The sequence below is a fragment of the Paenibacillus sp. FSL M7-1414 genome (genome assembly GCF_038003195.1).
GTDB classification, from domain to species: Bacteria; Bacillota; Bacilli; order Paenibacillales; family Paenibacillaceae; genus Paenibacillus; species Paenibacillus amylolyticus.
Window position 1 is genome coordinate 1 of record NZ_JBBOOS010000001.1, and the last position, 115,343, is coordinate 115,343.

The window sequence follows — 115,343 nt, forward strand, 5'->3', positions numbered from 1 at the left end:
GTGGACAGCCATACTTCTGATTTATGGCAGCAAATTTTATCAATCATACAAAACAAACTCAGCAAACCCAGCTTTGACACCTGGTTCAAAGCAACCAAAGCCACCAAGCTGAATGACCGTTCAATCGTCATTTCCGCACCAACCACGTTTGCCGTCGAATGGCTGGAGAGCCGTTACACCAAATTGGTTGGCTCGACGGTATACGAGTTGCTTGGCAAGCAAGTCGATGTGAAATTTGTCATCGAAGAGAACAAGCCTGCTGAACCGGACCCGCAACTGCCAGCTCCAACGCCTACAGTTGTACAGGAAGAAGCCGTACTCAGCATGCTGAATCCGAAATATACGTTCGATACATTTGTCATCGGGCCGGGCAACCGTTTTGCCCATGCCGCATCGCTGGCGGTCGCTGAAGCGCCCGCCAAAGCTTACAATCCTCTCTTTCTGTATGGAGGAGTAGGTCTCGGTAAAACTCACTTGATGCATGCGATCGGACATTATGTTCTGGAGCATGATCCGGGCAGCAAAGTCGTTTATTTGTCGTCTGAGAAATTCACGAACGAATTCATTAACTCGATCCGTGACAACCGCGGGGAGAGCTTCCGTAACAAATACCGGAGCGTCGACATTTTGCTCATTGATGATATTCAGTTCTTGGCGGGAAAAGAATCAACACAAGAGGAATTTTTCCATACGTTTAATGCGCTGCATGAGGAACGGAAGCAGATTATCATCTCCAGCGACAGACCACCGAAGGAAATTCCGACATTGGAAGAACGGCTTCGTTCTCGCTTTGAATGGGGGTTAATCACGGATATCCAGCCTCCAGATTTGGAGACAAGGATCGCAATTTTGCGGAAAAAGGCACGTGCGGAAAACTTGGATATTCCGAATGAAGCGATGATGTACATTGCCAACCAGATTGACACCAACATCCGTGAACTGGAGGGCGCCCTGATTCGGGTCGTTGCTTATTCTTCACTGACTAATCAAGATGTAACCACTCATCTGGCAGCTGAAGCACTGAAGGATATTATTCCTTCCAGTCGTCCCAAAATGATCACTATTCATGACATCCAACAAAAGGTCGGCGAGTATTATAGCCTTAAGCTTGAAGATTTCAAAGCACGGAAACGGACCAAGGCAGTTGCTTTTCCAAGACAGATTGCCATGTATCTCTCTCGTGAACTGACAGACTTTTCTCTGCCCAAAATTGGGGAAGCATTCGGAGGAAGAGATCACACCACTGTCATACATGCTCACGAAAAAATCTCCCAAGCGATTAAAAACGATCAGGATCTCTATAAAGTTATCAACAACTTAACCGAAAAAATAAAGAATCCAACCTGAACAAGTCCCAAGCCTATGCACAACGTATACACATGTGGATAGGCTTGGGTGTACGGGTTTATACCCACTTATCCACATATTCAGTGCCCCTATTACTATTATTACTAAAAAGATCTTAAAGATATCATCTCCAAAATAGCCATTTCGGAGCTTAGCCTTCGGCCTTTGAAAAACACCTTTTAACACCCCAACACCCAAAAAATCAGCTAGGAGTGAAACCATGAAAATCAGCATAATGAAAAACTACTTAAACGATTCCATACAGCAAGTATCCAAAGCGATCTCAAGCCGTACGACGATTCCTATCCTGAGCGGTATCAAATTCGACGTGAATCATCAAGGTGTAACGTTGACAGCAAGTGACACCGATATATCCATTCAATCCTTCATCCCGCTTGAAGATGGAGATAAAAGCGTAGTTCAGGTAGATCAACCCGGCAGTGTAGTTTTGCCAGCCAAGTTTTTTGTGGAGATCATCAAGAAGCTGCCATCACAAGAAGTGCACATGGAAGTCAAAGAGAACTTCAACACCTTTATCTCCGCAGGTGCTACCGAAATTCAACTGGTAGGTCTGGATCCGGAAGAATTCCCGGTACTGCCAAGCATCGAAGAAAACCAAACCGTCTCCATTCCAGGAGATTTGCTGAAAAATATGATCAAACAAACGGTCTTCTCCATTTCCACACACGAGACTACTCCAATCCTGACAGGTGTACTCTGGAGTTTGGGTGACAACGAATTGAAATTTGTGGCAACAGACCGTCACCGTCTTGCTACTCGATCAGCAATGCTGGATAATGCAGAAGGTATCCGCTTTAACAACGTGGTCATTTCCGGTAAAACGCTGAACGAACTCAGCAAAATTGTTCCGGATCAAAATACCCTTGTGGATATCGTTGTTGCAGATAACCAGGTTCTGTTCAAAATCGACCGTGTATTGTTCTACTCCCGTATTTTGGACGGAACATATCCGGATACTTCTAGAATTATTCCAACGTCATACAAAACAGAACTTGTTTTAGATACAAAAAAATTAAGTGAATCCATTGACCGGGCTTATTTGCTGTCGCGTGAAGAGAAAACAAACATCGTGCGTATGCAAACGATGGATTCGGGATCCGTTGAAATTTCTTCAAGCTCTTCCGAGCTAGGTAAAGTAAGAGAAGAAATCGAACCTGCCGAGTTTACAGGAGATCCGTTAAAAATCTCGTTCAACTCCAAATACATGCTGGATGTGCTGAAAGTTGTTGAAAGTGAGCAGCTGATGATCGCTTTTACAGGAGTCATGAGTCCAATCATCTTGAAACCGCTGGATGACAGTCACAGCCTTTACGTGATATTGCCATATCGGACGACCAACTAACGAAAGGAAGATCACAGTGAACCAAGTTACGATTCGTACGGAATATATTAAGCTTGATCAATTTTTGAAACTGGCTGATTGCATCCCAACTGGAGGTATGGCCAAAGCTCTGCTTCAGGAAGGACTTGTACGTGTGAATAAAGAGCCTGAGGAACGCCGGGGACGTAAGTTATACCCTGGGGATATCGTTGAAGTGGACGGAGAAGGCACATTCGAAGTTGCTGCAGAATAAGAAGACCAGTTCGATCCTGCTGCCTCCTGACGGACGGGATAAAAGGGAGGTTACCGCGTGTTTGTGAACAGCATTGATCTGCAGAATTTCCGCAATTATGAACATCTGAGACTGGATTCTTTTGGTCCCGTAAACTTGTTGATCGGGCAAAATGCCCAAGGCAAGACCAATCTTGCAGAGGCGATTTTTGTACTTGCACTCACCAAGAGCCACCGTACATCCCGTGACAAGGAGTTAATCCGTTTCGGTGAGGAACGTGCCAGACTTGCAGCAGAGGTCGACAAAAAGTACGGATCGGTCAAGCTTGAACTATCTTTGTCGCAACAAGGCAAAAAAGCAAAGATTAACGGCCTGGAGCAGCGCAAGTTAAGTGATTTTGTCGGAGCGCTCAATGTTGTGATGTTTGCGCCGGAGGATCTGGAGATTGTAAAAGGCACACCGGGGGTCCGCCGCCGGTTTCTTGACATGGAGATTGGACAGGTTGCACCTGGCTACCTGTACCACCTGCAGCAATACCAAAAAGTGCTCGTCCAACGAAATAATTTGCTTAAGCAGTTATGGGGAAAAGGGGCATCGGCCCAGACCATGCTTGAGGTGTGGAACGAACAACTGGTCGAGCATGGTGTTAAAATCGTCAAAAAAAGGAAACAATTCATAAAGAAACTGCAAAAGTGGGCAGAAACGATTCATCAGGGGATCACCGGAGGCGGAGAAGTCTTGCGGCTGGCCTACCTTCCTTCCTTCAGCGAAGCCGCTGAGGAAGATGAAGCTGTCTTAATGGACCAATTTATGATAAAATTATCACAAATGAAAGAGCAGGAGATTCGCCGAGGCACAACCCTTAGTGGGCCGCATCGGGATGACCTGTCCTTTTTCATTAACGATCGGGAAGTACAAACATATGGCTCGCAGGGGCAGCAGCGCACAACGGCGTTGTCCCTTAAACTTGCGGAAATTGAACTGATTCATGAAGAAATCGGAGAATATCCAGTTCTGTTGCTGGATGATGTTCTGTCCGAGCTGGACCCTTTTCGCCAGACGCAGCTGATCGAAACGTTCCAGAGCAAGGTGCAAACCTTTATTACGGCTACGGGGATCGAGAGCCTGAACGTTGACAAGCTCAAAGATGCCAGTATTTATCACGTTCATGCCGGACAGGTTGAACGCTAAGGAGTGAGGGGCTTATGTACATTCATCTGGGCGGTGAGAAGATCATCCGTTCTTCCGAATTGGTCGCTATTTTTGATATATCGATTGAAAAATCCTCAAAGATCTCCAAGCAGTATGTCACGCATGCCGAGCAGGAAAAAACAGTGGAACACATCGGCGAAGAGGAAGCCAAGTCCATTGTGGTGACCAAAAACATTGTGTACTACTCGCCTATTTCCTCAGCCACGCTGAAAAAGCGGGCTCACATTTTTCCGGATCTCTAGCGTTGTGTGGCATAAAAGATGTCTCTTTTGCTGCTTGTCTTTAAATTTGAATAGCTGCTGAAATGAAGGACGTTGCCTATTTCAGCAAACAATTATTAGTTAACGCATATTTACGATATTGAATCTATAGAAGTAGGTGAAAGGCATGTCTATGAATCAACCGTCATATGATGCGAATGAAATTCAGGTCCTTGAAGGATTGGAAGCCGTACGGAAGCGTCCGGGCATGTATATCGGTTCCACCAGTTCCAAGGGCCTGCATCATCTGGTCTGGGAAGTAGTGGACAACAGTATTGACGAAGCGCTTGCAGGTTACTGCGACCACATTGAGGTCAGTATCCATGAAGACAATAGCGTGACTGTAGTCGATAACGGACGGGGTATTCCTGTCGGCGAACATACCAAAATGAAACGTCCTGCACTTGAGGTAGTTATGACTGTCCTCCATGCAGGGGGAAAATTTGGCGGCGGCGGATATAAAGTATCCGGTGGTTTGCATGGTGTTGGTGTGTCCGTTGTGAATGCACTCTCTGAAAAAGTGGTTGTAACGGTTAAACGTGAGGGACATATCTATCAACAGGAATATCGCCGTGGAGCTCCACAGTACGACCTGAAAGTGATCGGTACAACCGACGAAACAGGAACAACGGTTAGATTCCATCCGGACCCTGAAATTTTCACGGAAACAAGAGTTTATGAATATGACATCTTGCTGGCCCGTATTCGTGAGCTGGCGTTCCTGAACAAGGGTATTGGTCTTACATTGACGGATGAGCGTACAGGTGCAACCAACTCATTCCTGTATGAAGGCGGCATTATCGAATACGTCTCCTTCCTCAACCAGAAGCGCGAAGTACTGCATGAAACTCCAATTTACGTTGAAGGTTCCAGAGATAACATCCAGGTGGAAGTTGCCCTGCAATACAATGACAACTACACCGAGAATATCTATTCCTTCGCGAACAATATCAACACGCATGAGGGCGGAACGCATGAATCAGGTTTCAAGAGTGCCCTTACGCGGATTATTAATGACTACGCCCGTAAGGCGGGAGTAATCAAGGACAGCACGGGGAACCTTTCCGGGGATGACGTGCGTGAAGGCTTGACAGCTATTATTTCGGTCAAGATTCCGGAACCGCAATTTGAAGGACAGACAAAGACCAAGCTGGGCAACAGCGAAGTGCGTGGGATTGTCGAATCCTTGTTTGCCGAGAAACTTCAGGAGTTCCTGGAAGAGAATCCTTCCGTATCCCGTCGCATTTTGGAAAAAGGGCTGCAAGCAGCACGTGCGCGTGAAGCTGCCCGTAAAGCCCGTGAACTGACACGTCGTAAAGGTGCACTGGAAGTAAGCTCACTTCCAGGTAAACTGGCAGACTGTTCATCCAAGGATGCTTCAATCAGCGAATTGTACATCGTCGAAGGTGACTCTGCAGGCGGATCAGCAAAGCAAGGTCGGGATCGTCATTTCCAAGCGATTCTGCCGCTGCGTGGTAAGATTTTGAACGTGGAAAAAGCTCGTCTCGACCGGATCTTGGGTAACGCGGAGATTAGAGCAATTATTACGGCAATGGGTACGGGTATTGGTGATGACTTCGATATTGCCAAAGCACGCTATCACAAAATCATTTTGATGACCGATGCCGACGTTGATGGTGCTCATATCCGAACACTATTGCTGACATTCCTGTATCGGTACATGCGTAAAATCATTGAGGCAGGTTATGTATATATTGCACAACCGCCATTGTTCAAGATTGAGCGTAACAAAGTGATTCGTTATGCCGGTTCAGAGAGAGAGCGCGATGAAATTATTGCAACGCTCGGCGAAAATGCGAAATTCAACGTTCAGCGTTACAAAGGTCTTGGCGAGATGAATGCCGGACAATTGTGGGAAACGACGATGGATCCGGAGAGCCGGACCATGATGCAAGTATCGATCAATGATGCCATACTTGCGGATACCATGTTTGACACCCTGATGGGGGATAACGTTGAACCGCGTCGTGACTTTATCCAGGAAAATGCAAAATACGTGAAAAACCTCGACATTTAACATATTCGAAGAGGCGCCTGAGAGGGCGCCTTTTTTATATTAGGGAAGGTATGGAACAGGGAAGGCGTATACTTAGATCTCCATATCCCTTTGTTATCTGCGTACACGTTTTTTGGCAGATGAAGCCTGTGCTTTAGGGGATGGACGGGAGCTCTTACCCTTTTTGGAGGGCAAACGACCGTACGCAATCGCATAACGTTTGATCTTCCGGTACGCCTCCTTGTCCGGTAATAAGCCAAAGGCGTAAATGCCTGGCAGTGTGTTGACTTCAAGAATCCAGGGACGCCCTGCTTCGTCTAGCGCAATATCAATACCAATCTCTTTGAGTCTTGGAAATGATGTTTGCAATTGCACAGCGGTATGAATTCCTAAGCGGTACAGCTCGGTGCGAAGTTTTTTGAAGCCATCCTGGTGAAGATGGGGGAGTACAAGTTCTTCAAACGTGGCCAATCGCCCACCGCCATGAATGTTGGTGATGATTTTACCCGGGGCAGCAACACGTCCCAGAACACCTGTTGTTTCCCAGTTGTGTTGCAGATTTTTCTGAGTTAACACACGCAAGTCAAAAGGCAAATTTTCATGCTTCATCAGCGAGATTCCCTGTTGAATGATATATTCACGTTCCTGAATACGATCATTCAGTGCTCGTTCGAGTTCGTCCAGGGAATGAAATGATCTCTCCTCTGTACCGTATTGGAGATGATATGTTGTTGTGAGATAGGTAGCTCTGGAGATAACAGCACTTGCTTCGGGTTCATCAGCCAGGTTTCGATCATTGGTTTCTTCCGAAACCTCTGCATCTGTGGTGGAATCTTCGGAATTAACAACAGGTTCGTATAAACGGGTTGTTCTCACCCGCATAACGCCATTACCGTAAGTGCCACGGTCCGGTTTGATATAGTTGGACTCAAATAATTCAGTCATTCGTTCCAGAGTTTGACGGCTATATTTTCGGGTCACTGGGATATATTCGTTCACAATGCGACTGCGTTGTAACACGGCTGTTTTGGCCCATTTGCTGGAGACGCGTTGGATACCCAAGATTCATCAGTCCTTTCATGTTTTGTTCAGTTCTAAAGAGGGACCAGACACGGAGAAATCAAAGGACAAGAGACGATTTCAGTGGTATAATAGAGAAATATGGCGTTTTGTGCGATGAGCTGCACAATTTGCAGTTTGATCGTAGGACGGGAATGGCTTTAGCCTCGGTAGGCACAGTACATATGCCGTTTTTCTAGCATTGTATGTGCAATTGGGGAGGAAGGCAGGGCGTATCCCCAGACACGCAGAAGTTCCCGGAAGAAAGGCTATTGCCCAGCGGACGTTTAATTGTGTAACTTTTGTGAAAGTAATATAATAAAGAGTAGCGTTCTTGCGCGGTTTTAGCCTTGTTAGGCTTTTCACATATAATCAACTTTTTTGCATGACGGAATGGAACGTTTGTTGAAGGACAAGAAGGAGGTCCAGCATGGCGGAAGAAATGAACTCTCAGATTACAGATCGGGATATAGGCGTCGAGATGCGTGAATCGTTTATGGATTATGCGATGAGCATCATCGTTAGCCGTGCCTTACCTGACGTGCGTGATGGATTGAAGCCGGTTCACCGGCGTATTCTGTACGCGATGTCAGAGCTCGGCATGACACCCGATAAACCACATAAAAAATCAGCCAGAATCGTCGGCGAAGTTATCGGTAAGTATCACCCACACGGTGACTCTGCTGTTTACGAGACGATGGTACGGATGGCACAGGATTTCTCCCTGCGTTATATGCATGTAGATGGACATGGTAACTTTGGATCGGTCGATGGTGATATGGCAGCAGCCATGCGTTATACCGAAGCACGTTTGTCCAAGATTGCTATGGAAATGCTCAGAGATATCAACAAGGATACGATTGATTTCCAACCAAACTATGACGGTGAAGAACATGAGCCAATCGTCCTGCCTGCTCGTTTTCCTAACTTGCTTGTCAATGGGGTCGGCGGGATCGCGGTAGGTATGGCCACCAATATTCCTCCTCATAACCTGGGTGAGGTCATTGATGGTGTACAGGCCATGATTCAAAATCCGGACATTACATCCATGGAACTCATGGATTACATTCAAGGACCAGACTTCCCTACGTCCGGCTACATTTTGGGCCGTTCAGGCATTCGCCAGGCGTATCAGACCGGACGTGGTTCAGTAACGATGCGGGCCAAAACCAACATCGAAGAGAACAACAACAAGGCACGAATTATCGTTACAGAATTGCCTTATCAGGTAAACAAGGCGAGACTTGTTGAGAAAATCGCCGAGTTGGTACGTGATAAAAAGATTGATGGTATTACTGACCTTCGTGATGAGTCTGACCGTAATGGTATGCGGGTTGTAATTGAACTTCGCAGAGACGTGAATCCGGGGGTTGTCCTGAACAACCTGTACAAACATACATCGATGCAATCCACTTTCGGGATTAACATGCTTGCGATTGTTAATAAAGAACCTAAAATTCTGAACTTGCGTGAAGTGTTGTATCACTACCTGCAGCATCAGATTGAGGTTATTCGCAGACGTACGCAGTTTGAACTGAAAAAGGCTGAAGCTCGTGCACACATTCTAGAAGGTTTACGTATTGCGCTGGATCATATCGACGAGATTATTACGTTGATTCGTTCATCCAGTAATGCGGATGCAGCAAGAGAAGGTTTGATTGAGCGCTTCTCACTCAGTCATGATCAGGCTCAAGCTATTCTCGATATGCGTTTGCAACGCCTCACAGGTCTGGAACGCGAACGTATTGAAAATGAATATAACGAACTGATGGTCAAAATCAGAGAGTATCGCGAAATTCTGGCCAATGAGCATCTGGTGCTTGAGATTATCAGTACGGAGCTGCAAGAGATCCGCGACCGCTTCAGCGATGATCGTCGTACAGAGATCACTGTAGGTGAAGAGAGCATTCTGGATGAGGACCTGATTCCACGTGAAGAGGTTATCATTACGATTACTCATACAGGCTACGTGAAACGTCTGCCGGTATCCACATACCGCAGCCAGAAACGTGGTGGACGTGGGGTCGTGGGTATGGATACAAAAGATACCGACTTTGTCGAGCATCTGTTTGTGACCAACTCCCACAATTACCTCATGTTCTTCACTGACAAAGGTAAAGTGTACCGTCTCAAAGCTTACGAGATTCCAGAGCTTGGACGTACCGCACGGGGAACGCCGATTATCAACCTGATCCAGATCGAGCAGGGCGAATCGGTCAATGCCGTAATTCCGGTCCAGGAATTCGAAAGTGACAGATACTTGTTCTTTGCTACCCGCCAAGGGGTTGTGAAGAAGACGCCACTTGAGGATTACACCAATATTCGCAAAGGCGGCTTGATCGGTATTTCCTTACGTGATGATGACGTTCTGATCGATGTTAAGCTGACCGATGGATTGCAAGAGATCATCATGGGTACAGCTCACGGAATGTCTATTCGATTCTCGGAAGGTAACGTACGTTCCATGGGACGAAGCGCAACCGGGGTCAAAGGGATTACATTGGATGAACAGGATGCTGTTATCGGCATGGATGTAGTTGATAAAGAGCTTGATGTTCTGATCGTTACAGCCAAAGGTTACGGTAAACGTACACCTGTCAGTGATTATCGGATGCAGACTCGTGGCGGTAAAGGGATCAAGACTATTAATGTCACAGAGAAGAACGGCTCAGTAGTCAGCCTCAAAATGGTTAAAACCGAAGAGGATCTGATGATTATCACGTCCAGCGGTACGTTGATCCGGATGAGCATGGAAGGCATATCCACTATGGGTCGATACACACAGGGTGTGAAGCTGATTCATATTCGTGACGAGGATTCAGTAGCTACAGTCAGCCGAATTGACAAAAATGAAGAGGAACCAGACGATGAGTCGCTTGAAGGCTTGGAAGGCGAGGAGTCCCAAGCTCCGGAAGTAAGCTTGGAAGAAGGCACCGTTTCTGACGCTGAGGTTAATGAAGTTGAGGGCGACAACGATTCCGGTTCGGAAGCATAAAATAGAATTTTATAAAGACTGATCTCTTTGAGATTGGAAGAAGATTGCGAGGGCTCCCACGGGGAGCCCTTTTGTTTGTATAAAGGAATCTCTTCTTTTATTCTTCCGAATCTGGGATGTACAGCCTGATTCCTGAGTAATATAATGGGAAATATCATGAAAAACCGGGACTATGGTCTTGTTTGTATTAACATAGAAGAACGATGAGTGAGGGGAATACACATGGGATTAATCACCCTGTCAGAAGTCAAACCAGGACTCAAACTTGGGAGTGATGTGCAAACACTTCGCGGCAACGTTCTGCTTCAGAAGGGAAAAGTCATTTTACCCAAGGATATGGAAGTGCTCAGAGCCTTTATGATTCAACAGGTAGATATTGAACAAGAAAGAATGGCGTCGAGTAGTACGGGAACCAAAGGTGCATCTGTGCCCGCAGGAAGTTCTGCCAATGATAACAATGGTGAACGGGCAGGGAAGACAGGGAACGTCACCACAGCTCCTGTAGTAACGTCTTTGCAGGATGAGTATGAGAAGATGGTTGGTCTAACCAAAAATGCTTTCCTGTCCTCTCTAGCGGCTGAATTACCGGTCTATGAGTTACGTACACAGTTGGAGGCTGTGTTTGCACATCTCAAACAATATAATGTGCTTACCTTCAGTCCACGAGTAATGCAAGAACATGATTATGTATATCACCATGCCGTACTGAGTGCGATCACATCCTATCAACTGGCTCAATGGATCGATCTCCCCTCCAAGGATTGGATGCAAGTGGCTTTTGCAGGCTTGTTCCATGATATTGGTAACAACAAGGTAGATCCGCAGATTCTCCATAAACCATCCACGTTGACGGCTACAGAGCAAGAAGAGATTCGTCAGCATACGAAATATGGTTATCAGATCCTTAAACAGGCAAAGGCCATTAATGAGGGAGCCAGACTTGCAGCTTTGCAGCATCATGAAAAAGTGGATGGTTCAGGCTACCCGTTGCAGCTTAGTGGGACGCAGATTCATATTTATGCCAAGATTGTAGCTATCGCTGATATTTTCCACGCCATGACGCTGGAGAAGATCTACCGCAAGGCACAATCACCATACCTAGTCCTAGAACAGATCCAAAGTGAGGCATTTGGGAAATTGGATCCTGCAATCGTAAGTGTATTTGTTCAACGGTCGACCCAGATCCATAATGGCATCCGAGTGAAACTCAGCAATAACCAAATTGGAGAGATCGTATTCTCTGATCGAGATCATCCTACACGGCCTATGGTGTCAGTAGAAGGAACCATCATTAACCTGATGCAGCAACGGCAGCTTCACATCCAAGAGGTTATCGGATAACAAAAGATATTAAAGTAACTTGATGAGAGGGCCTTTCTTTTATAGAGAGGCCTTTTACGTGAGATAGATGTGGAAATGTAGAAAAACCAGAAAGATTATAGAGTTATATATAATTACTCAAAAAAAGACTTGCATTCAATATCTGTACATGGTATATTCTAATTCCGGCCAAGAAAACACGGTTTACACGGTGCGGCAAGCGAATGAAATAAGCTTCGAAAGAAACTTAAAAAAAGAGCTTGCAAAGTTGGTTCGGATGTGATAAGATATAAAAGTTGCTGAAGAGAAAGACATTCGGTAACAAAATAAGTTTGATCTTTGAAAACTGAACAACGAGTGAGTAAACATTCTGCTTGCAGAATGAACGCGAAAGTTTGAGACAAGCCTTGGCTTGGATCGGCTGGAGCACAAATGAGATTTTTAATCTCGTCAGATTCAAAATGAGCTTATCGCTCTTTTCAATACTTTATTGGAGAGTTTGATCCTGGCTCAGGACGAACGCTGGCGGCATGCCTAATACATGCAAGTCGAGCGGAGTTGATAGGAAGCTTGCTTTCTTGATACTTAGCGGCGGACGGGTGAGTAACACGTAGGCAACCTGCCCTCAAGTTTGGGACAACTACCGGAAACGGTAGCTAATACCGAATAATTGTTTTCTTCGCCTGAAGAGAACTGGAAAGACGGAGCAATCTGTCACTTGGGGATGGGCCTGCGGCGCATTAGCTAGTTGGTGAGGTAACGGCTCACCAAGGCGACGATGCGTAGCCGACCTGAGAGGGTGATCGGCCACACTGGGACTGAGACACGGCCCAGACTCCTACGGGAGGCAGCAGTAGGGAATCTTCCGCAATGGGCGAAAGCCTGACGGAGCAATGCCGCGTGAGTGATGAAGGTTTTCGGATCGTAAAGCTCTGTTGCCAGGGAAGAACGCTTGGGAGAGTAACTGCTCTCAAGGTGACGGTACCTGAGAAGAAAGCCCCGGCTAACTACGTGCCAGCAGCCGCGGTAATACGTAGGGGGCAAGCGTTGTCCGGAATTATTGGGCGTAAAGCGCGCGCAGGCGGTCATTTAAGTCTGGTGTTTAATCCCGGGGCTCAACCCCGGATCGCACTGGAAACTGGGTGACTTGAGTGCAGAAGAGGAGAGTGGAATTCCACGTGTAGCGGTGAAATGCGTAGATATGTGGAGGAACACCAGTGGCGAAGGCGACTCTCTGGGCTGTAACTGACGCTGAGGCGCGAAAGCGTGGGGAGCAAACAGGATTAGATACCCTGGTAGTCCACGCCGTAAACGATGAGTGCTAGGTGTTAGGGGTTTCGATACCCTTGGTGCCGAAGTTAACACATTAAGCACTCCGCCTGGGGAGTACGGTCGCAAGACTGAAACTCAAAGGAATTGACGGGGACCCGCACAAGCAGTGGAGTATGTGGTTTAATTCGAAGCAACGCGAAGAACCTTACCAGGTCTTGACATCCCTCTGATCGATGCAGAGATGTATCTTTCCTTCGGGACAGAGGAGACAGGTGGTGCATGGTTGTCGTCAGCTCGTGTCGTGAGATGTTGGGTTAAGTCCCGCAACGAGCGCAACCCTTATATTTAGTTGCCAGCACTTCGGGTGGGCACTCTAGATAGACTGCCGGTGACAAACCGGAGGAAGGTGGGGATGACGTCAAATCATCATGCCCCTTATGACCTGGGCTACACACGTACTACAATGGCCGGTACAACGGGCTGCGAAATCGCGAGATGGAGCCAATCCCAACAAAGCCGGTCTCAGTTCGGATTGCAGGCTGCAACTCGCCTGCATGAAGTCGGAATTGCTAGTAATCGCGGATCAGCATGCCGCGGTGAATACGTTCCCGGGTCTTGTACACACCGCCCGTCACACCACGAGAGTTTATAACACCCGAAGTCGGTGGGGTAACCGCAAGGAGCCAGCCGCCGAAGGTGGGATAGATGATTGGGGTGAAGTCGTAACAAGGTAGCCGTATCGGAAGGTGCGGCTGGATCACCTCCTTTCTATGGAGAATCGTTTCCTGCAACGGAAACATTCAAATATGCAGCTTAGCTGCAAAACACTCACTCGTTGTTCGGTTTTGAGAGCTCAAACTCTCAAAACAGCTTGCTTTTGCATGGAGCTTGTTCTTTGAAAACTAGATATCGAAACGAAACAAACGCGAATTAGAACATTCCTTTTTAGCTGAACTTGTGTTAAACAAGTTTCAATAAAAACGGTAGATTGCACGTACGATGGTATCGAATGGGAGCGACTTTTGGCTTTGCGCAAGCAAAACAAGGGAAGCGAGCAGTCGAAACCGGAGCACGAGGTTAAGCTACTAAGAGCACACGGAGGATGCCTAGGCGCTAGGAGCCGATGAAGGACGTGGCGAACAACGAAACTGCCTCGGGGAGCTGTAAGCAAGCTTTGATCCGGGGGTGTCCGAATGGGGAAACCCAGCTGGGGTAATTTCCAGTTACTCATAACTGAATACATAGGTTATGCAGAGGCATACCAGGGGAACTGAAACATCTAAGTACCCTGAGGAAGAGAAAACAATAGTGATTCCGTCAGTAGCGGCGAGCGAACGCGGAGAAGCCCAAACCAAAGAGCTTGCTCTTTGGGGTTGTGGGACGTCTCACATGGAGTTACAAAGGAACCGGTTAAGCGAAGAGGTCTGGAAAGGCCCGCCAAAGAAGGTAAAAGCCCTGTAGTTGAAAGTCTGTTCCCTCCGAGACGGATCCCGAGTAGTGCGGGGCACGTGAAACCCCGTATGAATCCGGCAGGACCATCTGCCAAGGCTAAATACTTCCTAGCGACCGATAGTGAAGCAGTACCGTGAGGGAAAGGTGAAAAGCACCCCGGAAGGGGAGTGAAATAGAACCTGAAACCGTGTGCTTACAAAAAGTCAGAGCCCGTTTTAGGGGTGATGGCGTGCCTTTTGTAGAATGAACCGGCGAGTTACGTTCCCGTGCAAGGTTAAGGTGAAGAGCCGGAGCCGCAGCGAAAGCGAGTCTGAATAGGGCGACTTAGTACGTGGACGTAGACCCGAAACCGGGTGATCTACCCCTGTCCAGGGTGAAGGTGCGGTAACACGCACTGGAGGCCCGAACCCACGCATGTTGAAAAATGCGGGGATGAGGTGGGGGTAGCGGAGAAATTCCAATCGAACTCGGAGATAGCTGGTTCTCCCCGAAATAGCTTTAGGGCTAGCCTCGGAAACTAGAGTCGTGGAGGTAGAGCACTGATTGGGTGCGGGGCCCGCAAGGGTTACCAAGCTCAGTCAAACTCCGAATGCCATAGACTTACTTCCGGGAGTCAGACAGTGAGTGCTAAGATCCATTGTCAAAAGGGAAACAGCCCAGACCATCAGCTAAGGTCCCCAAGTGTGTGTTAAGTGGGAAAGGATGTGGAGTTGCACAGACAACCAGGATGTTGGCTTAGAAGCAGCCATCATTTAAAGAGTGCGTAATAGCTCACTGGTCGAGTGACTCTGCGCCGAAAATGTAACGGGGCTAAACACACCACCGAAGCTATGGCTTGATGCTTTGCATCAGGGGTAGGGGAGCGTTGTATAAGGGTTGAAGGTGTACCGTAAGGAGCGCTGGACATTATACAAGTGAGAATGCCGGTATGAGTAACGAAAAGATCAGTGAGAATCTGATCCGCCGAAAGCCTAAGGGTTCCTGAGGAAGGCTCGTCCGCTCAGGGTAAGTCGGGACCTAAGGCGAGGCCGAAAGGCGTAGTCGAAGGACAACAGGTCGAAATTCCTGTACCACCGTAAGCCGTTATGAGCAATGGGGGGACGCAGTAGGGTAGTGACGCGGACTGATGGATGTCCGTCTAAGCAGTAAGGCTGATGTGTAGGCAAATCCGCACATTGTAAGGCTGAGCTGTGATGGGGAGCGAAAATTATAGTAGCGAAGGTCATGATCTCACACTGCCAAGAAAAGCCTCTAGCCAGGTGAAGGTGCCCGTACCGCAAACCGACACAGGTAGGCGAGAAGAGTATTCTAAGGCGCGCGGAAGAACTCTCGTTAAGGAACTCGGCAAAATGACCCCGTAACTTCGGGAGAAGGGGTGCCCCGGTAGTGTGAATAGCACGAGGGGGCCGCAGTGAAAAGGCCCAAGCGACTGTTTAGCAAAAACACAGGTCTGTGCGAAGCCGTAAGGCGAAGTATACGGGCTGACGCCTGCCCGGTGCTGGAAGGTTAAGGGGAGTGGTTAGGAGCAATCCGAAGCTGTGAACCGAAGCCCCAGTAAACGGCGGCCGTAACTATAACGGTCCTAAGGTAGCGAAATTCCTTGTCAGGTAAATTCTGACCCGCACGAATGGCGTAACGACTTGGGCGCTGTCTCAACGAGAGATCCGGTGAAATTTTAATACCTGTGAAGATGCAGGTTACCCGCGACAAGACGGAAAGACCCCATGGAGCTTTACTGCAGCTTGATATTGAATTTGGGTACGATCTGTACAGGATAGGTGGGAGCCTTTGAAACGTGAGCGCCAGCTTGCGTGGAGGCAACGTTGGGATACCACCCTGATCGTATCTAGGTTCTAACCTGGTACCGTAATCCGGTGCGGGGACAGTGTCAGGTGGGCAGTTTGACTGGGGCGGTCGCCTCCTAAAGAGTAACGGAGGCGCCCAAAGGTTCCCTCAGAATGGTTGGAAATCATTCGAAGAGTGCAAAGGCATAAGGGAGCTTGACTGCGAGACCTACAAGTCGAGCAGGGACGAAAGTCGGGCTTAGTGATCCGGTGGTACCGCATGGAAGGGCCATCGCTCAACGGATAAAAGCTACCCTGGGGATAACAGGCTTATCTCCCCCAAGAGTCCACATCGACGGGGAGGTTTGGCACCTCGATGTCGGCTCATCGCATCCTGGGGCTGAAGTAGGTCCCAAGGGTTGGGCTGTTCGCCCATTAAAGCGGTACGCGAGCTGGGTTCAGAACGTCGTGAGACAGTTCGGTCCCTATCTGTCGTGGGCGTAGGAAATTTGAGAGGAGCTGTCCTTAGTACGAGAGGACCGGGATGGACGTACCGCTGGTGTACCAGTTGTTCCGCCAGGAGCACCGCTGGGTAGCTATGTACGGACGGGATAAACGCTGAAAGCATCTAAGCGTGAAGCCCCCCTCAAGATGAGATTTCCCAGTATGTAAGACCCCTTGAAGACGACGAGGTAGATAGGCTGGGGGTGGAAGTGCAGCAATGCATGGAGCTGACCAGTACTAATCGGTCGAGGGCTTATCCAATTAGCAAGTTCTAAATCGCATGTTTCGTTTCGAATCTAGTTTTCAGGGAACGATCTCTGAAATGTAAGCTATGCTATGCGTTTGGTGGCGATGGCGGAGGGGTTCCACACGTACCCATCCCGAACACGACCGTTAAGCCCTCTAGCGCCGATGGTACTTGGACCGCAGGGTCCTGGGAGAGTAGGACGCCGCCAAGCAAAGAACCACTGCCGATGTTATTCGGTGGTGGTTTTTATTTGTTTATAAGAATTAAATATGATAAGTGGAAGCTCTGACATGATCGATACTGGAAGGTAACATTTTTGTTACGGATAACAGCGGCAAAACCAGTATAATAGGACTATGTTAAATATGCTAAAAGTACCTGACCACAGAGCTGGAATGTGCAGCTGTGAAAAGGAGGGTGTGTGTGTTAAGTTGGCGGAGACTTGGACTACAATCATTTCTGTTGCTTTGTCTGACCGTTGTTCTAGCAGGATGCGGTGAAGCTTCAGGATCTGTATGGACTTCATATGAAGGTGCGGTGAACGAGAAGAGTTTTCCGGTGCCGAAAGTAGCGAATAAATCTGACCAGTCTGAAAATAATTCGGATATGGATTATGTTCGATATACGCTGTCTGGTATTAGTGAGAGTACTAGCTTGCCTGAGGTATATCTAGACGAGATTAAAAGCTGGGGTTGGACAGAGAGGCAAGCCAAGGGTACATCCAATGAATCCAGTACCTTGCGTGTATTTGCAAAGGAAGGACATACTGTGCATTTAGCAGTACATGATGGTTCCTTTACACTAATGGTTCCTAGAAATGATGCTACTCAAACGACAGTTAAATCATTGGCTGAAGATGATTAAGCTGGTTCAAGTATGGTTTGGTATGATTAATTAACGCTGTGATGTTCCTTATAATATAGTAAAGCTCCCGTGTACATGATCGGGGGCTTTTTGTTATTTGGCGAAGTAGGCTTTAGTAATGATGGGAGAACCTATCACGTATGGTGGATCAGAGGTCATACAGGTTTAGAAGGAATGGGGCAGCTTCTTATGTACACGTATAGGTGGTATTTGTGCTTGAAGCATAGGGGAGTGTAGAGCGCTAAAAGTAGAGGGGGAGAGATATAAGTTGCATAAAGGTATTGAGGTAATGAAAGGCTGATGGAAGCGACCATAAGGGGGATAGAGCTGAGACTGAGTGAGAGATCGCTTAAAGGTGTAAGATCTACGAGATATCTGGGGTTATGAGGATATGGAGCAGCGGGAGGAAAAGAGGAGAAGAACGGAGCCACGAGTGGGGATAACTCATTTAACTATGCCCATGCTGTGGATAATGGATGAGAAGGGAACAATAAATAAAGGTTATCCACAGTGGATAACCTTTATTTGCGCATATGAGGAACGATACACGATTATGTTTTTGCATCAGATTATTCGAAGGGCTCAGCGGTTATGTATTACAAGTAAGTAAGGTACATTGAGTATTGCATAAATGAGGGAGTGTTATTGCAGATAATATGAGACATCTTGTTCATTCAATTTGATGAGTCCATCTTTGCGCTCACGGGAGAGAACCATTACAACATACAAGCGAGGACCCAGCAACCACAAATGCCAGAAGATCAGCGAGAGGGTGAAGGACAATGGCGACCATATCAAACATACTGTAATGATACATAGTCCAATCCAGCTCATGTTAAGGTGTACCCGGACAAACATACGGAAGCTAAAATGCTGATCAGGGATATAACCTAACCAGGGCATACGCATATTCCAGCGCCAGCGTTTGGCGTAAGAGGTACGGACCAGAAGTAATATCGTTCTGGCGATGACATAATGAATCCAGATGGTGATTGGACCTGCCAGTACAAAAAAGAAGAGGCCAGTCCAGGAGAATGCGAGTAGATTGAATAAGAGCATGATGACCGGCAGACACAGATAGCTGTAAATGACACTGCGGGCGATAGCCTTTTTTTTCAGAAGCCGGTATTGATAAAATGTTGCTTTATTCTCCGGTTCGGCGATCATACGATTATATATCCTCCTTCGGATTCACGTTTGTGTGGGGTAGGTATTCGTTTTTCTTACACGAGTAAAAGGGAATGAATCATACATGTATGTATATATGAACCTTGTATCTCACGCCATGACGATTGTACAAGATATTGAGATTCGACGGAGCTTATCTCAGTATACTCCCGAATACACGGACTGTCAGGCTTTGATATCGTTATCATGTATTATATATCGGCTGGGATTCCAAGTTTTTTTAAGGAAATTAAATATAAGTTTGAGTCAGGCCAAGGGATACGTGATGTAGAGGTAAATGCGATGGAATGTAGGATAACTGTATATACATAAGCAGGTGAATGTTCTTGTAGGGAGAATGAATGTATTTTTCGGTACAGACACCCAAGAGGGGGTGGGCGAATATATATATTTTATAGAAAGAAAGCACTATGAAAATGTTTAAAATAATAGAAACTGTGCAATACTGATAGTAAACGTAAAACAAGGTGGGATGGTTCATGGAAGAACATGCCGAACACACATGTATTATCTGCGAGCAAAGAAAAAGAGAAGGCATTTTTATTGTATCTGAATTCATATGTGACACTTGTGAAGCAGAAATGGTTCATACCGACGCGCAGGATGCCAAGTACAATTATTTTATTCATCAAATGAAGCAAATTTGGGTACAAAAAAACGCATAATGAATGTTGCTAATAGAAGTAGAAGCGAAACATCACATTGTAACGATGATGATGTGTATAGAGGCCCAATGGGCCTTTTTCTGTTTTTAAGAGGAGAGAATGTCTTGTTTGCCATCTTGGGAAGGCGTATGCTGATATAATGGTATAGATCATTTGCAGTAATGCGCGTGGAGATAGGGAAAAAGAGCGTTCCTTGGATTAGGAAGCTTTTGGAGCGCATAGGGCGCACATTATATATGTACAGGATGGTTATTTCATGAAACATAAAAATAAATTAAGTAGTGCCCCTTTATATGAAGCGTTGCTTGCGTATCGTGATTCGAAGCAGCGTTCCTTTCATGTGCCTGGGCATAAAAATGGACAAGCTTATCGACATTTGCTGGAACAAGCAGAAGCAGGGCAATCTCCAGCTAAGGATATCGTTAATGAGGAACACCAGCACAACGGTGAGATTCAGAATAATGGAGAAAAGAATGTTAACCAGAAGGTAGAGCGTTTCAGTTCGGTGGATGAACATGGGGCTGATCTGGAGAGCGGGAAACATATTGGTGACGAAGGGGTTCGTTTGGAAATAGAACTGACACCAGTGCGTTCATTTCTGGAAATGATGGAGATGGATGTTACGGAGATCACGGGCACCGATGATTTGCATCATCCAGAAGGTGTAATCCAGGAAGCACAGGAGCTTGCGGCAGATTGTTTTGGAGCGGAGGAGAGTTTCTTCCTCGTGGGAGGCAGTACGGCAGGTAATTTGTCTCTATTACTAACTGTGTGTGATGAGCCGGACAGTGTTGTGCTGGTGCAACGAAATGTGCACAAATCGGTTATTCACGGGTTAATGCTGGCAGGCGCAAGAGCTGTATTTCTGGAGCCGTGGGTCGATCCTGCGTCTGGACTTGCGGTCATGCCGTCGGTGGAGACGGTTCAGGCTGCTGTCCAGTCCTATCCTGAGGCAAAGGGCGTATTGGTCACTTTGCCCAATTATTACGGCATGGGCGCTGATCTGACGCCCATAGCCGAGGTATGCCACGCTGCTGGCATGCCATTGCTCGTGGATGAAGCGCATGGCGCGCATTATGGGCAGCATCCGGAGCTGCCTGTCTCTGCACTGTCATGCGGAGCAGACGGTGTCGTGCAGTCGACACATAAGATGCTGACGGCCTTCACCATGGGTGCCATGCTGCACATTCAGGGACCACGGTTAAACCGGTCCCTATTAAGGCAGCGTCTAGCCATGGTGCAAAGCTCAAGCCCATCATACCCCGTGATGGCTTCGCTTGATCTGGCGCGCCGGCTGCTGCACGCGCAGGGCGCGAACACCTTCACGGCGGGGCTTGCCGCCGTGAATGCCTTTAAGCGCGGCCTCGCGGAGCTGCCGCGCTTCCAGTGGCTGCAGCCTGCACAGCCGCTGCAGCCAGAACCGCCAGCCGGAACAGCGAAGCCGGCTGGAATGTCCGTGTCCGCTGCGCAGCAGACACGGGAGGGCTTGACCGCGGCGGCGATGCCATCTGCCGCGGGGTATACCGCTCAGGACCCATTCAAGGCCGTCATCTATGACGGCGCAGGGGTGCTGAGCGGTTATGGGCTACAGCAGCAGCTGGAAGCATGCGGCTGTGTGCCTGAGATGAGCGACGAACGGTACGTCGTCTTGCTCTTCAGCCTGGGCTCAACGGTGCAAGATGCTCAGCACCTGTTGCAGGCTTTACACCATATCAGCTCTGCCAACGGGCATGAGCAGATCCAATCCACTGCAGAGCCATCGCAACAGATTGCGAAAGGTTCGGCTCATTATATTTCCACGTGGAACAATTTACAAGAAAACACTCGCTACTCAGAACCGATCCCCTTTACACTTCAACCGATTGTGGATACGGATACGATTAATGTCCCAATAGAAGAAAGCGCGGGTTGTCGATCAGCCGAGATGGTTATTCCATACCCTCCAGGGATTCCGCTTGTATATCCGGGTGAACGTATTAGTACATCGATGGTGGCTCGTATACAACTCCTGCGGGATGAAGGTGCAAAGTTTCATGGGGTATCCGATGCATCTCTACAGTTATTGAAGGTTATGAAGGAATGAAGGGAACACATGAAGATCTGAATTGCATTCACCAATAGGTAGGCAATATGACCAATACGGATAGCGATACCGGACCCTACACATGTGAGGGTCTCTTGGTCATTAGTCTAGTTGCTAGGGTGTGTCTTCAAACTCAGGCATGCAATACGTTGAAGGATGTCAGGGTCCAACATCTTGAAGTCAAGGAATGCTGATCCTGGCGAATTGTCCAGACGATTTTCTAAGGAAGCGAGGACGTCTTATTTAGCCTTCGAGTACTCCTTTTATTTTGTAAGGAACCTGAGACACGTTATTAACCAAATTGACCTAACAAACACGCTGTAAACGGCTAGTTATTCCAATATAACGTGTTTCAGATTCCTTAGATTGCTGCGGGCGCTTCAAATCGCTGAATAAGACGTCACAGGGTCGTTAGCGCTCCCGCTCCGTGCCCTGCTCCAGACACATTCAGTTTGAAGACACGCTTTAGTTCAACTTATAGAGATAGACATAAGAAAGAAGGGAACACTTTGGGTATTCCGCTAAAAAAATATACAGGAATAGTCCTGCAAGTTTTGTTGATGTACGGTTTTTATTGGATTGGCAACTTGATTCAAGCTCTATTACATCTGCCGTTAACAGGCAGTATTGTGGGCATGCTGGTATTGTTTGTCACCATTCAACTGGGATGGATCAAAATGAGCTGGGGAGAAGAAGGGTCGACGTGGCTTCAATCTCATCTGCAATTGTTGTTCATCCCGCCAACTGTGGGCATTATTAATCATTTTGATTTTTTTAGAGCCAACACATTGTTATTGGTACTTGGTTTGATCGTTAGCACATTAATCACATGTCTGATATCTGCCAAATTAAGTGAGTGGCTCATGACATGGAGATCGTCTCATTCAGGCAAAAAGGAGGCGATTACTTGTCAGCATTCATCCTCGGAATTGGAATGATCGCGCTAACCATCGCTGTATATATTCCAGCTACTCGTCTATATAAAAGGCTGAAATGGCCGATCCTTATGCCTGTACTCACAACGACTGCCATACTGATCCTGATCTTGGTAATCTCCGGTATAAAGCTGGATACGTACATGCTGGGTGGCAAATGGATACAGGAGCTCTTGGGTCCAGCAGTTGTATCGCTCGCTTTTCCCTTGTCCAGACATCTGCATGTGCTGAAGCAAAATATCATTCCAATTGTGGGTGGAACAATCGGAGGCAGTATTACAGGTGTCTCCACGGGGGCGTTGATCGCCATTCTGCTTGGCTATCCTCAAGAGATGGTCATCGCTTTATTGCCAAAATCAGTGACAACTCCTGTGGCTATTCAACTCGCTAATCAGGTTGGGGGGAATGCCTCATTCACATCGCTGTTTGTGATGATTGCAGGATTCTCAGGGATATTATTGGGGCCGATGCTCTTGAAATGGGCCAAGGTCCGCAGTAAACATGCCTATGGAATTGGACTGGGTTCAGCATCTCATGCCCTCGGCATGGCAAGGTCTTTTGAATATGGAGAGAATGCGGTAGCCCTCAGTTCAGTTTCCATGATTGTCAGTGCTATTGCCGGATCAATTATGCTTCCATTATGGGTATGGATTATCTACGGTTGAACGCTTTACTTTGTTGTTCATGTTGGAGTAACTGCTGACCTATAGTATGATAGAAAGAAACAAGCTTGTATGATCTTGGTGTTATTAATACGTACCGATATAGCTGTAGCTATACACCTCTGGGCGGGGGATATCATATCTTGTAGCAAGAGGGTCTAAGCATATTCAATTACAGCAGCAATAGATGCAATTATCGACATAGAAAGCAGGGAAGCATATGCAGGGCAGAGGTAAATTCATTACGCTGGAAGGGGGAGAGGGTTCCGGTAAAACAACGATGATCGGTAGAATAGGTTCTTATTTTGAAGAACGGGGTATACCTTACGTAGTTACGCGAGAGCCTGGTGGAATTGAGATTGCGGAGAAAATACGTTCAATTATTCTGGACCCTCTTCATACGGCAATGGATGCTCGAACCGAAGCGCTATTGTATGCAGCTGCACGCAGCCAGCATCTGGCGGAGAAAGTAGAGCCTGCGCTGAGAGCTGGAAAAGCAGTCATCTGTGACCGATTTGTCGATAGCAGTCTGGTCTATCAAGGCTACGCCCGTGGACTCGGGATAGAGAATGTATGGGCCATTAACCGTTTTGCGATTGGTGATCTCATGCCGGATGTGACCTTATATCTGGACATTGAGCCTGAAGTGGGGCTTGCCCGGATCGATGCTCATGATGGCCGCGAAGTGAACCGTCTGGATCTGGAAAATCTGGAGTTTCACCGTAAAGTGCGAGAGGGTTACTTCCTTTTAAAAGAGCAGTTCCCGGAACGGATCAGAGTTATCGATGCTTCCATGAAGCAGGAGGATGTCTTGGCAGCAATGATTTTGTCGCTGGAGACAGGGATTTTGAAGGATTTTGACGAGTAATTGTCTAATATATAGACAGGGCATTTGATAAAGGTGCTTATTCTAAAGGAGGTTATGCAGGATGAAACTGATTGTTGCGATTATACAGGATAAAGACAGCAACCGATTATCCAGCGCATTGGTCAAAGCAAACTTTCGGGCGACGAAGCTTGCCAGTACGGGCGGATTTTTGAAGGCAGGCAACACGACGTTTATGATCGGTGTCGATGATGGTCAAGTCGAATCCGTAATGAACGTCATTCGCAGCAGCTGTAAGGTTCGTGAACAGCTCGTGACTCCGGTCACACCGATGAGTGGAACAACCGACTCTTACCTGCCGCTACCTGTTGAAGTTCAAGTAGGCGGAGCTACTGTATTTGTTCTCCCGGTAGATCGCTTCGAACATTTCTAATTAAACCTATTGCATGGATCCCATGAGGGTCCTTCATGATTGATAGCATGTTGGAAACGATGGATGCAAGAAGAGTTAACAGCGTTCGTGCGTGCCACTTACGGAACGCCTTTCTTGACGAGAAGAATCAGCATACTCTTTCCGGATGAGCATTTCCAGCTGGGGAATGGTTCATTTCGGAAAGAGGTTGACTACAAAGAACAAGTCCTTGATGGTGATGTGTATCTACCATTATATATAGAGTGTGATCAGCATATATAAAAGCCTCATTCTCACGCACAGGCGCAATGCGCACTGTGCTGATGGGCGATTGGCTAACTATGATAGAAAGCGGGCGTATCCATGAAAATCAATCCTGGATTCAGACCGATTCAGAGCGGGATCAGTTCTACTGATTCAGGTTCCAAACCGGTTCAATCCAAAAATTTCTCTGATATGATGAATCACCAAGGGGAACGGGCCTCACAAGCTGAACTGAATCGCCGGTTTAGTGAAATCCAGCTTCAGGGGGATCGCCTGGCACGTTCCATGACGATTCGTGAACTGAAGGCGTATAAGCAACTTGTTAAAAGGTTCCTGGAAGAGACCGTTCGTCGCGGTGTATCCATGAAAGAGACAAGGGGTTGGGATCGTCGTGGCAGAGGTAAGCGGTATAAGCTGATTGATGAAATTGACTCCGCTCTGTTATCCATGGCTGATGAATTGCTGGATACAGAAGAAGGAAAAATCTCTCTATTACAACAAGTAGGGGAAATTCGGGGGATGCTTATTAATTTAAGCTTCTGAGGAGGAAGTATGTCCTTTCAACAGATTATGGGTCAACAAGCGGCCAAGAAAATGTTACAAAGCAGTTTGAGACGTAAGGCAATAAGCCATGCGTATTTGTTTAGCGGTCCAGCTGGTAGCGGGCAACGGAAGACGGCAATTACCTTTGCCAAGGCAATATTCTGTACAGAGCTTGAAGATGACGCTTGTGGGCAGTGTCTTGAATGTCGTAAGGTAGATCATGGTAACCATCCGGATCTAACCATGCTTGCACCAGATGGAAACAACATTAAAATAGATCAAATCCGGGATCTGCAGCGTATCTTTTCATACCGATCCGAGGCAGGCCATCCCAAAGTATATATTATAGAACAAGCCGAGAAAATGACGGTACAGGCAGCAAACAGTTTGCTCAAATTTCTGGAGGAACCGCAGGTACCAGCAGTCGGCATCCTGATTACAGATAATGGACAGGCCATGTTGCCAACGATCCGCTCACGCTCCCAATTGGTACCGTTTAGCGCACTGAATCCGGAAGAGATGCTGCAATCTCTGATCGAGGAAGGGCACCCTGCCAATCTGGCTCGCTCTGCCGTCCATTTAGCGTCAGGATTGGAAGCATGTAGAGAAATTCTCCAGCAGAATTGGTTTGCAGAAATTAGAAACGTAATGTTACAATTAGGGAAGGAGTCCCTGGGTAGAGGAAGTACATCATTGATCTCTGCACAGCAGAAGCTTTTTAAAACCGGACTCTCTGAACACCTGGACATGCTGCTTAGTTTGTTCCATCTATGGTTTAGGGACATGCTGTATGTTCAGTACGATAGGCATGAACATATCGTTTTTATAGATCAGTTAGACATGTTATCTCAGTTGGCACATACCCGCAGCACAGAGCAGTGGGTCTCCTATATGGATATGGCCGCAGCATGCAGAAAAAAATTGCGTTTCAACGTCAATGGCCAGCTTTGTCTGGAGCAATTTTTGATCGGTTTGGCATAAGACTGGGAGAGGGCAAAGTTAGCTCCAATCATATGCAAACGGTTATAACTTCGGCCGGTTCCCTAAGAAGACGGGGCTTCAGACGAAGTGGGGTTGGCTTACAAGGGGGTTAATTTTTTGTACAGTGTAGTGGGTGTCCGTTTCAAAAAAGCGGGCAAAATTTATTACTTCGATCCCCTGGACCTTCCCATTGAGAAAGAAAACTGCGTTATCGTGGAGACAGCGCGGGGGGTTGAGTACGGTAAGGTTGTCGTAGGTAAGAAGGAAGTGGGCGAGTCCGATGTGGTGTTGCCGCTGAAGAAAGTCATCCGCGTTGCGGGCGATACAGATGCCCGTGTGGTTGATGAGAACAAACGTGCAGCCAAAGAAGCATTCGGTACTTGTTTAAATAAAATCAAAGACCATGGCCTCAAAATGAAGCTGGTCGATGTGGAATTTACGTTTGATCGCAATAAAATTATATTTTATTTTACAGCTGAAGGAAGAGTTGATTTCCGGGAGCTGGTCAAGGATCTGGCAAGCATATTCCGGACACGAATCGAGCTGAGACAGATTGGTGTACGTGATGAAGCGAAGATGCTTGGCGGAATCGGACCTTGCGGCCGTGTGTTGTGTTGTTCTTCCTGGCTGGGAGACTTTGAGCCGGTATCAATCAAGATGGCTAAAGATCAGAGCCTGTCACTGAATCCGACGAAAATTTCAGGGTTGTGCGGAAGACTCATGTGCTGTCTGAAATTTGAGCATGATAACTATGAAAGTGTGAGAGAAGAACTGCCAGCGGTAGGCAAATTGGTCGTCACCTCATTGGGTGAAGGAAAAGTTGTCGGAATTAATGCCGGTAGCCGCACAGTCCATGTTCAACTGTTCGACATCAGTAAAGTCAAAGAACTTCCGCTGGATGACGTCGTTATCAAGTAAACCATAAAGGTTGCTTCGGGGTGGAAACTTGGAAAAGAAAAATCTGTTTACGCACATTCATGAAATGGAAACCCAACTGGGTCAGTTGCACGGTGATTTAGGAGAGTTAAAAATGATTGTGAAGGAGCTGCTTGAGGATAATCAGCGGCTTACCATCGAGAATGAGCAGTTACGCAAACTGCTCAAACGTGAGGCTCCGGCAGATCTGCCGATCTCCTCAGCACTCGCTCCTGTAGCAAGACCAGCAGGTCCGGCTACAGGCGAGGATGTTGTGGGTGAAGGGTATGATAATCTGGCTCGGTTGTATCACGAAGGCTTCCATATCTGCAACGTCTATTATGGACATTTGCGGACGGAAGGCGATTGTCTGTTCTGCCTGTCTTTTTTGAATAAATGAAGTGACCGTAGGGATCCCCTACGGTTTTTTTTCAAGGTTATAAACCTAAACTAAACAAACATGAGATATAGAGTACCGGAGGATGAGCGTAACATATGGAAGAAAATGAAGTTGTGTTACATGAGTCAGAGCGGATTGATGATCTGCTCTCTCATGATCTGAGAATCATTCAAAGTGATGAAGTGTTTAGTTTTTCGATGGATGCCGTATTATTAGCCCGGTTTGCTTCCGTACCTAAACGGGGTCGTATACTTGATTTGTGTACGGGTAACGGGGTGGTTCCCATTTTGCTTACAACGCGTACGCAGGCTAGTCTGGAAGGGATCGAGATTCAGCCACGTTTGGCTGATATGGCGCGTCGCAGTGTGCAATTAAATGCATTGGATGAGTCGATTATGATTCGTGAAGGTGATTTGCGAGAACTCGTGAAAGAAACAGGACATGCTGTATACGATGCAATAACGGTTAATCCTCCATACATGCCTCTGAATGGCAGTGATCTCAAGATGAACACACATCAGGCAATGGCACGTCATGAAATCGGATGTACCCTGGAAGAAGTGATTCAGGCGTGCAGTCGACTTGTACGTAATGGCGGCAAAGTATCAATGGTTCATCGTCCGCAACGCCTTGCAGAGATTATCTCGCTCATGCGCGAATATAAGCTGGAACCAAAACGGATTCGGATGGTACATCCCCGTGCTCATTTGGAAGCCAACATGGTGTTAATTGAAGGAATGAAAGATGGTAAACCGGAAGTTAGGATGCTTCCTCCACTCATTGTCTACAATGAAGAGGGGAAATACTGCGAAGAGATTATGGATATTTACTATGGTCAGCAACATGCTGAGCGTACTACGAAAGGAGGGCTTTAGATGACTTTGCATATTCAAAAAAGCTATGCGGAGCAGCCTGAAGGATCAGGCAAGCTCTATCTGGTTGGAACACCCATTGGTAATCTGGAGGATATGACCTTCCGTGCCATCAAGACATTGCAGAGTTGTGACATCATTGCAGCAGAAGATACACGTCAGACCCGAAAGCTGCTTACCCATTTTGAAATTACACCTTCCATGCTGTTTAGTTATCATGAGCATAATAAGGGGGCGAGTGGACCTGAACTGATACGCTATATAATAGAAGGAAAAAATTTGGCACTCGTCAGCGATGCCGGTTTGCCAGCCATTTCGGACCCTGGTTCTGACCTTGTACAGCTTGCACTGGAAGCCGGAATAACGGTCATTCCCATCCCGGGGCCCAATGCTGCGTTGTCTGCTCTGATCGTGTCCGGATTACCGACGGAGCGTTTTACATTCGGCGGTTTTTTGCCGCGTGAGAAAAAGGACATGCGAAAAGTGCTGGAGGCGTTTGACGAATCCAACGGGACTTTGTTATTTTATGAATCGCCTCACCGTATTCGGAAAACATTAGTCCACCTTGAAGAAATTCTGGGTGATCGCTCGATTGTCCTGGCTCGTGAGCTAACCAAGCGTCATGAGGAATTCGCAAGGGGTACTGTGAGGGAATGCATAGACTGGCTTGAAGAACATCCACCTCTTGGCGAGTACTGCTTGCTGGTAGAAGGCATTAAGGAAGAGGAGCGTAAGGCTGAGCGCGAAGCATGGTGGCAGCTCATGTCACTCGCGGATCATGTCAGCCATTATGAGGGTGAAGGACATAACCGCAAAGATGCAATGAAAAAAACGGCTACCGATCGCGGTCTGGCGAAGCGTGATGTATATAATGCATTAATCGAGTAGTAATCTAACCAAATATCTTCTGTTGTGGGGAACATAACCTGAAAAGAAGCTTATATCCAACCTTAGTGGAATATTAAAAAGAGCAGAGTGGCTAAAAAAAATTCCGAACAAATTTCATCGTTCTCTCCCAGTTCGCGTGTGACAGAATCATTTTGGGTAATGGAACCCATAACAAGGCAAAAAAATACCTTCCGCGGTGGGGTTCACACCGGGAAGGTCATTAAGGAATATTAAAAAGGTTAGAAATAACAATTTAGATAAGTCCAGTATACCTGGTTTTTCTTATTTTGTCACAGGTGCAGGGATTTCGGAAATACATTCGTTACAAACAATTTTACCTTTGAAGTAAGTAACGTTCTCTGCATTACCACAGAAGATACAAGCAGGCTCGTATTTTTTCAACATGATGCGCTCGCCGTCAACGTAGATTTCCAGAGCATCTTTTTCACCAATACCGAGCGTACGGCGCAATTCAATTGGAATAACTACCCGTCCCAGTTCGTCCACTTTTCTTACAATACCTGTTGATTTCATCATTATAATCAGTGCTCCTCTCAGCTAACTATCTTTGTCATTATTCGACATTATTTTATGTTTTATGATACTCATCATACCAACGATTCCCAAATCAGTCAACCTTAAAATTAGCTTAAAATTAAGGCTGTTTTTCACAAGGTTACTGGTGGTAAGGGATTGGAAGCCGTTTTTCGCATTTAAACCTCAATGTCAGCTTTGTCGATTTGGAAAACGACAAAACTACTTCATTCGACAAAGTTCGTCATATGGTGTCGAATCTTAGGTGAATCGCAGAGCTCAAAGCGTTAATATAAAAGAAATTAAAGGAGTGAGTCGACATGGAACAACGTTTAACGGAAGAGAAAGTATTCAAAGATCCGGTACATAATTATATCCACGTGCAAGATCCGGTTATATGGCAGTTAATTAACACTCCGGAATTTCAGCGTTTACGCCGGATTCGTCAGCTGGGTACTTCTTACCTTACCTTTCACGGAGCAGAGCATAGTCGGTTCTCACATTCACTAGGTGTTTATGAGATCACACGCAAGATCATCTCTCAATTTGAAAGAAGTCATTATTCGGATTGGCCGAAGGAAGAAAAGATTGTAGCTCTGTGTGCAGCTCTGCTTCATGATCTCGGGCATGGGCCGTTCTCTCACTCCATCGAGGAAGCTTTTGACATGAATCACGAAGATTGGACTTGCCGCATTATTACAGGTGATACCGAAGTAGGGGCGATCTTAAGACGGTATGCTCCTGATTTTCCTGAGAAAGTAGCATCTGTCATTCAAAAAACGTATGAAAAGCCGATTGTGGTTAACTTGGTGACCAGTCCGCTTGATGCAGACCGAATGGATTATTTGCTCAGGGATGCCTATTTTACAGGTGTAAATTACGGCACGATTGACCTTGATCGTATCCTTCGGATGCTGCGTCCTTATCATGGGCGGATTGTAGTCAAGGAGTCAGGCATGCATGCTGTGGAGGATTACCTAATGTCTCGGTATCAGATGTATTGGCAGATTTACTTCCATCCGGTAACTCGTAGTTCTGAAATTATATTGCGGCAAATATTCAAGCGAGCGAAAACACTCCTACAACATGGTTTTCAATTCCGCTTCATGATTGATCCACTCCCTCAATTATTTGAAGGAGAATTATCCGTGGATGAATATTTGCAGTTGGATGAAGCATTAATTCAGACGGCATTTACGCAGTGGCGCAAGGAGGACGATACTGTTCTAAGTGAGTTATGCGAACGTTTTATGGATCGCAAGTTATATAAGTATGTAGAGCTTGAACAGGTCGACTTGACAATGATGGAAGAGATTCGGGAAGCTTTTGTACAGGCTGGCCTCGATCCCGAATATGATCTTGAAATTGATTTTCCTTCGGATAATCCGTATGATGTGTTTCGTCCGGATGAATCCACAGATAAGCAGATTCTTCTTCTGGATCGACAGGACAATTTACGTGAGTTGTCAGAAGTATCTGACATTGTCCGTTCCATCAGTGGGCTTCACCGAGGGAAACATCATTTGTATTACCCTCAAAACAAGGTGGATGCGATTATTCACGAATTACCGTCACATATACGCCCCTATTTCTTGTAATCATGTGGGTATAATCCGATGAAGAATTTCGATATCAAAACACTTTCTAAAAGAGCTATTTTCCATGATACAGTAATCTGCTTTAATGGGGAGTATATGTAGATCGACATAATTTTGTAAATGCAAGTAGGCAGAATGAGCAAAATCAACAATATATAGATCAGAATATCCGTATATCTTCTATATATTGTAGTTGTGAAGAGACAAACGTAATGATGTAATACACAGATACCCAAAATGTTTTATGTATGAGTCATTGAATTATTGAATTTTACAAATTGGATTTTGAAAAAGAAGATAGTCGTTATTTCGACATGAAGGGAGATACAGACATGATGCTGTTCGACACACATACACATCTGGATGCACCACAATTCGACGAGGACCGCGAGGACATGATTCAGCGTGCTGTGGATGCAGGAGTTGGTCGCATGATCAACATTGGCTTTAACCGGGAGACGATTCCAACCACAATGAAACTCGCCGAAACATATGACTTTATATATGCAGCTGTAGGGTGGCATCCCGTAGATGCGATCACAATGCAGGAGGGCGATTTGGAGTGGATTGCATCTTTATGCAAGCATGAAAAAGTGGTTGCGATCGGTGAGATTGGATTGGATTATCACTGGGATACTTCACCAAAAGAAATACAGCATCGTGTATTACGACAACAAATTGCTTTGGCGCGTGAAGTGAACATGCCAATTGTCATCCATAATCGGGATGCACATGAGGATATCATAAGAATTTTGCGTGAAGAGAAGGCTGGCGAAGTTGGCGGTGTGATGCACTCGTTCTCGGGCAGTTGGGAAACAGCAAAAAGTTGTCTCGATATGGGCTTCCATCTCTCCTTCGGAGGACCGATCACATTCAAAAATGCAAAGCAGCCCAAAGAGGTGCTGGAGAAGGTTCCTATGGACCGGTTTTTCATTGAAACAGATGCTCCATATTTGACACCTCACCCTTATCGTGGGAAGCGAAATGAGACAGCGCATGTACGTCTGGTTGCAGAGGCAGCTGCGGAAATTAAAGGCATTTCGGTGGAGGAAATTGCTGCAATAACAACCAAAAATGCCATGGAACGATTTGGAATTCGGTAAAAAAACGAGCAAATGAGGTGAAAAAGGCAGGTAAGCGGAGGTAATTTGCCCTTTGATCCAAATAAATCAAGAATATTACAATATTTTAACCAAATATTCAGAAAAACGTACTTGATCAACGCTTTACAACATGCATCAAAACAGGATATCATCTTTTCAGTGAATTGTTGTGCGGAAAATTGGACAGATGTTCGGGGGATGAACAAAGGGACACTTTCCGATGAAACAACATTACTTTCATGAATCAGTCTCGCTGAGTCTCCGTTAACGGAGAGCGGGGGAACCAATAGGGCTTAAACATCGGTGTATTTGGCCGATGCGCAACGTTCGCTGACCCAAAAGCAGCGAAGGGAACTGCGAAGCCGTATTTGATTTCTTCTTTGGGTCTCGGGGTGAATTCAAGGGCGTCCGCCATGAGCGGGTGACCCAAGATAGGGCGGCTCTCTTTCGCCCGAACCCGACAGCTAACCTCGCAAGCGGAAAAAGAGAGGCAACCTCGTGCATGAATTTCCGATATTCAAAATCATTCGGAAGCCACGAAAGAGTTCCTCTTACACTCTTTCTTTGGCTTTTTTGTTTTTGAATAAAAGAAATATTGTCATCATACGGTAGGTATTCAGGAGGATGACATCATGTTGCGAAGATTGATTCATGGTGCAGAACCGGATTATGTTGGTCCAATCTGTGTTCTGTAGAAAATTTGGTATAGTCACGTCAAAGACATCATGCATTACTTTAGACGGCGAGGCTATGAAGGAGGACGGAGAAGTGGGCACATTCCAACCAGAAGAGACCCATGAGTCACGATCATCCAGTAAGTCTTTCGCGTTGCGGTGGAAGCATGAGAACATGCGTCAAATGGCATTGATCGCGATTTTCTCAATTGCGCTTACAATCATGATCTTGTTAGTCGTTTACGGTCAGGCCGGGAAACAAATTTCGCTGGTTATTGATGGCAAAGCTCAGGTGGTAGAGACTCGTACAGGAATGCTTCAGGAAATGCTGGAGGAGCAGTCGATCACAGTCAGCCCTCACGATAAGGTATCCATGTCCATGAATGGGGCGATTACAGATGGAGACCGAATCGTTATTGAGCGGGCCGTTCCAGTTAACATTACGGCAGACGGAGACACCAAGACTCTGTATACAACCGATTCATCGGTAGAAGATGCAATTCAAAAATCAGGTATTCAAGTTGAAAGTAATGATAAAGTGTATCCGGCGCTTGGAACTGCGATCAAAGCGGAGATGAAGATCCGTGTAGTGCGCGTAACAAAGCGTACAGTGGAAGTAGAGCAGCCGATCGCTTACAAAGTCATTAAAACGGCTGACCCTAGCTTGTACAAAGGGGATAACCGTGTCGTTGTGAACGGCAAAGAAGGCACAATTGTGCAGCATATCGAAAAGGTATTTCAGGATGGAGAATTGGTCTCCAAAAAAATGGTCGGCAAATCTGTCGCGAATAATCGTGTAGATAAAGTGATCGCTGTCGGCACCAAAGCAAAACCGGTCGTGAAAGAACCTGAGATTCAGACCGTATCGGCTCAAACGTCAACAACCAAAAAGGCTACAACAACGAACTCGAAGAAAACATCTGCCTCGGGCAGCAAAGTGATTACCGTATCCGGGACTTCTTTTAAATACTCCAAAGTACTTAAAAATGTATCCATGACTGCCTACTCTTCCGAAGAGCCTGGCATTGGAACTAAAACAGCTTCCGGTACTCGTGTAACGGAAGGGCGCACCATTGCGGTTGATCCCAAAGTCATTCCAATTGGCTGGTGGGTATATATCGAAGGTCTGGGATTCCGTCGTGCGGAAGATACAGGCGGTGCCATTAAAGGCAACAAAATTGATGTGTATTATGACAGTGTGAAGCATGCCCTGAATTTTGGACGTAAGAAAGGCAAGACGGTCTACGTGATCGGTCCGGTGAAGCCGGAAGCGAACTAAAATCGTTTTACTTTGAAATGGGAATGCTATAAAATAGTTGCATGAATGATTCATGCGGAATATGTGGCGGAGGAGTCTGAATTCAGTCTCCCCCGCCGTTTGGCAGAGAAGAGGATATTCCTCTTCTTTTTGCGTTAGAAAGGAAGAAATGGAACATGATAAAAGAAGTCATTGTGGTGGAAGGCCGTGACGATACGGTAGCTATCCGTCGGGCCGTGGAAGCCGATACCATAGAAACAGGTGGATCAGCCATCAACCAACGCATTCTGAAGCGGATTGCGCTTGCTCAGGAGAGACGGGGAGTCATTGTACTGACAGATCCGGATCATGCTGGCGAACGCATTCGTAAAATTATTGCGAACAAGGTGCCAGGCTGCAAACATGCCTTCATTCCGGAAGCCGATGCAACGCGCAAAGGGGACATTGGGGTGGAGAATGCCTCACCCGAGGCGATCCGTCATGCGTTGGCGCGCGTACATACTTCATACGAAGGTGCTCCGAGCCTGATCGATTGGGAAGACCTGATCGCGGCAGGACTTATTGTGCATCCGCAGGCTGCTGCACGTCGTATGGAGATGGGCAATCTGCTAGGCATCGGTTATTGTAACGGTAAGCAGTTCCACAAACGTCTCAGTGTATTTCAGATTACACGGGAAGAGTTCTCTACAGCATTAGCGCAAATTGAACGTGAAGGATTGTGAGCATATGAAGAACATGGAAGAGACGATTGAAATTGCAACGCCCAAGCGTACGAAAGAGATTATTCAAAGACACGGATTCTCATTTAAGAAAAGTCTGGGTCAGAACTTTCTGATCGATCAAAATATACTGAACAAAATTGTTAATGCAGCCGATTTGGACGAGTCCAAGGGTGCGTTAGAGATTGGGCCGGGTATTGGAGCCCTCACGGAACGACTGGCTCGGGTAGCCGGTCCTGTCACAGCCGTAGAGATTGATCAGCGCTTGATCCCAATCCTGGGAGAAGTGATGCAGCCTTATTCGAATGTACGTGTTCATCATGGGGATGTGCTGAAGCTTGATCTGGCTGAGTTGTTTAATACGGATTTTGCATCCGTGGACAAAGTCAGTGTTGTGGCTAACCTGCCTTATTATGTAACGACTCCAATCATGATGAAACTGCTGGAAGAGAAACTGCCGGTAGACAGCATTGTTGTCATGATCCAAAAAGAAGTGGCTGAACGCATGGCTGCTGCACCTGGATCAAAAGACTATGGCAGTCTGAGCATCGCAGTTCAGTACTACAGTATGCCGGAACTTGTGTGTATTGTGCCTCCTACGGTCTTCATTCCGCAACCTAATGTGGAATCAGCTGTCATTAAGCTGAAAGTGCGTGAGCAGCCGCCAGTGGAGATTCCGGATGAAGCACACTACTTCGAAGTGGTACAGGCTTCTTTTGCCCAGCGGAGAAAAACAATCTCAAACAACTTGAAGGCACGTTTCTTCACAAAGGAGAACCGGGAACAGGCAGACATTCTGCTGGAGCAGGCAGGTATTCAACCGTCCCGACGTGGAGAGACGTTGAGTCTGCAAGAGTATGCCACACTAAGCACCGTAATGTGGGAAGCAGGGGTACGTGCAGCGCTGTAAAATTTGAATGAACCAAACCGGGTCTCTGCCCATACGATGGGGTAGAGGTGATTACGTTGATGAATATCGGAGACTTGGTCGTTCGGAAGTCATACGGCGGCGATGTGACTTTTCGGGTGGAAGGCCTCCAGTTGGATGCTGCGGTCATTAAAGGGACTGAGTTCCGGCTGATTGCCGATTCCCCGGTGGACGATTTGATACAGGTTCCCTACGAACCACAAAGCGCCAAGACCAGACAGGCGCATATTAAAGCACATCAGACCCTGTCCCGTCTGCAGCAGAATCGTATGGAACAGGCTGAGCGGAATCGTGAAGGTCTGGTACAGGATTGGTCTGCCCAGCAGGAACCGGCTTATTTTGAAATGCCTGGAAAGGTGCTTCATCTGGATGGAGATCCGAACTATTTGAAAAAAAGTATGGATCTCTATGAGCAACTTCGTGTGCCCGCAGAGGGACAGTATGTCCATGAATCGGCAATGGCAGATACCTTATACCGCTTATTACCCAAAGTACGTCCGGATATCGTAGTTATTACGGGTCATGATGGGGTGTTAAAGACACGTCAGCCCTATGACTTATATAGTCTTGGTAGCTACAAGAACTCGCAAAATTTTGTATCGGCCATTCAGGTGGCCAGACAATATGAACGCCATCTGGACGCACTCACTATTGTGGCAGGGGCCTGTCAGTCCCATTTTGAGGCACTGCTGCGCGCTGGAGCGAACTTTGCCAGTTCCCCAGGCAGAATTCTCATTCATGCACTTGATCCGGTCTATGTGGCAGCCAAGGCCTCCTTTACTTCTGTGCGCGATACGGTCAACATGAGTGATGTTCTGCACAATACCATCAGTGGTAGCCAGGGTGTGGGTGGTGTTGAGACACGGGGGAGTTACCGGGTAGGTCTGCCTGGGCTGAATGATTTATCTACGCTAAAAGTGAACCCGTCGGCAGTCTGATGTAGGCCATTTAAAGTCCCAATTTGGGGCTTTTTTTGTTTGAAAAAAAATTCATTGACAACAACTTTTTGATGCTGATATAATAATTAGTTTTGATTTGACAATGACTGTAAAATCCGGTATAATGGACAAGAAAAGAGGTGGTCGTCGACAATGGCTAAAAACACGCTGTTGGATATCAAACGCAATCTCGATGCACATATTGGTCAGAAAATTATGTTGCGGGCTAATGGTGGCCGCCGTAAGACCATTGAGCGTACGGGTGTATTGGAAGAAACGTACCCTTCTGTTTTTATTGTTAAGCTTGATGAGGAGCAAGAAACCTTCAAGCGAGTATCTTATAGTTATGCGGATATACTTACGGAATCGGTGGAAGTCATGGTTTATGACCCGGGCAGCCAGACGCATAGCTCCTATATGGAGACGTAAGTATCGATTTACAGGCGATTCGCCCCACAAGGCGGATCGCTTTTTTGTTTTCTTTAAACACCAATTCTCCCTCTAACGTAACCCATACATACTCAGGAATGAGCGAGGAACGGTCGCGGCATACTATATGGACAGGTGAAGGGACAGTTTCTTAAGCAATGCAGGAAACTGAATATGGCCTGGTGACAAGATGTCCAAAACGTGAACGAACAACGAACTCATCACATTATGAAGGATACTTTGGAGGAGGATGGTTCATGAGTCGCAGAAGAAGAAGTGTCATGTCAGAGGATCTGAAGAATGAGCTCGCGAAAGACCTGGGTTTCTATGATACGGTGCAACAGGAAGGTTGGGGCGGAATTAAAGCCAAGGATGCAGGAAACATGGTAAAACGTGCAATTCAACTTGCTGAACAGGCTGCGCGCAAATCTTAAACCGTTTCAAGCAGACTGAAAAGCGGGGAAATCCGTCAGGAATAACCCCGCTTTTTCCCCTTAGATGCGGAATACAAATGACTTGACAGCCCCATTTTGATATAATATGTTAAGTTGTCTTAGGGAAAAGGTGAGGACGGGTGAACGCCTTGAAAATTTACGAAAAAGCGCCTGCTAAAATTAATTTGATGCTGGACGTTTTACATAAAAGAAGCGATGGATTCCATGAAGTTGAGATGATCATGACCATGGTCGATCTGGCTGATCGGCTGGAAATGTCGGAGCTGCCGCGAGATACTATTTTCATCTCCAGTCAGGCGGGTTATATCCCGCTCGACGAGAAGAATCTGGCTTTCCAGGCAGCCAGACTCATTAAGGAGCGCTATAACGTGCGTACGGGTGTCCATATTCATCTGGATAAAAAGATTCCAGTTGCAGCCGGACTTGCCGGCGGCAGCAGCGACGCAGCAGCAGCGCTGCGTGGATTGAACCGTCTGTGGCGATTGAATATACCGGATCACGAACTTCAGGAGCTTGGAGCTGAACTCGGGTCGGATGTTCCATTCTGTATCACAGGAGGGACTGCACTCGCTACAGGCCGTGGTGAGAAGTTAACTCCCATTCCTAATCCGCCGCAATGCTGGGTAATTCTGGCCAAGCCTCCGATTAATGTGTCTACAGCCGATGTGTACGGAAGGTTCCGCAGTGACAAGATTGTTCGTCATCCGAGTGCAGCTAAAATGGAGCAGGCTATACGCAATCAATCATTTACGGAAGTCTGTGACCAGATGGGCAATGTGCTTGAAGATGTGACGTTGAAGCTGTATCCGGAAGTTCAGCATCTGAAGGATGCCATGATTCGATTGGGTGCAGACGGCGTGTTAATGTCTGGTAGCGGTCCAACGGTATTTGGTCTGGTTTCCAAAGAATCCAAGGTTGCCCGGATATACAATGGTCTGCGTGGGTTCTGTAAAGAAGTGTATGCTGTACGTATGTTAACGTAAAATTCGCTTTTATAATGTACAAACACGTATAAAGGTGTTATATTCTTAAATAATTATTCGGATTTGGATGTTTCCGTGATCGTGAGGATGGATCTCTGTGAAGAAGTTAAAACGAAGCGCAAGGCTGGTTGAAATGACGCAATACTTATTGTCCAGACCGCATACGGTTATTCCGTTGACCACATTTGCCGAACGTTATGGTGCCGCAAAGTCTTCAATTAGTGAAGATTTGGCGATTATCAAAGAAGTGTTCGAAGAAGGTGGGTCAGGAGAACTGCATACACTGGCTGGAGCAGCCGGGGGAGTAAGATGGATTCCGAAGGTATCCCGAGAACTGGCACTGGCATTTGCGGAGCGGCTCTCGACCCAGCTCGCGCAACCTGATCGGATCTTGCCTGGAGAATACTTGTACATGTCCGACTTGCTTGGTCAGCCCGCATTGATGAATGAAGCCGGCAAGATTTTTGCAACGGCCTTTGGCAATATGAATATTGATGTGGTTATGACGGTAGAAACCAAAGGAATTCCACTGGCTTATGCGACCGGAGCCCAGCTCAACCTGCCTGTCGTGCTCGTACGCAGGGACCATCAGGCTACAGAAGGATCGGCCGTAAGTATCAATTATGTATCCGGGTCCCATAAAAGTCTGCATACCATGTCGCTCTCTCGTAGGGCGATGCGTGAGCATTCCAGAGTACTTATTGTGGATGACTTCATGAAGGCCGGGGGTACGGTGCAAGGAATGATCGATCTTTTGGCCGAGTTTAATGCTACAGTTGCCGGGGTAGGGGTACTGGTGGAATCTGGTTCTGTAGATTCAGAAGAACGCCTGTTAACAGATTACGTATCTCTGGCGAAACTGACAGCGGTTGATGCCAAGAGCAGACAGATTTCCGTCAAGCCTGGCAACTATTTTGACCTGTAGAAAGATGACGAATGTTATGTCGTTAAAAGGTCTTTTCCATCGACCTGGCACTAACGTTGTCGAATTGTGTATTAAATAAAAAAATTCCTGAAATTAGGAAATTTTTGTGGTTATAAAAAGAAGGAGTTCGTATATGCTGTGTGGAATTATACACCAAGTTCTGATGGAAAAAGGTGGTGAACACACACATGCAAATTACGGATGTCAGACTCCGCCGTGTTAACTCGGAGGGGAGAATGAAGGCTATCGCATCCATTACCATCGATAACGAATTCGTCGTTCATGACATTCGTGTCATTGATGGTAACAACGGAATGTTTGTTGCTATGCCGAGCAAACGTACTCCTGATGGAGAGTTCCGTGATATCGCCCACCCGATCTCTTCCGGTACGCGTGAGAAGATTCAGGCAGCAGTTTTGACTGAATACGATCGTGCGGCAACTGAGGAAGAAGTCATTGAAGAAGGTGCCTGAGAACATTATTGGGGTTCGAAGGAAAAGAGAGCCATGTCTTATGGCTCTCTTTTCTTTTTGACCGGAATAAGATATATTCAGTATTGAGTTTATTAGCAGAGAACAAAAAGCGCATCGTGCGCTTGGTGGCAGGGCGGCATCTTAGGAATCATTGGGATTCGGTTAAGCTCGCAGGTACACGGCGTATACATATAGGTCACGATTCGTTGGTGTCCGCGTTGTTACGTGTGATTACAGAGACAGCAGGCGATGAACAGGACCGGCTTGAAGCCGGCTGAACGATACTCATTGGATACAGATCAGCAATGCATTTCAATGGGATTTTCAGAACAGGAGGTCGTTAATTTTGAAACGAATGGCAATCGTTCTTGCCGCAGGGCAAGGAAAACGAATGAAATCAAAATTGTACAAAGTACTGCATCCCGTATGCGGTAAACCTATGGTTGGACATGTGCTGGATGCAGCACTCAGCGCAGGCGTTGAACGCAGTGTAGTTGTAGTCGGTCATGGTGCCGAAGCGGTGCAGTCATTTTTGGGTTCCAGAGCGGAGTATGCACTTCAGGCGGAACAACTGGGTACAGGTCATGCAGTGAAGCAGGTTAAATCCTTGCTTGGCGGTGAAACTGGCTCTACGATTGTGGTCTGCGGAGATACACCACTTGTGACCAGTGAGACGTTGGAAGGTCTGATGAAGCTGCATGAGAGCAGCGGAGCAGCAGCCACAGTTCTTACGGCTCAGTTGGACAATCCCAAAGGTTATGGCCGCGTCATTCGCGGAGAAGATGGATCTGTACAACGGATTGTGGAACAAAAGGATTGCACAGAGCAGGAAGATGCTGTGAATGAGATTAACACAGGCACATACTGTTTCGATAATGCAAAATTGTTCGCTGCCCTGGAAAAAGTAACGAACCAGAATGCTCAGGGAGAGTATTATCTCACAGACGTAGTTGGCATTTTCCGCAATGATGGAGAAGTGGTTGAAGCTTACATGTCGGATGACATCGCAGAATCCATCGGGGTTAACGACCGACTTGCACTTTCGCAAGCCGAAGCCTTCATGCGTGAACGTCTTGCCGTACGCCATATGTTGAACGGTGTGACAATCATTGATCCGTCATCGACATATATCGGAGCGGATGTTACGATTGGATCAGATACAGTTTTGTATCCGGGGACAATCCTCAAAGGCACAACTTCCATTGGTGAAGCATGTCATATTGGTCCTCAGGCAGATGTGGAAGACAGCGTTATTCAGGACGGAGTTACGATTAAACATTCGGTAGTATCCAATGCCGAGGTTGGTTCTGATGCAACGGTAGGCCCATTTGCTAATTTGCGTCCAGGGACCAAACTGGGTCGCAACGTAAAAATTGGTGACTTTGTTGAAGTGAAAAATGCTACAATTGATGAAGGTTCCAAAGTATCTCATCTCAGCTATATTGGGGATGCCAAAGTAGGGAAAAACGTAAATGTTGGATGCGGGGCAATAACTGTCAATTATGATGGTTATAATAAAGCTGTGACAACGATTGAAGATGATGCTTTTGTAGGCAGCAACGTCAATCTGATTGCACCGATTACGGTAGGAAAAGGCGCTTATGTGGTTGCTGGCTCCACCGTTACCCATTCCGTTCCCGAGAATGATCTGGCCATTGCTCGTCCACGTCAGGAGAATAAACCTGGTTATGCGGAGAAGATTCGCGGACGTGCCAAAGCCAAGAAACAAAATGCCAAACCCCAATAAGGGGTTTTGATAACAAGATTGCCTCCCGAAGATCGGGGAGGTGCCGACATGTCGCAGACGCTTATTGATTCCAATGAACCAGCACGGAGGGTTTTTATTTTATGACTTATTTTGATTCGAAATTAAAAATATTTACTTGCAATTCTAACCCCAAGCTTGCCCATCAAATTGCTGATTATATCGGGATCCCTATGGGTGAATCTCACACAACCAGCTTTAGTGATGGCGAGATTCAAGTGAAACTCTCCGAGAGTGTTCGGGGTTGTCACGTTTATATCGTGCAGTCCACTTGCTTGCCGGTTAATGATAACCTGATGGAAATGCTCGTTATGATTGATGCACTCAAACGGGCATCTGCCAAGACGATTAACGTCGTTATTCCTTACTATGGCTATGCAAGACAGGATCGCAAGGCACGTTCGCGTGACCCGATTACAGCGAAACTGGTTGCCAACCTGATTGAAAAAGCGGGGGCAACCCGTGTCATCGCGATGGACTTGCATGCAATGCAGATTCAGGGATTCTTCGACATTCCAGTCGACCATTTGCTTGGCGTGCCAATTCTGGCTCAATATTTCCGGTCGAAACAGATCGAAAATCCGGTTGTTGTGTCGCCTGACCACGGTGGCGTAGTGCGCGCACGTAAACTGGCTGATTTCCTGAATGCACCCCTGGCGATTATCGATAAACGCCGTCCTGAGCCGAATGTGAGCGAAGTGATGAATATTATCGGTAACATCGAGGGTAAAACAGCCATCCTGATCGATGACATTATTGACACGGCGGGAACGATTGTACTGGGAGCGAATGCTCTGATGGAAGGCGGCGTAAAAGAAGTATACGCGTGCTGTACTCACCCGGTATTGTCCGGACCTGCGATGGAACGTTTGGAGAATGCACCATTGAAGGAAGTCATCGTAACGGATACCATTCCAATTACGCATGCTAATCCGACAAGCAAACTCAAAGTGTTGTCTGTAGCGCCTTTGCTCGGAGAAGCGATTATCCGGGTTCATGAGGAATTGTCAATCAGCAAGCTGTTTGAAATTGAATAAGGATGTCTGCATAAAGTAGTAGAGGGGTTACGTTTTCCGGTTCAATGGAAAATGTAACCCCTGTCGGCGTGCCGTTTTATTAAAGGTGAAACAGACGCTGGTCAGCTAATACCCCGGGCGGGAGATAAATCGGAAACGACGCCGATGAAAAAGCGTGTCGGCAATTTCGACGAATTGATTATCGAAACGTGTGATTAGACCAATCTCAATGTGGGTGTCGCGGTCGTATACCTGTACAGGTACGTGATATTCGAGATGATAGATAAAATCGCTATGTTGAGTCAGTTGTCCATTGTCTTCGCGCAAAACCCGCTCACCTTCCTGGGTCGATAAAATATTAACTGTGAACACTACAGTAAATCGATCTTTACTTTCTTGATATTATATGAAATATAAGATTCGAAGTCTATGCCTCACCTCAGGCTAATCCGAAGGAGGGAACAAGATGAAGTGGATTGTCGGACTTGGAAATCCAGGCTCGAACTATGCCAAAACCCGTCATAATATCGGTTTTATGGCACTGGATCGGTTGGCTGATCGTCATAATATCTCCATTACACAGAATAAATGTAAAGCGCTGATTGGAGAAGGCAATATTGGCGGTGTGAAAACCGTACTGATCAAACCAATGACCTATATGAACTTGTCTGGTGAATCGGTTCGAGCATATATGGATTTTTATAAAGTTAGTCTTGAAGATCTGATTGTTGTGTACGACGACATGGATACAGAGATTGGCAAAGTCAGATTGCGTTACCAAGGTAGTGCAGGCGGACATAATGGAATCAAGTCCATTATTCAGCATACCGGTACACAGCAGTTTAACCGGGTGCGCATGGGAATATCCCGGCCTGAACCAGGACATGCCATTGTTGATTATGTACTGTCGACATTTATGAAGAAAGAAAAGGAAGCCCTTGATCAGACCATTGAGCAAACATGTGATGCCCTGGAGCATAGCTTGACTCATACGTTTGAACAAACAATGGCGAAGTTTAACGGTTAATTTTGTAAGACATACTGGTAAAATGATCATAAAGACGGGTTCGATTCAGCCATACTGGACATACTGGATGTATAAACCATGTTCAGGAGGCATAAACATGTCAGTGAATTACGTATGTAGGCATTGCCGTACCTTTATTGGACGAATCGATTCTGCCCGGATAACGGAAGTAGAGCTCGGCTTTCATTTCTTGACCCCCGACGAGCGGAGGGATATAATAGCGTATAATTCCGGTGGTGACATTACCGTTCGGATTACATGTGATTACTGTAAGGAAGCCCTGGAGCACAATCCGGAGCTTAGCCTGCTCGCGAGTCCGCTTCAGTAGACATCGCCTGTACAGGATCGAATGACAGTTGAGGGCGGTTGCGTAATAACGCTCCACCTTTTATAGCCTTGGCAGCCTGCTGAGGCTTCTTTTCAGTTGGCATGAAAGCCATCGCTAGCTCGAAATCAGGCTCAGCCGCATCAACAGATGTGGCAATGTTGCGAGTAATCCGATATGATGAAACAGGACAAAAAGGAATTTGTATCCATTTTAATAGTGATGCTACGCGTATGCGTGAGATAATCAAGTAAGTTATAAGAGAGGTGCCCCTTTTGTTACAAGCACTTATACAGGCTTTTTCCAAAGATCCGGACTTCGGGTCCATTACAGCCGGAATCAAATCCGGCATGAAGGAACAATTGGTTTCGGGTCTATCCGGCTCGGCGCGTCAGATTATGCTGGCTGCTCTGCATCAGGAAATGAACCGACCATTGCTCGTAGTAACACATAATATGTTTTCAGCTCAAAAAATTGCAGAAGATTTACAGGAAGCGCTTTCACCTGATCAGGTGTTGATCTATCCTGCCAACGAACTTGTCGCTGCGGAAGCTGCTGTTTCCAGCCCGGAAACATTGGGTCAGCGTATTGATGTGTTGGTCCGCTGCGCCCAGGGATTCAGGGGCGTTGTTGTTATTCCTTTTTCCGGGGTAAGACGTTATGTTCCGCTTCCGGAAGTGATGGCCAATGCTCGAATTTTGATCAAACAGGGTAACACACTTCAACTGGACTCCTTCCTGCTGGAGATGGTAAAGCTCGGATACGAGCGTGTGGAACGCGTGGAATCTCGTGGTGAGATGAGTGTACGCGGAGGTATCATCGACTTCTATCCGGTTACTTCATCGATCGCATATCGGGTGGAGTTATTTGATGATGAGATCGACTCCATTCGGACATTTGATCCAGCGGATCAGCGTTCGATTGAACGGATTGAAGAAATTACGGTTTTACCATGCAAGGAGTTAATTGCAGATCGTGAACGTATGGAAAAGGCTGCCGATGCGGCTGCTCTTTTGCTGGAGCAACAGCTGGAGAAAATGACGGACCGGCAGGCGAAGCTGCGTCTTCGTGAGGAAATTCACCGGGAGATCGAGCTTTTGCGGGAACACGTGTATTTCTCCGAAATGTATAAATATATTTCTCCGCTCTATCCGGAGAACAAAACGATCTACGACTATATGCCAGAAGATACCCTGCTGGTTCTTGATGAGCCTGCCAGACTATCGGAGACATCGAAACAGCTGGACCGTGATGAATCAGAGTGGAACCTGCATTTGATGCAAAACGGAAAAACACTTCCGGATCTTCCATTATCCGCAGACGGTGATGAACTCTTGTATGAGCGTCCATTCCAGACGCTGTTTATGTCGATCTTTTTGCGCCAAGTTCCACACACTCAACCACAAAACATTCTGAACTTCATCAGTCGTGGCATGCAGGATTTCCATGGACAGATGAACGTACTGAAGGCAGAGATGGAGCGTTGGCAGAAGGCCGGAGTCAAAGTGCTCATGCTGGCGAACGGTGAGGAGCGACTCGAGCGGATGCGCCGGGTACTGATGGACTATGATATTCCAGAGCCAGAGATGATGATCGGTAATTTGCAAACGGGATTTGAAATGCCGTCCATTCATTTGGCTGTTGTGACCGAGGGCGAGATGTTCTCGCAAAAACAGCGTAAAGTACGCAAACCGATTCGGAATGTAGATAATGCTGAACGGATCAAATCCTATAGCGAGCTAAAAGTGGGCGATTATGTCGTTCACCAGAACCACGGGATTGGTAAGTACCTGGGGATTGGCACCCTCGAAGTTGGCGGTATTCATAAGGACTACATGCATATTCTCTATGCGGGTGGAGACAAACTGTCTGTACCTATTGAGCAGATCGATCTGATTCAGAAATATGTTGGTTCCGAAGAGAAAGAACCAAAAATATACAAGCTGGGCGGCAATGAGTGGACACGGGTTAAAAATAAAGTCCGCACATCTGTACAGGATATTGCTGATGATCTAATTAAGCTGTATGCAGAGCGTCAGACCTCCAAAGGGTTTGGATTCGACAAGGATTCTGCGGAGCAGCAGGAGTTTGAGGACATGTTCCCTTACGATGAGACACGTGATCAGGTGCGTGCGATCGAAGAAATCAAAAAGGACATGGAACAAAACCGTCCAATGGATCGTTTATTGTGTGGGGATGTTGGTTACGGCAAAACCGAGGTGGCTATTCGGGCTGCATTTAAAGCAGCTATTGAAGGCAAACAGGTGGCTGTCCTCGTGCCAACAACTATTTTGGCACAGCAGCATTTTGAGACGTTCCGTGAGCGCTTTTCCGGTTATCCGTTCAACATTCATGTGCTTAGCCGGTTCCGCTCCCGTAAAGAGCAGAATGAAACAGCGAAAGGCATCAAGGCAGGTACAGTGGATATTGTCATCGGGACGCATCGATTGCTGTCGCAGGATCTGGTGTTCAAGGACCTGGGACTGCTCATTGTTGATGAAGAACAGCGCTTCGGTGTAACCCATAAGGAAAAACTGAAGAAGCTGAAAACCAATGTGGATGTGCTGACACTGACGGCAACGCCGATTCCGCGTACGCTTCATATGTCCATGCTGGGTGTGCGTGATCTGTCCGTTATTGAGACTCCACCAGAGAATCGTTTCCCGGTGCAGACCTATGTGGTTGAACACAGCCAGGCGCTTGTGCGTGAAGCCATTGAGCGTGAGCTTGCCCGTGGTGGGCAAGTGTATTACCTCTACAACCGTGTTCAGGGAATCCAGGAGATGGCAGCCGAAATTTCTGAACTTGTGCCTGAAGCCAAAGTTGGTGTAGGACATGGTCAGATGTCGGAAACAGAGCTGGAGAAAACGATTCTGGACTTCCTGGATGGTGAATATGACGTGCTTGTGAGCACAAGTATCATCGAGACCGGGGTAGATATTCCGAACGTAAATACACTGATCGTACATGATGCGGATAAAATGGGACTCTCCCAGCTGTATCAACTGCGCGGACGTGTGGGTCGTTCCAACCGTATTGCGTATGCCTATTTTACGTACCAACGGGATAAAGTGCTTACTGAAGTTGCTGAGAAACGTCTGCAATCAATCAAAGAATTTACCGAACTGGGTTCAGGATTCAAAATTGCCATGCGTGACTTGTCGATTCGTGGTGCGGGAAATCTGCTAGGAGCGGAGCAGCATGGTTTCATCGCTTCCGTCGGGTTTGATCTGTATTCCCAGATGCTCGCAGAGGAGATCAACAAACGCAAAGTTACGATGCTTGGCGAAGAGCCGGTACCTTCAGACCAGTGGAACACAACGCTGGATCTCAGTATCGATGCCTACTTGCCGTCCGATTATATCTATGACAGTATTCAGAAGATTGAGATCTACAAAAAAGTGGCGGTCATTGCATCCTTCGACGATGCGATGGAGTTGGAAGACGAATTGGTTGACCGATTCGGTGATCTTCCGGAAGCCGTCATTAACTTGCTGGCTGTTGCGCGGATGAAAGTATACGGCAAAATCTACGGTATTGAGTCCATTTCCCAACGTGGTGAGGACATTACCGTGAAGTTCTATGAAGGGCGTGAACATGCCTTTGAACTCTCGAAAATCGCGCACATTGGAAATCAGTTCGAAAGACGTGTACAATTTGAACAAGGACCCCATATGCTGATTCACGCTAAAGGCAAGGGGCTTGGGGATAAGCAACTGATGGAGCTGGTAGAGAAAATTCTGGAGTCCATGAAAACTGCTTTTAAATCAAAGGGGGAACTAAAGGATGTTACCAAAGTATAAAAAAGTAGGAAAAGTACTGTCTGTGAGTATGGTTGCAGTACTATCCTTATCACTGCTTGCTGCATGTGGCAAGAAGGAAGAAGCAAAAACACCTGAATCCACGGATACAAGTGCTGTAGTCGCTACGTATGATGGTGGTACCATTACAGCCAATGAATTCGACATGGAGCAACGTGTCATGAAATTCCTCTATCCGGAGTATGCACAAATGATGGATATGGACGATTTCAAAGAGTATCTGGTAAAACAGGAAGTTGCTTATGAATATCTGAGTGGCAAAGCAAGTGAAGAAGCCAAAACAGCAGGTACAAAAGCGGCAACTGAGCAATTCGATAAAATGAAAGCTTCTGTTCAGGCAGATCAATGGACAGAAATGCTCAAAGCTCAGAAACTGACTGACGACAACATTAAAGACTACATGACTCGGATCATGACAGTAATCAAAGATAAAGAAACAGGCGTTACGGACGATGCAATCAAGGCTGAGTTTGAGAAAAACAAAGATCAGTTCACAACGGCTTCCGTTCGTCACGTGCTGATTAACTTCACAGATCCAAAAACGCAAAAAGAGCGTAAAAAAGAAGATGCACTTAAAATTGCAAAAGAAGTAAAAACCAAGTTGGATGGCGGAGCTGATTTTGCTGAAATTGCAAAAAAATATTCCGAAGATCCAGGTTCTGCTGAAAAGGGTGGACTGTATGAAAATACACCTGTAGGCAGCTGGGTAGAGGCATTTAAGGAAGCTGCAAAAACGTTGCCACTGAACAAAATCAGTGATCCAGTAGAGACGGAGTACGGTTACCACGTCATGAAAGTGGAAGCTCGTACAGAAGCTGACTTTGCCAAATTGACGGCTGAACAAAAAGAAAGTCTGAAGAGCCAATTGGCTGCAGCCGAAATCGATACGTTCATGCAAAATGAATTGGACAAAATCGTAAAAGAAGTTAAACTGCCGAAAACAGAAAAAGCTGAAGAAGGTAAGACTGAAGGCACAACTGAAGGCACTACGGGTACAGGAACTGAAGGAGAAAAAACAACCGAACCAAAAACGGATGACTCCACAGGTACGGATACCAAGACTGACCAAGGTACGACTGGAACAGACAAAGATGCAACTACAGATGAAGGTACAAGCAGCAAGTAAGCTGGTAAAATTGCTGTGTTAGCATACGTTCAGGGGTTAAATTCGCCCGAATGAATGCCTTGTACTTCGTAAATATGGACAACCATACAGAGAAGCAAGGGGAGGACTTAGGACCTCCTTCTTGCTTCTTCTTTTATATATTCAAGTCATATGGGTACATGGTCGCCTTCTTCGAAAGTTACACAACTATATTCTCCGAAGCATGTATAAGGAAATGGGAACAGATGAATACTATGGTCAAGATATCACACTAAACGTTCTGGGACTTTCCTCTACCCATTAAGGAACAGTAGTTGAAAAATCTTCTCGAGAAAGTGGGGCAACATGTGAAATGAAAGCTACTGGTATTGTCCGCCGTATAGATGACCTTGGTCGTGTGGTCATTCCAAAAGAAATCCGCCGTACGTTACGTATTCGTGAAGGTGATCCACTGGAAATTTTCGTGGATCGTGATGGAGAAGTTATCCTTAAAAAATATTCGCCAATTGGCGAACTTGGTGATTTTGCCAAAGAATATGCAGAATCCCTGTATGAGAGTACAGGACATGTAACGATGATTTCTGACCGGGATACCATTATCACGGTGGCAGGCGGCTCCAAGAAAGAATATTTGGACAAGCAGGTGGGTCAACTGTTGGAAGGTTGTATGGAAAACAGGAAGACCATTCTGGAAACAAACAATGGTTCTTATGAACTTAGCAAAGATCATGACGAGACGTTATCCTCTTTTGTTATTGCGCCGATTATTTCAGGTGGTGACCCCATCGGAACGGTTATCCTGTTCAATAAGGACGAATCAGTTAAGATGTCTCAGATGGAAGTGAAGATGTCTGAGACGGCTGCTGGTTTCCTTGGCAAGCAAATGGAACAATAGACCGCAGATCAACTCCTGGTGCCCTGTCTTGGGCATACGGGAGTTTTTGCATTTTAAGGGACAAACAAAGTTAATCCGGATGATTGTGATGGGGGAGGGTTAGTCTGTGTGCCTTCAGGCAGTTATAATAGCAAGGTATGCTTAAAAGGATTACGCGGGAGGGACTTATGAAACAGCCGTCTACAGGCTCAAGGCTGCTACAGGGTGCATTTATACTTGGGCTTGCTGCCATTATCTCTAAAATCATTGGTGCTTTTCAGAAGATTCCGCTGCAGAATCTGGGGGGAGACGGTGTATTTGGCATCTACAATACGGTGTATCCGTTATATATGCTCATTATCACGCTTGCTGCTGCAGGGCTGCCGCTGGCCGTATCCAAATTCGTAGCAGAACAGAACGCACTCGGAAGACCAGACGAGAGCAGAAGAATTATTCGACTATCTTCCCTACTGCTCGGGGGAATTGGAATTATAATGGCGCTCTTGATGTATGCAGGTGCGCCGCTGATCGCTGACATGATTGGCAACCGCCATGTGGTTCCATCGATTCGTGCTGCTTCATGGGCGTTATTATTCGTACCGGTGATGACAGGGCTGCGTGGATATTTTCAGGGATTACAGCAGATGGTTCCAACAGCAGTATCACAAGTGTTGGAGCAGACGATACGTGTCACCGTCATGATTGTTCTTCTTCTGTGGTTGATGAGACGGGATGCTTCGCTTGAGACTATTGCTGCTGGTGCCATGATGGGCTCCGTTGCTGGTGGAATGGTTGGACTGTTAACCATGTTAGGTTACATGGTCCGTCATCGGCGGAAAGGCAGGGAAGTCGTCACCGAACAATTGGATTCGGAATGGAGCAGTAAAGGCGGGGAGGTTGGATCAGATCGTCATGAGCGTCAGGAGAATACACCGGTTACGCCGCTGAAAAAAACGGTGAGTGCTATTAACCCGACTCTGGCAGAAAGATCACGATCCAATGGTGAGTGGATCAAGACGCTACTCATGTATGCCATTCCCGTCTGTCTCGGGTCACTCGCCGTGCCGTTGATGAATCTGGTGGATACCTTCACCGTGCCACGGCTTCTACGAGGAGAAGGGCTGGATGAACTTCAGTCGATGGTTTCCTTCGGCATCTATAACCGTGGATTGCCGCTGGTTCAACTGGTGACGATGCTGGCCACGTCACTGTCTGTGCTCTTTATTCCGGCGATGGCGGAAGCCCGGTTAAAGGGCGGGCCAGAAGCCGTCCGGCAGCAAGCAGGCCTCGCGCTGCGCTGGTTCTGGTTGATCGGCCTGGCGGCATCCGCGGGTCTCGCGGTGCTGGCGGAGCCGATTAACCGCATGCTGTACGGAGATGCCGCAGGCACCGAAGCACTGCGGTACATGGCGCTGACGGCTGCGGGCAGCACCGTCAGCATAATTGCGGCGGCGCTGCTGCAAGGCCTCGGCGCCGTGCGCGCACCCGCGTTCAGCATGCTGGCCGCCGCAGGCGTCAAGGCGTTGCTGAACGTCATGCTTGTGCCGGCGCTGGGCATCAGCGGCGCGGCTCTGGCAGGCGCAGTCGCCTACATGCTGGCGGCTGGCCTGAATGTGGCGCTGCTGGCGCGACTTGTCGCCCTGCGCCCTGCCCCTGGCGCCGTCCTGGCGAAGCCGGCGCTGGTGATCGCCGCCATGAGTCTGGCGGCGTTAGGCACTGCCTGGGCCGCCGAAGCGATGCTCGGCGGCATGGGTATCGCGGCCGACCGCCGGCTGGCCGCGATGGGCGTGAGCCTGCTGGGCATTGCCGCAGGCTCGGCCGTGTTCTTGCTGGCGGCGGCCCGGACAGGGCTACTGACCGCCGCGGAGCTGGCGGCTGTGCCCAAGTTGGGGCCTCGCCTTGCCAAGCTGCTGCGCAGACTGCGTGTGCTGCGCTAGTTCCATGCTCACGGTGCTTCTGCATCCAGCACAGCGAATATGCAATTATAGAATATTGAATGATTCTGGTATAATACGTGTAATTAGTCCTGTTCAGACACGATGATTATGAGCCTGGACAGGATAGTCCGGATGGAGGTTTACGTAATGAGTGCAGCTTTAACCGTAGTGGGTCTTGGATCTGGAGATGCAGACCAACTGACCGTAGGTATTATCAAAAAAATGAAACATGCAGCTACGCTGTATGTACGTACCCTGGATCATCCCGTATTGAATGATCTGAAGCAAGAGGGGCTGGAGATGACATCATTTGATGGCATCTATGAGGCGAAGTCTTCCTTCCCCGAAGTATATGATGAGATCGCGAACCAACTGATAGAAGCCGCTCGCAAGGGTGAGGCCGGAACGGAGATTGTGTATGCCGTACCCGGTCATCCGATGGTAGCAGAAGCAAGTGTACGCCTGCTCAAAGAACGTTGTCCGCAGATGGGCATTTCACTGCGTGTCATGGGCGGAGAGAGCTTCCTGGACGAAGCCTTTATACGGCTTGGATTCGACCCGATTGAAGGGTTTCAACTTCTGGATGCCAGCAGCCTGAACACGGAATTGGTACAACCACAGCTACATACGTTGATCGGACAAGTCTACGATGTGTTCACTGCTTCGGATGTGAAGCTATGCCTGATGGAGGTTTACCCGGATGATTATCCGGTATTTGTGGGTCATGCGTTGGGTGTGCAGGGTCAGGAGGTCATTCACAAGATTCCATTGCACGAACTGGACCGGATCGAAGGGTACGGCAATCTGTCACTGATCTATGTACCGAAGAACACCGATGATGCCCTGCGTCGCCGTTCCTTTGCGCGGTTGCATGAGATCGTCAATATTCTTCGCAGTCCGGGCGGCTGTCCATGGGATCAGGAGCAGACGCATCAATCCATTCGCAAAAACCTGATTGAAGAGACCTACGAGGTCATTGAGACGATCGATGAGGATGACCCCGACCATATGAAAGAAGAGCTGGGTGATCTGCTGCTGCAGATTTTATTGCACTCCCAGATGGAAGAAGAAGTGGGCACATTTAATGTGTATGATGTCATCGAAGGTTTGAATGATAAGCTGATCTTCCGCCATCCACATGTTTTTGGCGATAATCAGGCAGAAGATGCGAATGAAGCCCTTCAGAACTGGGAACAGATGAAGGCAGAGGAGAAGAAGCGCAAAGGCCAGGATCAGCAGAAGGTTTCCGTGCTGGATGGTATACCGCGTGACTTGCCTGCATTGATGAAGGGATACAAGTTACAGAAGAAAGCAGCCAAAGTAGGCTTTGACTGGGATGATGTTGAAGGTGTGTTTGCCAAGATCGAGGAAGAACTGGCGGAGTTAAAAGAAGCGGTGCAACAAGGCCAGTCTGCGGAAGAACGGAAGCTCGAACTGGGTGATTTATTATTCGCAGCCGCGAACGTTGCAAGATTCATCGATACGGACCCGGAAGAGGCACTTGCTGCGACCAACCGCAAGTTTGTCGGGCGATTCCAGTACATCGAGGAGCGTTTGCGTGAACAGGGAAGAACACCAGCAGATAGCAATGTAGAAGAGATGGAGCAATTCTGGCAGGATGCGAAGAAGGCAGGATTATAACGGGTTCAATTTTCTGGGAAATACCGATAAACCTTATTCCATCATGTTATGCAGTGTGTTATGATATACGAACATGTGTTCATCTGTCCTGACTGGGATAGGTGTTTAGCGACGGATGGTTTCGGGTACTGGTCTTAGACTGTTGCCTGCGTACCATCGACAAAAAGCTAAAAAAAGTCGCGGACTAAGGCAGGATTTCAGATGCCAAGCCAGAATACATGTGTAGTAACCTAACGCGAATCAGCGGCAGTCGATGTATTGTCAGGAATCGCAGATACTTTTTTTTCAATTTGGGAGGCTTTTAAAAATGAACAAAACAGATCTGATTAACAACATTTCAACCAAAAGTGGTTTGACTAAAAAAGACGTTGAGTCCGTATTGAACGGCTTTTTGGGAGAAATTACAGATGCACTTGCCAGCGGAGACAAAGTACAATTGATCGGCTTTGGCACTTTTGAGACCCGCAAACGTTCCGGTCGTACCGGACGTAACCCACAAACAGGGAATGAAATCGTGATTCCTGAGTCCACTGTTCCTGCATTCAAAGCAGGCAACAAACTTAAAGAAGCCGTAAAATAATGCGTCTTGATAAATTCCTGAAGGTCTCCCGGCTAATCAAACGCCGCACTGTGGCCAAGGACGTCTCTGAACAGGGACGTGTTCTGGTGAACGGACGTGAAGCTAAGCCCAGCGCCGCTGTCAAAGTGGGCGATGAGCTGACGGTTCAGTTCGGTCAGAAACTGGTCACCGTGAGGGTGGAACGAATTGCCGAGAGTACCAAGAAGGATGAGGCGAGTAGCCTCTACACCTTGGTGAAGGAAGAGCCGATCGCCAAGGATAACGGAATGAACTGGTAACAGTACATCTGGTATTAAATATTCATTCAATGCAAGTTGAATCGAAACGTCCTCCTGTAACAGGGAAGGGCGTTTTTGTTTTTACTGGATGCCGGTTTATTTGTTCAACAACGCTGGTTCTATTCCAACCTCCATACCCATAAGCTAGGTGTAAGAAGGAGGGGTACATGCCATGGTTGAGCACGGTAAGGCCAAACAGCATCATCTGAGCATGCAGAATCGGAAACTGCTGGATCTGACGGGTGTCTCCAATGTGGAGAGCTTCGACAGTGAGGAATTTTTGCTGCAGACTGAACTTGGGCATCTGACCATCCGGGGGCACAATTTACATATCAAAAACCTGAGCCTGGAGGAAGGTCTGTTATCCATTGAAGGCACAGTCAGTTCGCTCCAATATCTGGACCCCGGTTCCCAGTCCAAAAATGGTAAAGGCCTGTTTGGCAAGATGTTCCGATGAGTCCGGATACTCAATGGATCACATTGATGTGGATGCTTACTTCGGGGGTCGTGATGGGAATGGCCTACGACAGTTACCGGGTACTGTCCGGACAGCTGCGGTTTCCGAGATGGAGTATTCACACGCTCGATCTGTTGTACTGGGTTGCTTCCGCGCTGTTCGTTTTTCGGATGCTATACGCCGGAAACCACGGACAGTTGCGGTTTTATGTCTTTTTGGGGCTGATTATAGGGGTTTGCTTCTATTTTTGGCTTTTAAGTGTTACAACCCAGCGTTTTGTGGTAATGTTAATTAAACTCGCAAGAACGCTGATTCATTGGTGTGGACATATCCTTAACATCCTGATCGTTATGCCGGCTAAAGGAATTTATAAGTTAATTCGCGTATTATTCGGTTTTGTAATTGCGATACTATTATTCCTGGGCAGGCTGGTGCTGCAGTGTTTGGTACCTTTCGGCAAGTTGTTCCGCTGGATGTTTAGGCCGCTCCTGAAACATTGGGTAACGCCACGCTTCATGATCCGTGTGGGTACAAGAATTGCAGCGATGTGGAAACGCTGGTTTTAAGGAGGTCCGTAATGGGTAAAACACCTGTGGGCAGATCAAAGGCTCCAACTAACCAAGGAAAATCTGCCGGTGCAAAAAGGCGCCTCATGCTTTGGATGACGTTTATGATTGTATTTGTAATATGGGCAGGATATACATTCCTTGTGCAGAATGCACAAATTTCGGACAAGAGTTCTCATCTGGCCACTCAGCAAGCTTCAAAGGAAGATACGTTGAAGAAGCTGGAACAGTTGAAGTACGAAGTCAGCCGGTTGAATGACCCTGAATACATAGGACAGCTGGCACGGAAAAAAGGATATTATCTTCCTGAGGAAACGCCGATCCAGGTTGAAGGGTCAGGGAACTGATGGAATTCGGTCTATTACCGAGCTAGGTTTGTTATCCGTGTGTCTGAAGCCGTTAAACCGGAAAAAATAGGCTCTCTGATGGGGTAGTGTTCAGTTGACCTTGGTTTATGGCATAAGGTATAATTACATTAGCGCAGCATTGATTTTGGCATTTAAAAAATCGGGTTGTATATTTTTAAGGGAGGATCATTTTATTCTATGGCAATTGAAGTGGGCACCAAGTTAGAGGGCAAGGTGACAGGAATCACGCATTTTGGAGCATTTGTGGATCTGTCAGGAGGTGTCACGGGTCTCGTTCACATCTCGGAAATCGCCGACAATTATGTCAAAGATGTCAACGACCACCTGAAGCTGAATGACCTCGTTACAGTGAAGGTTATCAACGTTGACAAGGATGGCAAGATCGGACTTTCCATTAAGCAAGCTGTTGACAAACCGGTTGAGCAACAAACCCAATCTAGACCCCCGAGAGCTCCTAGACCGGAACGCAGTGGAGGAGATCGCGAACGATTCAGCGGCGGAGGCCCAAGTGGTGGCCAAGGTCGTGGTGGTGGCGGCGGTGGATTTAACCGTGGTGACCGCGGAGGCCGTTCTTTCAAGCCCGCAGCAGGCAAACCTTCATTTGAGGATAAAATGTCACGCTTCCTGAAAGATAGTGAAGAGCGGATCTCTTCGCTTAAGAAGAACACAGAAGGCAAACGCGGAGGCCGTGGAGCCAAGCGTGTGTAATCTGTCACAACCTGATCTAAACATATAAGTAAAACCGTTAGCCCATGGGCTAACGGTTTTTTTGCGTTTCTTTCACAGATAAGTAGTTGAATAGCTTTTTTTGTAAGGTGAAGCTCCATATCCCCAGTTTTTCTGCACGGCAAAATGAAACCATAAGAACATTTGTCGTCTACCATTTTTTACCGACAGGTTTCCGTGGCATTCCACAGTTATCCTGCTCAAATGGTGGCGAGACCAAACCATCTCCGGTTCAAAATCAGACATTCCGATTGTCGGAATCAAGTAGAAGAATGAATGAAACCACAATAAGGCCGGGGGTTTCGCTCCACCGCGCCAGGCTTGTTTCTTTTGTCGTAAACTTTTTGGGCCCTGCCCACCTATTCTGACAAACTACGTCTTCTAATCTATCTATAATCAGAACCATCGAGAACGAAACACGAAAATTCAAATTAATCGAATGGGGTGCCTTGAGGATGATGGAAAAGTGGAATGTCATTCAATTTCCGGGAATGAAAGCAGGTAAAGGAGGTACGGAAGCTCGGGAGGAGCTGTCGGTACGTCTGAAACAATGGCTTGGCTCCCGCAAGGCTGTCCAGATGGTTGCTTCCCGCAAATGGGTACTGCTGCTTACGTTTATGGGGTTCCTGCTCGGAAAGGCAATGATCCTGAATGAGTTATCTCCCTTTGCCATTGCTTACTTCGCTGTAATTGCTTTCATGCGCAGGGATTACATCATTCCGGTAGGCGCCGCTTTACTCGCAGGTAGTCTCTTTGCACCGTTTCCAGTACCACTCATTGTTGCATCGGAGATCGCCATCTTTTATCTGCTCTTCCGCGGTCTGGAGTCATATGATCGTGCTGAATTATCTTATGCACCAACGATGGTATTTACGACTACATTTATGGTCAAGTTATTCGCGGTTGTGATTGGACCATCCTTCAGCTGGTACGCGATGCTGATGCTCACGATGGATTCCGTACTAAGTTTCGTGCTCACCCTAGTTTTTATACAAGCCATACCGATCTTCACTTACCGCAAAAAAAAGTTCAGCCTAAAGAACGAGGAGATCCTCTGCCTGATCATATTGCTCGCTTCCGTTATGACGGGAGCCGTAGGGTGGACCATTCAGTCTTTATCCGTCGAGCATATGCTCTCCCGTTATCTCATATTAATCTTTGCGCTGGTGGGCGGAGCCCCCCTTGGAGCCTCAGTTGGCGTTATTACCGGCTTGATTCTGAGTCTGGCTGACATGTCAGCGGTGTATCAGATGAGCCTGCTTGCTTTTGCCGGGATGCTGGCGGGTATGCTTCGAGAAGGCAAACGTGCGGCGGTTGCACTGGGCATGCTGCTGGGTTCGTCCATTCTATCCATATATCTGGGCGGACCGGGCGATGTGATGAACTCATTATGGGAGACGTGTGCAGCTATCGTACTATTCATGTTAACACCTAAAAGCCTGATGACAGCGATATCCAAATATGTACCGGGTACACAGGATCATACCAAATCGCAGCATGAGTATGCCAAAAGGATACGGGATATCACGGCAGAACGGGTAACCCGGTTCTCACAGGTATTCCGTCAATTGTCACGTAGCTTTGATCAGATGTCCGGTGCAGGGGAGCAGGTACAGAAAGAAGGTGGAATGGACCATTTCATGAATGCGGTTGCCGAGGACACATGTGCAAGCTGCTTCAAGCGTACACAATGCTGGGATGCGAAGTTTATTCAAACCTACAAATATATGACGGACGTGATGAGTACGATTGAAGGAAACCCGGAGATCTCAGGCAAGCAGATTCCAGTGGACTGGAACAGGGTATGTGCGAAACCGGAAGAGGTCCTTGAAGTCATGCGTGCCCAGTATGGACTGCATCAACATAACATGCAATGGAAGCGTCAAATTATCGATAGCCGGCAGCTGGTTGCAGAGCAATTGTCCGGTGTATCTCAGGTCATGGAGGACCTAGCCAAAGAAATTCAGCGGGAAAGTGATGAGATGGTACAGCAGGAGGAGCAGATTCGGGACGCACTGGAGTCACTGGGCTTGTCCATTCACTCCATTGAGATCATCAATCTGGAAGCGGGCAATGTAGAGATTGAGATTGTACATGCATATACACGTGGATTCGATGAGTGCCGGAAAATGATTGCTCCGCTGATTTCGGATGTACTGGACGAGCATATTGCCGTCTTGCATGAGACCATGACCGATCCTCGTCAGGGACTGGCAACCGTCACGTTTGGTTCGGCCAAAACGTTCGAGGTAACCACGGGTGTTGCTGCCGCCGCAAAAGGGGGAGATGTGATGTCAGGCGACAGCTTCAGTACGGTTGAGTTAGGCAATGGTACATTTGCAGTGGCGCTCAGTGATGGAATGGGCAATGGAGAACGGGCACGCATGGAGAGCAGCGCGGCGCTGAACATACTGGAACAGTTGTTACAGTCCGGCATGGACGAGAAACTGGCGATCAAATCCGTGAACTCCGTTCTGATGCTGCGCTCCCCTGAAGAGATGTATGCCACTGTGGATATGGCACTGATTGATGAATATACAGCAGAGACCACGTTTATGAAAATCGGATCGACGCCAAGTTTTATCAAACGAGGACAGGAGGTTATTCAGGTTTCGGCCAGCAATTTGCCAATCGGTATTATTAAGGATATTGAAGTGGATCTGGTGACGGTACAGCTTCAGCCGGGGGATATCCTCATTATGATGACGGATGGCATCTATGATGCACCGGGGTATGCGGTGAACAAAGAGTTATGGATGAAACGGCTCATTCAAGAGATTGATACAGATGATCCACAAGATTTGGCCGATTGCCTGCTTGAAAGTGTCATAAGATATCAGCAACATGAGATATTGGATGATATGACCGTCGTTGTTGGAAAAGTAGAGCATTTCCGCCCTGAATGGGCCACACTGCGTGTGCCTGGCATCAACCGGATGGAGCGTCCACGGACCGTCAGTTAATTGCATATTCTTCTGTTTGAAGTCTCTTCATTCTGGCAATGCTAGTCATAGAGTTGGAGAGTAACGAATAACGGAGGGATATCGGATGAAGCAAATCTTATTGATCACCGACGGTTGTTCCAATGTAGGACCAAGTCCAGTGCTGGCAGCGGCCGAAGCGCTGGAAGAGGGGATTACGGTTAATGTGGTTGGCGTGATTGATTATGGAACCATTGGTGAGTTGGGTAGCCGGGAGATTGAGGATATTGCCAGAGCCGGAGGTGGAATCAGCCAAATTGTAGGTACACGTCAGCTTGCTCATACGATGCAGATGATGACAAGGAAAACGGTGGTTCAGACCATTCAGCAGGCGGTTAATAGAGAGTTAACACAAATTTTGGGAGAGAAGGAGCCCAAAACGGTAACCGATCTGGAGCCTGCACAACGCGCCCGGGTCGTGGAAGTGATGGATGATATGGCTGAAACTACAGCGTTACAAGTTATATTGCTAATAGACGTCAGTGCCAGCATGAAGCCCAAACTGGCTGCGGTAGAAGAAGGCATTCGTGATTTAATGTTAAGTTTGCAGGCGCGTATAGGTCAGAGCAAGCTTTCCGTATTTCATTTTCCCGGACGACACAGCGGAGAAGATGCGGTAATGGATATTGACTGGACAACGGATCCAGGCCGTGTTCGGTCCTTGTTTGGAAGGTTGCAGATGAAGGGTGCAACGCCGACAGGTCCTGCAATTCAGAAGGTGATTGATTTTTACCGTTATGGTACACTGGAGAAACAGCAGGAAATAGAAGGGAACTATCGCATTGAAAGAGAAGGGATGCTCGGTGACAACGTTGTCTGACGCCTCTTTCCCACCAGGAACAGTGGTTACAGGGAAATGGAATCGCAGTCGTTACACGATTCGGAAGCTACTGGGCAAAGGAGCTAATGGCATCGTTTTTCTTGTCCAACGGGGTGAAAATGGCAAACACTATGCGCTAAAAATGGGATTTGATCCGGTTGATCTGCAATCGGAAGTTAATGTGCTCAAATCTTTTCAACTACAGCGTAATCATGAGGCCCTTCGGCAGAGCGGCATTCCTTCCTATCTTAAAGATGTGGATGATTATGCCGTTCGTGGCCGGGATATTCCCTTTTATGTGATGCGTTACGTTAGAGGTGAGGCACTTCATCACTTTATTCGGCGTCAGGGGACAGACTGGACACTTCTGGTGGGACTTAGACTCTTGCAGAAGCTGGCACAATTGCATCAGGCGGGATGGGTGTTTGGTGATCTCAAACCTCAGAATGTGTTGGTATCCGACTATGGGCAGGTGGAATTGATCGACTACGGCGGAGTTACGTCGATTGGTCGAAGCGTCAAACAGTTCACCGAATGGTATGATCGGGGCTTCTGGAATGCAGGCAGCCGTACGGCAGATGGTACCTATGATGTATTTGCATTTGCATTATTGTTGATTCATGTACTTGAAGCAGACGCGCTCAAGGCACTGGCAGCCGAAGGATTACCGCAACTGCGAAGTGTGAATCAGCTCGTAGCGCTGGTGGAGCGCAGTGAACGATTGGGTCCTTTTCGCAATTGGACAACTCAGGCATTACGAGGTCAGTTTCGTGATGCAGGTTATGCGGCACAAGGGTGGAAGGAAATGATGGCACGCCCCACGCCTCTTCGTCGTCGTTCCAAAAGTACCACACCGCGCTGGCTTAAAAACGCATTTGCTGTATCTGTGATATTACTTATTGGAGTGCTCATCTATGCACTACTTTTCTGATCTGTGAGAGTGCATATACATAACGCAAGGAATGAGGAACAGGTATGGAGGCTTTACGCTGGAACATGCTGGTGAAGAACGTGCTGGATGCAGCGGAAGAGCATCAGTTATGGGTTCCCGGGGATCGGATTGTCGTCGCAGTATCGGGCGGGCCGGACTCGGTAGCTTTTTTGCATATCATGCACGAGATTAGCAAGCGGCATGTGCCACTCGAATTGATCTGTGCCCACGTGCATCATGGCTTCCGGAGTGAATCTGATGATGAAGCGGAGAAAATGATGGAACTGGCACAACAGCTTGGTATTACATTTGAATGGACCAAGGCTGATGTACCTTCATATATGGAGCTTACGGGTCAGGGACCACAGGAAGCAGCCCGCAACAAGCGATATGCCTTTCTTCATGAAGTGGCTTCCAAATATAATGCAGCAAGCATCGCTTTGGCACATCATGCGGATGATCAGGCAGAGACGGTCATGCTTCATTTGCTTCGTGGAACCGGCTTGTCGGGACTCTCAGGAATGAAGTTTAAAAGACGAGAAAAAAATGTGGAACTTATTCGTCCATGCCTTCGTATAAACAAGACAGACCTTGTAGAAGCTTGTAATACCCAAGGTTTTATGTATTTCAATGATGAGAGCAACGCCCTGCGTAAATATCGGCGTAATGCCATTCGCTTGGATGTGCTTCCTTTTTTGGGGCAGTATAATGGACAACTCACGCCGTCATTGAATCGGCTTGCCGAAATTGTGGGTGATGAAGACGATTTCATGGAGCAGAGTGCATATGACACATACAGGTGTCTAGTGCAGGTGAACGGCGGAAGGCAAACCTTTGAGGTGCCTTCCTTCTTGAAGTTACATGTCGCTTTACAACGAAGGTTGATTAAACTAATATTGAATTATCTGCCTTTGGACAGTGATTTTGTCGACTTTACCCGTATAGAAACCATTCGGCACAAGGTCATGGAGACCCATGTGACGACCTGGAGCCTGGATATAGGACAGACACTCGCCTGCACTCGGGAGTATAATCTGATTTCTTTTGGCATACGGACGGACGTACAGGATCAATCTTACGAGTATCGTCTTGCGCAATGGAGTGGAACTTATGAGCTTTCACTCACCCCAATTAACCGGTATATTCGGTTGATGACGGTGAGTCCCGAGGACTATCATGTACCGGAATCGGCGGATCAAGCCGCGTTTGATGCGGATCAACTGCTTATGCCGCTGGTTGTGCGTTCACGGTTACCTGGAGATACCATGAAAGTGATGGGATTAAACGGAAGCAAAAAGGTGAAAAATATTTTCATCGATGAGAAAATCCCCCCATCTGTCCGTCCACGTATTCCTGTGGTATGTGATGGAGCAGGTCATATCATCTGGTTACCGGGTGTTCGACGGTCCAGTGTGGCTCCTGTCAGGGAGGGCACTTCCGCAATCCTGTACATGACTGTAGGCGATTCAGCGATTCAGGGGTAGTGGTTATGGTTCAGGTAAGGCTTTCATAGTATAACTTAGGAGGTTCGCACAGTTGCAGAACGACATTCAGGAAGTATTGATCAGTGAAGAAGAAATTCAGAGTAAAGTCAAGGAATTAGGCGCAACACTAAGTGCCGAATATGCAAATCGCAATCCTTTGGTCATTTGTGTGCTCAAGGGTGCGTTTATATTTATGGCTGATTTGGTTAAAAACATAACGGTACCTGTTGAAATGGATTTTATGGCAGTATCCAGTTACGGCGCTTCCACCAAGTCATCAGGTGTTGTCAAAATCATTAAGGATCTGGATGTATCCGTTGAAGGACGGGAAGTTCTGATTGTCGAAGATATTATCGACAGCGGACTTACACTCAGCTATCTGATTGAACTGCTAGAAAACCGCGGTGCCGAGTCGGTGCGTGTGGTTACGCTGTTCGACAAGCCTTCAGGCCGTAAAGTTGAGTTGGAAGCTCATTACACAGGCTTTGACATTCCTGACGCGTTCATCGTTGGTTACGGTTTGGATTTTGCGGAGAAGTACCGGAACCTGCCCTATATCGGGATTTTGAAGCCGGAAGTCTATAGTAGCTAATATCCTGCCCGACCCAAGCCTTGAGCTGTTCTTGGCTTCTGTTGAGAAGCCATGTCGGGCTATGTTAAAATAATTAAAGTGTCTCGAGAGGAGGTAGGGGATGAATCGGTTCATCCGGAATTCTGGTTTTTATTTGATTCTTTTTTTAGTTGTGGTGGGGATAGTCCAGTTCGTCAGCAATGGCGGCGAAGCCACCGATAATCCTAGATATGATCAGTTGCGTGCAGCGATCAAAGCCAACAATGTCTCTGAATTGACGGTTCAATTCAACGGTCAAACGTATCTCGTGACCGGTCAATACAAGAAGGCACCTGATGGCGCCAAATCAGAAAATTTCTCAACGTATATTCCTCCTACGGATGAGGCAATTAGTGAGCTTGTAGCTGCAAGTGAAACTAACAATTTCCAATATCATCAGGAGCCAATGAAAGGTGACAGCATCTGGTTGACGTTGCTGACTTCCTTTATTCCTTTGATCATTATGTTCCTGCTGTTCTTCTTCCTGTTTAATCAGGCTCAAGGCGGCGGCGGTAAAGTAATGAACTTTGGTAAAAGCCGTGCTCGTCTCTACAACGAAGAGAAGAAGCGGGTTACATTTGAAGATGTTGCGGGTGCTGACGAAGAGAAACAGGAACTTGTTGAGGTTGTAGACTTCCTCAAGGACCCTCGTAAATTCGCAGCAGTAGGTGCGCGGATTCCTAAGGGCGTATTGCTCGTAGGGCCTCCAGGTACCGGTAAAACATTGCTCGCTCGTGCCGTAGCCGGTGAAGCGGGTGTACCATTCTTCACTATTTCAGGTTCCGACTTCGTGGAAATGTTTGTCGGTGTCGGTGCATCACGTGTACGTGATTTGTTTGAAAATGCGAAGAAAAATGCCCCATGTATCATCTTTATCGATGAGATTGATGCTGTAGGACGTCAGCGTGGTGCTGGTCTCGGTGGTGGTCACGATGAACGTGAACAGACACTCAACCAGTTGCTCGTTGAGATGGACGGATTCGGAGTTAACGAAGGTATTATCATCATAGCCGCAACGAACCGTGCAGATATTTTGGACCCTGCCTTGCTGCGTCCAGGACGTTTTGACCGTCAAATTACGGTTGACCGCCCTGATGTAAGAGGTCGTGAAGCTGTCCTGAAAGTACATTCCCGTAATAAACCACTGACCAAAGATGTGAAGATGGATATTATCGCGAAGCGTACAACAGGTTTCTCTGGTGCGGATTTGGAGAATCTCTTGAACGAAGCGGCATTGCTTGCAGCGCGTCGTAACCGTAAAGATATTTCCATGAAGGAAGTTGACGAAGCGATTGACCGTGTCATCGTTGGTACGGAGAAGAAAAGCCGTGTCATCAGTGATCGCGAGAAACGAATCGTTGCTTATCACGAAGCAGGTCATACCATTGTTGGATACTTCCTCGAACATGCTGATATGGTACATAAAGTGACCATTATTCCGCGCGGACGTGCGGGTGGATATGTAATCATGTTGCCAAAAGAAGACCGTATGCTGGTTACCAAGCAAGAATTGCTGGATAAAGTAACCGGACTTCTCGGAGGTCGTGTAGCTGAAGAATTGTTCATCGGAGAAATTGGTACTGGTGCATACAGTGACTTCCAGCAAGCGACAGGTATTGTTCGCAGCATGGTTATGGAATACGGTATGAGTGAGAAATTGGGACCTATGCAATTCGGAAGTTCACAAGGACAGGTATTCCTTGGTCGGGATATCGGTCATGAACAGAATTACTCAGATTCCATTGCTTACGAGATTGATCAGGAAATGCAACGCTTTATCAATGACTGTTATGAGAAGTGTAAGGACTTGCTTGTTAAACATTCAAAAGAGATGCACCTGATCGCTCAAACTTTGCTTGAGGTTGAGACTTTGGAAATGGATCAGATCAAGCAATTGATCGAAACAGGTTCTTTGACTCCAAAAGCAGACAATGACAATGATGGTGAAGGCACACCAACTGAAGGCGGAGAGCCAATCATCGACACCATCGGTGATGTGCGTGTTCGTATTCAAGGTAAAGATGAAACGCCTGAGCCACCAGCCGGAGATATTCCAAACGAAGCTCCGAATCTGGAAAAGGGTAATAACAATAACCCGGATGATGGCGGAACGAAGCCAACGTCTTAATGCACAATACATCTGGCTATAATAGCAGGTGAAATCAAGAGAGCCCTCGGGGCTCTCTTTTTTTATCCATTATTTTAAAAGAGGATAGATAAAGATAAACGGGAGTTAGATGGCGAACCAGTTAGCAAACAGGTGGTTACAGCGCTGTCCCGGGCCTTTTTCATTTATTGACAGAGTCGTGAACGTTGTGTAAATTAGTTGTTAAACCGCTTGTGATTCGTTTCTCAAGCGAAGATAACGACTTAGGTTAGCCCACGAAACAGCGCATGACGCTGTCCCGATAAAGGAGAGGATCACAGGTGGAAGCTCTGGCTTTAGAGCGCAAGGCTGAGATGAACCGCGAGCTGCGTGAGCGGCTTATGGTGTTGAAGAAGGAACGTAATGCCATTATTCTTGCCCATTATTATCAACGTGACGAAGTACAGGAGGTTGCAGACTTCCGTGGAGATTCGTTTCTGTTAGCCCAGAAGGCAGCACAGACAGATGCGGATGTGATCGTTTTCTGTGGTGTTCATTTTATGGGTGAAAGCGCTAAAATTCTGGCGCCAAATAAAACAGTTATTATCCCGGACGAACGTGCGGGCTGCCCAATGGCAGATATGGTGAATGTGGATGGACTACGCAAATTGAAAGCACAACATCCTAATGCCAAGGTGGTTACGTATATCAATTCCTCGGCTGAGATCAAAGCAGAGACTGACATCTGTTGTACATCAGCGAATGCAGTCCGGGTTATTCAATCGGTGGATTCCGACGAAATTATCTGGGTACCGGATAAAAACCTGGGACATTATGTGCAGCAGCATACAGACAAGAAAATGATTATCTGGGAAGGTTACTGCAACACTCACGATATGCTTACAGTCAAAGATGTGGTGGAGATGAGAGCCAAGCATCCAAATGCAGAGTTTGTTGTCCATCCAGAGTGTCGCCCTGAGGTTGTAGAAATGGGTGATTTTGTAGGTAGTACAACAGCTATTCTGGAGTATTGCAAAAATTCATCAGCGAAGGAATTTATCGTAGGTACCGAAGATGGTACAGGATATCAGCTTCGTCTGGATAGCCCGGATAAACAGTTCCACTTTGCTACCAAGTTCCTCGTATGTCCCAACATGAAGGTGAACAACTTGAAGAAACTGGTGAAATGCCTGGAAACGATGAAGCCGCAAATCTACGTGCCACCGGCCGTTGCCGACAAAGCCAGAGAATCACTAGAGCGCATGTTGTTGGTAAAGTAGGATGCGCTACTCTTGCTCCAAGACAGGTGAATAACATGATACCGCAATATTTAGTTGATTTTGATCTGTCTGCGCTACCCATGGTAGAGACGGATGTACTGGTTATAGGCTCAGGGATTGCTGGTTTGTTTACTGCCATTAAGGCAAGTGGACAACAACGTGTATTAATGATCACGAAGAAGTCATTACTTGAAAGTAACACCAGATATGCGCAGGGAGGCATCGCTGCGGTTATTGCTGAGGATGATTCACCTGCTTACCACTTGCAGGATACACTTGTAGCAGGAGCGGGCTTATGCCGCTCCGAAGCGGTAGAGGTATTGGTGAATGAGGGGCCGGACGGAGTGAAGGAACTGATTCGTTTGGGTACTTTATTTGATCTGGAGAACGGCGAGTTGGCGTTGACGCAGGAAGGTGCGCATAGCCACCGCCGTATTTTGCATGCCAACGGAGATGCAACGGGATATGAGATTGTACGTGCGCTTGCTGTTGAAGTGAATGAGCATCCCGGGATTGAAGTTTGGGATGAGCATTTTGTTGTTGACCTAATTACGGATCGAAATCGAGGGGAATGCATTGGCGCTCTGGTTCAGAAGGATGACGGATCGCAAGTGTTCGTGAAGGCACAGGCAACCGTTCTTTGCTCTGGTGGGGCAGGACAACTGTACCGATACACGACGAATCCCGATGTAGCTACTGCCGATGGTGTAGCCATGGCTTATCGGGCTGGGGCTATTGTTCGTGACATGGAATTTATCCAATTCCACCCCACCTCTCTATGTTACCCTGGGGCCCCGCGCTTCCTTGTGTCAGAAGCCGTACGTGGCGAAGGAGCATATTTGCGCAATGTGAAGGGTGAGCGCTTCATGGATCGTTATCATGCCCAGCTTGAACTGGCCCCACGAGATATCGTGGCACGAGCGATTGTTAGTGAGATGGAGTCCACCAACAGTACCTTTGTGTACTTGGACATTACACATGAACAGCCAGAGATGATCAAGCATCGGTTCCCTACCATATATGAGACTTGTATGCGTTATGGATTAGACATGACAACGGACTGGATTCCCGTTGCACCTGCTGCCCATTACATGATGGGTGGAGTGAAAACGGATTTAAGTGGAGAGAGCAACATCTCCCGATTATTTGCTTGTGGCGAGGTGTCTTCTACAGGAGTGCATGGAGCCAACCGCCTGGCAAGCAATTCTTTATCAGAAGCGATTGTATTTGGGCGGAGAATTGTTGATCGTATTCAATCTCTCCCTCCGCTTGGTTTATTACAAGCAAGAGGGGCTACGCCTTCATCTGTGGACATGAATAACATGAATAGCAAGATCATGAAAGAGCAAAAACCTATATCTGAAAGACGTTTACGACTACAGAAAATGATGGTTCGTCAGGTAGGTTTGCGCCGGAATGGTGAGGACCTGCAGAAGGCCATGGACAAGCTGCAACAGGAATTGCAATTTTTTGATCAGACACTCACGCATAAGGAAGAGCTGGAGTATGCCAACCTTCTGACCTGTGCCTGGTTAGTTACTAGCGGTGCATTACATCGCGAGGAGAGTCGGGGGGCTCACTATCGTGAGGATTTCCCGGCACGTGATGATATCGTGTGGCAGAAGCATAGTCTGCAGCAGCGAGAACAAGCGATTGTGGAGGAATTGATGTCATGATACTGAATGGATATAATGAAGGGCTTGTCGAATCAATCAAAAACTGGCTTCGTGAAGATGTTGGTGCAGGTGACGTTACAACAAGTGTGACGATTCCAGCAGGCAACCAATCCAAGGCCATTATACACGCCAAAGACAATGGTGTTATTGCAGGCATGACCGTAGCTAAACTTGTATTTCAAGTCGTTGATCCTGATCTTGTATTTACACCGAAGGTAACAGACGGAGACAAGGTTACCCATGGCACGATTTTGGCCGAGGTAGAGGGAAGTACACATTCACTGCTTACGGGGGAACGACTTGCACTTAACTTGCTGCAACGTATGTCCGGAATAGCTACGCGTACGCGTGCCTACGTGGATGTGTTGGATGGTCTTGAGACCAGGCTCGTGGATACACGTAAGACAACGCCGGGCCACCGATTACTTGAGAAATATGCGGTGCGCGTGGGTGGCGGAGCGAATCATCGATTTGGACTGTACGATGCTGTTATGATTAAGGATAACCACATCAAGGGTGCAGGCGGAATCACCGAGGCGGTACAGCGTGCGCGAACCATTATCCCACATACGATGACGATTGAAGTGGAGACTGAAAATCTGGAGCAGGTGAGAGAAGCCTTGCAAGCCGGGGCAGATATCATTATGCTGGATAACATGCATCCAGAGCGGATGCGTGAAGCGGTTGAACTTATTCGTGAACAGGCTCCTCATGTGAAGGTTGAAGCATCCGGTAACGTGTCTCTTCAGACCATTCGTGGCATTGCAGAGAGTGGTGTGGATGTAATTTCGGTTGGCAGGTTAACCTATTCCTTTGAGAGCCTGGATATTAGTCTGGATTTAAATGAAAAGAAAGAGGGGTGAACCTCTTTGATTCTAGTTGTAGACGTGGGGAACAGCAATATGGTGCTCGGCGTATATCAAGGCCGGGAATTGCTGCACCACTTTCGTCTGAGTACATCACGTCAGTCAACAGTGGATGAATACGGCGTATTGATTTATAATTTATTTCATATGTCCGGCATCAGGGCAAGTGACATCGAAGGTGTCATCATCTCATCTGTGGTCCCGCCACTGGTGAATGTAATCGAAGCGATGTGTGAGAAGTATGTAGGCAAAAAAGCTTTGCTCGTTGGGCCTGGTATTAAAACTGGCTTGAACCTGCGATACGAGAACCCTCGTGAAGTGGGTGCAGATCGTATTGTTAATGCAGTGGCAGCCGTTGAGAAGTATGGCGGCCCTCTCGTCGTGGTCGATTTCGGTACTGCAACGACCTTTGACTGTATTGACGAGAAAGGTCACTACCTGGGGGGAGCTATTGTACCTGGCATTCAGATCGCCACTGAAGCGCTCTATGAGCGGGCATCCAAGTTGCCTCGTATAGAGCTGGAGAAACCTAAAAAGGTCATTGGCCGTAATACTATTCATGCTATGCAAGCGGGTATTATATTTGGCTATGCAGGGCAGGTAGATGGTATTGTAGAACGTATTCGCGAGGAGATGGGAGCGAAGCCCCGAGTTATCGCGACGGGTGGTCTCGCTACACTTATCGCAGAAGAAACCCGTAGTATAGAGGAAGTTGATCCGCTGCTTACGCTTGAAGGGCTGCGTATTATATATGAGCGGAACCGGGAAAGGTGAGCATAGTGACGGCATACAGCGGGCTGAGATTACAGCTTAAGTGTTGTGCCGTTTTTTCTGTGTTACGACTATTATGGCGATACGCCAAAGGAGGCTGAATGACTTGGAAAACAACAACAAGCATGACCGGTTAATTCGTGGTACAGCAATGAATGGAAAGGTAAGAGCCTTTGCTATCCAGACTACGGAACTGGTTGAGGAACTACGCAGAAGACACGATACGTTTCCCACGGCTACAGCTGCCATGGGGCGTACGGTTACAACAGCAGCCATTATGGGTGCAATGCTCAAAGGTGAAGAGAAGTTAACGGTACAAGTCAACGGTGATGGGCCCATTGGACAGATTGTAGCTGATGCCAATGCGAAAGGCGAAGTACGAGGATATGTTTCTAATCCGCATGTACATTTGCCAAGCAATAGTGTGGGTAAACTGGACGTTGCAGGCGCGGTTGGAACGGAAGGTTTCATCAACATAACGAAGGATTTGGGACTGAAAGAACCATATCGTGGCAGTGTGCCTATTATTTCAGGAGAACTGGGCGAAGACTTCACGTACTACTTTGCTCAATCGGAGCAAACCCCTTCTGCTGTAGGCGTTGGTGTGCTCGTTGATACGGATAATTCCGTTATTGTCTCAGGTGGATTCATTATGCAGCTGTTGCCGGGATTGACAGATCCAGAGATCACGGCGATCGAAAACGCCATTAGTACGTTGCCGCCAGTGACGACGTTGCTGGAGCAGGGACTTGAATTGGAAGAGTTGCTTCGCCGATTGTTGCCAGATGTACAAGTGATGGAAGGATTGGATATTCATTTTAGCTGTGAGTGTTCACGTGAGCGGGTAGAGAAGACACTAATCAGCCTGGGCCAAACGGAGATGGAGCAATTAATTGAAGAAGAGGGCCAGGCTGAAGTGGTCTGCCAATTCTGTAATGAAGCCTATGACTTTAACAAAGAACAACTTGAGACCATCCTAGAGCAAGCCAAGAACTGATCTATGCGGGGACGGGATGCGGAATGACAAGACAGGAAAAAGGGTTGTGGACGGCTGTAATTGTCTTGACGCTAGGTATGCTGGTCATGGGTAGTGTGATGGCTATGCATGGTCTCAGACAGGGCAAAGACGAGGCAGATGCATCCCATGATGCTAATACGGAAGAAGGAAGCACCGTAGCGACGATCAATGGAGAAGTTATCACGGACAAAGAGTGGACCGATGCGCTGAAAAGACGCTATGGCAGCGAGTTATTACTCCAGATGTTAAACCGTAAAGCAGTATTTGCCGAAGCAATTGAACGCAAGCTGATCGTCACTCCCCAAGAGATTGCAAGAGAACTTGCCGCCGCGATGGATGGGTACGATTCAGAGAAATCATATTTTGACGAAATGAAGTCTCAATTGGGCCTGTCGAAACAGGAACTTGAGTTGGAAGCCGGCTACAGGCTGCTGCTTGAGAAAATTGCAACGATCGGCATACAGATCAAGGATGCAGATATTGAGCATTACTGGACTGAACACCGTGAGGATTACGTTTCCCCCGAGAAATATGACTTGTCCATCATCGTAGTGAAGGAAGAAGATGAAGCCGATTCCTTACTGGATGCGTTGGAGAAGGGGGAGGACTTTGAAGAAGCTGCTCGCAAGCAATCGACAGACAGCTTCTCTCGTGATGCTGGTGGCAGGCTGGGATGGATTGAGCGGAATGATCCATTCCAGTCAGAAGAAATCCTTCAACTTGCTGCCGGGCTGGATGTAGGCGATATTGCCGGACCGGTTCGAGTGGAAGAAGGTTATGTTATTATCAGACTTAATGATAAAGAAGAACGCCAGGTGCAATCGGCCGAAGAGGTCCATGAGGAGATTCGAATGCAACTGGCTCTGAGTCAGGCTGATCCGTTGCCGCAGGTAGAGCAAATGCTGCGTAACAAGTATGAAGCCGTAATTCTGTCCGAGATTCCTGCCTCCTGAATTCAATGGAAAAGATTTCCTCTTGCTGCTGCATCTTGATAAAAATACTCTGTCTGCGGTCTTAGGGCCAAAGGCAGAGTATTTTTTTTAAGTACTCATATTGACAATAAGGGTTAACGTTGATAAGATGAAAATAATAAATACCTACTCGTTTACTCGGATATAAAAGATTTATTTATGAACAAAGAAACTTTCGGAAACCTCCGCCCTGTCTAGAAATCTTAGCAGTAAGGGATAGGATCAACAGGATTTCCGCAGTTCTTCTATAACAGCTAGAGGCTACCGGCCGCACAGTATAGGTTAACAGGACTCAAGTTTTATTCATCCACTAAGGAGGGCATTCATATGGCTAAAGTAGTTAATAACGTAACAGAACTCATCGGAGGTACTCCGCTTGTTCGTCTGAACCGTATCGTACCTGAAGGCAGTGCTGAAGTATTCGTGAAGCTGGAGTACCAGAATCCAGGTTCAAGCGTGAAAGACCGTATCGCAATTAGCATTGTGGAAGAAGCGGAAAAAGAAGGCAAGCTAAAACCAGGTGATACCATTATTGAAGCAACAAGTGGTAACACGGGAATTGGACTCGCGATGGTGGCTGCAGCCAAAGGCTACAAGTCCGTTATTGTAATGCCTGAGACGATGAGCTTGGAGCGTCGCAACTTGCTTCGTGCGTATGGTGCTGAGCTTGTGCTTACACCTGGAGCTGAAGGTATGAATGGTGCTGTTAAAAAAGCCGAAGAACTGCTGAAAGAAAACCCTTCCTATTTCATGGCTGAGCAATTTAAAAATAAAGCCAACGTGAAGATCCACCGTGAAACGACTGGCCCTGAGATTGTTGAAGCAATTCAATCTGTGGGTGGTACGTTGGATGCTTTCGTTGCGGGAATTGGTACAGGCGGAACAATTACAGGTGTAGGGGAAGTGCTGAAAGAAGCTTTCTCTGGTATTAAAATTGTTGCAGTTGAGCCAGCAGCTTCGCCAATTCTGGCGGGCGGCAAACCTGGACCACATAAGATCCAGGGGATTGGTGCCAACTTTATCCCTGAGATTCTGGATCAGGAAATCTATGATGAGATCATTCACATTGAGAATGATGATGCATTCGAGACGGCTCGTCAGGTAGCGAAGGAAGAAGGTATTCTGTCCGGTATTTCTTCAGGTGCGGCGATCCGTGCAGGTCTTCAGGTAGCGAAACAGTTGGGTGAAGGCAAGCGCGTTGTCGTAATCGTGCCAAGTAACGGCGAACGTTACCTCAGCACACCTCTTTACAACTTCGAAGGCTAAGTCTACAAATGACAAAACCAATCCTCCTTGCCCGTATGACGGGTATGGAGGATTTTTGGCGTAATGCTTTTAAAAGGGGCGGCGCTTTAGTATACTATCAGACAATAGAACTAGCGACAGATGGAGGGCGGCACACCGCAATGACACACCTGATGACAACATACGCCGACTGGATGGAGTGGGCTGAACAAGGCTGGACCATGATGCCCTATATGACGAAGTCGGATGAGGGACCGTATCATGGCGGTTTACCGTTATCGTGGGAGGCAGCCTGGGAGCAGGCATCACCATACGCAATTGTGCTGGAGAATGGCAAAGGCGGGAGATATACATTTCTGGGGTTAGACCCCGTATCCGTTATTTCCGGCAAGGGTCAAGAAGCGGTTATTCATGATGTGACGCAAGGAGCCACCTCGACGGACAGCGGCAAGCCGCTTGATGTATTGAAGAGATGGACTGCCCCGTATAGTGCACCCAAGGTTAATGGGGCTCCAGACTTTGGGGGTGGATACGCAGGTTATCTCAGCTACGATGTAGCAAGATCATTGGAGAAGCTCCCAGATTTGGCTGAGGATAACCCGGCTCTGCCGGATTATTGGTGGATGCGCTTTGAAGAAATATGGGCGTATGACCATGAGCAGCAGGCACTTTTCTGCATGGTTCATCTGGCTATAGAGCCTAACCGGAACGAAACTGATATCCGTAGTCTATATTCAGCGGCAGAAGCACGAGCGACAGCGATGCAGAAACGTTGGCTTCATATTATGGGGGCTACACAGGCTGAGGAACAACAACAGGCACTGGAACGCCGCAACAAGCAGGTCAATCGTACCCCGCAGCCTGAAGATGCGGAAAGGGAATCGGAAGGATGGGAAACCTCCTTTCCCCAGGAGGACTTTGAACAAGCTGTGCGTACGGTACAGGAATATATCAGGCAGGGCGATGTGTTCCAGGTGAACCTGTCCTTGAGACAGGAAAAGCGGCTTCATTCGAGCGCTGAGCATATTTATGAATGGCTGCGCCTTGTGAATCCATCACCGTATATGGGAATGCTGCGTAGTCCAGACTTTCAACTGGTAAGCGGATCTCCCGAGCTTCTGGTCAAAGTGGAGAATGGCAAAGTCAGTGCACGTCCCATCGCAGGGACCCGAAGAAGGGGCCGGGATGAAGCAGAGGATAAAGCTATGGCGGATGAACTGCTCAGCAGTGAGAAGGAACGGGCGGAGCATATTATGCTCGTTGATCTGGAACGGAATGATATCGGACGGATTGCAGCCTACGGTTCGGTTCATGTGCCTGAATTGATGACCATCGAGAAGTATTCCCATGTCATGCATCTCGTTTCCCAGGTGGAAGGCAGGCTGGCAGAAGGGTTATCCGTATTTGATGTGATTGCTGCGACATTCCCGGGCGGAACGATTACAGGAGCCCCGAAAGTCCGCACCATGGAGATTATCGAGGAACTTGAGCCTGTGCGGCGTGGGCCTTATACGGGTTCCATCGGGTGGATGGATTACAGTGGAAATATGGAATTGAACATCGTCATTCGTACGCTTGCCATCAAGGATGGTATTGGTTATGTACAGGCTGGTGCAGGAATTGTCATTGATTCCGATCCATATCGGGAATACAAGGAATGCCGCAACAAGGCAAGAGCCATGATGAGAGCTGTGAATTACAGCGAAGAGGCTGAAGCAAGCAGAGCTATTGAACAAGAACAAGCGGAGCGAACAGAAGCTGTTAAACTAAAATAAAACGAAGCAACCGTCACTTGCGTTGACGGAAGATGAGGAGGAGCAGGCATATGATACTGGTTATCGATAATTACGATTCCTTCACGTACAACCTGGTTCAATATCTGGGTGAACTGGGTGAGACGGTGGAAGTTCGCCGCAACGACGAGATTGATCTGGCAGGCATAGAGGCACTGGAACCTGATCATATTCTGATCTCTCCGGGCCCATGTACACCGAATGAAGCAGGCATCAGCCTGGCAGTCATTGATCATTTCAAGGGAAGCATTCCGATCTTTGGTGTTTGTCTGGGGCATCAGTCCATTGGACAAGCATTTGGTGGCAATGTCATTCGTGCGGAGCGCATGATGCACGGCAAAACATCCGAGATGCACCACAATGGGACATCGGTATTTGCCGGATTGCCATCTCCATTCACAGCTACCCGTTACCACTCCCTGATTGTCGAGCGCAGCAGCTTGCCTGACTGCCTGGAGATTACAGCGGAGACAGCTGAAGGTGAAATTATGGGTCTGCGCCACAAAGAATATGCGATTGAAGGTGTTCAATTCCACCCGGAATCCATTATTACAGACCATGGTCATCAGATGCTTCGTAACTTTTTGTCCCAACAAGTGAAGGTTTAACATGCAATATGCCGCGATAAATGGAGAGTTGGTCAATATGGCGGCGGCCGTGGTTCCTGTAACGGATCACGGCTTTTTGTACGGATTGGGACTGTTTGAGACGTTCCGGACGTATCGAGGTGTCCCATATCTTTTGGAACGGCATCTGGAGCGCATGGCTTTGGGGTGTAAGGAACTTGGCATTCCTTTTACAACGACCGCGGCAGAGGTGACAGGTGGGCTTCAACGTTTGATGAATGCGAACGGACTTCGGGATGCGTATGTGCGATACACGGTATCAGCCGGTGAAGCACCGCTAGGCTTACCTTCTGGTGATTATTCGAAGCCAAATCATATTTTACTGGCAAAAGCATTACCTGATCCTTCTCCCTCTTTATATGAGAGTGGAAAAATGATTCAACGGTTGTCTACACCTCGCAACACGCCTGAAGGAGAAGTTCGGTTCAAGTCGCTGCATTACATGAACAGTATTCTGGCGAAACGGGAGCTTAATGGATACGGGCAGCATGTGCAGGGTGCAGAAGGGCTACAATTAACCCGGGATGGTCATATAGCGGAAGGGATCGTCAGCAATGTGTTTTGGGTACGGGAAAATGTTCTCTACACGCCAGCACTCTCAACCGGCATTCTGCCGGGTATCACGAGAGCTGTGGTAATGGAGATTGCCTCGCAGCAAGGAATCCCCTGCATAGAAACGTTAGCTTCCTGGGAGGATCTCCTGCAAGCAGATGAAATATTTCTAACCGGCTCGGTGGCCGAACTGGTTCCGGTGACAACTCTGCGGGATCAGGACGGAGCCGAAACGATAATTAGCAACGGACATATTGGCCCGGTTACAGCAGTCCTTCTGGGTATGTACCGGCAGAAAGCGGGGTATACTTCATGACACTTACACCTGTCATCTATGAACGGAACTATGCATGGGGGCCAGCTGAATTGAAGCTGGGTACAAGGACACAGATTATGGGCATTCTTAACGTCACGCCTGACTCGTTCTCGGATGGTGGACGTTATACCAACGTGGAGCGGGCGGTTGCTCATGCCAAGCAGATGATGGAGGACGGGGCGGACCTGATTGATATCGGCGGGGAGTCCACCCGGCCAGGTTCAGATGTCGTGGGCGCTGATGAAGAGCTTAGCCGGATTATTCCGGTTATTGAGGCATTGCATCAGCAAGCCCCGCACATTCCGATATCGGTAGACACGTATAAAGCCGATGTTGCACGTCAGGCTATTCTAGCAGGTGCCCATATTATTAATGATGTGTGGGGTGCCAAGGCAGATGCAGATATGGCCCGCACGGCAGCAGAGCTGGGGTGTCCCATCGTTCTGATGCATAATCGGCAGGATCGGAATTACACCGATTATCTGAGTGATGTCGTCAGCGATTTGCAGGAGAGCATACAGATTGCATTAACAGCCGGCGTGAAAGCAGACCAAATTATCCTGGACCCGGGCATTGGTTTTGTGAAGGATCTCGGAGAAAATCTGAAGCTCATGTCATCGCTCGGTTTGCTCAATGAAATGGGATATCCCGTTCTGCTAGCCACCTCACGCAAAAGATTCATCCAGAACACCCTGGATGTCGGGGCGGATGATGCGCTGGAAGGAACGGCTGCGACCGTTGCATTTGGCATTGCCCAAGGCTGCCAGATGGTTCGGGTTCATGATGTGAAACCGATTCGGCGGACGGCAGACATGTGTGATGCCATGTTGTATGCTTCTCCGGGTATACGGAGGAAATAATGTGGCGGGTCCCTGGTGACCCGTCCAGTGGAAGCGCAGCGTTTTTCAAAGGCGAAGCTAAGGCATAACTTCAAATAGATTAAAATTTCAATATATATAGAGGGCAGGCGGATCGTATGGATAGAATGGTATTGCATCGTATGGAGTATTACGGATATCATGGTGTTTTTGCAGAAGAACGGAAGCTTGGGCAGCGGTACTATATTGATCTGGAGATTGATATGGACCTGGGTGAGGCCGGACGTAACGATGATCTGACCAAAACGATTAATTATGCGGAGATCCATGAGCTGGTGAAACAGATTGTAGAGAATAAATCATTCCAGTTAATTGAAGCTTTGGGCGAACATATTGCATCTTCTTTACTAGACACTTATACTATTATCAATGCATTGACAGTCAAGGTGACGAAGCCACATCCGCCATTTGATATTCATTTTGAGGGCGTAACGGTAGAGCTTCGCCGCACAAGAAAGTGAGAACCGATCATGATTGCACATTCGACCTCTGAATCTTCAGAGGCTTATATTGCTTTAGGGGCCAATTTGGGTGACCGGGAACAGACGCTGTTTGAAGCATTGTCTTTGCTGGATGAACACCCTCATATATCCGTTCTGCGTTGTTCTGCACTATATGAGACGGAGCCTGTAGGATATGTAGATCAGCCTGCATTTCTGAATATGGCAGTCGCCGTACAGGTGATGCTGACACCAGAGCAGTTGCTCACGGAATTACTGGATATCGAGAATCGGCTTGGCCGTGTTCGTGATATTCGCTGGGGACCGCGCACCGTTGATCTGGATCTGCTCTGGATGCAAGGTGAGACGCGAGATACCGAATTGCTTCAATTGCCTCATCCCCGCATGGGAGAACGGGCTTTTGTACTGGTACCACTGTCGGATATCGTACCGGAGGGCGAGATTTCAGGTTTGTATACCTTTGTACACTCATCGTTGTCTGTACTGGATGGAAAGGATGGAATACAGCTTTGGAAAACATGCAATTGGCCAACCGAATCCGGGCATTCCGGAAGTTGAAAGGTTTAACACAACATGAACTTGCGGCCGAGACCGGCATCTCGCTGGCCATTCTGGGAACCATTGAACGGGGAAACCGTAAGGTATCACAGCAAGAACTCGATCGAATTGCTGGTGTGCTGGCAATCAGTATCGAGGAGCTGCGGGGCAACTAGGACCGTTTCGGTTTCGCCATGTTACAACAACCAAGACACCGATCAAACTTTATATCGTGATATATACAGAATTAAAAAAGGAGTGGAATGACTACCGTGCTGAACATTGGTGGCATTGAAATGAAAAACCAGGTCGTACTTGCGCCGATGGCTGGCGTATGTAATCCGGCTTTTCGTTTGATCGCAAAAGAATTCGGAACAGGCCTCGTATGCGCGGAGATGGTGAGTGGCAAAGCCATTGTCCATGGCAACCAGCGTACGCGTGAGATGTTGTTTGTAGATGAGCGTGAGAAACCGCTGAGCCTTCAGATTTTTGGGGGAGATCGTGATTCCCTTGTAGAAGCAGCCAAAATCGTGGACAAAGAAACCAATGCAGACATCATCGATATTAACATGGGATGCCCTGTGCCAAAGGTAACGAAATGTGATGCCGGTGCACGTTGGTTGCTTGATCCGAACAAAATCTATGAGATGGTATCCGCTGTCGTGGACGCGGTGGAGAAGCCGGTGACGGTCAAGATGCGTATCGGCTGGGATAACGAGCATATCTTCGCGGTGGAGAATGCGCTCGCGGTTGAACGTGCTGGCGGACAGGCGGTAAGTGTACACGGCCGCACGCGTGAGCAACTCTATACAGGCACAGCTGACTGGTCACACATCAAAGATGTAAAAGAAGCTGTCTCTATCCCAGTGATCGGCAATGGTGATGTCCATACACCAGAGGATGCACGCCGTATGCTGGATGAAACGGGTTGTGACGGAGTTATGATCGGTCGTGCTGCCCTGGGTAACCCATGGATGCTGTATCGTACCATTCAATACTTAAGCACGGGGGAATTGCTTCCTGACCCGAATGGCGAAGAGAAGATCCGTGTTGCCATCCTGCATATGGATCGCCTGATCGCATTGAAGAATGAGACAGTTGCCGTACGCGAGATGCGCAAACATCTGGCTTGGTATTTGAAAGGCCTGAAAGGATCTGCCCGCATCAAGGATGTTATTATGGAAGGAACCAAGCGGGACGAGATGGTACAGATTCTGGAGAACTTTGTGAGTCAGCTGAAAAGCGAAGGTAATTTGGAGTCAGAACCGGTAATCGCCGGAAATGCATCTTAATTATAAACGCATCTGTAAAACGTTTACACCTATAGGGGACGTAACATTGACTTTTCGAGATCGTTCCCCTATAATTTCTCAGTATAAATTCGCCATGTGCGTTAATAAGGATATAGCATCAGGAGGAATATTCTATTCCTCTGGAGAACTTCATATAGTTTTGAAGATGTATGCGAGCGGAGCTCTGTAACAAGCACTGATTCCGTTGCCGTACAATCAAATTTATTCCCATGACAGGAGAATCGGTTGAGATGAGCGACAAGGAAGTTATCCTTACACCAGAAGGACTCAAGAAGCTGGAAGAAGAATTGGAAACATTGAAATCAGTGAAGCGCCGCGAAGTGGCTGAACGGATTAAGGTAGCCATCGGGTATGGAGATATCAGTGAAAACTCTGAATACGAAGACGCGAAGAATGAGCAAGCTTTCATCGAAGGACGTGTAATCACGTTGGAGAAATTGCTTCGTAACGCGCGGATTATTAACAGCGACGAGATCGATACCGATGCTGTAAGCGTGGGTGCAACCGTCACTGTAGAAGATCTGGAGTTTGGCGACATCACGGAATATACGATTGTAGGTACTGCGGAGGCAGACCCGCTTCAGAACAAGATATCGAACGAGAGCCCTGTAGGTAAAGCGATTCTCGGCAAGAAAAAAGGTACAGTTGTTGATGTAAGTGTGCCTGCTGGCGTAATTCAATATAAAATTATGGACATTAAAAAGCTATAGCAACGAAGCAGTTGGGCGCGGTAAACAAAAGCTTCCTTAGGGAAGCTTTTTCAACATTAGAGGAAAAACGTCCTCTCGCGATGCCTGCAATGTAAATAAGGAGATGAATACAGATCATGACGGATGAAGTCTTGAATCAGGAAACCGAACTTAGCGAGCTTTTACAAATTCGCCGTGACAAATTGGACGAGCTCCGCAAATTGGGAATCGACCCTTTTGGCCAAAAATACGTACGTACCGAAGAAGCCGGCTCCATTCTGAAGAAGTATGAAGAACTGACCAAGGAAGAGCTGGAAGAGAAGCACATCGAAGTCAGTATTGCCGGACGGATTATGGCGAAGCGGGGAATGGGTAAAGCAAGCTTCGCACATATTCAGGACCTGAGCGGCAGAATCCAGATCTATGTTCGTCAGGATAGCGTGCCTGAAGACAAGTATGCGGCATTTAGCCTGCTGGACCTTGGCGATATCGTTGGGGTAACGGGTGTGATCTTTAAGACCAAAACAGGTGAAACTTCTGTCAAAGTGAAAGATATTGAAGTGCTGTCCAAATCGCTCTATCCGCTTCCGGATAAATTCCATGGTCTCACTGACGTAGAGCTGCGTTACCGCCAGCGTTATGTTGACCTGATTATGAGCCCGGACGTACAACAGACCTTTATCGCACGTTCCAAAATCATTCAATCGATGCGTCGTTACCTGGATTCCCTTGGATATCTGGAAGTGGAAACACCTACGTTGCATACGATCGCAGGAGGAGCGGCAGCACGTCCGTTCATCACACATCACAATGCGCTGGATATGGAACTGTACATGCGGATTGCGATTGAACTTCACCTGAAACGTCTGATTGTTGGCGGGCTGGAGAAGGTATATGAGATCGGCCGTGTATATCGGAATGAAGGTATGTCCACACGTCACAATCCGGAGTTCACCATGATTGAATTGTATGAGGCATATGCCGACTACAAGGATATTATGCAATTGACGGAGAACCTGGTTGCTCATATTGCACAGGAAGTACTGGGTACGCAAGTGATCCAGTATGGAGATTATGAAGTAGATCTTACGCCGCAGTGGCGCCGTGTTACGATGGTGGATGCAGTTAAGGAAGTTGTAGGCGTAGACTTCTCCGTACACATGACGGATGAGGAAGCACACAACTTGGCGAAGGAACATAAGGTTCCGGTTGAAAAACATATGACATTTGGTCATATTCTGAACGCGTTCTTTGAAGAATTTGTAGAAGAGACGTTGATTCAACCGACATTCATTATGGGACATCCTCTTGAGATCTCACCACTAGCGAAGAAAAATGATGTAGATCCGCGCTTCACGGATCGCTTCGAATTGTTCATCGTTGGACGTGAGCATGCCAATGCCTTCACAGAGCTGAATGATCCAATCGATCAGCGTCAGCGCTTTGAAGCACAGATGCTGGAGAAAGAACATGGGAACGACGAAGCTCATGAGATGGATGACGACTTCATCCGTGCGCTCGAATATGGTATGCCACCAACAGGCGGATTGGGAATCGGGGTTGATCGTCTGATCATGCTGCTTACCAACTCCCCGTCGATTCGTGACGTACTGCTCTTCCCGCACATGCGTCCTCGTACGCAAGATTAAATAAGGAACGTAGGATACGTTCATAATAGAAGAGGAACCTGCCGTTCAGTATCATGCTGGGGCAAGTTCCTCTTTAGGTTTACATAGACGCTAAAAATAAAGTTTGTCAGAAGGCCCTTGCTCACAGCACACCATAAGGGTAACACCGCGTCTTGAAATTGTTAGATTAACCTGTTCGTATTTTTGTTAAAAGAGGTGCCCTTCATGAAGTTCAGGCTTCACTTTGCCAAATTCTTATCTCCTCCGTTAATTCTGGTCGGTGGTTTTCTGCTTATCATTGCGATTGGAACGGTGCTTCTCATGTTGCCAATCTCCAACCAAAGCGGTATGCATTTGGCGTTTATTGACGCGCTCTTTACATCAACCTCTGCCGCATGTGTAACTGGACTTGTCGTTGTGGATGTAGGGACAACGTTTAATTTGTTTGGTCAGTTCGTCATTATGGTATTAATGCAGCTAGGTGGACTCGGATTCATGACCATGGCTACTCTCTTTGCCCTTGTATTGGGCAAGCGAATCTCACTCAAGGACAGGTTATTACTTAAAGAAGCCATTAATGCAGACAGTATGGAAGGGATAGTACGCATTATTCGCAAGGTGTTGATTTTTTCCTTTACCATTGAAGGGGTGGCGGCTGTCATACTAGCGCTGCGCTGGGCAACGGAGATGCCATTGGGTCAGGCTGTTTACTATGGAATATTTCATTCTGTTTCATTGTTTAATAACGGCGGATTCGACCTGTTTGGTAACAGCTTCCAATACTACACTGGAGATTGGATATTCAATGTGACCGCTTCTGTGCTCGTTGTCTCTGGTGGACTGGGTTTTGTTGTATTGAATGACCTGTTTGAGTATCGCAAACGCCGCCGTTTGTCTCTTCAGTCCAAACTGGTGCTGTCTGTATCCGGAGCGCTGATCGGTATAGGAGCGATTGTGTTGTTTGTTTTCGAATTCACCAATGGACATACACTGGCTTCACTCACATGGAGCGAGAAGATCTATGCATCCTTCTTCCAGTCTGTCTCTACACGTTCGTCGGGAACGAGCACAATCGATATCACGGAGATGAGGCAGGCTACCCAATTCTTCTTCATTCTGCTGATGTTTATCGGGGCTTCCCCAGGATCGACCGGGGGCGGAATCAAGACGACTACATTCCTGATCATGATTGGTGCAGTGTATGCCATGATTCGGGGAAATAAGGATATTGTGTTTTTCCGCCAGCGTGTTCCGAAAGAACTGCTGATGAGGGCGTTGACCATTATTATGGTTTCTCTGATCATATTCATGATCGTGGTGATGCTTCTGCTTACGACAGAGGATGCGCCATTCCTTTCACTGATGTTTGAAGCTGCGTCCGCAATCGGTACCGTGGGTCTTTCTGTGGGAGTGACTGATGAGTTGACCAATTGGGGGAAAATTATTATTACCTTTACCATGTTTGTAGGTCGGATTGGGCCATTAACCATCGCGTATGCCCTTCGTCCGCGCAAAGAGAAGAAACTGTATCGTCATCCGGAGGGCCGGATCATTATCGGATAAAAAGAAAAACCGTCAGACATTCAGAACTAACTCCTGTTATCGTAACGGGCCTTAGTCACAACGAATGTGCTGCGGTTTTTTTGGTTTAACGACACAAGGAAGCAAGATGCAAAGTGAGAACATCGTCCATGAGCTTGGCATTCATCTGATCCGGTCTAAGCACGGTATGTATGCCTAAGCCATCCACCAGTGCATACAATCTCTCGATCTCCAGTTCTTTGTCCAGATCGGGTCTGGAGAGGTCGTGCTTTATCAGGTAGGTGATAACAGAGCCTACAGCTTGTCTGAGTTCATCATATACGGTATTAGCAAGTTCTTTGAGAGTAGGATCGGTTTTCGATCTGGCTGTAAATGCGTACCACACCTCCATTTCGGCCAGTTTTTCTTCCGTGTTTGGTAAGAATTCGAGCAATAAGCATTTCATATTGTCCATGGGAGAGCCAGTAAAGGACATTTTTTGGACTCGATGAGACACCCGTTCAGATACCAAATTCATGGCATATCGTAGTAGTTCCGACTGTGTAGAAAAGTAGTGACGCATCGAACCAACCGAAACTCCAGCTTCTTCAGCAATATTCCGAACAGAGGCCTGTTCCATGCCATCTCTTCGTATAATACGCCAAGCTGCCTCGGCCACGAGCACGCGCTGTTTATCGTGATCAACAATTTTAGGCATAGGCATATTATATCACTGTTGATTATTATAGTACACACGTGCTAAATTATATTTAATACATTTGTATCAAAAAAGGAGAGGCTGAAATGATTGGTTATTTCATTATAGGTTGTGAGATTGCCTTTTGGGTGTTTGTGTTCGCAGGTCTGAGTGTCAGGTATCTCCTTGGCATGAAGCGAATAGGCATCGGTTTGTTAATGGCGACGCCGGTTATCGATCTGTTATTGCTGGTAGCTACAGTTATGGATCTACAGCGAGGAGCTACAGCAAGTATGATTCATGGTATAGCTGCGGTGTATATAGGAGTAAGCATTGCCTATGGTCACCAGATGATCGCTTGGGCGGATCGATATTTCCTATATTGGTTCAAAGGTGGAGAAAACCCTCGTAGTAACAAGTTATATGGTAGAGAACATGCGAGTCGTGAGCGTAGTGGATGGTTTAGACATCTATTGGCTTGGGCTATAGGAAGTGCTTTTTTATTGGCCATGATATGGTGGATTGGAGATGCTGAACGTACAGCTGTCTTCAATAATCTGATCAGAGTGTGGGGAATGATACTCGGTATCGATTTTCTGATAAGTTTTAGTTACAGTTTATGGCCAAGAAAGGTTCCTGCTAGGAATGTTAAACGTTAAAGTAAAAATGGACGTGTGTATGAACTTGCTAAGTTGGGAGAATACCCATATGTACGTCCGTATTAGGTCAAACCGATTGTTAATATAGTTTTAAAAAAAGACTTGCATTCAATATCTGTACATGGTATATTCTAATTCCGGCCAAGAAAACACGGTTTACACGGTGCGGCAAGCAAATGAAATAAGCTTCGAAAGAAACTTAAAAAAAGAGCTTGCAAAGTTGGTTCGGATGTGATAAGATATAAAAGTTGCTGAAGAGAACGACATTCGGTAACAAAAATAAGTTTGATCTTTGAAAACTGAACAACGAGTGAGTAAACATTCTGCTTGCAGAATGAACGCGAAAGTTTGAGACAAGCCTTGGCTTGAATCGGCTGGAGCACAAATGAGATTTTTAATCTCGTCAGATTCAAAATGAGCTTATCGCTCTTTTCAATACTTTATTGGAGAGTTTGATCCTGGCTCAGGACGAACGCTGGCGGCATGCCTAATACATGCAAGTCGAGCGGACTTGAAGAGAAGCTTGCTTCTCGGATGGTTAGCGGCGGACGGGTGAGTAACACGTAGGCAACCTGCCCTCAAGTTTGGGACAACTACCGGAAACGGTAGCTAATACCGAATAATTGTTTTCTTCGCCTGAAGGAAACTGGAAAGACGGAGCAATCTGTCACTTGGGGATGGGCCTGCGGCGCATTAGCTAGTTGGTGAGGTAACGGCTCACCAAGGCGACGATGCGTAGCCGACCTGAGAGGGTGATCGGCCACACTGGGACTGAGACACGGCCCAGACTCCTACGGGAGGCAGCAGTAGGGAATCTTCCGCAATGGGCGAAAGCCTGACGGAGCAATGCCGCGTGAGTGATGAAGGTTTTCGGATCGTAAAGCTCTGTTGCCAGGGAAGAACGCTTGGGAGAGTAACTGCTCTCAAGGTGACGGTACCTGAGAAGAAAGCCCCGGCTAACTACGTGCCAGCAGCCGCGGTAATACGTAGGGGGCAAGCGTTGTCCGGAATTATTGGGCGTAAAGCGCGCGCAGGCGGTCATTTAAGTCTGGTGTTTAATCCCGGGGCTCAACCCCGGATCGCACTGGAAACTGGGTGACTTGAGTGCAGAAGAGGAGAGTGGAATTCCACGTGTAGCGGTGAAATGCGTAGATATGTGGAGGAACACCAGTGGCGAAGGCGACTCTCTGGGCTGTAACTGACGCTGAGGCGCGAAAGCGTGGGGAGCAAACAGGATTAGATACCCTGGTAGTCCACGCCGTAAACGATGAGTGCTAGGTGTTAGGGGTTTCGATACCCTTGGTGCCGAAGTTAACACATTAAGCACTCCGCCTGGGGAGTACGGTCGCAAGACTGAAACTCAAAGGAATTGACGGGGACCCGCACAAGCAGTGGAGTATGTGGTTTAATTCGAAGCAACGCGAAGAACCTTACCAGGTCTTGACATCCCTCTGATCGATGCAGAGATGTATCTTTCCTTCGGGACAGAGGAGACAGGTGGTGCATGGTTGTCGTCAGCTCGTGTCGTGAGATGTTGGGTTAAGTCCCGCAACGAGCGCAACCCTTATATTTAGTTGCCAGCACTTCGGGTGGGCACTCTAGATAGACTGCCGGTGACAAACCGGAGGAAGGTGGGGATGACGTCAAATCATCATGCCCCTTATGACCTGGGCTACACACGTACTACAATGGCCGGTACAACGGGCTGCGAAATCGCGAGATGGAGCCAATCCCAACAAAGCCGGTCTCAGTTCGGATTGCAGGCTGCAACTCGCCTGCATGAAGTCGGAATTGCTAGTAATCGCGGATCAGCATGCCGCGGTGAATACGTTCCCGGGTCTTGTACACACCGCCCGTCACACCACGAGAGTTTATAACACCCGAAGTCGGTGGGGTAACCGCAAGGAGCCAGCCGCCGAAGGTGGGATAGATGATTGGGGTGAAGTCGTAACAAGGTAGCCGTATCGGAAGGTGCGGCTGGATCACCTCCTTTCTATGGAGAATCGTTTCCTGCAACGGAAACATTCAAATACGCAGCTTAGCTGCAAAACACTCACTCGTTGTTCGGTTTTGAGAGCTCAAACTCTCAAAACAGCTTGCTTTTGCATGGAGCTTGTTCTTTGAAAACTAGATATCGAAACGAAACAAACGCGAATTAGAACATTCCTTTTTAGCTGAACTTGTGTTAAACAAGTTTCAATAAAAACGGTAGATTGCACGTACGATGGTATCGAATGGGAGCGACTTTTGGCTTTGCGCAAGCAAACCAAGGGAAGCGAGCAGTCGAAACCGGAGCACGAGGTTAAGCTACTAAGAGCACACGGAGGATGCCTAGGCGCTAGGAGCCGATGAAGGACGTGGCGAACAACGAAACTGCCTCGGGGAGCTGTAAGCAAGCTTTGATCCGGGGGTGTCCGAATGGGGAAACCCAGCTGGGGTAATTTCCAGTTACTCATAACTGAATACATAGGTTGTGTAGAGGCATACCAGGGGAACTGAAACATCTAAGTACCCTGAGGAAGAGAAAACAATAGTGATTCCGTCAGTAGCGGCGAGCGAACGCGGAGAAGCCCAAACCAGAGAGCTTGCTCTTTGGGGTTGTGGGACGTCTCACATGGAGTTACAAAGGAACCGGTTAAGCGAAGAGGTCTGGAAAGGCCCGCCAAAGAAGGTAAAAGCCCTGTAGTTGAAAGTCTGTTCCCTCCGAGACGGATCCCGAGTAGTGCGGGGCACGTGAAACCCCGTATGAATCCGGCAGGACCATCTGCCAAGGCTAAATACTTCCTAGCGACCGATAGTGAAGCAGTACCGTGAGGGAAAGGTGAAAAGCACCCCGGAAGGGGAGTGAAATAGAACCTGAAACCGTGTGCTTACAAAAAGTCAGAGCCCGTTTTAGGGGTGATGGCGTGCCTTTTGTAGAATGAACCGGCGAGTTACGTTCCCGTGCAAGGTTAAGGTGAAGAGCCGGAGCCGCAGCGAAAGCGAGTCTGAATAGGGCGATTGAGTACGTGGACGTAGACCCGAAACCGGGTGATCTACCCCTGTCCAGGGTGAAGGTGCGGTAACACGCACTGGAGGCCCGAACCCACGCATGTTGAAAAATGCGGGGATGAGGTGGGGGTAGCGGAGAAATTCCAATCGAACTCGGAGATAGCTGGTTCTCCCCGAAATAGCTTTAGGGCTAGCCTCGGAAACTAGAGTCGTGGAGGTAGAGCACTGATTGGGTGCGGGGCCCGCAAGGGTTACCAAGCTCAGTCAAACTCCGAATGCCATAGACTTACTTCCGGGAGTCAGACAGTGAGTGCTAAGATCCATTGTCAAAAGGGAAACAGCCCAGACCATCAGCTAAGGTCCCCAAGTGTGTGTTAAGTGGGAAAGGATGTGGAGTTGCACAGACAACCAGGATGTTGGCTTAGAAGCAGCCATCATTTAAAGAGTGCGTAATAGCTCACTGGTCGAGTGACTCTGCGCCGAAAATGTAACGGGGCTAAACACACCACCGAAGCTATGGCTTGATGCTTTGCATCAGGGGTAGGGGAGCGTTGTATAAGGGTTGAAGGTGTACCGTAAGGAGCGCTGGACATTATACAAGTGAGAATGCCGGTATGAGTAACGAAAAGATCAGTGAGAATCTGATCCGCCGAAAGCCTAAGGGTTCCTGAGGAAGGCTCGTCCGCTCAGGGTAAGTCGGGACCTAAGGCGAGGCCGAAAGGCGTAGTCGAAGGACAACAGGTCGAAATTCCTGTACCACCGTAAGCCGTTATGAGCAATGGGGGGACGCAGTAGGGTAGTGACGCGGACTGATGGATGTCCGTCTAAGCAGTAAGGCTGATGTGTAGGCAAATCCGCACATTGTAAGGCTGAGCTGTGATGGGGAGCGAAAATTATAGTAGCGAAGGTCATGATCTCACACTGCCAAGAAAAGCCTCTAGCCAGGTGATGGTGCCCGTACCGCAAACCGACACAGGTAGGCGAGAAGAGTATTCTAAGGCGCGCGGAAGAACTCTCGTTAAGGAACTCGGCAAAATGACCCCGTAACTTCGGGAGAAGGGGTGCCCCGGTAGTGTGAATAGCACGAGGGGGCCGCAGTGAAAAGGCCCAAGCGACTGTTTAGCAAAAACACAGGTCTGTGCGAAGCCGTAAGGCGAAGTATACGGGCTGACGCCTGCCCGGTGCTGGAAGGTTAAGGGGAGTGGTTAGGGAGCAATCCCGAAGCTGTGAACCGAAGCCCCAGTAAACGGCGGCCGTAACTATAACGGTCCTAAGGTAGCGAAATTCCTTGTCAGGTAAATTCTGACCCGCACGAATGGCGTAACGACTTGGGCGCTGTCTCAACGAGAGATCCGGTGAAATTTTAATACCTGTGAAGATGCAGGTTACCCGCGACAAGACGGAAAGACCCCATGGAGCTTTACTGCAGCTTGATATTGAATTTGGGTACGATCTGTACAGGATAGGTGGGAGCCTTTGAAACGTGAGCGCCAGCTTGCGTGGAGGCAACGTTGGGATACCACCCTGATCGTATCTAGGTTCTAACCTGGTACCGTAATCCGGTGCGGGGACAGTGTCAGGTGGGCAGTTTGACTGGGGCGGTCGCCTCCTAAAGAGTAACGGAGGCGCCCAAAGGTTCCCTCAGAATGGTTGGAAATCATTCGAAGAGTGCAAAGGCATAAGGGAGCTTGACTGCGAGACCTACAAGTCGAGCAGGGACGAAAGTCGGGCTTAGTGATCCGGTGGTACCGCATGGAAGGGCCATCGCTCAACGGATAAAAGCTACCCTGGGGATAACAGGCTTATCTCCCCCAAGAGTCCACATCGACGGGGAGGTTTGGCACCTCGATGTCGGCTCATCGCATCCTGGGGCTGAAGTAGGTCCCAAGGGTTGGGCTGTTCGCCCATTAAAGCGGTACGCGAGCTGGGTTCAGAACGTCGTGAGACAGTTCGGTCCCTATCTGTCGTGGGCGTAGGAAATTTGAGAGGAGCTGTCCTTAGTACGAGAGGACCGGGATGGACGTACCGCTGGTGTACCAGTTGTTCCGCCAGGAGCACCGCTGGGTAGCTATGTACGGACGGGATAAACGCTGAAAGCATCTAAGCGTGAAGCCCCCCTCAAGATGAGATTTCCCAGTATGTAAGACCCCTTGAAGACGACGAGGTAGATAGGCTGGGGGTGGAAGTGCAGCAATGCATGGAGCTGACCAGTACTAATCGGTCGAGGGCTTATCCAATAGCAAGTGATAATTCGCATGTTTCGTTTCGAATCTAGTTTTCAGAGAACGATCTCTGAATGTAAGCTATGCTATGCGTTTGGTGGCGATGGCGGAGGGGTTCCACACGTACCCATCCCGAACACGACCGTTAAGCCCTCTAGCGCCGATGGTACTTGGACCGCAGGGTCCTGGGAGAGTAGGACGCCGCCAAGCAAAGAACCACTGCCGATGTTATTCGGTGGTGGTTTTTATTATATATTTTTATTATGCAGTATGGGATTAAAATACAGATTGAATTTGTTAATTTATCAGCACAATAGGATGTATACATGTAACGTTATTCGATACGAATTGACGTTTTTTTGCGTAATAACTAAACTTGTCCGCTCTGGAAAAACAGTTGTGTTCATCAGGCAATACACCTGATATAACCAAGTACTTTTCCTTGACAGTCTAAATATCGCTTTGCTAAGATGGCAATAATAAATTTTTCAGAAAACGTATTTTCGGCGTAAAATACAGCCTGGAATCTTCGGGTTTTGGACCGTAAAGCTGAGCAAACATAAGGAGGAACACTTGCGTGTGGGAAGATAAATTTGGTAAGGAAGGCCTCACCTTTGATGATGTATTGCTAGTGCCACGGAAATCCGAGACACTGCCTAAAGAAGTAGATGTATCTATTCGTTTGAGTGATACTGTAAAGCTAAATATTCCTTTGATCAGTGCGGGTATGGATACAGTAACTGAAGCGACATTGGCTATTGCCATTGCACGTGAAGGCGGTATCGGTATTATTCATAAAAATATGTCGGTTGAACAACAGGCAGAAGAAGTAGATCGTGTTAAGCGTTCGGAGAGTGGTGTTATTACAAACCCGTTCTCACTGACGGCAGATCATCTGGTATCTGATGCAGAAGCAGTAATGGCGAAATATCGGATCTCCGGTGTACCTATTATTGAAGGAGATCAGAAGCTGGTTGGTATTTTGACTAACCGCGATCTGCGTTTTATCCATGATTACGGCATCAAAATTAGCGAAGTCATGACTCGTGAGAATCTGGTTACCGCTCCTGTAGGCACTACACTTCAAGAAGCTGAGGGTATCCTTCAGAAGCACAAGATTGAGAAACTTCCATTAGTTGATGAGACAAACACGTTGAAAGGTCTTATCACGATTAAAGATATTGAGAAAGCCATTCAATTCCCTCATGCAGCCAAAGACGCTCAAGGACGTTTGTTGGTTGGTGCAGCGATTGGTATTTCCAAAGATACATTTGAACGTGCTGATGCTTTGGTACAAGCTGGTGTCGACCTGATTACGGTAGACTCGGCTCACGGACACCACATCAATATCATTGAAGCTGTACGTCAGCTTCGTGAACGTTTCCCTAGCCTGACCATCGTTGCAGGTAACGTCGCTACTGGCGCTGCCACTCGTGACCTGATCGAAGCAGGGGCTTCGGTAGTCAAAGTGGGTATTGGTCCAGGTTCGATTTGTACAACACGTGTTATCGCTGGTATTGGTGTACCTCAAGTAACTGCAGTGTACGATTGTGCAACAGTGGCACGCGAATATGGAGTTCCGATTATCGCGGATGGTGGAATTAAATATTCTGGTGAAATTACAAAGGCACTGGCTGCAGGCGCACACGCGGTGATGCTGGGAAGTTTGTTTGCCGGCACAGCAGAAAGCCCGGGAGAAACTGAAATCTTCCAAGGACGTAGCTACAAAGTATACCGCGGTATGGGTTCAATGGCTGCAATGAAACAAGGTAGTAAAGATCGTTACTTCCAAGATGATGACAAAAAACTGGTTCCGGAAGGAATCGAAGGTCGTGTCGCTTACAAAGGACCATTGTCTGATACGATCCACCAACTGATTGGTGGTCTGCGTTCGGGTATGGGATACTGTGGTACAAGTAACTTGGAGCAACTCCGTAACGATACAGGCTTTATCCGAATTACAGGTGCGGGACTGCGCGAAAGTCATCCCCATGATGTACAGATTACCAAAGAAGCACCTAACTACTCGTTGTAATCCGAAGAGAGTTAATCATTTCCAGGACAGGCTCGGTGATTTTCACCGGGTCTGTCTTTTTTTGCAGATACCCCTGTGATAGAATAGAACAAGCGGTGACGATCCATGGATGGATTAAGGCGTTGCGGCGGCTATTTGACGTGAATCTATGAATATGGTTTTGAAAAGCAAATGCAGTGCCAGATAAGGCTGCCAGTTAAACAGAAGCGCGGACGTCCTTTTACATAAGCATTTGCAAAATGCGGACTAAGTGACAATCGATAACGAACTTTAGGAGCAATAATATTGCTCGTTCGATACAGCGCATATAGCACACATCTCATACATCAAACACGCAGGTTAGGGAACAAGAAAATCGCAGCATAAGCTGCACTGAAGCAATTAACAATGCTTTGGATCGAAGGGAGTATTCATCATTGAAAGCCAAACACATGAATAAAAAGAAACGCCAAATGCTCAAAAAGAGCGTAGCCTCGGTAATGCTAATTAACATGCTTTGCATGTCTGCAGTAATGCCGGTCATGGCTGCTGTGGACAACTCCAGTCAGGTTCTGACTGCTGCGGCAACAACAACAAAGACGGAAAAAGCCGTAAAGGTGCCTGGGGTAGACTCACTTGGGCTTGAGGTTAGATCAGCGGTGCTAATGGAAGCCTCAACGGGACAGATTCTACTAAATGTTGATGCGGATAAAGCGATGCCACCTGCAAGTATGACCAAAATGATGACAGAGTACATTGTCGCCGAACAAGTCAAACAAGGTAAATTCGGTTGGGACGATATTGTAACTGTTAAAAAGAATGCTGCACAAAGTATCGGGTCGCGAATTTTCCTCGCGGAAGGTGACCAGCACACAGTTAAGGATCTCTATATTGCTATGGCTGTTGGCTCTGCCAATGATGCTACGGTTGCTTTGGCTGAACATGTTGCCGGTTCGGAAGAAGCTTTCGTGAAAATGATGAATGATGAAGCGAAGCGTATGGGCATGAAGGATACGTTCTTCATCAACTCTTCCGGTCTCGATCGAGCAGATATGCCTGCTGATTTCCGCCCAGCTGAAGACAAGGAAACGGTGATGTCCGCTCTGGATGCTGCAATTCTATGCCGATACATCATTATGGATCACCCAGACTACAAAGAATTCACAACGATTCAATCCTACAAGTTCCGTCCCAATGATAAAGCTCCAATTATCAATTACAACTGGATGCTGGAAGCGAATAAAAATATAACCAATTTCAAAAGCTATGCCTATGAAGGTCTGGATGGAATGAAAACAGGCCATACCACGAACGCAGGTAATAACTTTACAGGTACAGCAGAACGTAACGGTATGCGTCTAATTAGTGTTGTTATGGGCACAGATTCGGAATCCGCACGTTTCAGAGAAACTAAAAAGGTATTGGACTATGGATTTAACAACTTTGAAGTGAAACAGGCTGTTGCAGGCAAGACCAAAGTGACGGGCTGGGAAGCGGTACCTTTGAAAAAAGGGAAAGAAACAACCGTTCCTGTTGTAACAGATAATGCGGTAAGTTTCGTTGTTCCCAAAGGTACTCAGAACCTGAATGTGACGTTCAAAGCCAACGTAACTGAGGCTGACAAGTTGGTAGCACCACTCAAGGCAGGTACGAAGGTTGGTACGGTAACGTACACGTATAAAGCAGATGGAATTGAGCCACAGGAAAAAACAGTGAACTTGATCACTGCTGAAGAGGCTGAAAAAGGCGGATGGTTCCGTTTGTTCTTCCGTGCTGTGAAGGATTTCTTTGTGGATCTTTTTGACGGAATCAAAAACCTGTTCTAAGCCTTAGCGAACTTCATGGAGAGAGTATGATCATGATTTTAATGTTTACATGGTCATATCATTGACAAAATACAAGTTATTCCGACCGGATGGATTGTATATTTACAATTTTTCCGGTAAAATATCAAGTTAGAATTCACGTATGATGAAGTGAAAAAGTACAATGTTCGTTTACCGTATGCAAGATCGTGGCTGGTAAGAGAAGGGGAATGAGCGTATGAAGATCGGCGTTTTAGCACTTCAAGGAGCTGTCACAGAGCATATTCGAAGTATTGAACGTGCTGGAGCAGAAGGTATAGCTATCAAACAGGTTCAGCAATTGGAGGATTTGGATGGTCTTATCCTTCCTGGCGGGGAAAGCACGACGATTGGTAAACTGATGCGCAAGTATGGGTTTATGGATGCCATTCGGGCGTTTGCTGCTGAGGGCAAACCGGTATTTGGTACCTGTGCTGGCTTGATCGTTATGGCTAAACACATTGCAGGGCAAGAAGAAGCTCATTTGGAGCTAATGGATATGACAGTATCCCGAAATGCATTTGGACGGCAGAGAGAGAGTTTTGAGACGGATTTGCCAGTCAAAGGCATTGAGGAGACGGTAAGGGCTGTATTTATACGGGCGCCCTTGATCGAGAGTGTCGGAGACCAGGTGGAGGTACTCTCCACATACAAGGATGAGATTGTTACGGCTCGTCAGGGACATTTGCTGGCTTGCTCCTACCATCCGGAATTGACGGATGACTATCGTCTGCATACTTATTTTGTAGACATGGCCAGATCCTACAAACACACGGTAGACTCTAAATAATGCATGATGTACAACCTATGATCTCCCGGTCATCGGATCACTTCCCCAGAAGCCGTGTAAGGCCGCTGGATGGCAGTTGCATCTGAACGGATGCCTGATGTTGCCTGTATCTGCTTCATAGCGGGAATCGCAGCGGAGGGTGACAAGGGGGATATAGGTTTTTTTTGGGTTACAGGTTCCGATAAGTATATAGTAAGGTGTATACAGTAGAGTTATGAGAATGGATTTTAACATAAGGCTTCACGTTGTGAGGTTATTTAGGAGGGGTATATCGTGCTTGATGTGAAAATATTGCGGAATGAGTATGCACGTGTAGAAGAAGCATTGACTAAACGTGGCAAATCGCTGGATCTTATCGCTGGATTTACCGAGATGGATGCCAAGCGTCGGGAATTGCTTCAAGAGAGTGAAACACTGAAGAGCCGTCGGAATACGGTTTCTGCGGAAGTTGCTAGACTGAAGAAGAATCGTGAGAATGCTGATGATCTGATTGTGGAGATGCGCGAAGTGTCTGATCGAATCAAAGCCATGGACGAGGAAGTTCGGGAACTGGAAGTGAAGATCAATGATCTCACAATGGCGATTCCTAATATTCCTAACGAAAGTGTACCTATTGGAGCTTCTGAAGACGACAATGTTGAGATTCGTCGTTGGGAAGAGCCGAAGTCATTTACTTTTGCACCAAAAGCACACTGGGAAATTGCGCAGGATCTCGATATTCTTGATTTTGAAGCGGCTGCCAAAGTAACAGGTTCCCGTTTTACCTTTTATAAAGGTCTGGGCGCACGTCTGGAACGTGCATTGATTAACTTCATGATGGATCTGCACAGCGATCAACATGGATATGAAGAGATTCTGCCTCCATACATTGTTAATCGGGACAGCTTGTTTGGAACAGGTCAACTGCCTAAGTTCGAAGAAGACCTGTTCAAGTTGAAAGATACCGAATATTATCTGATCCCTACTGCTGAAGTTCCGGTAACGAACTATCATCGCGAAGAGATTCTGAATGTAGATCAATTGCCTAAGCACTTTGTGGCATACAGCTCTTGTTTCCGCTCTGAAGCCGGTTCGGCTGGACGGGATACACGCGGTTTGATTCGTCAGCATCAATTCAACAAAGTAGAGCTGCTCAAGCTCTCTACTCCGGAGACTTCGTATGAAGAGCTGGAGCAAATGACTCAAAATGCAGAGCGTGTGCTTCAATTGTTGGGCTTGCCGTATCGCGTCCTGACTTTGTGCACGGCAGATATGGGCTTCACTTCAGCTAAAACGTATGATATTGAAGTGTGGTTGCCTGAGAGCGACACTTATCGTGAGATTTCTTCGTGCTCCAACTGTGAGGACTTCCAGGCACGTCGTGCCAATATCCGTTTCCGCAGAGAGCCAAAAGCCAAACCGGAATTTGTTCATACATTGAACGGGTCAGGATTGGCTGTTGGACGGACGGTAGCCGCTATCCTGGAGAACTATCAACAGGAAGATGGTACGGTTGTCATTCCTGAAGCATTGCGTCCTTATATGGGCGGTGCAAGTGTGATCGCACGTCGCTCTTAAGTTAGAGTTAGCTAACCATCCTCATCAAGGGGAATACTAATTCAATCCGTCATTTTGGAATGGCGGATTGGAGTGTTTTGTATAACTGAGGCAGTTGTCTGATACGGGATTATCAATTTTAATATAAAAAGGTTGCATTATAATGTCGAGATGTGGTATGATACTTTTCGTGGCAAGTTTATAAAAGTTAATTCCCTGGAGAGGTACCGAAGCGGTCATAACGGGGCGGTCTTGAAAACCGTTAGGGGGCAACTCCACGTGGGTTCGAATCCCACCCTCTCCGCCATACTACACTTATAACAAGGATTCGAGCGATCTCGCTCGAGTCCTTTTTTGCGTTGTGAGTTTGTCCAGCGTAGTGAGCATACAGGTTGGTGACCGATGTATACGTTGCTCAGTACAACGTTATATTTTGAATAAGGCTAATATGTATAAAAACATCTTCATCGCCGCACTTTATAGGAGTGGAGGTGGTAAGATGAACCGCGAGTTAAACATCGATCAGACAGAGCTTGTAGGGGCTTGGCAAGAACGTTTGCCTCAAGTCCTGAATGTTGGAGACCAGGCTCAGGTAATGGCCGATGAAGCCGATCAGCAGGCGATTCGGATACACATTGCTACAGCAGGGCACGAGATGTACTCTTTTGATTTCAAATGTGCATATGTCGATTCCCGTGAAGTCAGCGTACAGCTGATTGATGTGGAACGGGATGGACGAACGACGGATGAGCGTACAGAACCGATTCAGGAACTGGCTCACGATTATACACGGCACATTCATGAATGCGCCCAGTCGTTACAATCCCAGACGAGATAATAGCCTGAAATCTGAAGGAGTGAACTCAATTGACTAAAGCCAAAGCGGGAGTAGACAAAAACCTGCAAAATGTAGTCGATGATCTGGAGCAGCCTGCCGTAAACAGTCATCATGCCCAGCAAATTCAGCAAGATATTAATGATCGCCGTCATCAGGATGCACTGAATCATGACAAAACGGAAGATAGGGACCCATCCCATTCCTAACAATGATGAGGGGGCAATAATATGAGCAAATCAAAAACAATTCCCGTACCGGAAGCGCAAGCATCCGAACAGCATCGTCATTCATCCAAACGCTCTTCCATGCAGGAACCATTATCCGGTTCCAAAAAAGTAAAAAATCAAAATCATGTGGATCATTTGAACCCCCAAGGTTAATAGAAGAAACAGAATCACGCAAAAGTCCCTTGTTACCTAACAGGGGGCTTTTGCGTATTCATACATATATAAAGACAGGCACATGGTTATTCCCAAAGCTGACATAGGTCTTTGTAGCCATTTTAAAGAGGAAAGATCACATTTTTCCCAAATTAGGTTTCGGTATCTGGTGATATGGTATATCATTGATATTGAATTACTTTTTTTTGGGGTTATCACGAGAGGAGAGAAACAAATGACTAAACGTATGGGGGCGCTTCTTCTCACGTTGCTGTTGACCGTATCTATGGCATTGACAGCATGTAGCAGCAAGCAGGAACCAAAAGAGGCATTGAAGACGGCTGCGGCCAATGCTTCCAAATTGACTTCGTATGAAATGAGTTCTAATTTCACTATTAATGAATTGAGCTATAAACCTGGGGATGCTTCACAAACTGATCCTACCATGACTCAGTTTATGAGCATGCTGAAGGATGCTCAGTTGAATGTAACAGGTGTATACCAAAGTGAGCCAATGCAGACAGAGATGACTCTTGGCATCGAGCTTAAAGGCGACATGGGTATGACCTTTAACATCCCAATGGTGATGACGGCAGAGAAACTCTATGTGAAAGTGCCGAATATTCCGTTCTTCCCGATTCCGGAGAACGTTGTAGGCAAATTCCTGGAACTTGACCTGAAAGAACTGGCTGAGCAAGAGGGTACAGAATGGAACCCTGATGCTATGGACGCAGCCAAAACGCAAAAGCTGAGCAACGAAGTCATGGACGCAGTGCTGAGCGAGTACGATCAAGCTAAATTCTTCAAAAATCTAGACACCAAAGATGCACAACTTCCTGAAGGTGTAGATGCGAAGCAAGTTGTACAATTCTCGGTGAATAATGACAATGTTAAAGAAGCAGTTACTGTACTGGTAACAAAAGCTATGCCTAAAGTATTGGATATTCTGTCCAAAGAGGAATATCGTGAAATGCTGCAAATGGATCAGGCTGATATCGACAAAGCTAAAGAAGATCTGAAGATCACTGAAGCAGATCAGGCTGAAATGGCTAAAGACTTGGATAAATTGAAAGATGTTCTGACAATCAACCAATTCAACATCGATTTCGCATTGGACAAAAACGACTTCCCTGTATATCAAAAGATGGTCGCTGATGTGCTGATCAAGCCAGAAGGTACAAAAGACGAAGTGAAATTGGCATTTACCGGTTCCAATACGTACACTAAGATTAACGAAAAAGCAGCATTCAAAATCAACATCCCTACTGGCGATGACGTAATTACTATGCAAGAGTTCGAAGAATTGATGAACGCTTCATACGGATACTAATCTCGCTGAGTTCAAACCGTCTGTGATTCAAGTGAAGGATAATCTCCTTCCGCTTGGGTACAGGCGGTTTTTTTTGTTACACAGCATAAGGGGGATATCCGCAAAATAATTGATCTTTGAAGTTGAATCGTGGCTGGTGATATATACAGATAAAACCGCACTCTCTCCTACATAACTAGGGTAGTGCGGTTTTGTACATTAAACTTGTATATTGTTGAATTGGGAATACAGACAGCTTTATTGGGAAGCTTCTAAATCAATTAATTCGTAAGTTCGTCCAAGTCTTCAGCAAGTACAGCATAGATCTGATGATCCTGATATTTGCCGTTGATCTTGAGGTATTTGCGAGCAGTACCTTCAAACTGGAATCCGTTCTTCTCCAGAACGCGCTGTGAACCTTTGTTGGAGGGCAATACTGCAGCCTGAATCCGATTTAACTTTAGCGCACGGAAGCCATAAGCTACGGCCAGTTTAACCGCTGCTGTCATTCGTCCGCCACCCTGATAATCTGGATGGATAAAGTAACCCGTATCCGCATAATTGGCAACGCCCAATACGACATTGTTGATACTTACTTGTCCAATTAGCAGGCTGTCTTTAATAGTATAGATTCCAAATTGATATCCTGTACCATCTTCTGCTGCCTTGACCCGATCCTCAATCCGCCGAGTCTGAGCATCCAGTGTATAGAATTCATCGTCTCGCACGGGTTCTACAGACTGGTAGGGGACGCGTGTGACCTGAATCAGGTCCAAATAGGACTGTGTATCTTGGGGTGTGAGCAACCGAAGGCTTATGCCATTGGCTGTATCATAGAGTGTTAGTGCCATTACAGCACACTTCCTTTCTAATTGGGATGTTTGTAGTCGGTGACTACTTTAACTTTTGGCGCAGACTTCTGAAAAATTGAGTTAGCATCGTGGAGCATTCAGGTTGGAGAATATCCGCAATAACCTCGGTGCGATGGTTAAAACGCGGCTCCTGTAGCAGATTCATCAGTGTACCTGCACAGCCTGCCTTGGGATCAGCCGTACCATAGATAACGCGGGGGACCCTGGATTGTACAATTGCACCTGCACACATTGGACAAGGTTCCAGTGTGACGTACAGAGAACAATCCAACAAACGCCAAGCTCCGATGGTCTCGCTGGCCTGACGAATAGCCACCATCTCTGCATGGGCGGTGGAATCCAGTGTAGTTTCACGCAGATTGTATCCCCGACCAATAATTTGGTTATTTTGTACGATTACAGCTCCAATCGGCACTTCCCCAAGAGCCTCAGCCTTGTAGGCCTCGGCAATGGCCTCTCGCATCCAGTGCTCATGTTGAGCCTCTTCAGATAAATTCCCAAGATCGGGCTGGAGAGAATGGTCATTCATTACTATATAACTCCTTCCAAAATCGTTTATTCAGCGAACAAATATTCGGGTTGTTAACATGTTGTGTATAGAATTGTGGATAACCGCGTAGTTGCTCACATAGTTATAAACAAACTATCCACAAGCCTGTGGGTATGTGGATAAATATAGTGATTAATTTCATTGTAGAGTTCGAAAATGCAAAAAACAACAAATTTCGAGCTTTTCAGTCATTCGGTAACTTTTGGACACAGGTCAATTATCCTTTTCAAAAAGACATACAAGCGTTATGATGGAGATAGGTTTTGCCATATATCGCCAGAGGGTACAAGCCGAGAGGTGAACAAAAAAACTTGTCTATTAAAACGAAATTATCCATGATTATGTCGTGCTCAGTGCTCGTTATTTTAGTGTTGAATATCGCACTGAGTTATTATACTACAGAAGAGAATCTGAGGCAGGACAGTGAAACCAAGATGGTGCTCACTGCAAAGCAGATTGCAATTGCTGTCGAACAGAATCAATACAGTTCGGATTATGTAAAACGGCAGATTGGAAACAATCTGTGGCTTGCTGCTGTCATGGCAGCGGAAGAATTGGACCCGGATATTAATAATATCACAAATGAAGAACTTGTACGCTTGAGCCAAAAGGTCGGCGTCTCACATATTTCGCTAATGGAGCAGACGGATGATGACATCGTTGTTAACCGCTCCTCAGATCCGAGAGAAATCGGGCTGTCCACCAAATCCATGACTTATTGGTATCAGGCCTTTAAGCAATTGTTTGAAAAACAACAGGTGACGATTCCCCAAGGGCAGAAGTTGGAGCATTTCTGGTCAGATGGATTCGAATATTCGACATCCAGTCCTTCGGATATTGATATCTGGGGTTACTACCATGATGGAAAGAGAAACTACATAATCAATCCCTTCTATAATAATACGGAAGTTGATGACTATGTGAAAATCTCTAGTCCGGATGAGATTTTAAATAAAATTCGTGAGGTCAATCCCTCCATTCTGGAGATTACAGGCATCAATCCGTTGACTTTTGGCAGCCCGAACATGGGTGATGACGGAAGAGATTCAAACTTTAGCAAGTTGAATAACAGACCGATTCGTTTTGGTACATACCAGTATGGTTCTACGGATGAGGATCATCGTGCTGTGGTGCGCGCCATTCGAACAGGGCAAAATGTATCTTTTGTCAGTGAAACGCACGAACAGAAGGTACTGAAGAGTTTTATTCCCATTTTCACACCCAATCAGTCTTCCTATGTGATCAGTATTGTCATGGACTATAAGCAAATATCCTCCATGGTATCTGAGCAGTTGGTGAGCCATGCCTCCATATCGTTGGTTTTGCTGGAGATTGTGATCTTTGGCAGCTATTTGCTCGCAGGGTATATTACACGTCCGATCCAATCCATACTGGGCAAAGTGAATGATGTAGCGGATGGGCACTTTGATTTCCGTCTGAAAGTACGGAGGAAGGATGAACTTGGCCAACTGGCCAATCGTATTAATGCCATGATACGTAATCTGGGCCATTATACGAGTCGTCTGAAACAGATGTATGAAGAGAATCGGGCGGTGAAAGAACATCTGGAGTCCATTATCAATCAGACAGCGGATGCCATTCACATTACGGATCTTGAAGGAAAAGTGCTGCGGGTTAACCGCGCATTTGAACAATTATATGGCTTTCGAAGTCGTGAGGTGGAAGGTCGTAATCTGAAGATCATCCCGCCAGAGGCAGAAGAAGAAATGAAACGCCAGCATGCCCAACTCGTTGAGGGGATGTCCATTACGTCCAACGAAACCACCTGGATGAAGAAAGACGGGACACGAGTAGAGGTCAGTGTCAGTACGGCTCCGGTACGAGACGAGGCTGGAGAGATTACCGCGCTGATTAGCGTCTCCAGGGACATTACAAGTCGTAATCGGATGGAAGAGCTGCTCAGACGTTCTGAGAAGCTAACAACCGTGGGCCAGCTTGCAGCAGGTGTGGCACATGAGATTCGTAATCCACTGACCACGCTGCGCGGATTCCTGCAGTTACAGCAAGAGAGCAACAAGCTGAATCATCGTCATCTGGATCTGATGTTATCGGAGCTGGATCGAATCAACCTTATTGTTGGTGAATTTTTGATTCTGGCGAAACCGCAGGCGGTTCATTTTCAGAATCGGGATATTCGTTTTATTCTTGGCGATGTCATCTCGTTACTGGATAGTCAGGCGCATCTGCATGGTGTAGAATTTGTACTGCGTGCCTCATCCGATTCGGCTATGGTACACTGTGAAGAGAACCAGTTGAAGCAAGTATTCATCAATTTGCTGAAAAATGGTATGGAGGCCATGCCAAATGGAGGAAACATCCACATCAAGCTCAAGCATGACGAGCAATCGAAACGCGTCAGAATTGAGATCAGGGATGAAGGGATCGGTATCCCGGAAGAGATGATGCCCAAGCTTGGGGAGCCTTTCTTTACGAATAAAGAGTCTGGAACAGGGCTTGGCCTGATGGTCAGTCAACGCATTATTCAATCACATAAGGGCATGATGGATATTAAAAGCGTCATGAACAAGGGAACAACGGTTATTATTGAACTGCCTGCATCCGAGCAACAACCGGAAGTTATTGAGGTAGATCAGGTAACAGATGACACACTTACAGATGAAGAGAAATAGATGAGGTGAGATTACCTTTTGCGTATTAATAAATTTATTAGTGAAACAGGTTATTGCTCCCGGCGTGAAGCCGACAAGTTGGTGGATAGTGGTCAGGTAACCATTAATGGAGTTAAGGCTGAACTGGGCAGTCAGGCAGAAGAAGGCGACGATGTACGAATCAATGGCAAGCCAATCAAGGAAAAGAGAAAACACGTATATATCGCGCTGAATAAACCGATCGGGATCACAAGTACAACCGAGCAGCATATTCAGGGCAATATCGTTGATTTTGTCGGGCACGATGAACGTATCTTTCCTATTGGACGTCTGGATAAGGACTCGGAAGGTTTGATCCTGATGACCAATGATGGTGATATCGTTAACCGGATTCTTAGATCAGAAGGGCGCCATGAGAAAGAGTATATCGTTACTGTTGATCGATCTGTAACCCCGAGTTTCCTTAGAGGTATGAGCACTGGGGTGAAGATCCTGGGTGAAATGACCCTGCCTTGTACAGTGACCCGGATGACGGATCGAGTATTCCGTATCATCCTGACTGAAGGAAAGAACCGTCAGATTCGGCGGATGTGTAGTGCCTTTGGTTACGAGGTTCGTAAGTTGAAGCGTATTCGGATCATGAACATCCATCTTGGAGAAATGGCGACAGGTTCATGGAGAGAGCTTACCCCTTCTGAAAAAGCGGAGCTGGGCGGTCTGTTAGACTATTCACTGGAATAGTTGGTTCGAGTTCGACTAATTTAACCGATTAAAGCTCTGCTTTAAGAAAAGGAGCGCAGGGCTTTTTTTCGGAAAGCAGAGTTAATGAAGACTAGTCAATAATACCGAATAGTAAGGAAATATGTAGATGAACCAGGCATAAGCCTTATATAAACCCAAAAGACCGTTCTCCTTGTACCTGGAGAACGGTCTTTGGTTAATGAATCGCTGCAGGCCTCTAGTTTCCTCCGCCAACGGCTTTTACATTTGTATTGTTACTTTGATACTTCCGAATGATAGATACCTCTACACGGCGATTCTGTGCCCGTCCCGTATTGGTGTCATTGCTGGCAATTGGGTGATACTCTCCATAACCACTTGGTGTGAATTTGGAAGGGTCCAATTGCGAGTTCAGCAACAGGATTTTCAGGAAGTTGAGCGCACGATCTGCGCTTAGATCCCAGTTATCCTTATATTGGTTGTTCGAAATGGGAATATTATCGGTATGACCGGATACAACCACTTCATATTCAGGGAACTCCTGCAGCATGCTTGAGATTGCTTTGGCCAGGGATCGTGATTCAGGCTTCACATCTGCTCGGCCTGACGAGAACAGGGCGTTATCACTTATGGTGATCTTCAATTCAGACTGATTCAGCTTGGTGTTCAGCTGGTCTGAAAGTCCGTTCTTCGAGATATATTTGTCGAGTCGCTCTTTGAGTTTCTCCAGGTCTTCTTGTTCTTTCTTAGCCATCTGTGCATCTGTAATCTGAGCTGGTGTTTTCTTGGTGATTTCTGTAGGTTCCTGTTTGTTCTTACCCAAATCAGCACCTGGCGTATCCGGATTCATGGACGAATGGTCCAGAATTCCGGAACCTCCATTTAATGCACTGTTTAGTGCGGAAGCCATCTGCTCGAACTTAGCTGCATCGATTGAACTCATACCGAACAATACAATAAACAGAGCGAGCAACAAGGTCATCAAGTCGGAATAGGGAAGCAACCAGCTCTCGTCTATATGCTCTTCATGTGGTTCGTGCTTCTTAGCCTTTTTCACCTGGTGATCCCTCCTTCTCTTCCAGTTGTTTACGTTCGGAAGGTGTCAGGAATACGGATAACTTTTGGTTGATGGCGATGGTGGAGACACCGGATTGTATGGATAACAGTCCTTCAACCATCATCAGCTTGATCTCCATTTCTTGCTTGGACATCCGTTTCAGCTTGTTAGACATCGGGTGCCATAACACGTAACCACTAAATATACCAAGGAGTGTTGCGATAAATGCTGCCGCAATCGCATGGGAGAGTTTCTCCATGTCACTGAGATCGGCAAGTGCTGCGATGAGACCTACAACGGCCCCGAGAACCCCGAGCGTTGGTGCGTACATCCCCGCCTGAGCGAAGATCAAGGCACTGCCACGGTGGCGCTCTTCTGTAGCATGAATATCTTCCATGAGCACATCACTTACAAATTCCTGATCGTTGCCGTCTATAATCATACGCATACCGCCACGAAGGAACTGATCGTCAATCTCTTCTACTTTTGATTCCAGTGCAAGCAAACCTTCACGACGGGTAGTGGAAGCCCAATCCATAAATGTGCCGATCAGGGATACGCGATCAATAAGTACTTGATTTTTGAAAACAATCCCGAAAAGCTTAGGGATTTTCTTAACTTCAGACATCGGAAATGCGATAAAGATGGTTCCTGCTGTACCAACAAAGATAATAATGTAGGCTGCGGGATTGTTAACCAGGTTGATTAAGGGCGCACCCTTCAAGAACATACCAAATACAAGGGAGACCAGCCCCAAAATTAGTCCAATAATCGTTGAAATGTTCATCATACACCTCATCCATGAGATAAAATTGAATCCTTTCAAGCGGCTGTGTTCGGGCTTCCGGACGAATTTTTGGCCGCAATCCGTTCAATGTTAGGCAATCCTTACGGTTGCTAAAACAGTTAAAACGGTCATATATGTATTTATCGACCAGAAGGCCTTTTTTTTTAAGGGCTATTTTCAGGTATAATAAGATCAAATCCGCTCCTTAGGGGCCGAATAGGAGTGAAAAGCCAATGGGCGTAAAGCATGGACGGGATTATGAAGGAATTTTGACAGATCTGACAACGGCAATCGGACGCATACCGGATCGGTATGTTTTCTTTGAAATGGACGCGGAAGAGTGGGGGAGACTGGCTGCATCTGACCAACTTGAAGTGGATGAGGCGTTGGCGGAGGATCTGTTCTATGCGCTGGGCGAGGAGTCCGTTATTCCGGTTGGAAGTGGCGTGGTCATCCATGATAAGGAACAGCACCGCATTCATATTTTGATCGGGGAAGAAGAGTTGACATTTGTACCTTTAATTTAGTGTGTTTACATGCATTTTCAGGGGTATGAATGGAACTGGAATTGTCCTCAAAGCCTTATGGTTAGTGGTTCTATGCCATGTAGTTGATTGGATTTTGAAGCTTGTCCGTGGTAAGATGTTAGTCGTGAAATGGGCCAACCGCATGGCGGTGAGCCTGGCCTTTGAGGTTGCTGTTGATAGCGCCGAAGGTGTCGGTGGTTATACGGACTCACGTCTGTAATGTACCATCCTATGGGGAGGAAGATAACGCATGGTTTTTTCGCAAGAGGAAGTCGAAGCTCATCTGGGGAGGCTGGAAGGCTGGGAACTGGAAGAGGGACGGTGGATTGTACGTAAATTCGTGTTCTCCAACTACATGAAAGGGATTGCATTTGTGGATGAGGTCGCTGCGATCTCGGAAGCATTCAATCATCATCCTTTTATTACGATTGATTATACAACGGTTACGCTGCGTCTCACGTCATGGGATGCGGGTGGTATCACATCTGTAGATATCAAGGAAGCAGGGCAATATAACGAAGCTTATGACAAAATGAGGTCGGAATAACGGGTCAGTTATTATCGCGCGGCCAGAAGTGAGTGAACCATACATGTCAGACTATAATCAGAAACAACCTCTTATTGCTGTCGTAGGCAGTCTCAATATGGATCTTGTGGTGAAGACAGACACAATTCCGGAAGAGGGAGAGACGGTGAGCGGTGAGGAGCTGCATTATCTCGCTGGTGGCAAAGGGGCCAACCAGGCTGTTGCCGCTGCGCGTCTGGGTGGACAGACTACGATGATTGGTGCGGTGGGATCGGACGGTTTTGGCGAACGTCTGCTGCACAGTCTGACGGAAAGTGGTGCAGATGCCTCGAAGGTTCGCATATTGGAAGACACGGTTACAGGGACGGCTTCCATCTGGCTCTCTCGGGGAGACAACCGGATTATCGTTATTCCTGGTGCGAATGGGCAAGTGGTACCTGAGATGCTGGAAGAGGCGGATACGGTAAAAAGCCTGACTGCAGCCGCAGCGGTGCTGCTGCAGCTGGAGATCCCGCTGCCAGCGGTTACCCGCGCCGCCCAACTGGCGGCTGAAGGCAGCGCACTGGTGGTGCTCAACCCGGCTCCCGCGGTGCCGGGTCTGCCCCAGGAGCTCCTGCGGTGCGTCGACGTTGTCACGCCAAACCGCAGTGAGCTTGCCGTGCTTACCGGCCGGGATCATCTCCGGCCGGAAGACCTGGATGCGGCGGTCGCAGAGCTCGCCGCATCCCTCGGGGCCGCTGTCGTCACGACGCTCGGCCCCGAGGGGGCTGTGTACGCGGCGGCGCCTGGTGGCCGCGTACAAGCAGGGCGTGCCGGCGCGTGCCGTGCGCCCGGCTACGCCGTAAGCGCCCTCGATACGACCGGCGCTGGCGATTGCTTCAACGGCGCGCTGGCGGTAGTCCTCGCGCGCGGTGAGACTTTGGACGCGGCCGTAGGCTTCGCCATGGGTGCGGCCGCGTTATCCGTGACGAAGCTCGGCGCCCAGTCCGGGATGCCGTCCGCACGTGAAGTTGAGGCCTTTCTGGCTGAGCATGCCGCAGAGGCTTAATAATTGATATAACAAAGAGGCTCTTATTCTCCGAAAAGGGGATTAAGCGCCTCTTTGTTATGCGTGTGCAGAGATTATTTCTTCTCTGACAGCCACATGGCGATATTTGCAATCTCTTCATCCTGCAGTTTGCCCTTGAAGGAAGGCATACCACCTTTACCTTTGACAATCGTAGAATAGATTTTCTCCAGATCATCCTGGCTGCCGATGTTGGCCAGAGCAGGTCCTACGCCACCTTGAAGCTGATCCCCGTGACAGGAGATACAATTGGCTTTGACCAGTGCTTCAGCTTGTCCGGCATCCAATGTTACTTCCGGCATGGTTGGCTTGGCTTCTTCAGCCACTTCTTCTTTCCCTGGAAGCGTAAACATTAAAACAATAGCTAAAGCGCATGCTGCAAAAAATACTCCGCTCATGATCCATTTGTGCATCCCTTATGTCCCCTCCAGAATGAAAGATCATCTAACCTGAAACTATCCATATCATTATAACGGAACCTGTACTGACATCATAGCATTTTGTGGGAATTTTTTGAACTAATCACATAACAAGGGGCAAATTTGGTTGTTTTGCAATGGATTCTAACCGCGAGGCCCTTCATAAACCATACAGTGAAAGGGCTTCAAGCCGCTTGGGGTCTGTCGTTCGTATGTATCCTGGGTGACAAATCCACTCTTCAGATAGACTTGAATGGCACGAGCATTCCAAGTGAGTACTTCCAGATCAATCTCATTCGTGGGATTTCGGCGAATAGCTTCCTGTACAATGGCAGTGACAAAAGCTGTCCCTTGACCCTGACCACACAGCTCTGGATGCATGCCAAGGCCAATTCGGGTTACCCCTTGAAGTGGGAAGTATTGAGTAAACCCACATATACGATCGTTCTGATCCAGGACGATCGCATATTGCTCCTGCCGCAGCTGTGCATCTCCGAATTCCACTTCCAGAGCTTTCATCTGCTCCCATGGGAGCCAGCTGTAGATATTGTAAGGCGGATCATACTGCCAACTGCAGATAAGCTCCGCATGTTCTTCTCGCATGGGTACAACGTGAAACGTCACAGGGGTTTCCTTCATACACCTGCATGCTCCTTTCCTTGAAACAGAACTCTTTGTCCACTCTACAAAAGTGATGTTCATTTAGCAAGTCTTCCTTCCCAAGAAAAAAATGAAACAAAAGTTCCGGTAATTTCGTTTATATTATAACGGGATGGGTAAAAACATCATAAGGGCACGGACGAACGAACGCAAAATGAACCTGTTGATGTCGCAGGATATAACCCGAGTATAACTTGCAACATGAATAAGGATTGAAGCACAAAAAAACCGCCGGATACATTCCTGCGGAGAATGTACCGGGCGGTTCTGTTATGCTTCTTGCTTCGTTCCAGTATGGTTAATGGTTACAGCATCATGTTGCTCAGCTTGTCCCTAGTCAAGGGCCAGTGATTCATATGCGTCCGTGCTCATAATCCGTTTTGCGCCAACATAACGATTGGCCCAATAGTTTTCACTCAATGCACTGATCGTAACGCCTTTGGAAGAAGAGGAGTGTGCGAACTTTCCATCCCCTACAAAGATTCCTACATGGGATACGCCTTTACCTGTTGTATTAAAGAACACCAGATCGCCAGCTCTCATCTCCATGCGGGATACGGAATCGCCCATGTCGAATTGGGAACTGGATTGGCGTGCCAAATCAATACCCAACTTGTCGAATACATACCGTGTAAATCCGGAGCAGTCAAAGCCGTTAAGCGTTGTTCCCCCACTTTTGTATGTAGTTCCCATTGCTGAATCAATTACTGTGTCCATCTTTGAATCTGCGAATGCGCTACCTGCACCAAGCGATAAAGCGAATGTGATGCTAAGTACAGCTGCGGTTAATTTCTTCTTGAACAAGAGATATTCCCCTTCCAACGCCTGCGAGGTTAGCTTAAGGATTCGGTTGAAGGTCCCCTATGATCCCTCTGTAGCAAGATCAATTCACCCATAACTGGTTCCCCCGCTTCCCAGGTGCCAGGAATTTGGCTATGCTAGTTATGCACCTGCGAAATCAAGAAATGACGATTTAATTTTAAGTAGTTACAAATATGAATGTAAAGATTACAAAGTTGTTACTAAAAACTCACTGCGATTATTGTAACAGAGGAGTACGGCTTTGGCAACGTTTAGCAACAAATTTAGCAAAAAAAACCTCGACCTTTGACGGGGAAAGGTTGAGGTTTGCCTATTTATAAGTACATATTAGGCCATGAGTTTAACATGTGATGGTAACAATTTTTAAACTATCTGCTCTCACCTTTGGATATTTTGGACTGCCATAATCGGAAATGGCTGCATATTTTCCACAGACTCAATAGACATCTGGCAAGTGGATACGTCTGTTGTAGTATAAGTCCGGTAAGCCCCGTTAATAACCATGAGGCTGTAGTGAATGCCCCAAAGACGAGCAGGTGTACTCCGCCCAGCAGGAGTGCAATGCCGATTACAGCGATGAGATGACGCAGTGCAATCCAGAGTGCTTTGAGGGTACCGTGAGCCCCGCCTTCTCCTTCTGGTGCCGAAACACCGAACTGCATGTAGAGTATGACATGGTGGATGATCCAACCATATACAATCCAGGCAGCAACATAAGGTATACCAGGCAAAAGTAATTGAAGGGAATGAAATCCGTCCATGAGAATCGAGTAGAGCTTCGGTATGAGCCAGTAGGCGGGCAGAAGTATCAATAATGTACGTATGGTGTGGAGCAGCAGCATCGGTTTCCACAGATTTTTGATTCCGCGGACAAAGGGGATGCGCTCTTCTGTAGAATTAAAGTGCTGAAGTGAGTAGAGCAGTCCTGCCTGAATGAGGGGGCTGATCAACATGCGAACCAGCAGCATGCCCCCGAGAATCCATAGATAACGATGAACCTCCGGATGGGTAGACAGGTTAAGTTGACTTTCCATTTTGAACAAAAGTGTACTCAGCTCACCGGCATCAGCATCTGGATAGCGAAGGAGCAGTGGGATGACGGCCGATTGTACCATTCGATAGAAGAAATATCCCCAAATGAGTTGATAAAGAAATAAGAGTGCGGCAATGAACATATGCTGACGGACGAGAAACCAGCCTTCACGTATTTTCGCTTTCACCGTTTCCACCTCACCATGACAGACCTCCGAATATGGCTTCTATTAGTTTGGTTACACTCATGCTCCAGCGGGACTTCGTCTGCTCATCCAGTCCGGATTTCAGGAAATTGTTCATATGGCGGTTCTCCAGCACGATCGAGTACAGGGGATCGGTCATGGCCCAGGATACGGGGGATGTGTGAGTTAATTTATACGTGATGCGCTCTTCTTTGCCATTCCATTGCTTGGTGAGGATATGCCCGTCTTCAAAAGCAATGCGAACAGGAACGGCGCTGTAATCACTACCTTTTTTTGCGATCGTCACGGATGACTCGTACAATGTTTGACCGTCTTTCTGTACGGGCGTAACACGAATCTTCTCTACAGCAAAGTCAGCCATCCCGTTACCATAGACATATTGGTCAAAATAATCAGACCAGGAAGTGCGGGTCACTTGTTCCACAATTTTCTGAAAATCAGCCGAAGTGGGATGTTTGAAACGGTACTTCTTCACATAGGTAGAGAGAATGCGTTCCATCTTTTTTGTGCCGACTTGATGTTCGATACCAAGCAATACAAGTTTGCCACGTGTATAGACATTGGCTGCATACTCATTCTGTGAATCGAACTTCCAGGATTCTTGTGTTAAAGATGAAGGAGACGTAATCAGTCCCGATTGTACTGGCAGGTTCGGAATCAGTCCGTATTCCTGCTCCATCAGTTTATCTTCCGCATAAGAGGTGAATCCCTCATCTAGCCAGGCTTCCTCGAATTCGTTGCTGGCAACCATGCCGTAGAAGTACTGGTGTCCGATCTCGTGGACTACGGTTCGTTCCAGGTCATAACCTGGCGTGGTGTCATCGGCTCCAAAGGCTGTAACTAGCGTAGGGTATTCCATACCTCCAGCGCCGTTCCCCGCTTTGGGTGGAACTACGATGGATAAGGTAGCGTAAGGATATGGGCCAAACCATTTGCTATAGTTGGCTAGTGCGGCCTTCGCGGCGTAGAAATAACGTTCTTTCAGATCCTGATGAGCAGGGTCCAGATATAACTTGATTCGTACACCAGGCACATTGGGTGCAGAGAAGGGTTCCTCGGCGTAGACAAAATCCGGTGAAGCTGCCCATGCGAAGTCATGCACATCATCGGCATAGAATTGATAGACCTTTTCTCCATTCTTCACCACGGCTTGCTGCGTCGGAAATCCGGTAGCAGCAACTTTGTATGTTTCAGGCACCCGAATACGTACACTATATATACCGAAGTCGGCGTAAAACTCTGAATTGCCATGGTACTGGTGCAGATTCCAGCCTTCCGTTGCTCGTCCACGTCTGCCCACAGGTTCATAGGCACTTAATTTGGGAAACCATTGACCTGCCATGACAAAATTATCAGCAGTTCCCATCCGGGCAAAAATCTTCGGCAGATTCACTTCAAATCGGGTGTGGAGCGTGATGCTTTCCCCGCCTTTGACGGGTTTGGGCAAGCGTACTTTAATGAGGGTGGTGTCCTTGATATTTCCGTCATCTGGTTGCACATACTGCATCCTGTGTAGCAGAGAGAGCCCGTCCTCCGTTTTCATTTCGGTAATGTTCATGGAGCCGTAGCCATTGGTAGGCATGACATCACCCCGAAGCTTTCCACCGGATTCCTTCATAAAGGTGGTGTCAGCAGAAGAGAAGGCGTTGGGATACATATGAAAGTAAAGCTCGCTGACGGTTTTTTTACCTGGATGTGTCCAGGTAATCGTCTGAGTCCCTTCCAGTACATTCCCTTCGACCAGTTTTACATCCATGTGATATTCCACAACACGGTTGCTGTACACTTCGGCAGTAGGGGTCTGTACACTTTCTGGAGGTGCTGGCGTTGGGGCTATTGCCTTAGGCTTGCCCGATTCGGGGGCGAGTACTGGCAATTCGGAATGAGTTGAGCGATTATAACCCAGAGTGATCCATATCCCTCCGGCAAGTACACACAGGGCCAGGGATGCAGTGAGCCAGCTCTTGGCGCGTCGTGGAATCATCGTTAAATACCTCCCGTTGACAAGCATCTACAGCATGTATATGTTTGCAATGGGGCAATTATTAGTTAAAATATTTGTATCAACCCTTGGAGGTTATAAACATGGACCAAAACGAGCAAAACGGCAAAAAACAGATTGCCTTGAATATCGTTAGTGCAAAAAGCAAGCATAAAGGCTTCGGTGCAGGCTCCATTGAGCTGAATAACCTTTCCCCGGTCATTATTGATAATGGCGAAGCCAAAATCGATATCGGTGCGATGCATGCGAAGAGCAAAGTGGAACGCAATATCAAGTTCTCTACCAATCGTGAGGATGTGCCCAACGGACGCCAGGTATGGCTGGTGTGGGTAGCTGTCGATCGCACGGAGGAAGGCCAACTGTATGGTGGAGCAACGGCATGTGAGATGTGGATTGATACAGAAGCAAGACGTGGATGGAAACTGCTGGCGGAACATGTGAATCGCATGGATTATGCCTTGAAGCGTCGCTTCATGCTGGATGAGCTTGGACCCGAAGCTCGAGCTGCACTTAAGACACTGTTGATCTCACACAACGAGGAATGGTGGAATGCTTCTCCAGATGTATTGAAGGAAGCACTCGCCTAAGGCAGATCTTTTAACACAGTCTAAAAGAAAAAAAGCAAAAGGCCCCTTAACCAGAAAGTTCGGTTGGGGGTCTTTTGCTTTTGCATTAATCATATTCATCGATCTGAATAAATATGAGTTTTCATCTGAAGTGAAATTCCATTTCCAATTCCTCAATATAACCAAGGGTCGTAGGTGACGCAACTAAGTCATCGCGCATTTGCGTCATTCTACCCACCAACGTTTGAAATCTCCCCACCAGGAATGTTTCTCTTCCTGTATGCCTTGTTGATTCTGTACCTGACGGGTCTTCTCATCTTCTCCAGAATCCGAATCATCCGTCGTGCCATGGCATACCTCTGTCGGTTCAGTACCATCAATAAAAACTTCCAGCCGTTTCTCTTCACAACCGTTGCCTGCCAGCTTGCCGGATTCCGGGTCAATATAGACACTTACGACATGATCAGGCACGGTGAAAATTTTGGGTGGTACGCTCGCAAGTGCCTGCTCTGTGAACTGGGCAAAGATCGGCGCTGCCCGGCGGCCATCCGAAGTTGAGATGGCTTTGCCTTGGTCGTACCCAACCCATACCGCGGTGGAGAGCTCCGGTGTGAATCCAACGAGCCAGGCATCCGTGTTGGTTGTTCCCGTTTTTCCGGCTACCGGACGTTTGATCGCCTTAGACACCCGGTTACCCGTTCCTCCATTTTCGAAGACACTTTCCATTAAACGAGTCAGGACATAAGCTGCTGCAGGTTCCACGACGGTCTCAGCCTTGGTTTGAGGCGATTCATAGAGTACACGTCCTGCGGCATCTGTTACTTGCAGAATGGCGACAGGTGGCGTCCGTTGTCCACCAGCAGCAATGACGGAAAAGGCCGACGCCATCTCCAGCGGGCTGACAGGTGACGTTCCCAGTGCAAGAGAAGGTACGGCGCTCAGGTTGCTTGTAATGCCGAGGTTTTTTGCCATACTCACAACCTGATCAGGACCGATCTGCATAATGGTGTTCACCGCATAGATATTGTCTGAAGCAGCGATCGCCTGTCTTAGATCAATCTCACCCAGATACTTGTCTCCAAAGTTGCCGGGTTTATAGGTTTTGCGGTCGTTGTCATAGTGAAAAAGGGTAGGTTCACTGTTAAATATGGATGCACTGGTGAGCTGCTTGGATTCCAGGGCTGCCAGATACATAATGGGTTTAAACGCCGAACCTGGCTGGCGCGTTGTCGCCAGTACATGGTTAATCTGATTGGTGCGGTAATTCTTGCCGCCTACCATGGCTTTGATGTAACCCGTACGAGGGTCGATGGACACGAGAGCCGTCTCAAGCTCACTTTTGGCATCCATACCTTTCGCTATGGCATCTTCAGCTGCTTTTTGTACACGCAGATCCAGGGTGGTGTAGATATTCAATCCCCCATGATCCAGCATCGCTTCACTGATTCCCAGCTCTCTGATGGCCAGATTCCGGATATAGTCACGGAAATACGGAGCACTTTCCACCGTTTTACGCTCGCTCTC

The 115,343-nt window shown here is 47.3% G+C and carries 103 protein-coding genes, 1 tRNA gene, 6 rRNA genes and 2 riboswitches (1 of these 112 running past the window's edge); of the genes, 95 read left to right on the top strand and 15 right to left on the bottom strand.

Translation table 11 applies throughout. The features are described 5' to 3' along the window. The 6 genes from dnaA to gyrB all read left to right on the top strand — a co-directional run. On the top strand, positions 1 to 1,347 hold a 1,347-nt coding region (gene dnaA / locus MHH92_RS00005; RefSeq protein ID WP_301289659.1), incomplete at its 5' end, for a chromosomal replication initiator protein DnaA. 220 nt (positions 1,348 to 1,567) lie between these two features. Beyond that, on the top strand, positions 1,568 to 2,710 hold the full coding sequence (gene dnaN / locus MHH92_RS00010) for a DNA polymerase III subunit beta (protein ID WP_017691408.1): 1,143 nt from the start codon (positions 1,568 to 1,570) through the stop codon (positions 2,708 to 2,710). Between the two features lie 16 nt (positions 2,711 to 2,726). Next, positions 2,727 to 2,942, top strand: a complete 216-nt coding sequence (gene yaaA, locus MHH92_RS00015) for a S4 domain-containing protein YaaA (protein ID WP_036611994.1) — start codon at positions 2,727 to 2,729, stop codon at positions 2,940 to 2,942. Positions 2,943 to 2,999: 57 nt separating this feature from the next. Further along, positions 3,000 to 4,112 (top strand): DNA replication/repair protein RecF, encoded by a 1,113-nt coding sequence (recF, locus tag MHH92_RS00020; protein ID WP_017691406.1) that lies wholly within the window; start codon positions 3,000 to 3,002, stop codon positions 4,110 to 4,112. 14 nt (positions 4,113 to 4,126) lie between these two features. Beyond that, complete coding sequence (remB, locus tag MHH92_RS00025; RefSeq protein ID WP_017691405.1) at positions 4,127 to 4,375, top strand: extracellular matrix regulator RemB; 249 nt, start codon at positions 4,127 to 4,129, stop codon at positions 4,373 to 4,375. Between the two features lie 145 nt (positions 4,376 to 4,520). Next, the gene (gene gyrB / locus MHH92_RS00030) at positions 4,521 to 6,431 is read left to right on the top strand and encodes a DNA topoisomerase (ATP-hydrolyzing) subunit B (RefSeq protein WP_101313483.1); all 1,911 of its coding nucleotides are present in this window, start codon (positions 4,521 to 4,523) and stop codon (positions 6,429 to 6,431) included. 93 nt (positions 6,432 to 6,524) lie between these two features. On the opposite strand, the gene MHH92_RS00035 is transcribed toward gyrB, so the two are convergent. After that, a complete protein-coding gene (locus tag MHH92_RS00035) occupies positions 6,525 to 7,472 on the bottom strand; it encodes a YheC/YheD family protein (protein ID WP_340901535.1) in 948 nt (315 codons plus the stop codon). Positions 7,473 to 7,899: 427 nt separating this feature from the next. On the opposite strand from MHH92_RS00035, the gene gyrA reads away from it, so the two are divergent. The 6 genes from gyrA to MHH92_RS00065 all read left to right on the top strand — a co-directional run bounded on the left by gyrA (position 7,900) and on the right by MHH92_RS00065 (position 17,907). Then, positions 7,900 to 10,464: a DNA gyrase subunit A gene (gyrA, locus tag MHH92_RS00040; protein WP_340901536.1), complete on the top strand. Its 2,565-nt coding sequence runs from the start codon at positions 7,900 to 7,902 to the stop codon at positions 10,462 to 10,464. A 222-nt stretch (positions 10,465 to 10,686) separates the two neighbouring features. Beyond that, on the top strand, positions 10,687 to 11,805 hold the full coding sequence (locus MHH92_RS00045; protein ID WP_340901537.1) for an HD-GYP domain-containing protein: 1,119 nt from the start codon (positions 10,687 to 10,689) through the stop codon (positions 11,803 to 11,805). 466 nt (positions 11,806 to 12,271) lie between these two features. Then, positions 12,272 to 13,824 (top strand): 16S ribosomal RNA (locus MHH92_RS00050). Between the two features lie 307 nt (positions 13,825 to 14,131). After that, positions 14,132 to 17,057: ribosomal RNA gene (locus MHH92_RS00055) — 23S ribosomal RNA — on the top strand. Between the two features lie 80 nt (positions 17,058 to 17,137). Next, positions 17,138 to 17,254: ribosomal RNA gene (gene rrf / locus MHH92_RS00060) — 5S ribosomal RNA — on the top strand. Together the 16S, 23S and 5S rRNA genes form the textbook arrangement of a ribosomal RNA operon. A 212-nt stretch (positions 17,255 to 17,466) precedes the next feature. After that, a complete protein-coding gene (locus MHH92_RS00065) occupies positions 17,467 to 17,907 on the top strand; it encodes a hypothetical protein (protein ID WP_017691399.1) in 441 nt (146 codons plus the stop codon). Positions 17,908 to 18,549: 642 nt separating this feature from the next. Here MHH92_RS00065 and MHH92_RS00070 read toward each other — a convergent pair. After that, positions 18,550 to 19,074 (bottom strand): hypothetical protein, encoded by a 525-nt coding sequence (locus MHH92_RS00070; protein WP_036606136.1) that lies wholly within the window; start codon positions 19,072 to 19,074, stop codon positions 18,550 to 18,552. A gap of 500 nt (positions 19,075 to 19,574) precedes the next feature. Between MHH92_RS00070 and MHH92_RS00075 the strand changes: the two genes are divergently transcribed. From MHH92_RS00075 to rsmI, 12 genes are all read left to right on the top strand, one after another. Further along, positions 19,575 to 19,760, top strand: coding sequence for a sigma factor G inhibitor Gin (locus tag MHH92_RS00075; protein WP_017691396.1), 186 nt, complete (start codon positions 19,575 to 19,577; stop codon positions 19,758 to 19,760). A gap of 256 nt (positions 19,761 to 20,016) precedes the next feature. After that, a complete protein-coding gene (locus MHH92_RS00080; protein ID WP_340901539.1) occupies positions 20,017 to 21,843 on the top strand; it encodes an aminotransferase class I/II-fold pyridoxal phosphate-dependent enzyme in 1,827 nt (608 codons plus the stop codon). A gap of 509 nt (positions 21,844 to 22,352) precedes the next feature. Beyond that, complete coding sequence (locus MHH92_RS00085) at positions 22,353 to 22,781, top strand: CidA/LrgA family protein (RefSeq protein WP_101315023.1); 429 nt, start codon at positions 22,353 to 22,355, stop codon at positions 22,779 to 22,781. Continuing rightward, on the top strand, positions 22,751 to 23,443 hold the full coding sequence (locus MHH92_RS00090) for an LrgB family protein (RefSeq protein ID WP_051449580.1): 693 nt from the start codon (positions 22,751 to 22,753) through the stop codon (positions 23,441 to 23,443). The genes MHH92_RS00085 and MHH92_RS00090 overlap by 31 nt, the downstream gene beginning before the upstream one ends. Before the next feature lie 217 nt (positions 23,444 to 23,660). After that, positions 23,661 to 24,308: a dTMP kinase gene (gene tmk, locus MHH92_RS00095; protein ID WP_017691392.1), complete on the top strand. Its 648-nt coding sequence runs from the start codon at positions 23,661 to 23,663 to the stop codon at positions 24,306 to 24,308. 61 nt (positions 24,309 to 24,369) lie between these two features. Further along, a complete protein-coding gene (locus MHH92_RS00100) occupies positions 24,370 to 24,699 on the top strand; it encodes a cyclic-di-AMP receptor (RefSeq protein WP_017691391.1) in 330 nt (109 codons plus the stop codon). Between the two features lie 342 nt (positions 24,700 to 25,041). Further along, positions 25,042 to 25,485, top strand: coding sequence for a YaaR family protein (locus tag MHH92_RS00105; protein ID WP_017691389.1), 444 nt, complete (start codon positions 25,042 to 25,044; stop codon positions 25,483 to 25,485). Positions 25,486 to 25,494: 9 nt separating this feature from the next. Further along, the gene (holB, locus tag MHH92_RS00110; protein WP_036606132.1) at positions 25,495 to 26,466 is read left to right on the top strand and encodes a DNA polymerase III subunit delta'; all 972 of its coding nucleotides are present in this window, start codon (positions 25,495 to 25,497) and stop codon (positions 26,464 to 26,466) included. Positions 26,467 to 26,583: 117 nt separating this feature from the next. Next, a complete protein-coding gene (locus tag MHH92_RS00115) occupies positions 26,584 to 27,384 on the top strand; it encodes a PSP1 domain-containing protein (protein ID WP_017691387.1) in 801 nt (266 codons plus the stop codon). A 28-nt stretch (positions 27,385 to 27,412) separates the two neighbouring features. Next, positions 27,413 to 27,781, top strand: a complete 369-nt coding sequence (yabA, locus tag MHH92_RS00120) for a DNA replication initiation control protein YabA (RefSeq protein WP_017691386.1) — start codon at positions 27,413 to 27,415, stop codon at positions 27,779 to 27,781. A 95-nt stretch (positions 27,782 to 27,876) separates the two neighbouring features. Further along, entirely contained in the window at positions 27,877 to 28,656 is a 780-nt protein-coding gene (locus MHH92_RS00125) for a tRNA1(Val) (adenine(37)-N6)-methyltransferase (protein ID WP_036606131.1), read from the top strand. Continuing rightward, the gene (rsmI, locus tag MHH92_RS00130) at positions 28,657 to 29,541 is read left to right on the top strand and encodes a 16S rRNA (cytidine(1402)-2'-O)-methyltransferase (protein ID WP_036606130.1); all 885 of its coding nucleotides are present in this window, start codon (positions 28,657 to 28,659) and stop codon (positions 29,539 to 29,541) included. It begins immediately after the preceding gene. 282 nt (positions 29,542 to 29,823) lie between these two features. Here rsmI and MHH92_RS00135 read toward each other — a convergent pair whose 3' ends face one another. Continuing rightward, on the bottom strand, positions 29,824 to 30,078 hold the full coding sequence (locus tag MHH92_RS00135) for an AbrB/MazE/SpoVT family DNA-binding domain-containing protein (RefSeq protein ID WP_024633700.1): 255 nt from the start codon (positions 30,076 to 30,078) through the stop codon (positions 29,824 to 29,826). A 317-nt stretch (positions 30,079 to 30,395) separates the two neighbouring features. On the opposite strand from MHH92_RS00135, the gene MHH92_RS00140 reads away from it, so the two are divergent. The 14 genes from MHH92_RS00140 to MHH92_RS00205 all read left to right on the top strand — a co-directional run bounded on the left by MHH92_RS00140 (position 30,396) and on the right by MHH92_RS00205 (position 43,360). After that, entirely contained in the window at positions 30,396 to 31,673 is a 1,278-nt protein-coding gene (locus tag MHH92_RS00140) for an HD domain-containing protein (protein WP_036606129.1), read from the top strand. 332 nt (positions 31,674 to 32,005) lie between these two features. Continuing rightward, on the top strand, positions 32,006 to 32,776 hold the full coding sequence (locus MHH92_RS00145; RefSeq protein WP_179087975.1) for a TatD family hydrolase: 771 nt from the start codon (positions 32,006 to 32,008) through the stop codon (positions 32,774 to 32,776). A 241-nt stretch (positions 32,777 to 33,017) separates the two neighbouring features. Beyond that, positions 33,018 to 33,271: riboswitch (cyclic di-AMP (ydaO/yuaA leader) on the top strand. Between the two features lie 273 nt (positions 33,272 to 33,544). After that, a complete protein-coding gene (locus MHH92_RS00150; RefSeq protein WP_036606128.1) occupies positions 33,545 to 34,729 on the top strand; it encodes a 3D domain-containing protein in 1,185 nt (394 codons plus the stop codon). A 155-nt stretch (positions 34,730 to 34,884) separates the two neighbouring features. Next, complete coding sequence (gene rnmV, locus MHH92_RS00155; RefSeq protein WP_017691379.1) at positions 34,885 to 35,430, top strand: ribonuclease M5; 546 nt, start codon at positions 34,885 to 34,887, stop codon at positions 35,428 to 35,430. A 4-nt stretch (positions 35,431 to 35,434) separates the two neighbouring features. Further along, on the top strand, positions 35,435 to 36,337 hold the full coding sequence (rsmA, locus tag MHH92_RS00160) for a 16S rRNA (adenine(1518)-N(6)/adenine(1519)-N(6))-dimethyltransferase RsmA (RefSeq protein ID WP_100528122.1): 903 nt from the start codon (positions 35,435 to 35,437) through the stop codon (positions 36,335 to 36,337). A gap of 59 nt (positions 36,338 to 36,396) precedes the next feature. Further along, complete coding sequence (gene yabG / locus MHH92_RS00165; protein WP_017691377.1) at positions 36,397 to 37,293, top strand: sporulation peptidase YabG; 897 nt, start codon at positions 36,397 to 36,399, stop codon at positions 37,291 to 37,293. Between the two features lie 153 nt (positions 37,294 to 37,446). Then, positions 37,447 to 37,722 (top strand): biofilm formation stimulator Veg, encoded by a 276-nt coding sequence (gene veg / locus MHH92_RS00170; protein ID WP_017691376.1) that lies wholly within the window; start codon positions 37,447 to 37,449, stop codon positions 37,720 to 37,722. 257 nt (positions 37,723 to 37,979) lie between these two features. Beyond that, on the top strand, positions 37,980 to 38,156 hold the full coding sequence (locus MHH92_RS00175; protein WP_017691375.1) for a small, acid-soluble spore protein, alpha/beta type: 177 nt from the start codon (positions 37,980 to 37,982) through the stop codon (positions 38,154 to 38,156). A 149-nt stretch (positions 38,157 to 38,305) separates the two neighbouring features. Beyond that, positions 38,306 to 39,160 carry a 4-(cytidine 5'-diphospho)-2-C-methyl-D-erythritol kinase gene (ispE, locus tag MHH92_RS00180; protein ID WP_026081373.1) on the top strand — a complete coding sequence of 285 codons (855 nt, stop codon included), beginning with the start codon at positions 38,306 to 38,308 and terminating at the stop codon, positions 39,158 to 39,160. 97 nt (positions 39,161 to 39,257) lie between these two features. After that, positions 39,258 to 40,085 (top strand): pur operon repressor, encoded by an 828-nt coding sequence (gene purR / locus MHH92_RS00185; protein WP_017691373.1) that lies wholly within the window; start codon positions 39,258 to 39,260, stop codon positions 40,083 to 40,085. Positions 40,086 to 40,273: 188 nt separating this feature from the next. After that, positions 40,274 to 40,558: a septation regulator SpoVG gene (gene spoVG, locus MHH92_RS00190; RefSeq protein ID WP_017691372.1), complete on the top strand. Its 285-nt coding sequence runs from the start codon at positions 40,274 to 40,276 to the stop codon at positions 40,556 to 40,558. Between the two features lie 83 nt (positions 40,559 to 40,641). Next, positions 40,642 to 40,836 carry a hypothetical protein gene (locus MHH92_RS00195; protein ID WP_124118801.1) on the top strand — a complete coding sequence of 65 codons (195 nt, stop codon included), beginning with the start codon at positions 40,642 to 40,644 and terminating at the stop codon, positions 40,834 to 40,836. A gap of 77 nt (positions 40,837 to 40,913) precedes the next feature. After that, entirely contained in the window at positions 40,914 to 42,305 is a 1,392-nt protein-coding gene (glmU, locus tag MHH92_RS00200) for a bifunctional UDP-N-acetylglucosamine diphosphorylase/glucosamine-1-phosphate N-acetyltransferase GlmU (protein ID WP_260633062.1), read from the top strand. A 101-nt stretch (positions 42,306 to 42,406) separates the two neighbouring features. Beyond that, the gene (locus tag MHH92_RS00205) at positions 42,407 to 43,360 is read left to right on the top strand and encodes a ribose-phosphate diphosphokinase (protein ID WP_017691370.1); all 954 of its coding nucleotides are present in this window, start codon (positions 42,407 to 42,409) and stop codon (positions 43,358 to 43,360) included. Positions 43,361 to 43,465: 105 nt separating this feature from the next. Here MHH92_RS00205 and MHH92_RS00210 read toward each other — a convergent pair whose 3' ends face one another. Further along, a complete protein-coding gene (locus MHH92_RS00210) occupies positions 43,466 to 43,666 on the bottom strand; it encodes a hypothetical protein (protein WP_024633712.1) in 201 nt (66 codons plus the stop codon). Between the two features lie 139 nt (positions 43,667 to 43,805). On the opposite strand from MHH92_RS00210, the gene pth reads away from it, so the two are divergent. The 37 genes from pth to MHH92_RS00395 all read left to right on the top strand — a co-directional run bounded on the left by pth (position 43,806) and on the right by MHH92_RS00395 (position 84,139). Beyond that, positions 43,806 to 44,366, top strand: coding sequence for an aminoacyl-tRNA hydrolase (pth, locus tag MHH92_RS00215; RefSeq protein ID WP_036606126.1), 561 nt, complete (start codon positions 43,806 to 43,808; stop codon positions 44,364 to 44,366). Positions 44,367 to 44,463: 97 nt separating this feature from the next. Further along, complete coding sequence (locus MHH92_RS00220; protein ID WP_017691368.1) at positions 44,464 to 44,694, top strand: anti-sigma-F factor Fin family protein; 231 nt, start codon at positions 44,464 to 44,466, stop codon at positions 44,692 to 44,694. Positions 44,695 to 44,966: 272 nt separating this feature from the next. Further along, on the top strand, positions 44,967 to 48,494 hold the full coding sequence (gene mfd / locus MHH92_RS00225) for a transcription-repair coupling factor (RefSeq protein WP_036606125.1): 3,528 nt from the start codon (positions 44,967 to 44,969) through the stop codon (positions 48,492 to 48,494). Beyond that, positions 48,478 to 49,638 carry a peptidylprolyl isomerase gene (locus MHH92_RS00230; RefSeq protein ID WP_036668467.1) on the top strand — a complete coding sequence of 387 codons (1,161 nt, stop codon included), beginning with the start codon at positions 48,478 to 48,480 and terminating at the stop codon, positions 49,636 to 49,638. The genes mfd and MHH92_RS00230 overlap by 17 nt, the downstream gene beginning before the upstream one ends. A 331-nt stretch (positions 49,639 to 49,969) precedes the next feature. Then, positions 49,970 to 50,512 carry a stage V sporulation protein T gene (gene spoVT / locus MHH92_RS00235; RefSeq protein WP_036606123.1) on the top strand — a complete coding sequence of 181 codons (543 nt, stop codon included), beginning with the start codon at positions 49,970 to 49,972 and terminating at the stop codon, positions 50,510 to 50,512. A 167-nt stretch (positions 50,513 to 50,679) separates the two neighbouring features. Continuing rightward, positions 50,680 to 52,428 carry a putative polysaccharide biosynthesis protein gene (locus MHH92_RS00240; RefSeq protein WP_340901541.1) on the top strand — a complete coding sequence of 583 codons (1,749 nt, stop codon included), beginning with the start codon at positions 50,680 to 50,682 and terminating at the stop codon, positions 52,426 to 52,428. A gap of 147 nt (positions 52,429 to 52,575) precedes the next feature. Continuing rightward, positions 52,576 to 54,069: a nucleoside triphosphate pyrophosphohydrolase gene (gene mazG, locus MHH92_RS00245; RefSeq protein WP_340901542.1), complete on the top strand. Its 1,494-nt coding sequence runs from the start codon at positions 52,576 to 52,578 to the stop codon at positions 54,067 to 54,069. 307 nt (positions 54,070 to 54,376) lie between these two features. Next, positions 54,377 to 54,649 carry an HU family DNA-binding protein gene (locus MHH92_RS00250; RefSeq protein ID WP_017691362.1) on the top strand — a complete coding sequence of 91 codons (273 nt, stop codon included), beginning with the start codon at positions 54,377 to 54,379 and terminating at the stop codon, positions 54,647 to 54,649. Further along, a complete protein-coding gene (locus tag MHH92_RS00255; protein WP_017691361.1) occupies positions 54,649 to 54,927 on the top strand; it encodes an RNA-binding S4 domain-containing protein in 279 nt (92 codons plus the stop codon). The genes MHH92_RS00250 and MHH92_RS00255 overlap by 1 nt, the downstream gene beginning before the upstream one ends. A 172-nt stretch (positions 54,928 to 55,099) precedes the next feature. Continuing rightward, on the top strand, positions 55,100 to 55,384 hold the full coding sequence (gene yabP / locus MHH92_RS00260) for a sporulation protein YabP (RefSeq protein ID WP_036606119.1): 285 nt from the start codon (positions 55,100 to 55,102) through the stop codon (positions 55,382 to 55,384). Further along, positions 55,381 to 55,950 carry a spore cortex biosynthesis protein YabQ gene (gene yabQ, locus MHH92_RS00265; RefSeq protein WP_017691359.1) on the top strand — a complete coding sequence of 190 codons (570 nt, stop codon included), beginning with the start codon at positions 55,381 to 55,383 and terminating at the stop codon, positions 55,948 to 55,950. Before yabP ends, yabQ begins: the two co-directional genes overlap by 4 nt. Before the next feature lie 11 nt (positions 55,951 to 55,961). Continuing rightward, positions 55,962 to 56,297 carry an FtsB family cell division protein gene (locus MHH92_RS00270; RefSeq protein ID WP_074092920.1) on the top strand — a complete coding sequence of 112 codons (336 nt, stop codon included), beginning with the start codon at positions 55,962 to 55,964 and terminating at the stop codon, positions 56,295 to 56,297. Positions 56,298 to 56,495: 198 nt separating this feature from the next. Continuing rightward, on the top strand, positions 56,496 to 57,026 hold the full coding sequence (locus MHH92_RS00275; RefSeq protein ID WP_017691357.1) for a S1 domain-containing RNA-binding protein: 531 nt from the start codon (positions 56,496 to 56,498) through the stop codon (positions 57,024 to 57,026). A 473-nt stretch (positions 57,027 to 57,499) separates the two neighbouring features. Continuing rightward, positions 57,500 to 60,007 (top strand): stage II sporulation protein E, encoded by a 2,508-nt coding sequence (spoIIE, locus tag MHH92_RS00280; RefSeq protein WP_340901543.1) that lies wholly within the window; start codon positions 57,500 to 57,502, stop codon positions 60,005 to 60,007. Between the two features lie 85 nt (positions 60,008 to 60,092). After that, a complete protein-coding gene (locus MHH92_RS00285) occupies positions 60,093 to 60,845 on the top strand; it encodes a VWA domain-containing protein (protein ID WP_036668461.1) in 753 nt (250 codons plus the stop codon). After that, positions 60,829 to 61,776, top strand: a complete 948-nt coding sequence (locus MHH92_RS00290) for a serine/threonine protein kinase (RefSeq protein WP_340901544.1) — start codon at positions 60,829 to 60,831, stop codon at positions 61,774 to 61,776. The genes MHH92_RS00285 and MHH92_RS00290 overlap by 17 nt, the downstream gene beginning before the upstream one ends. Before the next feature lie 44 nt (positions 61,777 to 61,820). Beyond that, the gene (gene tilS, locus MHH92_RS00295; protein ID WP_253504665.1) at positions 61,821 to 63,260 is read left to right on the top strand and encodes a tRNA lysidine(34) synthetase TilS; all 1,440 of its coding nucleotides are present in this window, start codon (positions 61,821 to 61,823) and stop codon (positions 63,258 to 63,260) included. Positions 63,261 to 63,312: 52 nt separating this feature from the next. Next, a complete protein-coding gene (gene hpt / locus MHH92_RS00300; protein ID WP_017691352.1) occupies positions 63,313 to 63,852 on the top strand; it encodes a hypoxanthine phosphoribosyltransferase in 540 nt (179 codons plus the stop codon). 100 nt (positions 63,853 to 63,952) lie between these two features. After that, positions 63,953 to 65,998: an ATP-dependent zinc metalloprotease FtsH gene (gene ftsH / locus MHH92_RS00305; RefSeq protein WP_340901545.1), complete on the top strand. Its 2,046-nt coding sequence runs from the start codon at positions 63,953 to 63,955 to the stop codon at positions 65,996 to 65,998. A 299-nt stretch (positions 65,999 to 66,297) separates the two neighbouring features. Further along, on the top strand, positions 66,298 to 67,236 hold the full coding sequence (nadA, locus tag MHH92_RS00310) for a quinolinate synthase NadA (protein WP_036606114.1): 939 nt from the start codon (positions 66,298 to 66,300) through the stop codon (positions 67,234 to 67,236). 35 nt (positions 67,237 to 67,271) lie between these two features. After that, on the top strand, positions 67,272 to 68,912 hold the full coding sequence (gene nadB, locus MHH92_RS00315) for an L-aspartate oxidase (protein WP_340901546.1): 1,641 nt from the start codon (positions 67,272 to 67,274) through the stop codon (positions 68,910 to 68,912). Further along, positions 68,909 to 69,775: a carboxylating nicotinate-nucleotide diphosphorylase gene (gene nadC / locus MHH92_RS00320; protein WP_340901547.1), complete on the top strand. Its 867-nt coding sequence runs from the start codon at positions 68,909 to 68,911 to the stop codon at positions 69,773 to 69,775. Before nadB ends, nadC begins: the two co-directional genes overlap by 4 nt. A 6-nt stretch (positions 69,776 to 69,781) precedes the next feature. Further along, on the top strand, positions 69,782 to 70,552 hold the full coding sequence (locus MHH92_RS00325; protein ID WP_026081372.1) for a type III pantothenate kinase: 771 nt from the start codon (positions 69,782 to 69,784) through the stop codon (positions 70,550 to 70,552). Positions 70,553 to 70,625: 73 nt separating this feature from the next. Continuing rightward, positions 70,626 to 71,546 (top strand): Hsp33 family molecular chaperone HslO, encoded by a 921-nt coding sequence (gene hslO / locus MHH92_RS00330; RefSeq protein WP_047844508.1) that lies wholly within the window; start codon positions 70,626 to 70,628, stop codon positions 71,544 to 71,546. 23 nt (positions 71,547 to 71,569) lie between these two features. Then, on the top strand, positions 71,570 to 72,520 hold the full coding sequence (locus MHH92_RS00335; RefSeq protein ID WP_307415458.1) for a peptidyl-prolyl cis-trans isomerase: 951 nt from the start codon (positions 71,570 to 71,572) through the stop codon (positions 72,518 to 72,520). 345 nt (positions 72,521 to 72,865) lie between these two features. Continuing rightward, positions 72,866 to 73,804, top strand: coding sequence for a cysteine synthase A (gene cysK, locus MHH92_RS00340; protein WP_036606108.1), 939 nt, complete (start codon positions 72,866 to 72,868; stop codon positions 73,802 to 73,804). Between the two features lie 140 nt (positions 73,805 to 73,944). Then, positions 73,945 to 75,558 carry an anthranilate synthase component I family protein gene (locus MHH92_RS00345; RefSeq protein WP_340901548.1) on the top strand — a complete coding sequence of 538 codons (1,614 nt, stop codon included), beginning with the start codon at positions 73,945 to 73,947 and terminating at the stop codon, positions 75,556 to 75,558. 50 nt (positions 75,559 to 75,608) lie between these two features. After that, the gene (gene pabA / locus MHH92_RS00350) at positions 75,609 to 76,184 is read left to right on the top strand and encodes an aminodeoxychorismate/anthranilate synthase component II (RefSeq protein WP_253504691.1); all 576 of its coding nucleotides are present in this window, start codon (positions 75,609 to 75,611) and stop codon (positions 76,182 to 76,184) included. 1 nt (position 76,185) lies between these two features. Further along, the gene (locus MHH92_RS00355) at positions 76,186 to 77,070 is read left to right on the top strand and encodes an aminotransferase class IV (RefSeq protein ID WP_340901549.1); all 885 of its coding nucleotides are present in this window, start codon (positions 76,186 to 76,188) and stop codon (positions 77,068 to 77,070) included. Beyond that, the gene (folP, locus tag MHH92_RS00360) at positions 77,067 to 77,930 is read left to right on the top strand and encodes a dihydropteroate synthase (protein ID WP_340901550.1); all 864 of its coding nucleotides are present in this window, start codon (positions 77,067 to 77,069) and stop codon (positions 77,928 to 77,930) included. The genes MHH92_RS00355 and folP overlap by 4 nt, the downstream gene beginning before the upstream one ends. A gap of 116 nt (positions 77,931 to 78,046) precedes the next feature. Further along, complete coding sequence (gene folB / locus MHH92_RS00365; RefSeq protein ID WP_036606103.1) at positions 78,047 to 78,409, top strand: dihydroneopterin aldolase; 363 nt, start codon at positions 78,047 to 78,049, stop codon at positions 78,407 to 78,409. A gap of 9 nt (positions 78,410 to 78,418) precedes the next feature. After that, positions 78,419 to 78,967 (top strand): 2-amino-4-hydroxy-6-hydroxymethyldihydropteridine diphosphokinase, encoded by a 549-nt coding sequence (gene folK / locus MHH92_RS00370; protein WP_315372210.1) that lies wholly within the window; start codon positions 78,419 to 78,421, stop codon positions 78,965 to 78,967. Continuing rightward, the gene (locus MHH92_RS00375) at positions 78,964 to 79,122 is read left to right on the top strand and encodes a helix-turn-helix domain-containing protein (RefSeq protein WP_373865045.1); all 159 of its coding nucleotides are present in this window, start codon (positions 78,964 to 78,966) and stop codon (positions 79,120 to 79,122) included. The genes folK and MHH92_RS00375 overlap by 4 nt, the downstream gene beginning before the upstream one ends. Before the next feature lie 96 nt (positions 79,123 to 79,218). Beyond that, positions 79,219 to 80,238, top strand: coding sequence for a tRNA dihydrouridine synthase DusB (gene dusB / locus MHH92_RS00380; RefSeq protein WP_036606100.1), 1,020 nt, complete (start codon positions 79,219 to 79,221; stop codon positions 80,236 to 80,238). Between the two features lie 251 nt (positions 80,239 to 80,489). Next, the gene (gene greA / locus MHH92_RS00385) at positions 80,490 to 80,969 is read left to right on the top strand and encodes a transcription elongation factor GreA (RefSeq protein WP_036606099.1); all 480 of its coding nucleotides are present in this window, start codon (positions 80,490 to 80,492) and stop codon (positions 80,967 to 80,969) included. A 116-nt stretch (positions 80,970 to 81,085) separates the two neighbouring features. After that, on the top strand, positions 81,086 to 82,597 hold the full coding sequence (gene lysS, locus MHH92_RS00390; RefSeq protein ID WP_036606098.1) for a lysine--tRNA ligase: 1,512 nt from the start codon (positions 81,086 to 81,088) through the stop codon (positions 82,595 to 82,597). Between the two features lie 204 nt (positions 82,598 to 82,801). Beyond that, positions 82,802 to 84,139, top strand: coding sequence for a TrkH family potassium uptake protein (locus tag MHH92_RS00395; RefSeq protein ID WP_076320270.1), 1,338 nt, complete (start codon positions 82,802 to 82,804; stop codon positions 84,137 to 84,139). 85 nt (positions 84,140 to 84,224) lie between these two features. On the opposite strand, the gene MHH92_RS00400 is transcribed toward MHH92_RS00395, so the two are convergent. Next, complete coding sequence (locus MHH92_RS00400; RefSeq protein ID WP_340901551.1) at positions 84,225 to 84,815, bottom strand: TetR/AcrR family transcriptional regulator; 591 nt, start codon at positions 84,813 to 84,815, stop codon at positions 84,225 to 84,227. 86 nt (positions 84,816 to 84,901) lie between these two features. On the opposite strand from MHH92_RS00400, the gene MHH92_RS00405 reads away from it, so the two are divergent. From MHH92_RS00405 to MHH92_RS00465, 13 genes are all read left to right on the top strand, one after another. Next, a complete protein-coding gene (locus MHH92_RS00405) occupies positions 84,902 to 85,453 on the top strand; it encodes a hypothetical protein (RefSeq protein WP_036606096.1) in 552 nt (183 codons plus the stop codon). Positions 85,454 to 85,893: 440 nt separating this feature from the next. Then, a 16S ribosomal RNA gene (locus MHH92_RS00410) occupies positions 85,894 to 87,446 on the top strand. Positions 87,447 to 87,753: 307 nt separating this feature from the next. Next, a 23S ribosomal RNA gene (locus tag MHH92_RS00415) occupies positions 87,754 to 90,681 on the top strand. 78 nt (positions 90,682 to 90,759) lie between these two features. Next, positions 90,760 to 90,876 (top strand): 5S ribosomal RNA (gene rrf, locus MHH92_RS00420). A 367-nt stretch (positions 90,877 to 91,243) separates the two neighbouring features. Next, a complete protein-coding gene (guaB, locus tag MHH92_RS00425) occupies positions 91,244 to 92,701 on the top strand; it encodes an IMP dehydrogenase (RefSeq protein WP_017691330.1) in 1,458 nt (485 codons plus the stop codon). A 416-nt stretch (positions 92,702 to 93,117) separates the two neighbouring features. Further along, positions 93,118 to 94,506 (top strand): D-alanyl-D-alanine carboxypeptidase family protein, encoded by a 1,389-nt coding sequence (locus tag MHH92_RS00430; RefSeq protein ID WP_340901552.1) that lies wholly within the window; start codon positions 93,118 to 93,120, stop codon positions 94,504 to 94,506. Between the two features lie 217 nt (positions 94,507 to 94,723). After that, the gene (pdxT, locus tag MHH92_RS00435) at positions 94,724 to 95,314 is read left to right on the top strand and encodes a pyridoxal 5'-phosphate synthase glutaminase subunit PdxT (protein WP_036671585.1); all 591 of its coding nucleotides are present in this window, start codon (positions 94,724 to 94,726) and stop codon (positions 95,312 to 95,314) included. Between the two features lie 273 nt (positions 95,315 to 95,587). Next, complete coding sequence (gene serS, locus MHH92_RS00440; RefSeq protein WP_076254817.1) at positions 95,588 to 96,871, top strand: serine--tRNA ligase; 1,284 nt, start codon at positions 95,588 to 95,590, stop codon at positions 96,869 to 96,871. A 197-nt stretch (positions 96,872 to 97,068) separates the two neighbouring features. Beyond that, positions 97,069 to 97,157 (top strand) — tRNA-Ser (locus tag MHH92_RS00445). Between the two features lie 192 nt (positions 97,158 to 97,349). After that, positions 97,350 to 97,688 (top strand): hypothetical protein, encoded by a 339-nt coding sequence (locus MHH92_RS00450; RefSeq protein WP_036607297.1) that lies wholly within the window; start codon positions 97,350 to 97,352, stop codon positions 97,686 to 97,688. 29 nt (positions 97,689 to 97,717) lie between these two features. Further along, positions 97,718 to 97,894 carry a hypothetical protein gene (locus MHH92_RS00455; RefSeq protein WP_017691325.1) on the top strand — a complete coding sequence of 59 codons (177 nt, stop codon included), beginning with the start codon at positions 97,718 to 97,720 and terminating at the stop codon, positions 97,892 to 97,894. A gap of 21 nt (positions 97,895 to 97,915) precedes the next feature. Further along, complete coding sequence (locus MHH92_RS00460) at positions 97,916 to 98,068, top strand: small acid-soluble spore protein P (protein WP_340901553.1); 153 nt, start codon at positions 97,916 to 97,918, stop codon at positions 98,066 to 98,068. 235 nt (positions 98,069 to 98,303) lie between these two features. Beyond that, positions 98,304 to 99,398: a hypothetical protein gene (locus MHH92_RS00465; protein ID WP_340901554.1), complete on the top strand. Its 1,095-nt coding sequence runs from the start codon at positions 98,304 to 98,306 to the stop codon at positions 99,396 to 99,398. 260 nt (positions 99,399 to 99,658) lie between these two features. Here the strand turns inward: MHH92_RS00465 and MHH92_RS00470 are convergent, their stop codons facing one another. Beyond that, positions 99,659 to 100,228: a GNAT family N-acetyltransferase gene (locus MHH92_RS00470; protein ID WP_340901555.1), complete on the bottom strand. Its 570-nt coding sequence runs from the start codon at positions 100,226 to 100,228 to the stop codon at positions 99,659 to 99,661. Positions 100,229 to 100,271: 43 nt separating this feature from the next. Continuing rightward, complete coding sequence (tadA, locus tag MHH92_RS00475) at positions 100,272 to 100,778, bottom strand: tRNA adenosine(34) deaminase TadA (protein WP_051447030.1); 507 nt, start codon at positions 100,776 to 100,778, stop codon at positions 100,272 to 100,274. A gap of 332 nt (positions 100,779 to 101,110) precedes the next feature. Here tadA and MHH92_RS00480 point away from each other — a divergent pair, with 332 nt between their 5' ends. Together MHH92_RS00480 and rluF are read left to right on the top strand one after the other, a co-directional pair. After that, positions 101,111 to 103,450: an ATP-binding protein gene (locus MHH92_RS00480; protein WP_036607315.1), complete on the top strand. Its 2,340-nt coding sequence runs from the start codon at positions 101,111 to 101,113 to the stop codon at positions 103,448 to 103,450. An 18-nt stretch (positions 103,451 to 103,468) separates the two neighbouring features. Beyond that, on the top strand, positions 103,469 to 104,170 hold the full coding sequence (gene rluF / locus MHH92_RS00485) for a 23S rRNA pseudouridine(2604) synthase RluF (RefSeq protein ID WP_340388293.1): 702 nt from the start codon (positions 103,469 to 103,471) through the stop codon (positions 104,168 to 104,170). Between the two features lie 217 nt (positions 104,171 to 104,387). Here the strand turns inward: rluF and motB are convergent, their stop codons facing one another. Together motB and motA are read right to left on the bottom strand one after the other, a co-directional pair. Continuing rightward, positions 104,388 to 105,206 (bottom strand): flagellar motor protein MotB, encoded by an 819-nt coding sequence (gene motB / locus MHH92_RS00490; RefSeq protein ID WP_036607292.1) that lies wholly within the window; start codon positions 105,204 to 105,206, stop codon positions 104,388 to 104,390. Then, positions 105,193 to 105,993 carry a flagellar motor stator protein MotA gene (gene motA / locus MHH92_RS00495; RefSeq protein WP_036607291.1) on the bottom strand — a complete coding sequence of 267 codons (801 nt, stop codon included), beginning with the start codon at positions 105,991 to 105,993 and terminating at the stop codon, positions 105,193 to 105,195. Before motA ends, motB begins: the two co-directional genes overlap by 14 nt. Before the next feature lie 233 nt (positions 105,994 to 106,226). On the opposite strand from motA, the gene MHH92_RS00500 reads away from it, so the two are divergent. The 4 genes from MHH92_RS00500 to rbsK are packed head-to-tail and all read left to right on the top strand — an operon-like array spanning position 106,227 to position 108,094. After that, complete coding sequence (locus MHH92_RS00500) at positions 106,227 to 106,520, top strand: hypothetical protein (protein ID WP_036607290.1); 294 nt, start codon at positions 106,227 to 106,229, stop codon at positions 106,518 to 106,520. 25 nt (positions 106,521 to 106,545) lie between these two features. Further along, positions 106,546 to 106,740, top strand: coding sequence for a hypothetical protein (locus tag MHH92_RS00505; protein WP_211085584.1), 195 nt, complete (start codon positions 106,546 to 106,548; stop codon positions 106,738 to 106,740). 30 nt (positions 106,741 to 106,770) lie between these two features. Beyond that, positions 106,771 to 107,067: a 4a-hydroxytetrahydrobiopterin dehydratase gene (locus tag MHH92_RS00510; protein ID WP_062838136.1), complete on the top strand. Its 297-nt coding sequence runs from the start codon at positions 106,771 to 106,773 to the stop codon at positions 107,065 to 107,067. Positions 107,068 to 107,110: 43 nt separating this feature from the next. Next, complete coding sequence (gene rbsK / locus MHH92_RS00515; protein WP_340901556.1) at positions 107,111 to 108,094, top strand: ribokinase; 984 nt, start codon at positions 107,111 to 107,113, stop codon at positions 108,092 to 108,094. A 74-nt stretch (positions 108,095 to 108,168) separates the two neighbouring features. On the opposite strand, the gene MHH92_RS00520 is transcribed toward rbsK, so the two are convergent. The 5 genes from MHH92_RS00520 to MHH92_RS00540 all read right to left on the bottom strand — a co-directional run bounded on the left by MHH92_RS00520 (position 108,169) and on the right by MHH92_RS00540 (position 113,235). Continuing rightward, a complete protein-coding gene (locus MHH92_RS00520) occupies positions 108,169 to 108,525 on the bottom strand; it encodes a c-type cytochrome (protein ID WP_036607288.1) in 357 nt (118 codons plus the stop codon). A 150-nt stretch (positions 108,526 to 108,675) separates the two neighbouring features. Continuing rightward, complete coding sequence (locus MHH92_RS00525) at positions 108,676 to 109,170, bottom strand: GNAT family N-acetyltransferase (protein ID WP_340901557.1); 495 nt, start codon at positions 109,168 to 109,170, stop codon at positions 108,676 to 108,678. Positions 109,171 to 109,524: 354 nt separating this feature from the next. After that, positions 109,525 to 109,995, bottom strand: coding sequence for a C40 family peptidase (locus MHH92_RS00530; RefSeq protein ID WP_036607285.1), 471 nt, complete (start codon positions 109,993 to 109,995; stop codon positions 109,525 to 109,527). Between the two features lie 3 nt (positions 109,996 to 109,998). After that, a riboswitch (cyclic di-AMP (ydaO/yuaA leader) is annotated at positions 109,999 to 110,136 on the bottom strand. A 245-nt stretch (positions 110,137 to 110,381) separates the two neighbouring features. Continuing rightward, positions 110,382 to 111,233: a hypothetical protein gene (locus MHH92_RS00535; protein ID WP_036607309.1), complete on the bottom strand. Its 852-nt coding sequence runs from the start codon at positions 111,231 to 111,233 to the stop codon at positions 110,382 to 110,384. Positions 111,234 to 111,243: 10 nt separating this feature from the next. Then, a complete protein-coding gene (locus MHH92_RS00540; RefSeq protein WP_340901558.1) occupies positions 111,244 to 113,235 on the bottom strand; it encodes a M1 family metallopeptidase in 1,992 nt (663 codons plus the stop codon). Between the two features lie 101 nt (positions 113,236 to 113,336). On the opposite strand from MHH92_RS00540, the gene MHH92_RS00545 reads away from it, so the two are divergent. Next, positions 113,337 to 113,840 (top strand): YwhD family protein, encoded by a 504-nt coding sequence (locus MHH92_RS00545; RefSeq protein WP_221824814.1) that lies wholly within the window; start codon positions 113,337 to 113,339, stop codon positions 113,838 to 113,840. 204 nt (positions 113,841 to 114,044) lie between these two features. On the opposite strand, the gene MHH92_RS00550 is transcribed toward MHH92_RS00545, so the two are convergent. Continuing rightward, a protein-coding gene (locus MHH92_RS00550) for a transglycosylase domain-containing protein (RefSeq protein ID WP_340901559.1) crosses the window boundary here: on the bottom strand, positions 114,045 to 115,343 show its 3' portion. Its footprint extends 780 nt past the window's final position; only the last 1,299 of its 2,079 coding nucleotides appear in the window; the start codon falls outside the window, past its right edge; its stop codon occupies positions 114,045 to 114,047.

Coding starts and splice junctions, on each gene's coding strand:
- dnaN (WP_017691408.1), top strand. CDS start 1,568: ATGAAAATCAGCATAATGAAAAACTACTTAAACGATTCCATACAGCAA.
- remB (WP_017691405.1), top strand. CDS start 4,127: ATGTACATTCATCTGGGCGGTGAGAAGATCATCCGTTCTTCCGAATTG.
- gyrB (WP_101313483.1), top strand. CDS start 4,521: ATGTCTATGAATCAACCGTCATATGATGCGAATGAAATTCAGGTCCTT.
- gyrA (WP_340901536.1), top strand. CDS start 7,900: ATGGCGGAAGAAATGAACTCTCAGATTACAGATCGGGATATAGGCGTC.
- MHH92_RS00045 (WP_340901537.1), top strand. CDS start 10,687: ATGGGATTAATCACCCTGTCAGAAGTCAAACCAGGACTCAAACTTGGG.
- MHH92_RS00070 (WP_036606136.1), bottom strand. CDS start 19,074: ATGATCGCCGAACCGGAGAATAAAGCAACATTTTATCAATACCGGCTT.
- MHH92_RS00075 (WP_017691396.1), top strand. CDS start 19,575: ATGGAAGAACATGCCGAACACACATGTATTATCTGCGAGCAAAGAAAA.
- MHH92_RS00080 (WP_340901539.1), top strand. CDS start 20,017: ATGAAACATAAAAATAAATTAAGTAGTGCCCCTTTATATGAAGCGTTG.
- tmk (WP_017691392.1), top strand. CDS start 23,661: ATGCAGGGCAGAGGTAAATTCATTACGCTGGAAGGGGGAGAGGGTTCC.
- MHH92_RS00100 (WP_017691391.1), top strand. CDS start 24,370: ATGAAACTGATTGTTGCGATTATACAGGATAAAGACAGCAACCGATTA.
- MHH92_RS00105 (WP_017691389.1), top strand. CDS start 25,042: ATGAAAATCAATCCTGGATTCAGACCGATTCAGAGCGGGATCAGTTCT.
- holB (WP_036606132.1), top strand. CDS start 25,495: ATGTCCTTTCAACAGATTATGGGTCAACAAGCGGCCAAGAAAATGTTA.
- MHH92_RS00125 (WP_036606131.1), top strand. CDS start 27,877: ATGGAAGAAAATGAAGTTGTGTTACATGAGTCAGAGCGGATTGATGAT.
- rsmI (WP_036606130.1), top strand. CDS start 28,657: ATGACTTTGCATATTCAAAAAAGCTATGCGGAGCAGCCTGAAGGATCA.
- MHH92_RS00135 (WP_024633700.1), bottom strand. CDS start 30,078: ATGATGAAATCAACAGGTATTGTAAGAAAAGTGGACGAACTGGGACGG.
- MHH92_RS00140 (WP_036606129.1), top strand. CDS start 30,396: ATGGAACAACGTTTAACGGAAGAGAAAGTATTCAAAGATCCGGTACAT.
- MHH92_RS00145 (WP_179087975.1), top strand. CDS start 32,006: ATGATGCTGTTCGACACACATACACATCTGGATGCACCACAATTCGAC.
- rnmV (WP_017691379.1), top strand. CDS start 34,885: ATGATAAAAGAAGTCATTGTGGTGGAAGGCCGTGACGATACGGTAGCT.
- rsmA (WP_100528122.1), top strand. CDS start 35,435: ATGAAGAACATGGAAGAGACGATTGAAATTGCAACGCCCAAGCGTACG.
- yabG (WP_017691377.1), top strand. CDS start 36,397: ATGAATATCGGAGACTTGGTCGTTCGGAAGTCATACGGCGGCGATGTG.
- veg (WP_017691376.1), top strand. CDS start 37,447: ATGGCTAAAAACACGCTGTTGGATATCAAACGCAATCTCGATGCACAT.
- MHH92_RS00175 (WP_017691375.1), top strand. CDS start 37,980: ATGAGTCGCAGAAGAAGAAGTGTCATGTCAGAGGATCTGAAGAATGAG.
- spoVG (WP_017691372.1), top strand. CDS start 40,274: ATGCAAATTACGGATGTCAGACTCCGCCGTGTTAACTCGGAGGGGAGA.
- glmU (WP_260633062.1), top strand. CDS start 40,914: ATGGCAATCGTTCTTGCCGCAGGGCAAGGAAAACGAATGAAATCAAAA.
- MHH92_RS00205 (WP_017691370.1), top strand. CDS start 42,407: ATGACTTATTTTGATTCGAAATTAAAAATATTTACTTGCAATTCTAAC.
- pth (WP_036606126.1), top strand. CDS start 43,806: ATGAAGTGGATTGTCGGACTTGGAAATCCAGGCTCGAACTATGCCAAA.
- MHH92_RS00220 (WP_017691368.1), top strand. CDS start 44,464: ATGTCAGTGAATTACGTATGTAGGCATTGCCGTACCTTTATTGGACGA.
- MHH92_RS00230 (WP_036668467.1), top strand. CDS start 48,478: ATGTTACCAAAGTATAAAAAAGTAGGAAAAGTACTGTCTGTGAGTATG.
- spoVT (WP_036606123.1), top strand. CDS start 49,970: ATGAAAGCTACTGGTATTGTCCGCCGTATAGATGACCTTGGTCGTGTG.
- MHH92_RS00240 (WP_340901541.1), top strand. CDS start 50,680: ATGAAACAGCCGTCTACAGGCTCAAGGCTGCTACAGGGTGCATTTATA.
- mazG (WP_340901542.1), top strand. CDS start 52,576: ATGAGTGCAGCTTTAACCGTAGTGGGTCTTGGATCTGGAGATGCAGAC.
- MHH92_RS00250 (WP_017691362.1), top strand. CDS start 54,377: ATGAACAAAACAGATCTGATTAACAACATTTCAACCAAAAGTGGTTTG.
- MHH92_RS00255 (WP_017691361.1), top strand. CDS start 54,649: ATGCGTCTTGATAAATTCCTGAAGGTCTCCCGGCTAATCAAACGCCGC.
- yabP (WP_036606119.1), top strand. CDS start 55,100: ATGGTTGAGCACGGTAAGGCCAAACAGCATCATCTGAGCATGCAGAAT.
- yabQ (WP_017691359.1), top strand. CDS start 55,381: ATGAGTCCGGATACTCAATGGATCACATTGATGTGGATGCTTACTTCG.
- MHH92_RS00270 (WP_074092920.1), top strand. CDS start 55,962: ATGGGTAAAACACCTGTGGGCAGATCAAAGGCTCCAACTAACCAAGGA.
- MHH92_RS00275 (WP_017691357.1), top strand. CDS start 56,496: ATGGCAATTGAAGTGGGCACCAAGTTAGAGGGCAAGGTGACAGGAATC.
- spoIIE (WP_340901543.1), top strand. CDS start 57,500: ATGATGGAAAAGTGGAATGTCATTCAATTTCCGGGAATGAAAGCAGGT.
- MHH92_RS00285 (WP_036668461.1), top strand. CDS start 60,093: ATGAAGCAAATCTTATTGATCACCGACGGTTGTTCCAATGTAGGACCA.
- tilS (WP_253504665.1), top strand. CDS start 61,821: ATGGAGGCTTTACGCTGGAACATGCTGGTGAAGAACGTGCTGGATGCA.
- ftsH (WP_340901545.1), top strand. CDS start 63,953: ATGAATCGGTTCATCCGGAATTCTGGTTTTTATTTGATTCTTTTTTTA.
- nadB (WP_340901546.1), top strand. CDS start 67,272: ATGATACCGCAATATTTAGTTGATTTTGATCTGTCTGCGCTACCCATG.
- nadC (WP_340901547.1), top strand. CDS start 68,909: ATGATACTGAATGGATATAATGAAGGGCTTGTCGAATCAATCAAAAAC.
- hslO (WP_047844508.1), top strand. CDS start 70,626: ATGGCGATACGCCAAAGGAGGCTGAATGACTTGGAAAACAACAACAAG.
- MHH92_RS00335 (WP_307415458.1), top strand. CDS start 71,570: ATGACAAGACAGGAAAAAGGGTTGTGGACGGCTGTAATTGTCTTGACG.
- cysK (WP_036606108.1), top strand. CDS start 72,866: ATGGCTAAAGTAGTTAATAACGTAACAGAACTCATCGGAGGTACTCCG.
- MHH92_RS00345 (WP_340901548.1), top strand. CDS start 73,945: ATGACACACCTGATGACAACATACGCCGACTGGATGGAGTGGGCTGAA.
- pabA (WP_253504691.1), top strand. CDS start 75,609: ATGATACTGGTTATCGATAATTACGATTCCTTCACGTACAACCTGGTT.
- MHH92_RS00355 (WP_340901549.1), top strand. CDS start 76,186: ATGCAATATGCCGCGATAAATGGAGAGTTGGTCAATATGGCGGCGGCC.
- folP (WP_340901550.1), top strand. CDS start 77,067: ATGACACTTACACCTGTCATCTATGAACGGAACTATGCATGGGGGCCA.
- folB (WP_036606103.1), top strand. CDS start 78,047: ATGGATAGAATGGTATTGCATCGTATGGAGTATTACGGATATCATGGT.
- folK (WP_315372210.1), top strand. CDS start 78,419: ATGATTGCACATTCGACCTCTGAATCTTCAGAGGCTTATATTGCTTTA.
- greA (WP_036606099.1), top strand. CDS start 80,490: ATGAGCGACAAGGAAGTTATCCTTACACCAGAAGGACTCAAGAAGCTG.
- lysS (WP_036606098.1), top strand. CDS start 81,086: ATGACGGATGAAGTCTTGAATCAGGAAACCGAACTTAGCGAGCTTTTA.
- MHH92_RS00395 (WP_076320270.1), top strand. CDS start 82,802: ATGAAGTTCAGGCTTCACTTTGCCAAATTCTTATCTCCTCCGTTAATT.
- MHH92_RS00400 (WP_340901551.1), bottom strand. CDS start 84,815: ATGCCTAAAATTGTTGATCACGATAAACAGCGCGTGCTCGTGGCCGAG.
- MHH92_RS00405 (WP_036606096.1), top strand. CDS start 84,902: ATGATTGGTTATTTCATTATAGGTTGTGAGATTGCCTTTTGGGTGTTT.
- pdxT (WP_036671585.1), top strand. CDS start 94,724: ATGAAGATCGGCGTTTTAGCACTTCAAGGAGCTGTCACAGAGCATATT.
- MHH92_RS00450 (WP_036607297.1), top strand. CDS start 97,350: ATGAACCGCGAGTTAAACATCGATCAGACAGAGCTTGTAGGGGCTTGG.
- MHH92_RS00460 (WP_340901553.1), top strand. CDS start 97,916: ATGAGCAAATCAAAAACAATTCCCGTACCGGAAGCGCAAGCATCCGAA.
- MHH92_RS00465 (WP_340901554.1), top strand. CDS start 98,304: ATGACTAAACGTATGGGGGCGCTTCTTCTCACGTTGCTGTTGACCGTA.
- MHH92_RS00470 (WP_340901555.1), bottom strand. CDS start 100,228: ATGGCACTAACACTCTATGATACAGCCAATGGCATAAGCCTTCGGTTG.
- tadA (WP_051447030.1), bottom strand. CDS start 100,778: ATGAATGACCATTCTCTCCAGCCCGATCTTGGGAATTTATCTGAAGAG.
- motA (WP_036607291.1), bottom strand. CDS start 105,993: ATGAACATTTCAACGATTATTGGACTAATTTTGGGGCTGGTCTCCCTT.
- MHH92_RS00500 (WP_036607290.1), top strand. CDS start 106,227: ATGGGCGTAAAGCATGGACGGGATTATGAAGGAATTTTGACAGATCTG.
- MHH92_RS00505 (WP_211085584.1), top strand. CDS start 106,546: ATGAATGGAACTGGAATTGTCCTCAAAGCCTTATGGTTAGTGGTTCTA.
- MHH92_RS00510 (WP_062838136.1), top strand. CDS start 106,771: ATGGTTTTTTCGCAAGAGGAAGTCGAAGCTCATCTGGGGAGGCTGGAA.
- rbsK (WP_340901556.1), top strand. CDS start 107,111: ATGTCAGACTATAATCAGAAACAACCTCTTATTGCTGTCGTAGGCAGT.
- MHH92_RS00520 (WP_036607288.1), bottom strand. CDS start 108,525: ATGCACAAATGGATCATGAGCGGAGTATTTTTTGCAGCATGCGCTTTA.
- MHH92_RS00525 (WP_340901557.1), bottom strand. CDS start 109,170: ATGAAGGAAACCCCTGTGACGTTTCACGTTGTACCCATGCGAGAAGAA.
- MHH92_RS00540 (WP_340901558.1), bottom strand. CDS start 113,235: ATGATTCCACGACGCGCCAAGAGCTGGCTCACTGCATCCCTGGCCCTG.
- MHH92_RS00545 (WP_221824814.1), top strand. CDS start 113,337: ATGGACCAAAACGAGCAAAACGGCAAAAAACAGATTGCCTTGAATATC.